The sequence below is a fragment of the Mycoplasma sp. 527 genome, from assembly GCF_053851595.1.
Map to the genome: position 1 here is coordinate 115,343 of NZ_JBSQAY010000001.1, position 115,343 is coordinate 230,685.

A 115,343-nucleotide genomic window follows, 5' to 3' on the forward strand; every position below is an offset into this window, starting at 1 on the left:
TAATGTTCGATATAAAGTTTTAGTATCTTTGTTTCTTATATGAATAAATTCAGGGACTAGTTCAAAGATAGCGGTAAATATGATAATTGCGCCTCCAAAAATCAATAATGAGGATTGTATTCATTTTAAATCATCGTTTATGAATCGCCCAGTAAATGCTCCTAAAAAAATGAAGGGGATTATAAGTAAAAAAGTTATGAAATTATATAAAACTGCCTTTCCTTTTTTTTCTCCATATTGAATTTGACGGAAGTATATGATTGTGACTTCAATAAGTATGTGGATGGTAAATGTTATTAGTAGAGTAAGTGAACTTGAAAAAGTATTTTGAGTAAATATTATTTTAAATATTGAATATCCAATAAAAAAACCATCAATTATTCTGTGACTTAATAACATAACAATTGCTAATCAAGCTGCTTTGGGATTATCAATATCTTTAAATGAAATTAGGTGATCTGAGTGGTTATGTTCTTCATGACTTTTATGAGGATCTATTTTAGATTTTCTAATAAATAAATACCTTCCTGCAATAACAACACTAAAGCCTATTAATGCACTTATCCCGAGAATACTGACAGTTACTAGTGTCCTGTTTATTTCTGAACCAAACTTATTTGGGCCATCATGTGTAAAATCGATAGCAATTTTATATCCTTCTCGCAAAAAACCGAATGCTCCAATCATTAAAAACATTCCAGTTGAAAAAGCGTACATATAAATAATTGCATTACCTTTTTTTGCTTTTTCAGATGGCTTTATAAACGAAAGGAGACCTAATAATATGAGTGGTAAAATCATTAATATTGGGATATAAACTAGTATATTTATGAATATGGTTAATTCTATATTATTTTCAAATGCAGTCCCCACGTTATTTATTATCATATATTTACCTCCTTTCACAATGTTTATTAATTCGTAATTTTGTAATAATTATACAATATTTTTATAACTATAATATAAAAAAAAGTGATAAAATTTGTATTATGAAAATAAGAAAAAAGCTATTAAATTTGTTATTAATTTCTCCTATTGTGGCAATTCCTTTTGCGGTTTTAAGTTGTAGTCAAAATATTAAAAAAGAAGTATATTTAGATATTGATAAGGTATCGAGAGTATTTTTGAATAGATTAACTCTTAGTCAAATAGCTTCAATAGAAAAAGATGAACATATATTTTATTGATTCGATAAGAATGGCCGCCATAATTTTGATGCAGTAAAGATAGAAAACAAAAAAATGTACCTACTTAATAAAAATGAATGGGTTGAATATAAACCGGATTTTCCATATAGAAATAATTGAAAGCAGTTTACTACTGGTAATAATAATATTCGTATATTCGATTCAGATGAAAAGAGTGATATTAATAGCTTTTTGAATGAATATTCGTTTGATGATGTTGACTCAGCAGGTTCTTTTAATGACGAATGATTTACAACTTTATCATTGATATTTGGGAAAGATTTTAATAGAAATAGGGACCCCTATTTTGAGGACATACAGACAGTAATTTTTAGATTAAACCAAGATATTGATTTGAATTATTCTATAATGAATCGTAAATATCTTATTAATGCTAAAAAGCATAGGGTATTGTTTTCAAATTGAATTCAACCTCAATATATACAAGCAAAATCTTTTTTGTCAAATGAACATAATGAGATGAGATCAACATTTGTAAAACTATTAAAACTTTATTTAAATAAGTTTAACGTTGATGTGGCATCAATCGATATTGATTGAAGCAATAGCGAAATAAAACATTCATACTCTGGAGCTACAGATTATATTTCCTTTGAGATAAGTAGTATTAAGGATTGGAACGGTCAAGAATTAATAAAATCTAAAAATAAGAATAAAAAGTATTATTTAAATGGCTTCAGAAATTATGCCACAAATGGAAAATTTGGGGTCGGAACTAAAGGAATAAAAGAAGAATATCCATTATTTACTGATTACGTCGAAAATCCCCTTTTATTCATGGATGGAAAGAGATATCTAACAATTATTGATAATATTAATCACTTCATAAAGTCATCAGGTTCAAAAGATTATTGAAATGCCAAAGGTTTGATGAATTTATTTTGAAATCTAAAAGATGAGATCTTTGTAATAAAGATTCCAGAATATAGAAAAAAAGAAGATCTTGAATATAAAATAGTTGATTTTGAATTTACTGATTATTTTGACACTAATCAGGTTTTCAGAGCAATTGTTCAGGTTACTAAGAAAGATGGCACAAAAAAGAAATATTCCTGGTTAAGTTCTAACTTTGATGATCATGGACACAGGTTAAAGGGGTTGATTACTAAAAATAAAAATAACGCAAATATTTTACCTGAGGATATTTATTCATTTAAACCAAGTAATAATGGGATAAAAGCTGGCATAAAACTTTCGGATTTTGTTAACAGTAACAAGGATTCAGCGTTTATTGAAGGGCTTAATGAAGCATCAAATAAGATGGATAAATTGTTTAATTATTGAAATAACGATAGTAGACAAAATTTTGATGTTTCGCTTTTAGATAATAATTCATATCAAGTCAAGGTGCTTGAAGCATATATTAATAACTATTTATTAGCTTATGCTCTAGAAAATAAACAAGGCAAAACATTAGATGGTATAAAGAGAATTGAACTTAATTTAATACCAGAAAAAAATAAATTAGGTCAATTATATATTGAATTAAATTTTATTTCATTTAATAATCCGTCTGATTTTAAGTATAAATCAAAAAATGATAAAGTTATAGCAAAGGCTTCTGTTTATTGAAATTATTTTAAGGGCTATGATGTTCAAAAATCTAATGATATATTTACACTTATTAATTTTGAAAGGTTGGTATAACTAATGAGGATCAAAAAAATTTTGACTAGTTTTTTGGGATTATCTTTATTTGGATTGCCTGCTATTTCAATCTCATGTATAAGATATCCAAATGATTCAGAAAATGTATCATTAAATGAATCGATAGAAAATAAGAGTAACATTGTTGAGATAAAACTTGAAAATAAACCAACACTTGAAATAAAAAAAATATACGATAATGAACTCTTGAAATTATTTTTAGAAGTTAAACAGACGTATCGAAATTATCGTAAGCGATATATTAGAATTATAAGAAGAATAGATGCTTTTAGAAACAAGGTTGCTGCATTAATTATCGACCAAGGAAAACCTGAGAATTCAAAAAAAATTAATGATTTTTTTGTTAAATGATTAGAAGAAGCAGGTAAACAAAAAACAAGTTTAGCTAAACTTTTAGATAAATATCAACTAATTTTTCAAGATGTTGATGCCGTTTTGAACGATGTTAATTTAGTTTTTGATAATCAACAGTTTATTAAATTTATCGAAATTATTGATAAGAGATTGAGTGGAAAGGATATTAATCTTGGTGAGCTGCAAAAGTCCATTATCGATGCCTGAGATTTTTTAAGAAAGAATGTATTTAATGAAAAAAAGGTTTCGAAAATAGAAGATCTTGACAAGATAAATATCGAGAGTGACAAGAATTCTCATACTCATTCACATGCCATTGTTAATCTTACCTTTGAAATGGGGTTATGGCATTTATTGTTAAAAAAGAGTGTAAAGGATCAAAAAATAATAGGTGAATTAAAAAAAGATTTTAAAGTTTTAAAAGAAAATGTTATTGACAACATTGGCCAAAAAAACTATGAATCAGATTATAATTTTTTAATTAAACTATTTAGTGAAAATATGGATTTTAACAAATCTAATAATCTAATTAATGATGAATATCAAGCCAAAGCTAAACAAATTATGGAAAGTATTAAGAAAATATTGATTGATGTTGCCAAAAAGGAAGGTATATCTGATAAATTAAATCTTAATTAATTGAATTATTTAAAAAATAGGCCTAAGTTGAATTTCTTTGCGAAGTATGCTTGGCCTATTTTATTTTGTTTTTGGGTTAAATGTATTAGCTAAACCTGATGATAGTAGCTTTAAATTTATTGAAAAAGCAATTATAAATATTGATGTGGTTAAGAGATATCCAGGATTATTGGATACCAAACTAATTGCTTCTTTTAAAATGAAACCTATATTTATGCTATTTGAATCATTAATAAAATCTAGGAATGCTAATGAAGAAGCAATTAAGATATTAATAGAAAATCTTTCAACTAATATTATTAGAAAGTTTGCAAAAATTCTTTTGAAAATATGATTATAGGCAATTCTTCAATTTGATGCCCCAACAGCCCTAGAAGCAACGATAAATTCTTGTGTTAGCAAGGAATTAATTTCTTCTTTTGCAAATTTGAAATATGAAATTCAGCAAATTATTGATAATGATATAAACAACCCATATAAACTTGTTCCGATAAAAATAGATAATAGAAAAACTCAAATAATTTCTGGGATAACACTAATAGAGTTAATTATTCTATCAATAAATCGTACAATTATATTTTGTTTATAAATATTTATAATAACCGCAAAATTAAAACCGATAAAAATATTAATAATAATTGCAGCAAGAATTATTAAAATAGTTGACCAAATAGATGTTATCGTTCTAGCATATATATCAATTCCTTGGTTGTTTGTTCCTAGAAATAAACCATTAGGAATTTCTATGGGCATATCTTTAGATAATTGTAAGAGATTTACTGCTTTGATTAGATTGTAAGGATTGTATGTTAAAGTAACAATATCTGTATAAATAGTTTGCTCTCCACCAATATCTCTAGCTGAGTCAAATTCAATTCAAAATATTAAGTTTCTATGTTCACTAGCCGCTGATTTTGCTTCCAGTTTTGCGATGTTTCTTATAAAATCTAATTCAACACCACGATTAAAGTTTTTTGTTATTTTTTGAGAAAAATTTGATGGCAGGTCATTAACTAGTGTTGTATTTTCATTGATTGAGTGAGTAGGAGAGTTTTTAATTAAAAATGTGGCAATTAATAAAGCTAATATTAAAATAGCAAAGCATATAAAACAAATAAGATTAAATTTATTGGCAAAAAATCTTTTTCAGTATTGTTTTGCGGAATTTGTATGGATAACATAAGGATTCGAATTCGATTTTTTTTCTCTTGCAAAGTTAAATAGATTATTGTGCATTTTTACCTCGTTTATATTTTTTAAAAAGAAGTAAAGAAGTGAATTCGTTTTTCGGGCTCAACTTTATTATAGCGATTTTATTGATTAATAAAAGAAAACTTAGTAAAATAAAATTAAAGATAAAGTAAAACATAATAATATCTACTTCACCTTTTCTGAAAGCAAATGAAATTAATAAACTTTGGCCTGGGATTGAAAAAATTCTTTCAACTAAAATTGTTATTGTGAATAATAAAACATAGAGAACAAAAAATAAGTTGAGTTCGCCAATTAACAATTCTTTTAAAACAACTTTTTTTAGTAAATCACGCTTTTTCATTCCATATGTTTTTGCAAATAGATAATAATCTGATTTAATAATTTCAAACGTTTTTTTTCTTGATTTAGAAAAGAAGATAGCTACTGTTGGAAGTGAAGAAATTAGTATAGGAACTATTAGCGAAGCAAAGCTAAGTTTACTATTTAAAAACTGCGAGGGATAGCCAAATATGTCTGCACTTGATAAAGCAAGAATGCAAATAATTAAGATTGGTAAGGAACCTAAAAAAGAAATAATAATAGAGGTTATAACATCATATGATTTATTAAATTTATAAGCAGAAAACACTCCTAATATGTTGCCGACAATAAAGCTAATAATAAATACTGATAGACTTATTAAAAAGGTCCAACGAAATTGCCGTAGGTAGAGAAATAAAATATTATTTTCAACACTTGCTAATTCATGAGAGTATATTTTTCCGGGATTAAATGTAAATAAATTTGTTAAAAAGGTCTTAAATCTAGCTCCATAGTTATGTGAAATTTGTGAATAAATAGCTATATTTTTTTTAATTTGAGGTTCAATTAAAACATTTATTGCAAAGAATATAATAACAATGGAAATAAAGAAAATAAAAAAATAGAAAGCAATATTTTTGAACAAGTTTATTTTAATTTTAGTTGTCATAATTTACCCCCTATTTTTAACTCTATCTATCATTGGCGTATTTTGAATGCGTTATTCTTCGTGATGGTCATCGATGTTTTCTATTTGAATTGATTCTGTTTGAACTATTTTTTTGTCTGCGGTGTTATAGAAATTTATATTTAATATTAAGAAGTTATCTACAAATTTAGTTTTTGAATCATCAAAATTGATACTAAATTCAATATCATTTTTATTCTTATCAACTTTTTCGATTGGTAGTGTTTTTTGTAATTCTTCTAATAAATTTTTAAAGCCTTTTTCCTGCTCTGCTTTTAGTTTATTCAAGAAATTAGTTTGTGCTTCTTTTTCTTCAATTTTATTTTTTAATTTTGTTGTAAATTTTCAATTTGAAATCGTTTTTACAGGTTCGATTTTTTTGAAACCAATTAATGTAAATCTAATTGTAGTATTTAAAACCTTGAATTTAATATCTAGGTGGATTTCACCCTCATCATCATGCGAATGAGTTGAAGCGGAGATACTTAATTCTTCTTTTTCTCTTAATTCATTTTCGATAAAAATAATTGAATATTTTGAAAAAACTTTTTTAACATCTTCTCATTTTTTTGCTGATTTTAATTCCTTAACTACATCAGAAGCAATAACTTCTTCTTGATTTTCGGCTATTTTTTGAACAATTAATCCTGATTTTTCTTGTGTGTTTCTTTTATTGAAACTTGATATTGCTAATTTTATTTTTTCTAATAATGATTTAACCTTTTTTTCGTCTTTTTCATCTTTTTTAAGTTTATTTATTTCTTCTAGTATTTTTTGAGCATTCTCTTTTTCATTTAAATCTTCCTCATATTTAATAATTTTTTGAATTTGGTCTTTTTTTGAAATAATTTGGTTGATTTCCGCAGTTGAATCGCCATTTTTATTACTACATGATGCAACTACTAATGGAGTGCTTAAAACTGCTATTAAAGGTGATAGTGATAAAAATAACTTTATGTTTTTTTTCATATATTTACCTCATTTAAAATTAAATTACTTTAATAAATTATAACAAAAATAGTTTAACTATATTTTTATTTTTTTTGCATTTTTGTCTTATTTATGCGATTTTTATTAAAATAATGTGAAAAATTAAATAAAATTTAAATTAACAAAGTAATTAACTAAAATTAATTATAAAATTGTTTCCAATTGGTATTATAAACTTGTTGCTGAAAGGTTAAGATGTTATATGAGTAAAAAAGATTTATTGATGCTAGAGAATCGAATAAATTCATGTACAACCTTTGGAGAATTTTTAAGAAATATTTTCACAATTGCCAATATTAAGACAAATGATGTTTGCAAAAAGATTAAAGCCGATCGAAGAAAAATATTTAATTTGTTAAACGATTTAAGAGATGATGTTAGTCTTAATTTAATTCAAGATTTAGAAAAAATGCTAGACCTAAAAATTGGCTATTTAACAAATAAATGATATTTTTTTAGAAATAATCTTAATGTCGGCCCATTAGATAAAGCAGAAATAATTAAAAGACTAGGCTGGGAGATACTTGAAAAAAATCGTTATCTTACTAATATCTTAGGTGATAATAGGCTTAGCCAGTCGCCAAGTGAAGAAGAAATAATTGAATTTCTTGAAAAATATTATGGAACATTGAACATCGAGGAATATTCAAAGTATATTTCAAAACATTTGTATATTAATCATTGCAAAATTACAAAACATAATAGAATCCCTTTTATTCGTTTTTGTGAATTGTTCATTAGAGAAAATTTTAAAGGAAAAGACATTGCTTCAAGATCAAGATTTAAGGAATATTTACCAAAATTTGTTATTGTTAGATTAATTGATACACTGTTTAATGAAATTGATTCTTTTGATGAAAAAATTAGTAAAGTTTCTTTGCTTCTTAAAGATAGAAATATTGAGTTAATAAAACTGCCCTATATTGAAAAAACGATGACAAGATCGATAACCTTTTCATTTGGTCCTAAAAAATATATTATTATAACTGATATGTATAATTCCGAAATATTGATTTTATTTTCACTATTTAGAGAAATTATGATTTGCTTTAATCCTTGATTATCAAGAGAAGAGTATTATGAAGAATTTAGAAAAAAATATGATATTTGAAGAGGATACAATAAGGCTAGAAATTTAAGAATGATTGATGATATTTTAGAAGGAATTAAGCAAATTTCTTTGCTTGATAAGAATAATGCTAATTTTTATGAAAATATTCTTGAAATTTATAAGAGCATTGCTAAAAAATATAAAAAAATAAAATTTTAGATGTTAAATATTTTAAAAACTACTAAAAATAAGTTGATTTATAACAAAATAAAAAAACATAAAATAAAGGCTGATATCTTTTTTTATTTTTAATGTTATTATATTAAAATAAACTAATAATAATTTAAATTATGAATACCTAATAGAAATTAAGATATATTTAGCTTGGTTTTTAAGTATTATATTAACTTAAAATTAAATTAAATAAGGAGGAAAATTATGAAAAAAACTATCTATCTAGCTGGCGGATGCTTTTGGGGTGTGCAAGCCTATTTTTCGCGCTTAAAAGGTGTTATAGAAACTAAGACTGGTTATGCAAACGGTAATACTGATGTAACCTCATATTATCAAATTAAATCAACCTTACATGCTGAGACAGTGAGAGTCATTTATGATAATGAGAAAATTTCTTTAGAGGAACTTGTTTTACACTTATTTAGAATTATTAATCCAGGATCCTTAAATAAGCAGGGAGGTGATATTGGTATCCAATATCGAACCGGTGTATACTATGATAATGAAAGTGATTTTACTAAATTAGAAAAGTTATTTAATATTTTAAAGGGAAATTATAGTGAATTTTATGTAGAACTTTTACCTCTCACAAATTTTGTAATCGCAGAAGAATATCATCAAGATTATTTGCAAAGAAATCCATCTGGTTATTGTCACGTAAGACTTGATATTGAACCTGAATTAAATGAGAGTGAGAAAAAAATTATTAATTCATTAAAATAATATCCTTATATTAATGTAGGTAACGAGAAAAAAACATAGCAAGAAAAGCTATGTTTTTAGTTAAATCTATATTATTTCGTTTATTTTTTTAAAAAAATTCAAATATAGTTAACATAATACTTAGTAAAATTAATAAATAATAACTTAAATGTATTTATTTTTATTTTTTTTAAGTATAAGTGAGGTAAATAAATGAATGAAGAAAAGAAAATAATTATTCCCAACCGCTTGCATTATAACGGCAATCAATATGTAGTTGATCATGAAACAAAAACAGTTAAATTAACTGCTGAATACCATAAAAACTTATTATCAAAAAAACCTGGTGAATTTGGCGGTTTTAGAAAAATAACTGGTTCAGCTCTTGGAGATATTTTAAAACTAACTCAGTTTAATAGCCCTTTTGCTGCATTTGCGAGAATAGCTAATTTTAGATTTCCAGTATTGGACCCGAAATATGTAAATGCCGGAGTTATTCTAGAACCTAAAATTCTTGAAAAAATTGAAAAATCATTCAATTTACCTATTCAACGGTTCCCTGCCGAAAAGTTTAACTATGATTATTTCAAAAATAATCTTTTCTTTGGCGGATTACCAGATGGCTATATTGCTGAAAAGAAGATGATTATTGAAATAAAAACCGTCGGAAGCAAAAAACTTGAATCTTGGAAACAAGGTATGATTAATGTTGCTTATTTAAAACAAGCACAATTATATTCGTATTTGATGGGGGCCAAACATTTTGCAATTATTGCTTGTTTTTTAGAAGAAGAAGATTACAAAGACCCTAATTTAGTAGACATAAATAATCGAGTTGTTAAGGGCTGACCTTTTGAGGTAAATGAAGAACAAGTCTTGGATGATATGGTAGCATGCAAAAAATGATATGATAAATACACAAAATTAGGTATTAGTCCTACTTGAAATAATAGTATAGATGTTGATATTGTAAAATATTTAGAATGTAAGAATTATGATGAATGAAAAAAATTATATCTAGAGTGAGTTAATGAAGGCAAGGCTGTGGCAGAGTATGAAAAATAAGGTAAGATATTCATTTAGCGATTTTTTAGTTGCTAATACTACACACCCATGGTTAGTATTTAATAGCATTGATGGCAATTTAGATTCAAGCCATGAAATTTTTGCAGGTAATTTTAATTTTGATTTAGAGGACGATAATGATTCTAGTGTCAACCATGAACTTATTAACTTTTATTTCGATAAAATAGACAATATTTCAAACGAGTTTGCGTCTAAATATTTAGATAAGGAAAAGCAAGACTATATCCAAGAACTCGACACCCTGGAAAAAATAGATTTTTTAAAGGAAACAGTTCGTAATAATCATGAATTAATTAATAACACAGTTGATGAAGATGTATATAAAAATTTAAATTTTCTTTTTTCCATTTTTACAACAGTTAATATTCTTTCCTCGGGCTTAGATACCGTTTATGATCAGGCAATTGATTTTTTAGTTGATTTTTATAAAGAAAGATATCATATAAAGGACGAAGAAATCAAATATATATCATTGAAGCAAAAGCAGGATGATGTATTGGCTGATACAATTAAATCAATAAATGAAAATTATCGTTTGATTATAAACCCAGCCTTTGAATATCAATCTTGTTATGCAAAAGTTGCTTTCTATGATACAAAATTAAAACATTTTGGTGATTTAATTTATTCGCAAAAAACGAATAGAAAAAATCTATTAAAGGCATATTGAAATTATAATATCATCACCAAATCACTAAATAGTGATATTAATGAGATATTTTTGTTAAAACCTAGATATCAAAAGAAAAAGAATGTAAGAAAAAATATCCTAAAGTTCAATCTGTCAAAATATTGTTCTCCAAATAAAGGCGGCGTAGATATTAAACCTAATGATAAAGTCTTATTATCCGAGGATGAAGTTGAAGCTAAATATATTTGTGATCCTAATTTTGCATATACAAAACCAGTAAGATCAAAAAAAACAAATAATTTATCAATCATTGACCATGTTAAAGGTGAATTGATTTCCGCTGGATACGATTTTAATGAGAAAAGATTGGCAAATATTGAAGAGCACACAAAAAATATAAGTGATTATACGTGTTCATTTAAAGAGTTTATTTATTTGATTAATAATAGAGATTCGCTACAAATGGATTGAACTTTAACTAAGGATGATTTCATTGACAATTTTAATTCGAATATTTTCTTTTATAAATTAGTTGAAAAACAGTTCCCTAAATATAAATTTGGAAGCAAAAAAATATTAAAGCTAATTTCCGGTTTAAATAATGATGTTGATTTACTAACAAAGAGAACTGTTAGTGAATTTTATGATAATAATCTTATTTCTATAAATCCAGAAATACAAAGCATTTATGAGTATAATGTAATAACGGATAAGAATGCCAAGATTGCTTGGTTTGATTTTGAAGGTGTAACATTACCTACTCCAATGCTCGATTATTTGCCAGCATGAAATCAAGTAATATCTCAAACATCAATTGTAAAGACGCAGAATGATGAAATTTATGAAAGTAATGATTATGTTTATGATCCTTTAACTTTTGATATCAATACATATAAAAAAATTATCGATGATTTATATGACCAAGAAATTTCATATTATATTATTTACAATATAAATTATGAGAAGAGCAGATTACTTGAAATAAAAGAGTCGCTTCATATTTATTGTTTACAAAATAAATTAGACGAGATTCAATTTAATGAATATGCAAAAAAAATCGATTTTATTGTAAACCGTCTTGTTGACATATGCAATTTTTTTTCTGGACGAAAACAGAAAATTTTTGTTGTAGATAGAATGATAAATCTAGGATATATTAATGGATCATATTCAATAAAAAAGATTGAATATTTTGTAACAAATAATAATTTAAATAAACATTTAAAATATAATATCACTCCATATTCAAAACTTAATGTTAAAAATGGTTCGGAGGCGCTAACAATTGCTACGACAAGAGCCCTAAATCTTATTAAGGATAATGAATGAAACCGAAAAATTAAAGATCTAAAAATTTATTGTCATAATGATGTTATGGCGATGTTAATGGCTGCAGAACTGGTTAAGTATTTGTTAAAAAATAAGGACGAATATTTTGAAAATTTTTATAAATACAATAAATAATTAGAGAAAAAACAAGGAAAAATTTTATTGTTTTTTTGTTGTAATTCTAACATGAAAGCTAATTTCAAAAATCGCGGTATGTTATTAGAAACAATCATCAATCAAACGAGAGAGTTTTATTTTAAGAATAGCATTTGTATTATCCATAAGAAGAATCTTGATATTACTTTTAAATCTGTTCAATTGCATGATAAAAAGTTGAAACTAGATAATGCAATAATCAGCAGCAAAAGCTCTGTTGATTATTATGGAATATATAAAGGAAGGTTTTTGGCATTTGAGGCCAAAAGTACTGAATCGGATGTTTTACCTTTTAATAATATTAAACAGCATCAAATTGAATACCTTGATCTTATTAAAAAGCATAATGGTATTGCTTTTTGAATAATTTATTTTAAGCCTAAAAATTTATTTTTGTTAATTGAACATCATATTTTGCAGGAAAAATTTAAAACAAAAAAAGCCCTTCACTATGAAGAAGCCTTGTGTTGAGGAAAAAAATTATCATTATCTTTTCCTGGAATATTGAACATAGTTGAGAATATTACTTTTTAATTTTTTGATATATTTCATCAACTTTTGATTTTAAAACATCTGAAAACTTAAATCTTGGGTCCATTTTTGAAGGAACTTCAATTTCCTCTTTTGTAATGTTATGCTGTTGGGTTTTTGCAGCTACATATTTGGAGGAAAAAACGCCGAAACCTGAAATAGTTATTTGTCTTGAATTAGCTAACTCTTCAATAATGATATCGACAACTTGATCAAAAATTGATTCAACCATTGCTTGTTGAAAGCCCGTTTCTTCCGATGTTTTTTTAATTAATTCTCTCTTTGTCATTATTCAGACTCCTTAATTTAATAAATAGTTTAAACCCTTTTAATTAAGCTATTAATAATAATTTGGGGATTTTCTTTATTATATACTATTTTGTAAATTCCTTCTATTAATGGTAAATTTAGTTTATTTTTAGATATATTTTGATGATAAATATATTTTAGAGCATATAACCCTTCGACGGTTGTTTGGCTATCATCTATTTTATTTTTTAGGAAGTTTAAACCATATTGGTAGTTTCTTGATTTTTCTGATAATCCTGTAAGAATTAAGTCGCCTAAGCCACATAAATCATATATTGTTTCGGTTTTAGCGCCTAAAAATTTTCCATATTTTACCATTTCTTTTAATCCCATAGTTAATAGCGCTGCCTGTGTATTGGTCGAATATCCTAATGATGCGATTATGCCTGATGCTATTGCTAGTATATTTTTATATATTGAGCCTATTTCAGCGCCAATAACATCATCAATAGCCGAAACTGCAAATCAGTCATTTGTGAATATTTTTTTAACTTCATTAGCTTTATTTATATCCTTTGAAACGACATTGACAATTGTTATGTGTTTATTTATTATATCAATAGCAAAGGAAGGACCGATTAATGAAGTTATGCCTTTGATGTTTATGTTATCTTTTGCCATTTCAGCCATTTTGTTATGTACAAAACTGTTTGTATTAGGCCAAAAACCTTTTATTACATTAATAATTGTTACGTCGTTTTTGATTAATTTTATTAATTCTTCAAAAACAGGTGGAATAAATCTTGAAGGTATTGCTATGATGATAAATTCAACATTTTCTATTGCCTTTTCAAGGATTTTTGTTGTTTTGAAATTGGTAATTAATTTATTATCAAAATATTTTTTATTAAAGCCCTTTTCAAGGTCCTGCAATTCATTATCATTGATGCCATAAAATATAACGTCATGTCCGTTTTCAGCTAAAACATTTCCACATGCAGTACCCATTGCCCCGCTACCAAGAATAGCTATTCTTTTTTTCATAATTATTTGTCCTCTTTTTTATTTTTATTTTTTAGTATAAGGGTAATAGGTGTTCCACTAAAATCAAAATTTTGCCTTATTTGGTTTTCTATATATCTTAAATACGTAAAGTGCGCACATTTTTCATCATTTACAAATAATAAAAAAGTTGGAATTTTTCCATCAATTTGTCTTGCAAAGGTTATTGATAATCTTTTACCCTTAATGGGTGAAGCAGGTTTTATCATTTGTGCAGTCATCATTACTGAATTCAATTGATTGGTAACTATTTTTCTAGAAATATTGTTTTTAATTTTAATTATTTCATCTTTTAGTTTGTTTATTCTAACTCTGTTCTTAGCAGATATAAAAACAATAGGTGCTCAATCTACAAATTTTAATTTCTTAGAAAGATTTTTTTTGTAAATATCCATTGTATTGGTATCTTTTTCAATTAAATCTCATTTATTTACAATAATAATTAATGGTTTTTTTAAATCATAGGCAATCCCAATAATATTTTGGCTAAAATGACTAACTTCTTCTGTGGCATCTAACATTAATAAACATAAATCAGCCTCCTGTATTGAATCTGTGGCTCGCATTAATGCATAGTGCTCGATGCTATTGGATAATTTACTTTTTCTTTTAATACCTGCTGTATCAATAATTTCAAATTCCTCATTTTCAATTTTTATTATCGAAGAGACAGAATCTCTAGTTGTTCCAGCAATATTCGATACAATAGAACGTTCCTCATTGGTAAGGGTGTTAAGTAGCGTGGATTTTCCGACATTAGGCGAGCCTAATATGGTAAGTTTAAAATGATTTGTTTGTTTGTCATCATTAAAATTTAGATTTTTAACTATTTCATCTAGCAAATCGCCAACTCCATCGCCATGAATAGCGCTTATTGGAAAAATGCTTTGAAACCCCAATTTATATATTTGATTATCAAAAAATGTTTTTATATTTGATTCTAGTTTATTCAAAACAAGCAAAACTTTTTTGTTTGATTTTCTTAATAAACTAGCGACAAAAAAATCTTCTGATGTGATCGGTTCTCTACCATCAACTATGAAAACGATAATTTCAGATTCATTGATTGCTACTTCTGCTTGTTTTTTAATTTGCTCTTTAAAGTCTTCGTTTTCTTGTGTTATTCCTCCGGTATCAATAATATTAAAATCATATCCAGACCATTTTGCGCTATGATAAATTCTATCTCTAGTAACTCCAGGAGTATCATAAACAATTGATTTTCTTTTATCAATTATTTTGTTAAAAAGAGTTGATTTTCCGACATTAGGCTTTCCTATTAACGCTATTGTATTTTTCATTAGTTTAACCTCTTCTTGACCTCTTTTAGCATTACTAAAAAGTTTTCATCCACACTCATATTTGTCGAGTCAATCCTTATACTGCCTTCACTTTCTATTAATGGATCTATATCACGGTTTGTATCATTTTCATCTCTTATTTTAATTGATTCTAAAATTTCATCATATTTGGACTCTATACCAAGTAAATTATTTTGCTTTAAACGGCGATGAGCTCTAACTTCTGGTGTGGCTCATAAGAAGAATTTTGCTTCTGCATCTGGAAGAATACGGTAAGTAGCATCTCTTCCATCGACAATTATTCCCTTTTCTTGTGCGCCTTTTTTTTGAATGAATGTATTAACTTTTAAACGTACAGATTGATATTTTGCAATTGCTGATGCATACAAAGAAACTCTATCCTCACGAATTTTTAGGGTAATATCTTCTCCTCTTAGAAAAATTTTTTCATCTTTTGTTATGAATAAGTCCTCAAAATTTCATGCTTTATTAATTTCTGATTCGTTATTAGAATCAATGCCATTTAATATAGCATTATATGCAATAGCACGATATAAATTTCCGCTACTTATAAAAATATAATTTAACTCACTAGCCAGCATTCTGGCCATTACAGTTTTGCCTACGCCGCTAGGTCCATCTATTGCGATATTAATTTTATTTTTCATTACTTATTTTCCTTCCTAAAGTCTTTTATGAGTTTTTCTAGTTGTTTATCAGTTTTTAGTTTGATAGGTTTAAATTTTTCTTGGATTGGTTGTTTTTTTAGCAAATAGATTAAATTTTTGATTAATAGTGTGATATCATCAGATTGATTATTATTTAATTTATTAAGCAAATCGTTTTGGTCGATGTCAAGGTTGTATTTTTGTGCTACTTTAATTAGTTTTATTGCGACTTGATGATCGCTTTTGATGATTGCCTTTAAATTGTTATAATTTCCCTTATCCTTACTCATATTTTAAACATCCAAGGTGAAAATTTTTATTTCATTATTGCTTTTAATTTTTTTGTTATTAATATTAACAAACTGATATTTGATGGTCAATTCATTAACACCTTTTTTCGGATTTCATAAAACATATTGGTCATTATCTTTTTCTTTAAACGGAACAATTTCAAAAGTTTTCTTTGGATATATGTCTTGTGCAGCATTAGTTTCATTTATCGCCTTAACAAATCATGAAAAAATTTCTTCTTGAAAATTATTGGCCTTGAAGATTTTATCTACTTCCTGTTTTAAGTTATTAATTTTAATTTTTAAATCTTCTAATTCCTGCATTTCCAAAGGAGTTTTTGATTCTTTTTCATTAATGTCTTTTCGTTTTTCTTCATATTTCAGAATTTTTTCTTTAATTTTTTTGTTTATCTCATCATATTTGCTTACAATCTTTTCGGCTTCTTTTTTAATTTTTGGTCATTCTTTTGAAAACTCTGTGCCTTGATGTGTTTTTAAGGTATTTGATAAAAAAGTTACAACTTGGCTTGATTTATAATAGTATTTTGATTCAGGGGTGGATTTTATTTTATTTGTTTCAAAAACTCCACTTGCATATTCATAATTTAAAAAAACTTCATAATGAATTCTAAGGTCAAAAGGGTTATTCTGAATTCTTTCAACATCTGTAAAATGAAAATCTAAAAACTTTGATTTTTCAAAATCGAGGATAATATTAATTTTGTTTTTTAAAAATTTATCCGCGTCAAATGGTTTTGGCCGATTATTGAGGATTTTTCTTTGTTCAAAAGTAAGTTTGCTCTTGTTCATTTTAATAATATCTTTATAAGTATTATCAAAATCTTTGGTTCGGATTTCTGCAAGTTTTTGTTGATTTTTAAAATCTTCATACAAATTCTTAGCTTGCAACGATCCTATGATATTTTTTTCTAAGAGAATTTCCTTGGCTTTATTATTGAATTTATCAATTGACCAAAATTCTTTTTGAATTGTTTGATTATTTTTAACAATATAATATATAGCACCTGCTACTGCAGATAGAGTGACAGTTGGTATTACAAAAAGTGTTCAAAAGTCTGATTTTCCCCTAGCTTTCTTTTGCCTATTTTTCATGATTAATATTTTACATATTAATATTTTTTTTAAATAAAATAAAAATAAAATACATAGTATTTTACGAACTTATGTATTTTATTATTTTTTTGCTTTTTTTCTTCTGTAGAATTTTTTTACAGGATTATCAATGTTCTTAATAAAATTGCATTTAGGGAAAGCAGAGCAACCAATAAATTTTTGCTTAGTTAGTTTTGTATAGCGATAAACGAGTTCTGCATTGCATAAAGGGCAGCTTTCATTAGGTTTGGCTGGCTCCAAAATGGTAACATTTAATTGATCCTTTATATCTTCATAGCGTTCATTGAAACTATCTCAGAATTTTTTCATTAAAGTTTTGTATTCTTCTTTTCCTTCTGAAATTAAGTCTAATTTTTCCTCAACCTTAGCTGTATATTCTTCATTAATAGTTCTTGGGAAACTTGTTAAAAGTTTTTCAAGAACAACCTTTCCGAATTCTGTGGGTACTAGATGTCCGTCAATTGGTTCAACAAATATTCTTTGTTTTAATACTTTTATTGTTGATGCAAATGTTGAAGGCCTTCCAACTTTAATATCATCAAGTTTTTTAATTAACGAACCTTCGCTATAACGTGCAGGCGGTAATGTTTTTTTGTCCTCTTTAATAAAATCTTTTGCCTTGATGATATCGCCAATTTTAATATTTGGAATATTAATTAATGACTCTTTGCCTGAATAAATATAATAACCGTCAAAAAGTATTCTACTATACGACATTCTAAAATTATTGTTCCCGTTATGTAAATTAAATCTTACAATTTCTTTTTCAGGACAGCTCATTAGTGACATTATTGTTTTATCATAAATCATCTTATATATTTCAAAATCGATATTGTTAAGATTATACTTTTGTAATGCTAATTCTGGTGTTAATTCAATGTATGTGGGTCTAATTGCTTCGTGAGCATCTTGAGCGCCAGAAAAACCTTTTATTTCTTTAGCTACATATTGGCTACCATATTGTTCAGTTATGTATTTACGAGCTTTTTTAACAAATGTTTCACTTAATCTAGTTGAATCAGTTCTGGGGTATGAAATTAACCCGTTTTCAAAAAGTTTTTGGGCTGATGATTGCACTGCCTGGGAATTGTGTTTTGCTTCCTTGTATAAAACTGATTGTTTAAAAGGTGTATAAGCCGATTCCTTGCGTTTAGAAACATTGATGTCATCAACAATTAGTTCATAGTTGCTATTTAATAATTCAAAAAGTATTTTTTCACCTTGTTCATTGGTTAACCAAGTATTATCTTCATATTTTTTGTCTTTTTTTAAGTACAAAGGAATGTTGACATCATTATCTATAATTGCTTCAATTTTTGAATAAATTATTGGATCAAATGTTTCAATTTCGCGCTCACGATCACAAACTAGTTTTAAAGCAATGGATTGCACTCTTCCTGCCGAAGGGTTAGTAGGAGCATTTTTTACTTTTTGCATCATTAATTGTGATAGTCTAAAGCCTATAATTCTATCTAGCATCCTTCTTGACTTTTGTGCTCTTACAAGGTTTTCGTCTATTTCAGAAGGATTTTCAACTGCTAATTTTATTGCTTCATCTGTAATTTCATTATATCTTATTCTTTTGTATTTATCTTTTAATTTTAAGGTTGAAATTAGATTACTTGCTATTGCTTCGCCTTCGCGATCGGGGTCAGTTGCAATTAGAACTTCGCTAGCATTTTTAGTTGCTTTTTTTAAATCTGAAATGGTTGACTTTTTCATTGGATCAGGAATCATCTCTGGTTCTCAATTTTCGAAATCTATTCCAAGATTATTTGTGCCTGATGTTGCCATTTTTAAAATATGCCCTGAACTAGCAATAACTTTAATTTGATCACCAACAATTTTTTGAATTGTTTTAATTTTATTTGGTGATTCGACAATCATTATTTTTTCTGACATAAGCTAAGCCTCTCTTCTGAGTAAAATATTTTAAAATGTTATCAAAAATAATAGCACAATTTTATTTTAAAAAACGAATTAAAAAAACGATTAGAATTTTTTTAATCATTCTTCTCGTTTTGTATCACTTGTATTTTTAAATATTTCCTTAATTTGAGAATTATCGCTCTTGCTTAATTTAGGAACATATAAATCAAATTTAATGAATAAATCGCCTTTGGAACTAGAATTTTTATATGGGTATCCGCAATTTTTGATTTTAAATGGTTCATTTATTTTAATGCTATGGTCTAACTTAATTTTTTTTGTTCCGTATGGTGTTGGAACATTAATTTCCTCTTCGAGTAATAAGCTCTTAATTGATAAAGGCATTTCAATGTAAAGATCATTATTTATTTTTTTGTATTTTTTGCTAGGTTTAATAGCGAATACTATATATAAATCTCCAATATTATTTCCGTTTGATGAAGGTTTCCCAAAGCCAACAATTCTAATTGTATCCCCATCCTCAATCCCTACCGGAATATTTATCTTTTGAATAGTCTTTGAATTTACTGTTTTTTTGCCGTGGCATTGATGGCATATCTTATTTATTTTCTTGCCCAATCCTAAACATACTGGACATGGCTTTATGGTAGTAAATATTGCAACTCTTTGTTGTATTTTTCCAGAACCATGGCAATTATTACATAAAATTACATCAGAAGGGGTGTCTGCACCGCTGCCCTTACAATGACCGCAAACATCATATTTATCTAGGTTAAGATCAATTGTTTTTCCATATAGTGCATCTTCAAAATCAATGTTTAATATTAGTTGTAGATCTTGACCTCTTTGATGGTTTGATTCATCAAAATTTGAAAATGATCCAAAAATATCCCCAAAGATATCAGCACCAGAAAAACCTCCGCCAAAACCCTCAAAAAAACTACGGAAAATATCCTCCGAATCCCCGAATTGATATCCATTAGCATCAAAGGCGTTATGACCAAATTTATCATATTTTGCTCTTTTATTTGTGTCTGATAAAATTTCATATGCTTCTGATATTTCTTTAAATTTTTCTTCAGCATCAGCATTTTTGTTTTTGTCTGGATGATATTGCATTGCCAATTTACGGTAGGCAGCTTTGATTTCCTTTTCGGTCGCACTTTTATTTATGCCTAAAACTTCATAATAGTCTCTTTTATTCATCATAATAATAAAATTTTAGCACATTTTTAATTAGAGTGCTATTTTTTAAGGTCATCATATTTTAGAATTGCAATTCTAAAATTTTTATTAATATCTTTTTTAAATGTAACATTAGAATATTCCTTTTCAATTCATTCTTTGGCATAATCATCAATTTCAAGAATTAAGTAACCATTATTTTTTAAGAAATTTGGTGCTTCTTTTGTAATTTTTTTGTAAAAAAATAATCCATTATCCTTGGCAAATAACGCTTGCTTTGGTTCTCATTTTAAAGAAGAAGAAAATAAATGTTTCTTGTTTAAATAGGGTGGGTTGGAGATAATTAAATCAAATTTTTTGTTTATTTTTTTAAATAAATTACTTCTTATAATATTGTATTTTGATAGATTATTAATTTTTGCATTTAATTTAGTTTGTTTGATTGCTTGTCTTGAAATATCTGATAATGTTACATTACATCCTATATTTTTGCAAATAGCAAGACCAATAAAACCTGAACCGCAGCATAAATCTAGGACATCAGAATATTTGCTAATGTAATTATATGATTCGATGATAACCTCTTCTGTTTCGTATCGTGGAATTAATACATTATATCTAATATCGATATGGATATTTTGCATTGTTTGATATCCGATAATTTTTTGTACCGGATAGTCCTTTTTTAATAATTTTTCTTCCTTTTTTGAAACAAAAAGAGGTAGCTCATATCTTCTTTTTTCTTGTAGCAATACCTCTTTTTTAATCATTATAAACCTGCTTCTTTTATTTTGTGAGCTTTTTCATCAGCAATTAGCGCCTCAATAATTTTTTTCAAATCACCTTCCATAACTATTTTTAAGGAAGTTGAAAACCCGATTCTATGATCTGTAACCCGATCTTGTGGATAGTTGTAAGTTCTAATTTTTTCACTTCTTTCTCCGGTACCCGCAAGTTTTCGAAGTCCACTTTCTTCTTCTTCGCGCTTTTGAACTTCTAGTTCATAAAGTCTACTTTTTAATACTTTTAAAGCAGTTTCTTTATTTTGGATTTGACTTCTTTCATCCTGTGATGTAACTACTATTCCAGATGGTTTGTGTGTAATTCTAACTGCAGAGTCTGTTGTGTTAACTGACTGGCCTCCCGCTCCTGAAGATCTAAACACATCAATCTCGATTTCATCAGGCTTAATTTCTATATGAACGTCATCATCTACTTCAGGTAAAACCGTAACTGTCGCTGTTGAAGTATGAACTCTTCCCTGTGTTTCAGTTAATGGTACTCTTTGGACTCGATGAACTCCTCTTTCGAATTTCATTTTTGAAAACACTTTTTCACCCTTTATACTAAAAACTATCTGACTATATCCACCTGCTGAACCGTATGTGTAATCAATAATTTTTATTTTAAATCCCATTTCTTCACAAAATTTTTGGTACATTCTAAACAAATCGCCTGAAAAAATATTGGCCTCATCGCCGCCAGCAGCCCCGCGAATTTCCACAATAACATCTCTTTCATCGTTTTCATCGACTGGCAATAGTAATTCTTTTATTGTTTCTTCAAGTTCGTGCATCTGTTCTATTTGTCTATTAATATCATTTCTTGCTAATTCAATCAATTCAGCATCTTTTTCATTGTTAATAATATCTTTTGATAATAAGTATAGTTCTTCAATATCTTGGTATTTTTTGAATGATACATAGATATCTTCAATGCTTGCTTTTTCTTTAGATATTTTTGTGTATTGTTTGATGTTGTTATAGATTTCAGGATCGTTTAGTTTTTGCTCTAATTCCAGGAATTGCTTCTTTATTGAGCATAGAGATTCATACATTGTTTTTTCCATAGTAATAAAAGTATATTTTAAATTACTATAATTTGCGTCAAATTTATTAAAAATAATATGCATTTTTTTATATAATTATTAGCGTATTAAATATTGCCGTCATAGCTCAGGGGCAGAGCACTTCCATGGTAAGGAAGGGGTCGCTGGTTCAATTCCAGTTGACGGCACCATATGTTTAATTGCCAAAAGCCAATTCAATTGGCTTTTATTTTTCTTTTTGTAGAAAAATAGAACAACCTTAGTTGTTCTATTAAAACATTTATTAATGATATGGCACGGGTAGCAAGACTCGAACTCACAACACACGGGGTTGAAGCCCGTTGTTCTACCATTGAACTATACCCGTATAAGAAACGCTCATAGAATATTATACATTTTTTTTCTATTTTGTATATTTTTGCTCTATTATGTAAATAATATCACCAATGGTTTTTAATTTTATTAGTTCTTCGTCTTTTATTTCTATTTTTAGTTTTAGTTCAATATCTGAAACTAATAGAACCAGATCTAAACTATCGATATCAAGATCCTTAATTAATGTTTCGTTATTAAAAATTTTTTTTGTATGTTTTTTAAGTTCGTTAAATACTAATTCTTTAAAATTCATAAATATTATTATAACTTATTTGTATTTATCTTGTATGTTACAACACTTTTTTCTTTTTCACTGCTCCATTTAAAAGTTATTAACAAATTTTGGTCATCAATTTGTTTGTAAGCATATTCAACTTCGCCTTCAGTTACAAGCATTCTATTTATGATGTCTTTTATGATATAAACTATCATGTCTTCATCAATTCAAGCCTGCCCGTTTCTATAGTTTAATTTGTCATAATAGTCACTGCTCTTTATATTAGGGAAAACATCATTTCAATTAATATTTTTCTTTTCCTGTGGTTCTATGTATGAATCTTCTTTATGGTCATTTTGTTCCAATTCATTCTCTTTATTTTTTAAATCTTTTTGTTGCTGGCTTTTTTTAATTGATAGTTTATTAGTTTTGTCGTTTAATTTTTCTTTTTGAATAGTATCGACTTGGCTACTTTCTTTTTCTTTGTTTTTTTGTTGTAATACTACAAATGCTGTCGCCAACCCAGCGCAACCACCAATCGCTATGGTTAATGATGTTCATAATAATAATTTTTTACTTTTTTCACTCATTATTTACCCCCTATTTGTTCTATTGATTGCAAAGAGTTTGCCATTTTGATTACGTCTGCAAAATTATCGTATTTAATTTTGTGCCATTTTTCATCTGTAAGTCAACCTTTAATTGATCTTGTATTCATTCTTATTAATCCATTGTTGATATCAAAAAAAGGTTTTTCAATTTCCTGTGAATAACTCATTTTGAAGGACTTTAAATTTTTGCCTATATCAAGGTTAATTTCATAACCATATGTTCCCTTGTATTTTAATGGTATTAGAATCCCTAATTTTGCATTAAGGTTTTGATTATTTACCATAACAGTATCTGAAAATTTATCATAATAAGAATATGTATCTATAACTAAGTCTGCATTATTAAAATTATGATAGCTAAGCTTAGTATCATACTTATTTTTTGCGTAGTCATAAATGTTTGCAGATGAAAATGTTAAATCATAAATATCGCTATTATCTAGAATGTATTCTTCATTAGTCTCTTGATCGCTTTTGGCAATTTTTAGTGATAATAGTTTGATGTTATGAATTCCTTGTTTTAAATTGTTGGTATTAAAGAATAAATTCAAATATTTTGTTTTGAATTTATGGTTAATTATGTTCTTATTAATGCGGTCCGGTAGTGATTTTATTTCAATCTCACTTAATACATTTATGGCCTTCGTATTATTTAGATTTATATTTTTAGATCTTGGATTGTTTTTAATTCAATAGGTAAATGCTTTTGCTTGATATCATAAATTTTTCACCTTATATTCAATTTCAAAATTGATATTTGCTATGTCATTAAATTCCAATTTATTTTTAGAATCATTATCACTATTATAAGTTAGTATAAAGTGACCACTATTATATTCATATTTTGGCTTGAATTCTATTATTTTATTATTAATTAGTCCATTAACTCTTATGGCCTCTATTTCTTTTAATGGATTTTTATGCTCAAATGTAATAATAAATTTATCACTTCTTATAATGCGTCTGATTTTAATTGTGGTTAATTCATTGAAACTATTTCAGTTTTCTAAATATTTTCTTTGTTTTGCATTTATGATATATTCTTCCATTCACTGTTCTTGCTTATTTTCTAATGAATGAAGTTTGGGGGTTTCATTAAAAGCAATAAACATAATCTATAAATAGGTCTACTAAATAATTTAATTTCTTATAATAAGCATTTTTAGATCAGTTTTCAAGATATCACGACGAATCACTATCTACTGTAATGAAATCATTAATGAAGATTTTTTTATAGTCCTCACTTAGCGAACTTATGAAAAAATCTAACAATCCTACATTCTTAGTATCTTTCATGTTATTTTGTATTCTTTTAAGTTTTTGATTTAGGCAAAAATCAATTATAAAAGCTCGTTTTCTTTGCAAACTCATACTTTTAAGATTTTTAATTTTGTTTTCCAACATTTTTCCTCCTGCTTTAATTAAATTAGATAAATCAAAAAGATAAATAAAAAAGAAACTATGAACACAAAATATTTATAATATAAATATATTTTTTTTAACGTGTTATTTGAAGGGTTTGTTAATTATGGAAAACAAGGTTAAATTGCAAAAAATGATTTCGGATTTTGGTTTTTGTTCGCGACGCGAGGCTGAAAAAATGATTATGCAAAAAAGAGTATTAGTTGATGGTCAAGTTGCAAAAATCGGTCAGAGAGTTGATGCTGAGGCTGTTATTAAAATAGATGGCGAGATCATCGAAAGAAGTGATAAAAAATTTTATATATTACTTAATAAACCTCGAAACACCATTTGCACTTTAAGAGATCCGCAGGGCAGAAAAACTATTTATGAGTGAATGGGAATGGATAAATATTGCTATTCAATTGGAAGGCTTGATTTTAATACAACAGGAGTAATAATTATTTCTAACGATGGCAATTTTGCTAATATTTTGGCCCATCCTTCATCTAATATAGAAAGAGAATACATTGCAACATTGGAAAAGCCAATGAGTGAAAAAGATTTAAATTTTTTAAACTCTAATTTTGTAAAACTTAATGGTGTTTTTTCTAAACAAACAATAAAACATATTAAAGATTTAACCTACTCTATAGTTCTTAAAGAAGGTAGAAATCATCATGTGAAAAATCTTTTTTTATTAGTTAATAATTTTGTTAAAAAATTACACAGAAAAAGATATGGAGTTATTACAGATGATGGTTTAAGAGTTGGAGAACATAGGCATATTACGGCCTCTGAGTTGGAATGGTTTAAAAAAATTAAAAAAAGCTAGGTAGATATATAAGAACCTAGCTTTTGTTATTAATGATTAATTTTATATTTTTTTCAATATAATTAAAATCTGATTTAATTTTGTTGTTTGAGTTATTTATGTTGAGGTTATATTTAGCATATTTCATTCAACCTTCAGAAATATCTTTTGTGAATGTTATAGCCGTTTTTTTATCATAATTTAATTTTGCAATATTTTCATCATTTGATATTGAAATTAAATTCAAGTTATGCTTATTAGCAATTTTGAATGCAATCTGGAGATCGTTGCCTTTGGCTAAAAGGCTATATTTTGAATCATTTTTTAGTACATGATAAGACCCTGATAGAAATTTGTATTTTGAAGTTTTTTCACAATTTCAATTGCTATGAAAATTGGCTATAATGATTACGGGACCATTAAATTTATTAAGGTAATATTCAATAGAGCCCATCAATTCATTAAGATCGCCAGGATATAAAATTTTTATATTAGGAATTTGCAATAAAATACCTATTTGTTCCTCATTTTGGTAATAAATATTAGAGTTTTCAACAGAATTTAAGTCATTTTTTAGAATATATAATACCTTTAGGTTATCACTAACAGATTTTTTGATTCCTTGAATTAACTTGTCTGTATTTGATAAGGAATCAATTATTATTGGTTTAAAATTTGAGTGTCCAAATATACCATTTGCAATTAAACTCATTGCCTCGTTTTTTAATCCTAATAGTAAAGAACGGCCATCTTTGTTGTTAAAATCAAAAACTCCGTTAGTTGATTTAATTCTTGTTATTGGATCTAGCGAAGAAGAAAGTAGGAAAGCGTTTTTGTATTTATCAAATATATTATTTAAGATAACAACCATATTAGAGTAGATATCGCCTGAATTTGATATAAAGTTATCATTTACATTTTCTTTTAGATCTTCTCCCAAGAATTCAATTAATTTATCTGAAGCAGTTCATTTATTAAATAAATCGTTATTATAATTAATAACTTTCTTATACTCATCTACCACTTCTTGATATTTCTCAAAAAAGTCACCACGCTTGAAGTTAGTTGTTTCTTTGAATTCCTCAATTTCATCTACTGTTAAATAATATTTATTATTGTAGTAGTTGTTAAAATTATTAACTGCTAATTCAACAATTGAACTTTTGATTTCGATAAGTGTTGGTTTTTTTGCCTTCTTAGCTTTCGATATTGCGTTTGCAATAGATTTATAATTAGCATCCTTTAAAATAATATAATTAAATCCATATGATTCATATGTTTTTCTAATGTCATTACTATTCTTTTTAGAATTAAAGTTATTTAATAATGTGTTTGAATCATATAGCACAATTAGTTTATTTAGTTTGATTGATCCTGCATATTGTAGAGCTTCAGTCGCAATGCTTGTTTCTAGATCTTTGCTTGAAGCAAAAACATATGTAAAGTGATTTATTTCAGAAAAATTACTTGATAAAAAGGCCTCAGCAACCGCAACACCAACAGCCTCTGCAATACCACAACCATGTTTGCCTGATGAAAAGTCAATACCAAGTTTGTTATTGCGTTTTAAATAGTTATGATATTTGCAACTTGGTTTATTAATGCTTTCAATTTCTTCCTTCGTAATAAGATTCATTAAATATAAAATTGTGTAATAGGTGGTATTTACATCCGGGCACGAAACAATGAATCTATCTCTAGATATTCACTGGGGATTATTTATATCAAATTTATAATGAAAAGCAAAGAGCGCATGAAAAATCTTTGCAGCGCTAATATTAATTGCTACATTTGGATTTTTAGTATTTGCTATCTGGGCTAATGAATTAATTTTTATATTATCAATAGCTAAATTATTAATTCTTCTATTTTTAAACATTTTCAATTCCTTCAAAAACAATGTTAATATTGTTTGGTCTAACATTGATTAATGAATAAATTCTTTGTTCAAGCATGAATATTGCGTTCTTAGTTTCGAATGATAATATAGCTTCTTTTTTTAACTTGTAAGAAATAAAAATCTCAATATTATTTGTGCTATTTTTTATATTAATAATAGGTTTTTTTGTAAGAATTATTGAGTCTTGAGACTCAAAAAATTGATTTATTGCTTGATAAATAACATGTTCTTCAACCTTGAAGTCAAAATTCATTCTTGTGTTGACTGAGATAAAATTGCTCATTATGCTCTTCCTACATATTTACCAGTTTCAGTTGAAACCAAAATTGTTTCTCCTTCTTTGATGAATAGAGGAGTTTCGACTACATAACCGGTTTCCAAAGTAACTTTCTTTTGGGCGGCTTGAGCTGTGTTTCCTTTAACTGCATCTGGCGCTTCTGTTACTACTAATCCAACATTAGCTGGTAATTCAATATCCAAAACTTCTGATTCATATTTTCTAACAATAACTTTCATACCTTCTTTTAAAAAATTGACTTCTCATTTTATTGTTGATACAGGTATTTCTATTTGTTCGAATGTTTCTTGGTCCATTAGCACAATGTTATCTCCTGCATTGTATAGATAGTCCATTGAGACCTTATCGATCATTGCTTTTTCTACTTTTTCACCACCAGTAAAAGATTTTACAGTTATTGATCCGGTTCTTAGATCTTTTGCCTTTGCTTTAACATTGGCTTGGCCCCTTCCTTGTTTTGAGTGTTGTGCTTCTAAAACAACATAAATATTACCGTCTAATTTAAAGGTTACACCCGGTTTTAGGTCATTAACATTTATCATAATTTAACTCCTTAAAATATTGTTTATTAATTATATTTGCTTTATATTGTTATAATAAAAATATCTAAATTATAAATTAATAAATTAATATTAATTTAAAAACATTTATAAAATCTAAATTAATAATAGAATAATTACTATGAAAAAAAATGAATTAAATAATTATAAAGATAAAAAAAACTTCAACAATAAATACTTGATAATGATTAAAAAAATTCAAAATTGGATAAGAAATAAGGTGAAAAAAGCTAATGCTAGTGGGGTTGTCCTTGGGATTTCTGGCGGCATTGATAGTTCAACCTTGGCAATTATTAGTTATCAAGCTTTTAAAAAAGATGCTCATTTTTATTATTTAAAAACAAAGGCAGATGATATTAATGAAATGCACATCAAGAAGTTAAATTTAGTTGTTGAAAATAAGATTGAAACGATTGATTTAACAAAAGAATTTAACGATTTTTCTGATAAGTTTAATTTAAAGGAGGATTGAATAAAAGCCAACACTAAATCACGATATTTTATGAATGTTTTGTATACCAAAGCACAACAAAATAACTCATTGGTATTGGGCACAGACAATTTTGATGAATATTATTTAGGATATTTTACCAAATGAGGTGATGGTGGTTGCGATTTATTACCATTTGCAAATATATTTAAATCTGATATTTATGAAATGGCTAAACTATTAAATACACCAACAGAAATTTTGGATAAGAGACCTTCTGCTAATTTGCTTAATGATCAATATGATGAAGATGAACTTGGTTTTTCGTATGATGATTTCGAAAAATATATTATGGATAATACTTTAATAAGTAGTGATATTTCAACTAAAATTGAGTATTTTCATAAAAAAACAAGCCATAAAAGAAAGTTAATTCCAAGAGGCCCAAAGTTTAAATAAAATTTATTTTTTTATAACTACATTGAAATTATTAATTTTTAATTAATGAATGTTATATATAAATTTTTTTTAGATTTAGTTAATATATAGGCATAATGTTAAATTAAAATTTAGGCCTTTATTAATTCGAACCTAAATTTTAAAAAATTTATGAAGTTTTTATGTGTTTTTTTCAATTTGAATAATATAAATTTTGATATTCATCAGTTGTCTTTACAACTTGACAAAAAAGTTTGATTAATCCCTCGTTGGAATCAAAAAGTTTTTTGTCAAAATGGTCATAATATTTAATTTTGCTAATATTATTTATGATGTTTTGATTTAGTTGAAATTCTAATTTAACATTACCTTTAAATGTAGGCGAAATATGATAGCCTATAAGTCCGTCTGTTTTGGAACTAATAAATTCTTTCTTTTTACTATTTCAACTATTTTTATTATTTATATAGTAATCTATTGTGTACTTGAACTTGTTTATTTCGGTTTTTCTTGGTATTAATTCAGCAGTAATAAATCTATTGCCTTCTTCAATAGAGATACTATTTAAAAATTCTAACTGATATTGCCTTTTAGGAATGTAATATTGATCTGGACTCTTTAATTCAATCGTTTGTTGCATTGCTTTTTCTAAAAAATTATTTTGTTTTAGGTTAAAAAACTTCATATTGTAAATTAGGCTATTAGCATAAGCAACATTATTTTCGAAAATGTTTGTATATTCCCCAGTCTCGCCATCGAAGGTAATTTTTATAGATTCAATTAGCTCAAACTTCAAATCTTTTTCTTTAACATTAATATTATTAAAATCAACAACATTATTTTCTATTTTGAAATTAATAACAAAAGAAAGCTTGTTATAAAAATTAGCTCTTCACCTGTTATAAAAACTAACCTTTAGTTCCTTTAAATCTTCGAATTTTATTTCGCTTTTGTCTGCATATTTTGAAATGCGAAATTTTATCCGTTCATTTTCTAATTTCTCTAGATCTTGCACTTCAAGATCCTTATTATTTAATTGCAAAATTTTAATTCTTGAATTCTCATATGCTGATTTAGGAATCGTGAATTCAATAATTCATGTATTCTCTTTTAGGTTTCTTAAAATTAATATTTCACATTTTTGATCTTTTGTAAGTCCGATGTCTAAATTTCATCTATCTTCGACATTGTATGTTCCGACAGTTGCACTAATTTTCTCTTTATATTCAACAACTTCTTTTTGGTGTTCAATGTTTGAATAATTATAAATTGGTAGCATTAAATCCTCTCTATGCCTCTCTTATGGGCATAATAAGTACACCATTATTTTTTACTTTATGCTAATAAATGAAACTTTTGAAACCTTTTATTACATAAAAAAATATTTTTTTCTCATTTTTTGGCAAAATAAATAAAAGCCATATTTGCTATCTTTGCAAATAAGCTTTATTTGACTATTTTATTAATCGAATAAACATCAATATAATAAACTTTCGATAAATTTTAATCTTCGATAGAATGTGGATTTTGATATATTGAAGGTTTTTCAAGTTATGTTGCTTAGATCGTCTTTGAATAAAATTGTTAGTAATATTGAACGGTCCAATTGACTTAGACTTTTAATTAGTTTTATAACTAATTGTTTTGATCCGCTCGTAATTTCTAATCTTTGCAATCTAAGTTCTTCAAAATTTGCAATTTTTTTGGATAATTCCAGTTCAAGTCTAGTAATGTCTAATTCTAATCTAAAACTGCCATTTTCATTTTTTAAACCCACAAAATCCTTTAATAGTTTTAATAATATTGGTCTTATAATAAGGATATTTTTAAATCTTTGTCTCATTTTTTACCTTTCACCATTATTTTAATATTTTTTTTAGGAATTATAGGAATCTATGAAACTGAAAAAACATTTTATATTTATAAATATAAAAAAATTTTAAAGTTTCAAAAAAAATGTAGCATTTTTAGCAATGCTACATTTTATAGATATTTATCTGGGTGTAATTCTTTCATTTTTTTAATGAATTCCTCTTTAGTAAGAGAGCCGTATTTTTGCATTAATTCGACACATTCATTATATTCATTTTGCGCTCATTTTGCATCTTCAAATCCAGTTATGCTGGTAATATTTGGGCCTTTGAAGAATTTATAGTTTTTAAAGAATATTTCTACTGAATGTAGTCACATTTTATCCAAGTCATCTAATGATTTAATGTGATCAAGACGATAATCATCAGCATGAACGGCGATTAATTTAGTATCAGTTTCACCTGAATCAATCATTTTCATTGCTCCAATAATTCTGGCTTCAACTGAGACACCAGGCATAAAAATTTCAGGTGAATAAACCAAGACATCTAGTTCATCACCATCTCAATCAAGTGCTTCTGAAAGGTAACCATAGTTTGCTGGATATCTAAAACCCTCACGCAAAATTCTATCAACTTTTATTTTTTTGGTTTTTCGATCATACTCATATTTAATATTTGAATTTTTAGGAATTTCTATATTTACTATTACATTTTTCATAAATAAAATTTTATCAATTTTTATTTTTTCTAAAAAATTTCCCTATTTTTTCTTAAAATCGATGATTTTTAAAATTTCGCACTTATATTTGAATTCAGGAGGAAGAAAAAAATGACAATTTATTTATACGGAAAAATTGTACACACAAATACAAATTATTTTATTTTAGACCACAATGGCAGAGGTGAACTTATTTATGCGCCACAAATGAGTAGATTTAAAGCAGGGGAGGTGAGAAAAATATTTATATCTGAAATAAACAATGAATATTCTAGGGTGACATATGGATTTGACAATTTTAAAGAAATGGTAGTTTTTGAGGATTTAATTTCATTGCAAGGATTAGGCCCCAAAACTGCTATTTCAATATTAAATTCAGGTTGAGAAAATATTATTAATTATATTGCAAACTCTAATAAAGAAGAGTTAATAAAGGTACCTTATGTATCGCCAAAGATTGCTAATGCAATTTTATTGACCTTAAAGGATAAATATATTAAATTTATTTCAAAGATGAGTGATGAAGAAATGCAAAAATTCAATAAAGTTTCAAAAAACAACACAGTTTTAAAAGAATTTGAAGAAACAATGAAAATGTTAGGATTCAAAAATAATCAGATCAGACTTGCTCTTGATAATATGGAATTAACGAGCAATATTGAAGAATCTGTTGAAAATGCAATTAAAATAATTAGTCAAAAACAAAATGAAGCAAGAATTTAGAATAAAAAGTTTTGATAATTTTATTGGGCAAAATAAGATTACATCTACTTTAAAAGTGATGATAAACTCAGCACTAAAACAAAAAAGGCCTATTGACCATTTATTATTTTACGGGCCACCAGGATTAGGGAAAACTACCTTAGCTCAAATAATTGCTAATGAGACTCAAAGTAACATCATTTATGTGCAAGGGCCCCTGATTCAAAAGAAAAGTGATATATTAACTTTGTTTTCTTCGTTGCGTGAAAATGATATTCTGTTTATTGATGAAATTCATGGTATAAATAAGAATATTGAGGAATTATTATACTCTGCCATTGAAGATTATGTTATTGATTTGCCTGTTGGTGTTGAAGGTGATATGAAAATAATGAGATTAAATTTAAATAAGTTCTCATTAATAGGAGCTACTACAAAATTTAATTTAGTATCAAATCCACTAAAAGATAGATTTGGATATATCGGAAAATTATTGCCTTATAGTAACGAAGAAATTAAAGAGATAATCAGTAATTCAGCCAATAGAAATAACATTATAATCGCACCAGATGCAATTGAGGAAATAGCAAGAAACTGTCGATCTACTCCAAGGATTGCTAACAACTTATTAAAAAGAGTTTATGACTTTGCATTATTTCGAAACTTAAATCAAATAGAAGCAAGTTTGGTAAAGGAATCATTTGAGTATCTAGATATATATCCCGGGGGATTAAATATTTTTCAGGTTGAATATTTGAGTATTTTAAAAAATGTATTTAAAAATAAAAGTGCTTCTTTAGATACTATAAGTTCAATTTTAAAAGATGATAAGGTAACAATAATTAATGATTTAGAGCCTATTCTTTTAGTAAAAAAGTTCGTTGAAAAAACTGTTAGGGGACGAAGAATAACCAGCGACGGAATTGAATATCTAAAATCAATTAATAAATAACTAATAAGTTTTTATGTTTTTTATATTTAAAACTTTATAACTATTAAAATATATTCAAAATATAACAATTATTATATAATTGTACCTATGAATAAAAAAAATAAAATTAGCCCTGCAATAAAATGAGTTTTTAGTATTTTTATATTTATTGGGATGTTGTTAGCATTTATTTTTGGTTCTATTTTTTATTTAACACCAACATTGAATAAATTTAATCGTACTAATAATGAAATTATCGGAACTAAAACAGTTTTAAAAATTCAAAAAAATAGCAACCAAACAAGTTCTAAAAACGAATTACAACCAAATAAAATTGCAGATATTGTAAAGCAGTACCTTCAAGAAAAAGGTGATAAATTAACTTCTAACTATGATGTTAATTTATTGTCTAATAATCTTATTGAAGTAAAAGATTTGTCAGCAACTGATGATAAATCCCAAAAACAGCTTTTAGACTCATTAATTAAAAAACCTAATTTAACAATTACCGATCATAATGGTAATCCATTATTTTATAAAGGTAGATATCAAGGTAATGAAAGCTCATTCCATGGGTTGAAAGAGCTCATTGATGAAGGGTCTCAAAATTTTAACATGGATTTAGATCCAAATCCCGCAAGTGATAAAATACCTGAGGGTTATGCAGATAGAATTCAAATTAAATTGAATAGTTATGCATGAGATCAATTTACACACCTTGCATATGATTATTTTATAAGAGGTTTTCAACAACAAGGACAAGGTCAAGATGACCCTAGCTCAAAAGTATACTTTTGGTTAAATTTGGATGAATTCATTCAAAATGCCATTCAAAATGATAGAGAAAATTGAGATAGAGCAAAAAATAATCCTGTTAATTATGCATATGCCAATAATAAAGCAGGTGATGATGTTACACGCGATAAGGACGGAAAAGTATTAAAGACGTTAAAACCAAGCTTAAAATATTCAATTAATGCCCAAAGATATTTAATTTCTGCAATATCTCCTATCTCGTTGATTTCATCAAAAAAACGTGATTCAATATTTTACTTAATTAATAATATTTCTAATGGTTATTCAAATAAACAATTAACTTCTTTAATTAATTTCTCATATACACCATTTAAATTAGAAAAACAAACTTCTTATTTTATTACTAAATCATATAGACAATTTGATTCATATATCATTGCTATAGTTGTTATGTGAGCCGTTATGTCACTATTTTTATTAATAAAGTACAGACTACTTGGTGTAACTGCTAGTGTTACGTTGGCATTCTTGATATTTGTATTTTTATCAATCATAACTGCTTTTGGTGTAGTTATAAATTCAATAATTGGACTAACAGCAATTATGTTACTATTTATTGCATTTAGTTTATTAATTAGAAAATTGCACATCTTTGCAAAGGAAATTAAGGAAGGTTCGAATACTAACAAAGCTATAAATAAGGCGACAAAAAGGTCATTGATATCTGGACTTGATGTAGTAGCTGTTATAGGCATTGGGGCCATTTTGGCTTTCTATTTAAATATTAATCATTCTTCAACTATTGGTGCGTTAATGGGTATTGGCGCTTTGTTAATTTCTTTTATTGTTATTGGTTTAAATACCATATTGTTTAGACTTATAATTCAAACCGAATCGTTTGATAATAAGAAGTATTTGCTTTTAAGTGCAAATAAAAAAATACATAAATTTACTTTAAAGATTAATAATTTCTTTAAAGTAAGACTACTTATTATTCCTATTATCGCTATTCTTATGGTGTCAATATTAATATTTGGTTCCTTTTCTGGAATACAAAAGTCAGCATTATTAGGTTTTAATGTCGATTCTAATTTAAAATTTAAGTTTATTTATAGTGTTGGTTTAAATTTCAAAAATGGCGTTGATATTAGTGGACAAACTACTATATTAAATGAATTGCAAAATTTTATTATTTCTCATAATGAAGGTGTTTTAATCGAGAAAGTAAAAGCAAGTGAAAACGGATTAAATTCGCTATTAATTTATTCTAATATGGATATGAGCAATTTAATAAACAACGAATTGCTAAAGTTATTTAATTCAAAGAATTATGCAGATGTTACTTTAGTAACTAGCTCTAATGCTTTAGGAAATAACAGCATCGGGTATTCAACTGCCTGAATCTCTCTATTAATGCTATTAACCAATATTTGCATATTCATATATATCACAGTTAGATATTCAATGCAATCAGCAGTTATTTTTATAGTAAAACAAATTCTTTTGATTGGTTTAGTGTTAGGGATATTCATTATCTTTAGAACTAAAATTGATAATTTTGTGTTTGACGGTTTATTATTTGTTTCGTTTATCAATATTGTTGATTCGGTAATCAATTCATCAATCATAAAAGATGAAATTTTAAAAGATACTAATACCAAGAACTTTATTTATAATCCAACCCAGGTTCATAATATTATCAAAATATTAATAAGTGATACCTTTACTATTCAAACATTTAATGTTATTTTGGGATTTGTATTATTATCATCAGCTCCATTCTTGCTTGTGAGTGTATCGTTTAATGCAATATTTTCACTTCAATTAGCATTGTTATTTACTTGATATTTAAACATGTTTATTATTCCAAGACTATTAGAACATTTAATTAATTTAAGATATAAAAATAAACACAAAAGAATTGAAAATGATTTTTGAAAAACAGAAAAAATCCAAGAGCAAACCTTTATTGGTATTAATGATTTTTCGATGTAATTTAGTGAGGAATATATGTTCAAAAGATTAAAAGGCACACAGGATATTTATAATAAAGAGGCTAAAATACTAAATTTTATTCGTAAGACTTTTGAGGGAATAAGCAAAAAATATAATTTCCAATTTATTGAAACACCAATCATTGAAGACTATAATCTTTTTATAAGAGCAGCTGGTGAAACTAGTGACATTGTAACAAAAGAAATGTATGTTTTTCGCGATAACGGCAATAGAACTATTAGCTTAAGGCCTGAAGGCACAGCATCAGTTATTAGAGCATATATCGAAAATAAGATAAATAATTTTACAAAGGCAAAATTATTTTACTTTGGTCCTATGTTTAGATATGAGCGACCACAGAAGGGTAGATATAGACAATTTATTCAAGGTGGAATTGAATTAATCGAAAAAAAATCAGTTCTCTCTAATTTTGAGGCAATTAAATTTGCTAATGATTTCTTAAATGATTTAAAAATAAATGATTCTATTTTAGAAATTAATAATCTTGGTAGCATTGAAAGCAGAAATAAATATATTGCATACTTAAAGGATTACTTTTTAAAATATAGAGATCAACTAAGCGAAATTTCAAAAATTAGATTAGAAAAAAATCCCCTTAGAATTCTTGATGATAAAGAGGAAAATAAAAAAGAATTTGTAATGAATGCTCCTAAATTACTTGATTTCTTAAGTTATAATGAAAAGCAGGAATTTAATGAGTTGTTAATTTTGCTAGATAAATTTAATATTAGATATAAGGTTAATCCATATTTAGTGCGAGGATTGGACTATTATACAGATATTGTCTTTGAATTTGTTTCAGATTCGAAGGCTCTTGGTTCGAAATCAACAATTCTTGCTGGTGGCAGATATGATGGAATGGTTGAATCTTTCGGCGGCCCTATGATCGGATCGATCGGGTTTGCTTTCGGCGTTGATAGAATATCTAACATAATTGCTTATAACATTGACAAATACGAAGAGATAAAAGAAGATTTAGATATTCTTATAGGTTATATAAATGATCACGAAAAAGATGAAATATTAAAAATCGCTTATGATTTAAGAAAAGAGTACAACATTGAATTTATTAATGAAAAATGCTCAGTTAAACAACTTTTTAAATTAAATTATCAATTAAAACCTAGAATGCTCATATTTAAGGAATTAAATTCAAAACATCAAGAAATAAAAATAAAAATTAAAGATATTGAAATTATTCATAAATACCATGACATCAAACAATTTCAAGAGATAATAAAGGATGTAATATAAAATGAAAAAAATATATTGTGCAGATTTAGATATAAATAATATAGGTAATAGTGTGGAACTGTTTGGTTGAGTGGCAACTAAGAGAAAATTTAAGAATCAAATGTTTGTTGATCTGAGAGATTCTAGCGGTATCATTCAATTGGTGTTTGTTAATATTTCTGACCCACTTTTAACCAAAGAAAGTTGCATTAAGGTTAATGGTATCGTTAAGAAGCGCCTTGATGCTAATGCAAACTTAAAAACAGGTGAAATTGAAGTTTTAGTTAATGAATATCAAATTCTTAATTCATCTAAACAAATCCCTTTTGATATTGAAGATGATAAGAATAATTCTGCAAATGAGGATTTACGTCTAGAATATAGATTTTTGGATATTCGAAATAAAAAAGTATTGAACAATCTTAAAATTAGACATAAATTATCGCTTTATATTAGAAATTTTTTCGATAAGAAAGGTTTTATTGAGGTTGAAACACCTATTTTAGCTAAATCAACTCCAGAAGGCGCAAGAGATTATCTGGTGCCAACAAGAAAAAAAGGAAGGTTTTTTGCACTACCTCAATCACCTCAATTATTTAAACAATTATTGATGGCTGGAGGTGTTGAAAAATATTTTCAACTAGCAAGAGTTTTTAGAGACGAGGATTTAAGAAAGGATCGACAACCAGAATTTACTCAATTAGATATTGAAATGTCTTTTGGCTCGGAGGAAGAAATCTTTGCATTATGTGAGGAAATGTGAGCAGAAGTTCTGGGAAAATTAGGCTATAATATTGAAACAAAATTTCCACGAATGGATTTCGAATACTCAATGAAACATTATGGAAACGATAAACCCGACACAAGATATCCATATTTAATTCAAGATTATTCAGAGGAATTGAGTGATAAATTCGGAATGAAATATGTAAAGGGTATAATATTTGACCGGGATGTTAATGAGCATATTGATATAATTAATGAAATTTTTTATAAGAATGGTGGCGAGTTTTTTGAAACATTAGATTTAACTTGTCCATCATGTGAAGTTAGCAAACACCTTGCAACAAAAAAAGAGTCAACTCATTTATCAAACCCGATCGCTTTAATATCGGCTGGTAACGATGAAGAAAATGTTTTAAAAGCCTTGGGTGCAATAAGAACGCTATTGAATGAGCTATATAAGTTAGCAGATCCAAATAAATTAAACTTTTTGTGAATAGTTAATTGGCCAATGTTTGAATTTGATAAGGAAACTAATTCTTATGCTCCTGCACATCATCCGTTTACTCAATTTGATGAATCTACTGTTCATTATTTGAAAAATGATGAGTTTAATAAGGTTAGAGCTAAATCATATGATTTAGTTTTAAACGGTTTTGAGCTAGGTTCTGGATCGATTAGAATTCATGATCTCAATATTCAAAAAATGATTTTTGATATTTTAAAAATATCAAGAAAAGAACAACAATCAAGATTTGGCTTCTTCTTAAAATCATTTGAATACGGCCTACCACCGCATTGTGGCATTGCATTTGGTATTGAAAGAGTTTTAATGATTTTAACTAAATCATTATCCATAAGGGATGTTATTGCTTTTCCAAAAAACGCAAAAGGTGTAGATTTACTTACCTCAGCGCCATCAGAATTAGCAAAAGATCAACTTGCTGAGTATGGGATAGAAATTAAAAGTTAGGAGAAAAATAATATTATGGTATGAGCATTAGTTGTAATTCTTTTAATAATATCCTTAGGTATTATAGGAATATCGTTTATGATGGCCCCAGATTCTAATAGTTTTAGCGGTGCACTTGTTGGTAGCAATGATCTTGACTTATTTAAAATTTCAAAAGAACGCGGAATTAAAAAAGTTCTTAAATGGTCGATGATTTCCTTAGGTATTTTAATGTTTATATTTGCAATTATTTTGCGCGTTGTTTGACAGCAAGGTTAAAACTTACATATAATGAACAATAAATTTTTTAAAAATGTTAAAAAATTAGACTCAGTTGAGATATTAAAATTCATTCAATCTCATCCACAAGGTTTAAGTTTTTTGGAAATTGTAAAGAAATTAAACATACATCCATCATTAAATACTGATTTATCATTAATACTTAAAAAATTGGAAGAAAACGAAAAAATCGAATACAAGAGGGATGGTTCCTATATTCCTATTTTTTATCTTACAATGGTCGAAGATATTGTTGCAATAACTAATAAAAGATTAGGTTTTATTGATTTTATTGACGCTAATGATGAATCGAAGAAAAAATCTGCAATTTTATTTCCATTTGAAACAAGAAATCTACTTGATGGTGATTTAATAGAGGCCAAAATTTTCTATTATTATAACGATCAAAATGAATTGTTATATAAGGCAAAAATTACAAAACTATTAAAACATAAAAAAAATATTTTGATAGGAAATTTCTTAAGGTCGCATAATGGGAAGATTTATTTCGAAGCATCAAATGATCGAGATAAAGGAAAGTTTGAGATTTTTAATTTAATGAATATACCTAAAAATATAAATAGAGATGATGTTGTTGAGGTTTTTGTTTTAGAACCAAATGAAAAAAATATTGCTATTAAGTTTAATAGAATTATTACAAATATTAATTCTTTTGAATTTCCATTTGCTAAAATTCTCGCAGAAAATGAAGTTAGCCAGAAATTCGATGATAGTGTTCTTCTAGAAGCTTCTAATATGCCTACATCTGTTAGTGATCATGAAATTAAACAACGCAAAGATTTACGCAGTTTATTAACTGTTACTATTGATGGTCTAGATACAAAGGATTTTGATGATGCGATATCATGTTTTGTGTTACCTAATGGTAATACAAAACTTTATATTCATATTGCGGATGTTTCTTATTATGTAAAAGAAGGAAGCAAAATTGATAGTGAGGCATTGCTTCGGGGTACATCAATTTATTTGCCAGGTGAGGTTATACCTATGTTACCTTATGAATTATCTAATGGAATTTGTTCATTAAACCCTAATGTCGATAGATGTACTATTACACTTGAGTTAGAAATAGATAAAGAAGGTAATAATGTTAAAAAAGATATTTATGAAAGTGTAATTAATTCTAATTATCGCCTAACTTATAATGAAGTGAATGATTATTTTAATAAAAAGATAAATGTATCATTAGAATTAAAAAAATTAATGGATGATTCGCAAAGAATATCAAAAATTATTCGACAATATAAGATCAAAGAAGGTTATGTTAATTTTGAAATTAAGGAACCAAAGTTAATTATAGAAAATAATAAGGTAGTAGACATCAAAATAAGAGAGGACGGCGAAAGTGAAAATATGATTGAAGATTTTATGGTTAGAGCAAATGAAACAATAGCGGAAATGATGTTTGAAAACCATATTCCTTCAATATATCGTGTTCATGATAAACCATCTGATGATAAGCTTTTTGAGCTTCAAGAACTTATTAAATTTGCACATTTAAATAATATATTGGTACCTTTTGATGGAAACCCATTAAGTTTTTCAAAAATGGTAAATAAACTAAAAGAAAAAGGATTGGATGATTATATAAAAAATGCTTTTCTTAGAACAATGCAAAAAGCAGTATATTCATCTAAAAATATCGGTCATTTTGGTCTTGCTTCTAAATATTATTCACATTTTACCTCACCAATAAGAAGATATCCTGATCTATTATTGCATCGTTTAATTAAGAAATATTTGTTTGCTCGTAAAAAAATTAGCGATGAACAGTTTTCGGAGGAATCTAGTAAAATTGAACAAATTGCGCTTATGAATTCTGAAAGTGAAAGAACGGCAATGACTGTTGAAAGAGACATTGTTGATATTAGAAAAGCTGAATATTTTGAATCACTAATCAATAAGACATTTGTTTCTACGGCCGTTTCTATTGAAAAATTTGGAGTATTTTTTAATATTAACGAATATCAAACAAGTGTTTTAATAAGATTTGAAGATTTGGATGATAATGTTATAAAAATTTCCAATTATGAAGCTAAAGGCGACCGCCTTTTATTCAAGGTTGGCCATAATTATAAAATAAAAATTATTGGGATTGAAAGAGAAAAGGGAAATATTAATGCGTCTTTGTGTTAATATTTCTTTTTTTGATCTTATAATATTATTTATGCCAAAGTTAATTATAAAAAATAAATTTGCTAAATTTGATTATGAGATTCATAGTACTTATGAGGCAGGAATTTCATTACTTGGTTGAGAGGTAAAAAGTTTGAGGGCACAAAATGCAAAAATAGATAATGCTTTTTGCTCTATTAGCAACAAAAATGAGGTTTGGATTAATAATTTGTATATTTCTCAATATATGCTAGTTAAGGGCGAATTGGATAGATCAAGAAAATTATTGATGCATAAAAAAGAAATTTTGAGAATAAGTAATTTAATTGATAGATTAGGCTTAATAATGGTTCCCCTTTCGATTTATTGAGTGAACAATTATATAAAAGTTGAAATTGCTTTGGCTAAAAGATTAAAAAAATACGATAAACGTGAAAAAATTAAACAAGAAGAGCTAAAAAGAAACCTTAGAAAAATATATTAACGGGGATGTAATGGCTTCGACAAATATTTACGTATTTCAATTGCAGTGGTCTTGTAAACCATAATACTTCTAGGCTTTTTAAATGCAAACTTAGAAAACAAAAAAGAAAAAGACTACTTCATGACAAACGTTATGAATCGTCAATTAAATCCAGTATTTGCTTAATTAAAATCTGGTCAAAATCTTATAATGTGGCCCGCATTTAAGAATTTTGTTGTGTTGGGCTTGATTCAGTACTGTTTCAGTTAAGGGCTGAATGACTCAAACAAACTGACACCCTTTTAATTTTTTTCTATTTTAATTAAAACTGGTTAGCATAAAAATAGAATAAACTGTAGATATTGAAATATTACAATGTATGGACCGGGGTTCAATTCCCCGCATCTCCACCAAATGTAAATACACTAGCATGATGCCTTGGCATCATGTTTTTTTGTTTATGTTAAGAATCAATTATAAAAATAATTAGATAAAAATTATAGTAAAAATTTTTATTAAACAAATAGCAATATTAATAACTAAATAAGAGGAATCACCGATATACCAACGTCAATTAAAATGATAGATGCAGAAAGTTAAAGAGTCGCCATTATTAAAAAAACTCCTTAAAATTTATTTTTTCAATTTACAAAAAAACTCAAAAGATATCGAAAGAAATGGCCTTTTAAAATTTTGGGAGATAGCAAATTTTAAAATATTTAAGATATTTAGCAAATAAATAAATTTATGAAATTATTAATTTGTGGTGGCTTTATTTCAAAATAACAATTGTAATCTCGTCGAATTGTTAAGTTAAATTTTACAATTATCATAAAAACCTATTTTATTGCTTTTTTTGATGGAAAGTTTAGAAAATAATTTAATCCGGTTTTTTGATAAAAAAATATATTAATAACAAAAAAGTTTTTTTATTTTTTTTAAATAAAATAGCTTATTTTTAATTAAAAAATAATGTATGATTTTATAATATATAAAGTATTTTTATTGTAAATCTTAAAATAAAAGGGGAAAAATAATGGCAGTGAGATTAGTCGTAAATCATCCTGATGGATGGGCAGTAAAAAACCCAAAAGGACAAAGAGCTTTGAGAGTTTTTAAAACGCAAAAAGAAGCTATGGATTATGCAAAGTCATTGAAGGATACAACGTCAATTAATGTGCAAAGTAAGACTGGTGCATTTAGAAAAGTATAAAAATGTACAATATTTTAGATGGTAAAAAAACTAAGGAAGAAATACAAACTAAAATAAAAAAGCAATTTGAAAACATGGCAGAAGATAAAATGCCAATTTTAGGTATATTACAGGTTGGTGATCTTGAGGAATCTAATATATATATAAAGCATAAATTAAATATTGCTCATTTCCTTGGGTTTAAAACAAAATTAATAAAATTAAATAGAAACGTATCAGAAGAAGAAATAAAGCATAATATTGATATTCTGAACAAAGAAACAACCGGTTTTTTAGTTCAGCTTCCTTTGCAAACGGATAAAGTCAAAAATCTACAAGAGTTACTTAATTGCATTAATATAACTAAGGACATTGATGGTTTGACACAATGGAATCAAGAAGCAAATTTTCTAACTAATTTTAATTCATTTCTCCCTGCTACAGCTCTTGGTGTTGTTATATTATTAAAAAAATATCAAATTAATTTTAATAATATGAATATTGCCGTTGTCGGTCAAAGCAAGATAGTTGGAAAGCCGCTTGCTGATTATTTTGAGCAAAATGGGTCTCATGTAAGAAGATATGATATTAATACTCCGAAGGACGATTTATTATTGAATGATTTAGTTGTTGTAGCAACTGGCTGCCGTGGCTGCCTGGACGGAATAAAATTAAAGGATAATGTTGTCCTTATTGATGTAGGAATACATCGAATAAATGGTTTAATTGTCGGTGATATTGATATTTCTAAGATAAATAACAAAATATCATATTTAACTCCAGTACCTGGCGGTGTTGGACCCATGACTATCATTGCCTTAATGCTTAATTTGGTTAAGGCATATGATATGCAAAACGATTCAAATTTTTTATCAAAAATATTGATAGATTTATAATTAACTTTATATATTTTTTAATATAATTATTAACTATTTTTTTATAAAAAAATAGCATATTACACAAATTGCTATTTTTTATTTTTTTACTATTTTTTGATTACAACATTTAGTAAAATAATTTAAATATTTTTACTTTTCTTATTTAGGGGGTCTTTATGATAATAGGAATAAGTGGAATGATTGCTGCGGGAAAAAGTTCGCTTTCTTCCAAATTAGCTAATCATTATAAAAATTCTTTACTACTGAATGAATTTGAAGAAAATGATGAGGTATTCAATACTTTTTTAAAGTGATTATATGAGAAAAAACAAAATTTAACTATTAGTTTTCAAAGTTTTATTATTGAAAACCATTCAGCAAAATTTATGGAAATTTATAATAAATTGCAAGATAAACCCGATATAGATCGGCATTTGTTTTTGGATAGATTTTCTATTGAACATTATATTTTTGCTAAGTTAATTCTTAGCAAAAAGGAACCTAAATATTTTGATGGCTTCAAAGCCTTATTTTCTAAGTTAATTACAAAAAGCGAATTACCGGACTTAGTAATATTTCTTGATATAAGTTTTGATACTTTTAAGAAAAGAATTTTTGAGCGAGGGAGAGCTATTGAAATAGATAATTGAGATCTTAATTACGATTATTTCAAGAACTTGCATGAAAATTATTATAAAATTTTTAGAGAACTTGCTGATGATTTTCAACTTAATTACAAAATTATCGATACAAACAATTTATCTGAGGATGAGGTATATAAGCAAGTAGTAAAAATTATTGATGAAGAGGAAAAACAATGGCAGTTAAGACAATTGATCCACGAATAGAAAAAGTTCTTTTCAACCAAGAACAATTGGAATCAAAAATAATTGAACTAAGCAATTGAGTTAATGAAACATATAAAAATTCAAATAACTTAATTCTTGTCGGTTTATTAAAAGGATGCTTACCGTTTTATGCTCAATTGATAAAAACAATTAACATAGATTTTATTACGGATTTTATGATAACTAGTTCATATGATGGGAAAGACAAACCATCAGGAAATGTTAAGATAATTCTTGATCTTGTTAATAATATCGAGGGTCGTGATGTGTTAATAGTTGAAGATATTGTCGATACAGCAAAAACTATGACTAAGGTTGTGTCAATTTTGAAATCTAGAAATCCTAAGAGTCTTAAGGTCCTTACTTTATTAAATAAACCTAGTGGTAGAATTGTGGAATTTGAGCCTGATAATTATGGTTTTATTATTCAAAAAGAAGACTTTGTTGTTGGTTTTGGTTTTGATTGAGAAGAAAAAATGAGACAGCTGCCTTATATAGGTACAATTAAAAAAAGCATTATTTAATTGTGATTAAATAAAGGAAAAAACAAACAAAAATGAGCCTTCTTCAATATATGAGGTTTCAGCATTAAAACATTGATTTTTTACAGTTTTTTATTCCGTTGAGGAATTATTTTATCACTTGTTTTTACATTAGGAATTGCTATACCATGAGTTTATTGTGCAAGACAAAAATTTATTGCAAACCACACCATTTAAGCGCTAGAAGATTGAAATTTGATGGAACAAGTGGACAAATTATTTGGTTCATTTATTAAATAATGACTATTAGGTATTGTAACATTTGGTTTTTATACTTTCTTTATCTTGCCACAAAGGGTTGTTGCTTGATACACAAAGCATACACTCATTGCTGAATAATTAAAAGAAATTATAAAATGCAAGACTTTAATCTTGCATTTTTATTTTTGCGTTTATCTATTTTTCAGCCTTATCAGCCTTAGTTGTTGATTCTTTATCATTGTCCTTAGGTTTTGATTGTACCATTTTAACAATAGCTTGTTCAACATTCTTTTCATATTGTTTTATATTTTCTTCTAATTTTCTATATTTTTCATAATTTTCAGAATCGCTAAATTTAACTAGTAGAGTAAAAATTTTATGTGGTAGTTCATTTTGTTCTAATGATTTCTTTGATACGAAGGTTTTTATTTGTTCTGGTTTTAAATTATATGATTTAGCTATTTCATTAACCTTATTTTCATATTCTTCATCAGTGATTTGTAGATTTTCCTCATCTACAATTTTTCCTAAAACAAATGATTTAAAAAGATTTTTAAAGGCTTCATCTTGATATGTTTTTAGAACATCCTCTTTATTGGTTTTTGTGAATTCAAAATAATCTCTTTCGCTAATCCCCTTTTGTTTTAGCTGTTGAATAAAACTTTTATAATATTTTTCAGCTTCTTCATTAATAATTATGTTAGAAATTGTTATTGAAGAGTTTTTGATGATTTCGTTGATTGCTTCATCTGTGTAGGTTTGCGAAGCTACTTGTAAAACTGCTTTTGTTGCTTCAAATTCAACATATTCATTAAATTGTTCGATAGTGTTTACTAATGGATTTATTTTTGCTTCTTTTAAGAATTGATCATTTACCTCTGGGTAATTATTTGTTTTAACTGAATTAATTTTTACTTTAAAGACTACATCTTTTCCAGCTAATTCTTTTGCATGATATGTTTCAGGGAATTTAAGATTTATATCTTTTGATTCACCACGATTTAGATTGACCATTTGTTCTTCGAAGCCAGGAATGAATTGATTTGATCCTATTACTATGTCAAATTTTTCAGCTTCTCCGCCTTCAAATTTTTCACCATTAATGTAACCAGTAAAATCAAAATTTACACTATCACCCATTTTTATTGGTTCATTAGATTCAATGGAAACAGCGTAATTTTTTAGAATTGTTTCTTTGGTACCTTCAATCATCTTTTTATCAATGTTTGCAATGTTTAACTTAGTATTAAGTTTCTTATATTCACCTAAATTTACATTAGGAAATAGAGGGAATCTAAATACATATGTGGCACCTTGGTCAGAATAATCACTAACATCAAAACTAGGGTGATAATCATTAATAATTTTATCTTCGTCTTTAATTTGAGTAATTATATGATTTTTATAAACATCATCAAATTTATCATGAATTACTTTATTAAAAATTTTAAATGGATCAACTCTTTTTAGAGCTTCTTTTAAAGGGGCTTTACCTTTTCGAAATCCAGGAATTGTAACATCATTAGCTAATGATTTTTGAGCTTTTTCATAGGCCTTGGTTCACTCCTCGCCATTAATGGTATAATCGATAATTAATTCGGTATTTTCCTCATTGAATTTTCTTGACATTTTTTTGTTCTCCTTGAATAAAAAATATTGTTATTATTATAACATTATTTATTTAAATAATGAATATAATGATTTTTCATTATCTGATAGTGAATTTTCATCCCTTTCGCCAAATAAAACCTTAGTAACGTTGATTATTTCTTCATATTCGCTAATAGTTTTATTTTTTAAAATATTAATTCAATTTTTGAATAAATATGCACTGAATACTTGTCTGGCGATTTTGCTTTTTGCTACATCATTGCTGTAAATTGTTAATATTTCTTTTTCCAGTTTAGCAATTGCCTCATTTTTTAAAAATGAACCATCTATTTTAGGATTAATTATTATATTATTAACTTTGTAATTGTAATCAACATTCTTTGTTTGCAATAAATCATATATTAGCGTTTGAAATCCTCTGTTGTCAAAACCATCTCCATTAAAAAAGAATTGAAATTCAGATAGATATTCATTTATATCTCGGTTTTTTAATTCATTATAGTTAAGCATAAAAATATAATCCATTTTTTTGTTTTTTAATGAATTAATTAGTGATAAAGTATCTAAATTGGTTTTTGTTTTTAAATTGTTTTTTTTAATCTGAAATAATATAGTATTTCTGAAAGCGTCAATTTCTTTTTGCATTGCATCAATAACAAATTTATTTCTCGAGTTATCTAAGAGATAAATTGCTTTGAGCGGGTCGTCATATCTTATTTCTGTTATTTTATCAATGAAATCATTAAATTCTTTTTCTATTAAATCCATAATATAAAATTTTACACTATTAACATTATTAAAATAAATAATGTTGCTTCTAAATTAATAAATAATTCTATAATTTATATATAAAAAAATTAACGTTATTAGATGACGAAAATTAATTTTATTTTTAAAGAATTTTTAAGGAGAATAGGAATGTCTAAAATTAAGAAAATATATGCATATGAAGTTTTAGATAGTAGAGGGAATCCAACAGTTAAGGTTGAGATAACCACTAAAAAAGCTTTCGCTGAAGCTCTAGTGCCATCGGGCGCATCAACTGGATCAAAGGAAGCTTTAGAACTACGTGATAAAGGAACAAAATATGAAGATAATTGATTTGGTGGAAAGGGTGTTCAAAGTGCTTGCGATCATATAAATAATGAAATAGCTAGTTTATTAATTGGGCATGATGTAAAAAATCAAGAGTTGATTGATAATATTATGATTGATGCTGATGGTACTCCAACAAAATCAAAATTTGGTGCCAATGCAATTTTAGCTGTATCTCTAGCATGCGCAAAAGCAGCTGCAATCGAAGCTAAAAAGCCATTATATGAATATCTGGCTTCTTTAAAACAAATTAGTGCAAGTTCATTTACTTTGCCGGTGCCGATGTTAAATGTTATTAACGGTGGTGAACACGCTTCAAATACCATTGATTTTCAAGAATTCATGATTATGCCGGTAGGGGCTAAATCATTTAAACACTCTTTGCAAATGGCAAATAAAGTATTTCATACATTAGCTAAATTACTTAAGAAGGCAGGACACGGAACACAAGTAGGTGATGAAGGTGGTTTTGCACCTAATTTACATACCCATGAGGAAGCACTTGATTTTCTTGTTAAAGCAATTAAGGATGCTGGTTTTAATCCTGCAACAGAAGGCGTAAATTCGATTGCAATTTGCTTGGATGCTGCATGTTCGGAACTATATGATTCAGAGACAAAGAAGTATGTATTTAAGAAATTTAAGAAGGCATTATTAGATAAAAGAGCTGGTTTTGAAAAATATGCTAAAAATAAATACGAATTTACAACTAAAGAACTTGTGAATTACTTTGGTAAATTGATTAATAAATACCCTATCATTTCAATTGAAGATTCACACCATGAAGATGATTGGGATGGATTTATTGCAATGAATGAGAAGTATGGTGAAAAGGTTCAGTTAGTAGGGGACGACTTAATTGTAACAAATCCTCAATATATAAAGGAAGCTATTACTAAAAAAGCAATTAATGCTTCATTAATTAAGATTAACCAAATTGGTTCATTAACAGAGACAATTAAAGCAATCAAGATGTCTCAAGAAGCTAATTTAGTTCCTGTGATCTCACACCGTTCTGGTGAAACAGAAGATACATTTATCGCTGATTTATCAGTAGCATTTAGCACCGGAGAAATAAAAACTGGTTCAATGTCAAGAACTGATAGAATCGCTAAGTATAACAGATTAATAAAAATCGAAGATGAGCTAGGTAATAGAGCTAAGTTTAAAGGAAGGGAGACATTTTATAATTTAAAATAATATATCAAAATAAAATTAGACCTAATCCCCAATTGTTATGGGTTTGGTCTAATTTTATTATTTTTGTTTTAAAAAAACTTAGCCAAAAAGCCAAGTTTTTTTAAAACAAATTAATCGATTTTCACTTTAACAGCAGCACCCATTGAAGTAGAAACTACAATGTTTAAAACATATGTTCCCTTAACAGTTTGTGGTTTTAATCTCTTAACTGTTTGAATTATGGTTTCAGCATTTTGAGCCAACAATTCAGTAGGCATTGATTTTTTACCAACCGAGGCATGGATAATTCCACCCTTATCAGCGCGGTAATTTGCTTTACCTTTTTTCAATTCTTCAACAGCTTTAACTGGATTTGTTGTAACTGTTCCTGTCTTTGGGTTTGGCATTAAACCTTTTGGACCAAGCTTTTTACCATATTTTCCTAAAACAAGCATCATTTTTGGATCGGCAACAATCACATCAAATTCATATTTATCTTGATTTAAAATTTCTGGTAGTTCTGAAGATGAATAAACGAAGTCTGCCCCAGCCTCTAATGCTGCTTTTTGCGCTGAAACTTCATCAGTAGCCACTAAAACTTTAATGCTTTTACCAGTACCATTTGGTAGCACTACAGCTCCACGTAGTTGTTGGTCTGATTTTCTTGTGTCTAAATTTAATTTAATAGCAATATCTAATGATTCGTCAAATTTTGCAAATGAAGCTTTCTTAGCTAATTCAATCGCATCTGCTAAAGGGTAAATATCTTTTTTGTTAACTAATGTTTTTAAAACTTTAGCGTTCTTTGTAACTCTCTTAGCCATTAGTTAGCACTTCCTTTTAGTCATTCTTCATAACCTTCAACTGTAATACCCATATTTTTAGCAGTTCCAGCAACCTGATGCATAGCGCCTTCTAGAGTTATTGCATTCATATCTGGCATTTTATATTCCGCTATTTCTTTTAATTGTTCCAAAGTAATTGAACCAACTTTTTCTTTGTTTGGAACTCCACTACCTTCTTTAATTTTTGAAGCTTGAATCAATTTATATGATGTTGGTGAAGTAAATAATTTAAAAATAAATGATTTATCCTTATAAACTGTAATTAATACAGGAACCGGTTCCGAACCTCTGTCTCTTGTTTGGTCGTTAAAAGCCTTAGTAAATTCAGGCATGTTAATACCAACACCTGCTAGTGCAGGGCCTGGTTTGGCTTGTCCAGCTAAAAATTGTAATTTAGCTTTTTTTACTATTTCCTTTGCCATTTTTAAAAATCCTTTCGATAATTGTGGTTCAAACGAATTAATAAATTCTTCCACATTTTAGGCAATTTTACATTGCACCTAGAAATTATAGCAAATAACTTATTTTATAAAAATAAACTCATTATATTTATCTTAAAATTTAATCAAAATAAATAATATCGACATAATAGAGGCATAATAAGAATTCTATATTAGTAATTTTTTAGAAATTTTTATGCTTTTCTAACTAAATTTATAAAAAAAGTATCCACATTTGGATACCTTATATAATAACCTTTACAAAATTATTAGGGCTTTAGTTTTGTAAAAAGTCAGCACTACTTGGCATTAATAATCTAACTAAATGATCAAGCAATTGAATTTTTAGATTTGGATCTTTTTTATTATTACCATCTTTTGGGTTATTCATTTTTGAAAGTTTAATTAGCTCATCAATTGTTTTTATTGCTTCGGTAATTGATTTTTCATTATATGAGTTTCCCCCAAGACCATATTTAGAAAGTTTATCATTATCTTTCTTGTAATTTTCTTTGTATTCTGTAAGCATTTTCTTAAGGTTTGAAAAACTAGATTCATTTGCTTCTATTTTTAGATTTTTAACCATAAAAACAATAGTTTTAACTTCTTCGATTTGTTTTTCTTGTTGTGTTTTTTCTTCGAATTCTAAATTTTCACCCTTAGGGAAAAGTAAATCACTTGCTGTCTTTGTTAATAGCTTACTAATTTCTCCTAATAATTGAATTTTAACTACTTCTGGGACACTTAGGCCTAGAAGAATTTTAACCTTATCAATTGAATTATTAAGTGCTTCTTCCTCGTAATCAAATTCTGTAATACCAATTCTTTTTAGAAGTTCATTTAATTTTTTTTCATCTTCAAGTAATTTTTGAAATTCTTCTATTGATTTTTTATCTGAATTAACATTAAGTTTATTCAATTCAACACCTAAATTAACATTTTTGTTAAATTCTTTTTTAAGTTGAGGATCAATTTGTCCCTTGAATAAGCTTTTTGTAAAAATGTTATCAATTTCGCCTAATAATTGAATAATTACATTTGGATTTTTATCTTTATTTTTAATGATATGCTCAAGATTAATTAATAATGAAAATGCTTTTGTTAAAACATTTTTGAAATAATAATCACTTTTACCAAGTTTTTTAAATGCCGCAGCGCCTTCTTTTTTAAGTTCATCAACAAAGTTATTTTTTGAAATATCAACCTTAGAAATTTTTTCAGCGAAAAGCATTACTGCTTGTTTGTCTTTGTTAAATTGAATTGATTCAGGTGTTTCAATTTCTGGCTTAATTGGCTTATCATTCTCTGAATCGCCTTGCATTGGTTGATCAGTATCACCTTGTTTATCTGGACTAGGTTTTTTATCAGTATCGCTTTCTTTATCAGGTGTTTTTTGTTGAGGGTTTTTTGTTTCTGGGTTTTCTGGTTTCTTTGGTTCAGCTGGTTTTTCTGGTTTTTCCGGTTTAGCAGGATTTGCACATGATAGAGCTATAACTGGTGTTGCCAAAACAGGTAAAAATCCTAGAAAAAGTAATTTGCTTTTTTTCATTTTTCTCCTTATATTTAATTAAGTTTAATAAAGCAAATTTTATAGTATTTTTTTTTTTTTTTTTGTTTTGGCAAAATTTCATGATTGATGCTCTGATTATGACCAAAATTTTAGACAAAGCCAAGGCATTTATAAAGGCACTTTTTACTACTTGGTATTATTCTAATTTACGACCTTGATCTAATAAAAATATATTTATTGCAAAAATGTCTCTAATATAAATCAAAATTATATTATTTAATTCATTTTTATTTTCCCAATTTTAAGATTTAAAAATCATAAATCCACCTTAAATTAAAATAGATTTATGATTTTTTATTTAATTTTTTAATTGCATTTTTTTTAAATCATCATATGAATTTCAAATACTATGTTTTTAAGCAAATTATCAATTGATTCATCACCATACACTTGCTTGTATACAAATCGTTTTTATTTTCTATCGAGTCTGTTAAAGTTTTTTCTACTTTTTGGTTATTATTTTTTGTAAAAATTTTTAGCTTTTCCTTTGTTGTTTCTATTACATTTAATTTAGATTTTTTAATTAGTTCTTCAACATTGCTAAAACTAAATTGATTAGTTGGGCTTTTATTAGAGGTGTTTGACTATCTTTTGTATATTTGTAAATCATTCCTTTTGGGCTCTTTATGAAAATTAAAAATAACTAGATTCTTTTTTACAATATCCTTATATTAAAAACCTAGGAAAAATATCGGTTCTTAAATAACTTGACTTGGCATTTAAAATATATATAAATAAACTCAATATTCATATAATTTTTTATTGTTCATTTACAATTTCTAGGTGTTTTAAGCAAGCTTTAATTACATCACTATTGAGTGATTCATATACTTCCTTATCGCCAATTATATAAAACTCCTCTTTTGCACGTGTTACTGCTACGTTCATAATATTTGGATTATTGCTGCCAACAGCTCATTGAGCAGAATTTATACTATCTTTATCGCAACCTAGCACTAAAAAAACAATTTTAGCTTCTTTTCCTTGGAAAGTATGCACTGTTCCTATATTCCTTTTATTAATTATATCGTTGAGATTTCTCTCGAGTTCTTTTACTATTGCTTTAAAAGGAGAAATAATAAAGACATCTTTTAAATTTGCATCACGGTTTTTTATTTTAAATAAATATTTTTTTAAAACTTGACATTGTTCTTTTACATAATGTTTGTTTATGGCTTTTCCTTTAACATGGAGCCAAAATCCGTTGTAGCTTTTTTGTTTACTGTTTTCTTTTCCTTGGACCATATTTCCTTCATAGGAAATTTCGTTTGAAATATCAAACATTGGACTTAGACATCTTCTATGTACTCAAAGAGGTATGCCAATCCAATCTCCGTTTCTCTTATAAAATCCATATTTGCTATGATTATCAACAATTTCTTGCACCGAGCTATTAAGACCATAAGGCAATTTATATTTTTCTTTTATTCATTTTAAGGTATTTTGGTCTAATACTGAAACTGGTTCAATTTGCGATGGATCACCAACAGCAATAATATTCTTCGTTCTAAAAATTGCACCTACCGCTGCTTGTGGAACGGCTTGGCCCGCCTCATCTATAAACAAAAATCCCATTGATTCTTTTGGAAAATTCTTATACATTGTCCTTATGCTTGCAAAGGTTGAACTAATTGCGGGTACAGCCATATTAATTCAATTTCATGCTTCCACTAAACACTCGCATTTATCAATAGTTTTTCCTTTGATTTTATTATTTCATATTTTAACGGCGCTTTTTAAAGTCTCCCTATTTTCATATAAAAATTGTCTTCTGACTTTTAGCGCCAAAATAAACAATTTTGATTGTTTGATTCTAAAATTCTTGTTAAATCATGGGTTACTTTTTTGAAATACATTGTTGTCATTAATTGCATTAAATTTATTAATTTTCTTATTGATAAAAAAATCTTCGATTTTATTTTTTTGATCTAGCATTTTATTGATACTATCGATTTTTTTGCCTATGTTATTCTTTTTAGATTCGAGAGATAATAGTGAGTCGCATATTTTAACGCGTTGGTTTAAATAGGAGTTTAATTTTTCATTAAATTCTTTGTATTTCTTTGTTTTAAATAATTTACTTATTCAGCTTGGTTTTTGCAGTTTTAAATTTTCGATAGATTTGTTTATATTTTTTAATTCATTTTGGTTATTATTTATTAAGTTTATTATCTCTTTTTGGCTTTCATTAATTGCGTTTTTAATTGATTCAATATTAAGATTTCTATTTTCAAATTTATCGTCAGGTTTATCCTTCGTGAAATCGTCAATTAAAGCTTGTATTTCTAATTCTATTTTAGCTAAAAGGTTTATGTGCATTTGTATATCATTTTGTGCTTTTTTAATGTCATTATATAAATTTAAAAAATCTTGATATACATTTGAATTGTTATTTTCTTGCTGGTATATTTCTTTTATGATATTTTCGACAGCTTTTATTATTTCTATAATATTCTTCTTTTTGCCGCCTTCTAATGAAAAAAGACCTCATTTTTCTTTTGTGATTTTATGCTTATTGGAAATACTTTCATTATTATCTCTTTCTTCAGTTATTGCATTAGCAGTTTTGTAAAAATAATCAGCATTCTTTATCTCATTTGCTAGATCTTTGTCAACATTTTCCAATAGAGGCAATTCGTTTACTATATTTTGCACAGCCCCATTATTTGAACTTGCTATTAAAATGCTCTTATTTGCAATTTGTGTAGGCAAAATTTTAATTTCTTTATAAAAAACATCCTTAATTATCTTTGAATCTAGCTTGCATATTTCGAGAGATTGTTGAGTAATTAGCTCAGCAAATATATCCTTTAGTAGGGTTGTTTTTCCTGTTCCTGGAGGTCCATTTACACTTTTCATTTTAATATTTTCATAGTTTTTACTTGTCGATAGATTTACTGCAATTTGTTGCATTAATGAAAGCGCATATTCTACATTGCTTGGAAATCTTGAACATGGATAATTCTTAGGATCTAAAATTTCTTTGATTTGTTTAATACCATCAACTTGTTTATTATCTAAATTTATTTTTATTAATTCATTGCTATTTTCTTCTTTTGATGATGATAAATATTTGTCTAGATTTTGTGTTGATATTCCTTTAGCTTCTACTAGGTCATCAATAAAAAATGAATGCAATAAGGCATCATCTTCATCATCATTTACTATTTTATATCTGGAAAGATTAACATCAATATTGTAATTTTGTATTAATTTTTGAAATGCTTTATTAAAAAATGCTTTTAAATCTTCGGTTTCTTTCTTTTTAAATATATTTTCAATATCATCTGAAAGTTCATGTTCTTTTTCTTTAAATTTAGACATAGAATTAAATTCTAAATCACTCTTGGTCTCTCTAATATATGCACTTCAAGTATAGAAAGTGCATTGTTTTTCTATTTCAAGATTATTATTAAAACGTATAGCAAAACTGAATTTATTATTTCCTATTGATTCTAATTCATCATCATTAATTTTAGTATTATGTTTTTTGTTTAGAAGATCAATTAGTTCTTTTGAATTAAATGTGTTAAAAATAAAAACTAAATATTTTTCCTTTTTTTGCTTAGTTTCTTGTTTTAAAATCGTATTAAAATAGTCATAATAATTATCGTTTTGTTTATCTAGTTTAATCTCGCAATAATCTTTTTTATTTCAATTACCTTCGCTAAGTTTTTCAATCATTATTCAATGCTCAAGAATATTGCTTTTAATGCTTTTAGGGTTCATTATATCTCCACAATGTAATCATATACAGGTTTAATTTTAATATTGTAAATATGACTCATCTAATCATAATATTTCTCATTATTTAAATAATTTAATATTATTAAATACATTATAGTTGATAAAATGTTTTATTTAAAGAAGTAGTTATGAAGCAGTATTTATTAGATGTCAATTTATTTTGATTTTTTGATGTATTGATATTTATAGCTCTTATAATTTATTAAATAAGATACCTGTAGAATAATGTCTTAATTTAAATTAAATCATGATATAAGAAAAAGTGCGTTTTTGCATAAAAACATTTCATATTGAAATTTTAAAATCTTTATATATATTTTGCAAATATAAATATAAATAAAAAATATATATAAGAAAACATTATTTAACTTCCGTTCCATGTATTTTTATAATAAATTAGATCTAATAAGAGAAATATTATTAATTTATAAAAACAAGATTGTATAAAAAAGAACTATTGATTAAATTGTTCAATAAAAACTGTCTTTTAATCTATTTTGATTTCTCTTATTTAGTAAAATTAATTAAATATCATAAGCTATAAGGAGATATTAATGAGTTTATTAAAAAATTACATTCAGAAAATTGATGATATTTCTTCAAAAGAATTGAACACAGACCAAAAAAGACTGGCAATAAAAATTTTAGAAAAATTTCAAGAAGACGAAAAACAACTACAATATGTTTTCTTATTTGTTGCACAAAGAATTAAAACGGGGTTTAGATTTGATGTGGCGCCTGAAAGTGATTGGCAAACAGTTGCGCTATTAGAAAAAGATGAAAAACTTAGCTTTGTTTTAGATGAAAACAAAAGCAAAGATAACACATTAATCATCGGCGAAAACTATGATGCTTTAAAGAATTTGATAGTGATTGAGAGAGAGAGAGAGAGAGAGAGAGAGAGAGCTGCCTTCGCTTGATAAATATGATGTAATTTATATTGATCCTCCTTATAATACTGAATCAACTAAAAAAGATGGTAATAGTATTGCAGATAATAATGAAGATGTTAAGGCAAAAAAATTCATTTATCGTGATAAATATTCTAGAAATGGTTGACTTAATTTAATGAATGAAAGATTACGATTAGCAAAAGAACTTCTCAAAGATGATGGAGTTATTTTTGTTTCTATCGATGATGCTGAGCAAGGCTATTTAAAAGTTTTGATGGACGAAATTTTTGGTGAAGAGAATTTTGTTTGTAATTTTATTTGGGAAAAAAATTATTCTCCAAAAAGTAATAATCATTACGTTTCTGTTAATCACGATTATATTCTGTGTTATTTAAAAAATAAGCAAATAGTAACTAAATTTAATCGTTTAGAACGCAATGAAAAAAATAATAAAATGTATAAATTTAGTGATGAAAAAGGAAGATATAAAATAGCTGATTTAACAAGAAATTCTAATAATAAATTTGACATTGTCTGAAATAAAAAAGTTTATAAGTGCCCGGAAAATTCTGGGTGATTATTTTCAGAAAAAAAGATTTATGAATTGATAAGAGAAAATAAGATATACCTGCCAGATGATGCCACGAAAAGACCAGGTTTAAAAAGATATTTATCTGATGTTAGAGATATTATATCTAAGACAATTTTGGGGTATGAAATTGTAGGACATACGCAGGATTCAAAAAATGAAATAAGAGATATCCTATATAAAAATGCTTTTGAAACACCTAAACCTATAAAATTAATAAAATATTTGATTAGACTTCATAGTGATAAAAAAAATATTCGTGTCCTTGACTTCTTTGCCGGATCAGGAACCACAGCTCATGCGGTTTTAGAATTAAATCGCGAAGATGGTGGCAATAGAACCTTCACTCTTGTTACAAATAACGAAAATAACATTGGTATAGATGTAAACTATGAAAGACTTTATAGAATAAACCACGGGGTTGGTACTAAAAATGAAGCCTTTGAATGAACAAAGAAAAATGAACCATATAAAGCAAATTTAAATGTCTTTAACATCAAATACTATGATGTTAGCCCGTCAAATAACGATATTAATATTGAAGACTTAACCAATAAATTAATTAATGTCTTAAAAGAGTTTGGAATAACTTCAATAGATAAAAACAATCAACAGCAATATATTAATTTATTAAATGATTTATCATCTTTAAAACCAGAGAAAAGAGAAGATAATGAATCTAACTAATTCTCAAGAAAAGGTTATTAATGCTTTAATTAATAAAACCATAAATAGTTTAGAAGAAAACAAGCAAAATTCTGTTTATTTTAAAGCCCCAACCGGGTCTGGTAAAACATTTATGATGATTAACTATATTGATAAATTAATCGAATGAAATAAGTTTAATTTTAATCAAAATTTAGTTTTTGTTATTGCAACTTTATCTAGTGCAGAGTTGCCAAAACAAATGGAAGAAAACTTCAATGAGTATAAACAATATTTAATAAATAACGATTTAAAAATTACAAGAATTGAAAGCCCTTCAAATATTAATAAAAATTCTAAAGTAGAAAAAAATTATCAGTTTTTTGCTAAACCAAATAATGTTTATATCATGGGTGGAGCATCATTTAAAGCTAATGCAATTTTAAGAGAGCAACATGCTATTGAGGCTTTTTTAGATGAAATAAAACTAAATGACTATAAATTAATTTATATTCGTGATGAAGCTCACATTGGCGCAGATACTTCAAAAAATAAAAAAGATGAAATTTCATTTGAACAAAATATGCAATCAAAGGCTGATTTTGTTATAAAAATGACAGCTACTCCAACTGATTTAAGTTTAGATCTTATTGAGCTAAGCGAAAAAGATTTATTTAACGATAAAATCAGATTATTAAAAAGCGAAAAAATTTTTAATGAAGGTATCGAAGATAATGAAGATATTTCCTATATTGATAATGATGTTATTTTAGAGCAAGCCTGCTTAAAATTCAAGGACATAAAAAAACAATATAATGATGATAAAAATGAACCGGGCTTAGTGGGCATTAATGCCGCCATGTTAATTCAAGTTGATAACGCTAGTAAAGATCCTGAAAAAGAAAAAATATTCAATGAAACCATTGATTTAATAATAAAGAAATTAGAGAAACATTCTTTATCCTGAGTAAAGTATTTTGATAAAAATGATAAAGAATCAAGTCTAAGACAAAAAGATAATTTCTCACTTAGAGATATATCTAAATACAATTCAGACACTGATGTGATAATTTTTAAAGTAGGACCAGCAACAGGCTGAAATATACCGAGAGCATGTATGCTAGTTCAGCTTAGAAATGTTTCGTCAAAAACATTAAGCGCACAAACTATCGGAAGAATAAAAAGAAATCCCAATCCCTCTTATGATTTTAGAATTAATTCAATTGCTAATAAATACTACATTTATAGCAATGTTGATAGAGATATAAATGCTCAAAGAATGCTGATTTTAAAATCTCAGTTTAAAAAAGAAAAATTTATGTATGGTTCTCTTGTTAATATCAATAAATCTAATTCTGTTTTTAATTTAGATGATTATGAAAAACAAGTTGCTAATTATTTAAATAATTATTCTATTGAAAACTTTGAAACAAAATACCGAGTATGCAAAAAAGAGTTTTGTGATAATAACTTTATAATTGCTAATCAAAAGAGTTATGGTAATAAAATAGAAATAACATTAAAGCTAAAAAATAAAATTGATATGGAATTATTTAATATAAAAACAATTAAAAATAATAAAAAAATATTTACAGAAAATATTAAAAAAGAAATAAATAGCATCTATGAAACAAAATTAAAATCAATAATGGATAAAACATTCTTTTGATTTTTAATAATTAAATATGAAATCGAAAACTTTAATGACTTTTATAAAAAGCATTTGCAAAAACAATTGGATAATCAAGAAATAAGATATGTAATAAATAATTCTAAGTTTTTACCAGATTATTTAATAGAGAGTAAAGATGATGGCGATCCAAAAACAGACAATAAATTTGCTTATCAAGAAATAAATAAAGAATTTGCAAATATTTATTTAAAATCAGAGGCTGAAAAAACATTTGTAAATGAGTTTAAGAAATGTGTATCACTGCGGCCTGAAATTAGAATTTGAGCAAAGAATCCAGTACATAGTGGAATTAATTTTGAATATATCAATAATAATTTTGACATAAGTAATAGTTATCCGGATTTTATTATCGTACACGAAAATCATTACATTTATTTGGAAATTAAAACATACAAACATGATATTGATAAAGACAAAACAAAAAAATTAATTGAAGAGTATAGAAAATATATTAATAATATTAATAATAACTTAGAATTTAAACTTACGCTCGCTATCATATTTGTAGATATTAAAGGAAATAATCTCTATGCAAATGGCGCAAGTACAATAAAAAGTCTAAATGACATGTTTTTGTCACAAAACGATAACTGAGATAAAAATGGGGAATTCTTTATAAATAATGTAAGCGTACAATTTTCGCAATTATTAACAGAAGACAAGGAATAATAAAAGTTTCATAAAAAATATTTGCTTTAGCTAATAAGATATGGCAAGAAAAAAAATAAAATAATTTAACACAAAAACAAGGTTTAACCCTTGTTTTTTAATATTTATGGGAATTTTATCTATTTTTTGCTTCATTTAAAATATAAAGTAAAATAAAATATATAAAAATTATAAGGAGACCAAAAAATGACTTTATTAGAAAGTTATATTAAAAAAATTGATGATATTTCTTCAAAAGAGTTGAACACAGATCAAAAAAATCTAGCAATAAAAATTTTGGAAAAATTCCAAGAAGACGAAAAACAACTACAATATGTTTTTCAATTCATTGTGCAAAGAATTAAAATAGGTTTTAGATTTGATGCTGCACCCGAAAGTGATTGACAAACAGTTGCCCTATTAGAAAAGGATGAAAACCTTAGCTTTGTTTTAGATGAAAACAAAAGCAAAGATAACACATTAATCATCGGCGAAAACTACGATGCATTAAAGAATTTAATAATGATTGAGAGAGAGAGAGAGAGAGAGAGAGAGAGAGAGAGAGCTGTCTTCGCTTGATAAATATGATGTAATTTATATTGACCCTCCTTATAATACCGAATCAACCAAAGATGATGGAAACAGCATTGCGGACAATAATGAAGATGTTAAGGCAAAAAAATTCATTTACCGTGATAAATATTCTCGCAATGGTTGACTTAATTTAATGAATGAAAGATTACAATTAGCAAAAGAACTTCTGAAAGATGATGGAGTTATTTTTGTTTCTATTGATGATGCTGAACAAGCTTATTTAAAAGTTTTGATGGATGAAATTTTTGGCGAGGAGAATTTTATCGTCTCATTTATATGAGAAAGAACAAATCATACAAATCAAGGAAATAGTGGCAAGAAAGTTTTTAGAAATAGCGAGTATATACACGTATATTCTAAAAATGTTTTGTTATTAGATTATTTTAACGAAGGAATTAAATTTGATTTTGATTCAGCACCTCTAAAAAATAACTCTAATAAAGAGACAGAACTTGTATTTAAAGCAAATCAAATATTCATAAAAGAAGATAATATGTTTAATTTTGAAGAATTAAGAATAAGAATAAAAAGTCGTTGAAGTCAGGAAAGAGTAAATAAAGAATTTGACAAAGGAACAAAATTCTTCTTAACTAATAAAAAAGAGCAAACCGTTAGAGTTATGTATGGGGAAGATAAACAAGGTTTTATCGTTCCTAAGTCATTATTAAATACTTCTAAATTATTTTTAGAAAAATATAACAAAGCAACTACTGAACACGGTACAAAAGAATTGAACAGCTTAATTGATTCAAATTTATTCCTATACCCAAAACCAAAAGAATTGATAATGTATTTGATTTCCTTAATTAAAAGTAAAAACATCAGAGTGTTGGATTTCTTCGCCGGATCTGGTACCACAGCTCACGCCGTTTTAGAATTAAATCGCGAAGATGGTGGCAATAGAAGCTTCACTCTTGTTACAAATAACGAAAATAACATTGGTATAGATGTAAACTATGAAAGACTTTATAGAATAAACCACGGGGTTGGTACTAAAAATGAAACTTTTGATTGAATAAAGAAAAACGAACCATATAAAGCAAATTTAAATGTTTTTAACATCAAATACTATGACATAAGTCCAACAAACAAAGATATTAATATTGAAGACTTAACCAATAAATTAATTAATGTCTTAAAAGAGTTTGGAATAACTTCAATAGATAAAAACAATCAACAACAATATATTAATCTATTAAATGATTTATCATCTTTAAGACCGGAGAAAAGAGAAGATAATGAATCTAACTAATTCTCAAGAAAAGGTTATTAATGATTTAATTAATAAAACCATAAATAGTTTAGAAGAAAACAAGCAAAATTCTGTTTATTTTAAAGCCCCAACTGGCTCTGGTAAAACATTTATGATGATTAACTATATTGATAAATTAATTGAATGAAACAAATTTAATTTTAATCAAAATTTAGTTTTTGTTATTGCAACTTTATCTAGTGCAGAGCTGCCAAAACAAATGGAAGAAAACTTCAATGAGTATAAACAATATTTAATAAATAACGATTTAAAAATTACAAGAATTGAAAGCCCTTCAAATATTAATAAAAATTCTAAAGTAGAAAAAAATTATCAGTTTTTTGCTAAACCAAATAATGTTTATATCATGGGCGGAGCATCATTTAAGGCCAACTCAATTTTAAGAGAGCAACATGCTATTGAGGCTTTTTTAGATGAAATAAAGCTAAATGACTATAAATTAATTTATATTCGTGATGAAGCTCACATTGGCGCCGATACTTCTAAAAATAAAAAAGATGAAATCTCATTTGAACACAATATGCAATCAAAGGCTGATTTTGTTATAAAAATGACAGCTACTCCAACCGATTTAAATTTAGATCTTATTGAGCTTAGCGAAAAAGATCTATTTAGCGACAAAATCAGATTATTAAAAAGTGAAAAAATCTTTAATGAAGGTATTGAAAATAATGACGACATTGCTTATATCGATAACGATATTATTCTCGAACAAGCCTGTTTAAAATTCAAGGACATAAAAAAACAATATAATGATGATAAAAATGAACCGGGCTTAGTGGGCATTAATGCCGCCATGTTAATTCAAGTTGATAACGCTAGTAAAGATCCTGAAAAAGAAAAAATATTCAATGAAACCATTGATTTAATAATAAAGAAATTAGAGAAACATTCTTTATCCTGAGTAAAGTATTTTGATCAAAATGATAAAGAATCAAGTCTAAGACAAAAAGATAATTTCTCACTTAGAGATATATCTAAATACAATTCAGACACTGATGTGATAATTTTTAAAGTAGGACCAGCAACAGGCTGAAATATACCGAGAGCATGTATGCTAGTTCAACTTAGAAATGTTTCTTCAAAAACATTAAGCGCCCAAACTATCGGAAGAATAAAAAGAAATCCCAATCCTTCGCATGATTTTAGTAATAGTTCAATTGCTAATAAATACTACATTTATAGCAATGTTGATAGAGATATAAATGACCAAAGAATGCTGATTTTAAAATCTCAGTTTAAAAAAGAAAAATTTGTGTATGGTTCTCTTGTTAATATCAATAAATCTAATTCTGTTTTTAATTTAGATGATTATGAAAAACAAGTTGCTAATTATTTAAATAATTATTCTATTGGAAACTTTGAAACAAAATACCAAGTATGCAAAGAAGAGTTTTGTGATAATAACTTTATAATTGCTAATCAAAAAAGTTATGGTAATAAAATAGAAATAACATTAAAGCTAAAAAATAAAATTGATATGGAATTATTTAATATAAAAACAATTAAGAATAATAAAAAAATATTTACAGAAAATATTAAAAAAGAAATAAATAGCATCTATGAAACAAAATTAAAATCAATAATGGATAAAACATTCTTTTGATTTTTAATAATTAAATATGAAATCGAAAACTTTAATGACTTTTATAAAAAGCATTTGCAAAAACAATTGGATAATCAAGAAATAAGATATGTAATAAATAATTCTAAATTTTTACCAGATTATTTAATAGAGAGCAAAGATGATGACGATCCAAAAACAGACAATAAATTTGCTTATCAAGAAATAAATAAAGAATTTGCAAATATTTATTTAAAATCAGAGGCTGAAAAAACATTTGTAAATGAGTTTAAGAAATGTGTATCACTGCGGCCTGAAATTAGAATTTGAGCAAAGAATCCAGTACATAGTGGAATTAATTTTGAATATATCAATAATAATTTTGACATAAGTAATAGTTATCCGGATTTTATTGTTATACAACGAAATCATTACATTTATTTGGAAATTAAAACATACAAACATGATATTGATAAAGACAAAACAAAAAAATTAATTGAAGAGTATAGAAAATATATTAATAATATTAATAATAACTTAGAATTTAAACTTACGCTCGCTATCATATTTGTAGATATTAAAGGAAATAATCTCTATGCAAATGGCGCAAGTACAATAAAAAGTCTCAACGACCTATTTTTAAAACAAAATAATAATTGAGATGAAAATGGGCAATTTTTCATAAAGGATGTAAGCGTACAATTTTTGCAATTATTAACAGAAGACAAGGAATAATAAAAGTTTCATAAAAAATATTTGCTTTAGCTAATTTATTATTATTTTGCAATAAATTATTAATATTTTTTGTTTTTGATAATTTAGATAAAATATAAATATAAGCTGTGTTAGAGAATGATTGTTCAAAATAGCTTAATTTTGCAAAAAATGATGATCTAATTTTTTACCAAAAATTTAGGCTTAAAATAAAAATAAAAAACCAAGCTTTCTCATTATTTAGAGCTTGGTTTTTAAAATTTTAAATTATTAAAAGTTCATAACCCTTTCTTTAATTTTGTTAATTTTATTTTTAATAATTTCCTCAATTGAATAAGAATTAAATGGTTCTACTTTTGTTGCGTCAATTAAAAGGGTTTCACTAACCCCTGCACCCAAGAAATTTCAGATGCCCTCTAGGTAAGAAATGTGACTTGCTCAAGGATATCAATCGCATGGAGCTCCCTGAGAAGCAATTATTTGTACCTTTAAATTAGACAGCAAACCTATTGAGCTACCTTTTTTAGCGTATTTATAAGAAAATGTCTTATTAGCAACACAAATTCGGTCGATAAAATTTTTTAACACTGCCGGAACATTAAAATTTATCATTGGGGCTGAAATAATTAATTTGTTGGTTTTTTTTAAAATATCAATATATTTACTTGATAATTCATCATTAAAAAAATCAGAAAAATTATTTGAGTTCATTGGATGTGTTGCCATTTCAAGTTCGTTTAAATCTAACTCCACAATTTCATCATTTTTGTTAATTTTTTTATATTCCTCAACGAAGCTCTTAGTAATAGCACTTGAAACAGACTTCTCTTTTGATATGGGCGAAGAATATAAAACTAATACATTAGCCATAAAACTCCTTTATTATTTATTTTTTAATATTATATAAGTTTTAATTGCCTTATTTTGAATAAATTTAGTTAAATCAAAAAAACTTGGTTTCCCAAGTTTTTTTGAAATGGTGCGGATGAAGGGAATCGGACCCTCGTATTCAGATTGGCAACCTGATGTTCTACCATTGAACTACATCCGCAACTGGTGCAAGTGATGGGAATCGAACCCACGTAGTTAGCTTGGAAGGCTAAAGTTCTACCATTAAACTACACTCGCAATTAGCGTTATATATTATAAACCATAATTTTTGTTTTATCTAAAAATATTTTTTAATTTGTTTGTTTTCAGCCAAACTATATTTTAAAAAAGCAGAATATTTATAAAAAACTATTAGTTATAAGAAATTACGACACTTGGGTTTTTGCATTAAAAGAAGATAAATAATATGTTTATAGTTGTTGATTTATATAGTTTTTTTATATATTTTATTGTATACAATAAAATGTCAATTTAAGCATTTTTGAAAAATAAAATTAATATTATATTTATAATTATCACTATGATTGAAATTAAAAAACTTTGTTATAAATATCCTGGTGCTAAAAAATATGCCTTAGATAATATTAATTTTACAATTGAAGATGGGCAATATGTTGCCATTTTGGGACATAATGGTTCAGGAAAGAGCACTTTTTCAAAACTACTTGCTGCAATTTACAAAGCTTCATCTGGGAAAATTATTATTGATGGTCTAGAAATAAATTCTGAAAATTTGGCGGAAATTAGAAAAAAAATTGGTATTGTTTATCAAAATCCAGATAATCAATTTATAGGTGCTACTGTTGAAGACGATATTGCTTTTGGCTTAGAAAATAAAAAAATGTCATATGATGAAATGAACGTAATTGTAAAAAAATATGCCAATGAAGTAGGAATGGGCAATTTTTTAGATAGGGAACCTCAAAATTTATCGGGAGGTCAAAAGCAAAGAGTGGCCATTGCTTCTACTCTTGCATTAGATCCTAAAATTATTATTTTTGATGAAATAACTTCAATGTTAGACCCTAGAGGCCGCAATGACATTTACAAAATAATTCATGATCTGCATTCCAACACCAATAAAACTTTAATTTCGATCACTCATGATATGGATGAAGCTTTGTTAGCTGATAAGTTAATTGTCTTTTCAGGTGGCCATGTGATAGCTCAAGGAAAACCTATTGAAATTTTAAATAACAAACAAATAATTGAAATTGCAAAAATAGATTCACCTTTTATATACAAACTTAGTGAAATGATTCACGGAATTGAGCCAACATATGACGATAAAAAATTATTGGAGACATTATGCAAATTAAAGTAGACAATATTTCAAAGGAATATAACAAAAAGCTTCCTACATATATTAAGGTGTTAGATGGTGTATCAGTGGAAATTAATGAATCAGAAGCAATTTCAATTATTGGACCAACTGGCTCTGGTAAAACTACATTAATAGAACATCTTAATGCATTAATATTACCCGATGAAGGTTTACTGCATTTTAGTGATGTCCCTTTGTTTAAGAAAGCCAAAAAGCCATCTAAACCAAAAAAACAAAGTGATGATAATGATGAAACATACCAAGCTAAATTAAATGAATATATAAAGAATTTAGAGAAGTTTCAAAAAACTAAAAAAAGTGATCGTGTTGAAATAGTATATACTGATATTGATATTATCAAAAGTAAAAGAAAAATCAAAAATGTTAAAGCATTAAGAAAGCAAGTTGGAGTTGTATTTCAATTTGCTGAATATCAATTATTTGAATCTACTATTGAAAAAGATATTATTTTTGGTCCCGTTTCAATGGGTATTAAAAAAGACAAAGCTAAGGAATTAGCGGCTAAATATATTGAGATGGTTGGTCTACCAATTGATTATCTTAAAAGAAGCCCCTTTGACTTATCAGGAGGGCAAAAAAGAAGAGTTGCTTTAGCAGGTATTCTTGCTATGGAACCAAGATTTCTTGTTTTGGATGAACCTACTGCTGGTTTGGACCCGCAGGGTGTTGAAGAAATGCTCCAGCTGTTTTATAATTTATATAAGCAAGGCACAACTATTATTATTGTTACACACGATTTAGATAATGCTCTTAAATGAACAAATAGAACCTTATTTGTTAAGGATGGGAAGATTATTAAAGACGGTAATACTTATGATATTTTAAGTGATAATAAACTATTATTAGATAATAATTTAATTCCCACAAAATTATTGTCATATGTAGAAAGGCTAAATAATGCTGGTTTTAATATTGGAAAAGTAACAAATATTGAAGAATTGGCAGATAAAATAAATAACATAATTAAGTGAAAAAAATAAAAAGGAGCTATAAATATGGATAAAACAATTATTGGCAAATATCTCAATATACAGACGCCAATTCATAGACTTGACCCCCGACTGAAATTTTTAGCTAACATACTATTTATAATTTTGTTTTTTATTTCTGAACATTATATTACATTATCAATTTTAGTAATTATTAGTATGGTTTTATATGGTATTTCTACTAAATCAGTAATTTCTATTTTTAAAAAAATTAAGTTTCCTATCTATATTGCTATTTTTCTCCTGGTCATTAATATGCTAACTGTTAAGGGCGCGGTGATGTATTACGAAATTGATAAATACGTTCCTCTTTCAACAGAAACAAATGCTGACGCTTTTGTGATATATCGCGGTAAATTAATAGTTAATGTAGTATATTTTGCTCCTAACAACGATGTTAATTCGATATTTCAATTATCATTATTCTCAATTCATCGAACTTTTACAATACTTTTGAGAATTTATGGCGTTGTATTAATAACAACAATTTTGACAGTAACAACAAAACCTGTTTTATTAACGAGAGCAATCAATGATCTGCTATATCCGTTAAAAATATTTAGAGTACCGACTGAAATAATTACGATGATTATATCCATTGCCTTAAGATTTATTCCTACCTTGTTAGAAGAATCAGGAAGAATTATGAAGGCGCAGTCAAGCCGAGGCGTAGATTTTAAAAATGGTAATTTTAAGGATAAAATAAAATCTTTCATTGTCCTAATGGTCCCACTTTTTGTTTCATCCTTTAATAAGGCTAATGATTTAGCTGATGCTATGACTTCAAGAGGATATGAACCATATGCAAAAAGAACCTATTATCGTCAATTAGTTCCTAATTGAAGAGATTTGATTGCTACGCTAATATTAATGACTCTAACTGCATTGGTTGTAATATGTGCTATAGACCATATTGCTTTACCATCATGGTGAATTGCTTCATTTCAAAAGGTTTAATATGAATGAGAAAGATTTTGAAACAAGAAAAAAAATACTAGAATTACAACAAAAAATAAGCCAATGAGATAAATATTATTATGATTTTGATAAACCGTTAGTTTCTGATGAAATTTATGATATTGAATTTAATCAATTAAAAAGATTGGAATTGCAATATAAACATCTTTTTTTAAAAGAAGAATTAGAGCAGTCGCCAACCAATAAAATTAATGCTAATGTATCTAAAAATTTTGCTAAGGTTAAGCATGATAAATCAATGCTTTCTTTAAATAAGGCATATACCATTGCAGAAATCCAAAAATTTATTGATAATATTAAAAAGGTAACCTCGCATTTTTCTTTTTTTATTGAACCAAAAATTGACGGGCTCTCAATTTCTATTAAATATAATCAAGGCAAGTTAATGCAAGCAGTGACAAGGGGCAATGGGTTAATTGGCGAAGATGTTACCAATAATGTTTTGCAAATAGATAATATTCCAAAAATAATTAATTATAAAAAGCCCCTTGAGGTTAGAGGTGAAATTTTTCTTCCTATTGATGAGTTTAAGAAAATAAACGAAAAATTGCTTAGTGAAAATAAAACGGCTATGGCTAATCCACGCAATGTTGCTGCTGGTACTTTACGCCAATTGGACCCACAAATTGTAAAAGAAAGAAATCTTTCATCCTTCTTATATTATGTTGTTGCACCGGAAAAACATAATATTCAAACTATGTATGAATCATTTGAATTTTTAAAAAAGTTGGGTTTTTGTGTTACAGAGCAATCAATCCTTGTTTCTTCTATTAAAGAAATAGAACAATTTATTGAGGAATTCAAGACTAAAAAGTTATTATTTAACTATGAAACTGATGGCATAGTTATAAAACTTAATGAGCTCAAATTTTATGATAAATTAGGTGAAACAGCAAAATTCCCTCATTCAGCAATTGCTTTTAAATATGAGCCCGATGTTGTTTCTACCATATTAAAAGATATTTTTATTACTGTTGGTCGGACTGGCTTAGTTACATATAACGCTTTATTGCAAGAAGTTGAATTGTCAGGAACAAAAGTATGTTTTGCAACGCTTAATAATTATGAATTTATTAAAAATCTAGATATAAATATTGGTGATGAAATATACATAAAAAAATCTGGTGAGATTATTCCATGCGTTATAGGTTTGGCTAATAAACATAATTTAGAGAAGCTAGAGCCATTTAAGGTATGCCCATATTGTAATAACGTTTTGTTATTTAATGAAACAGGATTGGAACAATATTGTTTAAATCAAGATTGCCAAGAAATAAAAGTTAGAAAACTTATTCATTTTGCTTCAAAAGAGGCGCTTGATATTAATTCACTTGGTGAAAAAAATATCATATATTTTTACAAAAATGGTTTTATAAATAATATATTGGATATCTTTAATCTTCATAAACATCGTGATGAATTAATTAAATTGGAAAGATTTGGATATTTGTCAATAAACAAAATTTTAAAATCAATTGAGGATATTAAAACTAAACCACTTGAAAATTTGATATTTGGTTTATCAATCCCATTAGTCGGAAAAAGAACTGCGAATATTATTGCTTCAAAAATTCTAAAACTAGAAAATGCCTTAAATTTTAATTTTGAAGTGTTTAAAGATTTTTATGATTTTGGTGATAAGATTACTAAACAATTAATAGAATGATTCTCCAATGAAGAAAACATAAGTTTAATTAAAAAATTAATTGAACATGGTATAAATCCATCATATGAACAAAAAGCAATAACCAATATCCTAAATAATAAATCTTTTGTTATAACAGGCAAGCTTACAAAACCTAGAAGTTATTTTGAAAAACTTATTGTGGAAAACGGCGGCGAGGTACTTTCGTCTATTTCTGCTAATATAGCCTACCTATTAATTGGCGAAAAGGCAGGAAGCAAACTATCTAAGGCACAAAAACTTGGTATAACAATAATTAATGAAGATGATTTAAAATTAATGCTAAATTTATCAAACTCCTAACCTTAGTTGGCTATGGAGTTTTATTTTATAAGTCTTTAATAAGGCTATACTAAATATAAAGCACATTAATCATGATGTATCAAATTTTATGATTATGTTTGATTCACTAATTATGTCAATGAATGCATCAAATCAAAGGATGGTATTTTCAATAATGATATTTATCCTAAAAAATAGAAGTGTAATAATGTAGTTTAAGGAAATAATTGGAATAAACAGAAGTTGAATAAAAAAAGAAAAAATATTATAGTTTTTATTAAAAGTGTGAATTATTAAAGTGGAATAAATATGGGCAATTAAAAATACCGCAATTGTTTTGACAAAATATCCTTGTTTTGTTAAAACAAAAATTGTAATAAATATGGATAGTGTAATCAAAAATGATAAAATGAAAGAGTATGAAAACATTATAAATGGATTGTAAAAAACCATTATTAAACCCGTTATTGCCAATAGCGCAATATTGTTTATTTTTTTGTTAAAAATAATTTTATTTAGATATGCTAATATTAAAAAGATTAAAGACCTTGTTGCACTTACATGAAATTCGATTGATATTAAATAAATAATCAATAGAGGAATAGCGATAAAATCTTCAATAAAATAGCCATTTTTAATTCTTCTAATTATTTTGGATATAAATAGATAAATTAAATTAAAATGAAATCCGCTAATAGTGAAAAAGTGAATAATATTAAGATCACTAAGCTTTTTATATATGTTATTAGCTTGATTATAATTGTTGAAAATGATGATATTAAGATAATCTATAACTATGTGGTTTTTTGTGTTAAAAATTGATAATTTTTCATTTTTTTTAATAAATTCAATATTTGAATTAGTGAGATTAAAAAATAGCCTATTTGCAACTTCAAACGAGCTTAAATTCTTATTTAAAATAAGTGTTCCTTTGATATGAAATGTATACTCATAGTTGTTCATAAAAGTAATATCTATAATGCTTTTGGTCTTAAAAACTTTAAAATAAGCATCTTTATATTTGAATATTAGATAGGCTTTATATTCTCTAATCATATTTAAATCATTATCTAATTTTATCCCGTCAATTTTTGCAAAAATTGACTGGTAAACTACATAGCTTAAAAAAATAATTGAGCTAAAAATGAAAAATGTAATTCAAAATTTAATATTAAAAAAATTAAAAATGCAAATCATTATTAAAGCTAGTGAAATTAAAATAATTTCAATTCTCAATATTAGTATAAATATTAAAAAAGAACTGATGGACGATATTAATAGAATATCTATATATCTATATTTTCTGTTAATATTTGATAAGTTTTTTCACCAATGCCTGGTAGTTGTAATAAATCATCTCAATTCTTAACATTCCTTTCTTTAATATATTCAAAAACTTTTTTTGCAATGTTTGTTTTAATTCCTAAATTTATTAAAATTTGCAAATCATTGATATCTGTTATCTTTAATTTTTTATTTTTAGTAAAGGGAATAAAAACTCTTTCGTTGTTTTTTAACAACTGTGATTTATTTATCTTTTGTAAATCTGCACCACTTTTTAAAATACTTTCTCTTATTAAATCAAAATAATTTGCTCCATCCTTTAAAGTATATTCACCCGGATATTCAACTGCACCTTCAATAAAAACAGTTATATAATTACTTTTAAAAGAAGATTTGTTATGATGTCATTTATCTATAATTTCTGTTTTAACTACAACGCCACTAATAAGTACAACTGATGAAATAATAAAAAATGAGGCAGTTAGAATAAATTTCTTTTTGTTTATTTTTAATTTCATAAATCAAATTTTTAATAATACACAAATGTTTTTATCTAATATGGGAAAAAATAAAGAAAGTATTAAGAAAATAAATCAAATCTCATAATAAACAAGCAATATTTAAAGAGAATAAATTTTGACATCTCGAATATTTTTTCCTCTTTAAATCATGTCTTTAAATTTCTTTTTTATTTTTCTAAAAATAAAGTTTTGGAAATAAACAGAAACATAATTAATAGCTTAGATAATAGAGAGATAGGATATTTTTTCAATATTGAAATCCGAAATTTTTTTAAGTTTCAACAAAAGATGTCTGAAAAATGATTTTTTAACGATTTATCAAGAAAATTAAGGAGTCTGTAAATTAATATAATAACGAAAAAATTGCATTATAAAAAATGCTCATATTAAGATTTTGTCAAGTCAAATTCTTAATATGAGCTAAACTGTCTAAAAAAATTTTACAAGTTTATTTTGTGTATTTTTAAAACCTTTCTCTTGGTCTGAAAAAGGTTTTAAATATTAATAATTATTAAGTAGAACTAATTTTTATTCAATAGTTGTTGCATTATGTCAAACTTCCTGAACATCTTCATCATCTTCAAGTAAGTCGACGAATTTTTCAAGTTGCCCCATTTTTTCTTCATCGATTTCAACCTCGCTATTTGGAATATATGTAACTTCAGCAGTTGAATAGTTATCAATTTTCAGAATCTCATCAAGAGATTGTTTGACTTTTTGAAAATCTGATGGATGGGTAATAATAACATATAAGTCATCTTCAACCTTAAAATCTTCAGCGCCGGCTTCCAAAACGGTAGTCATTACTTCTTCTTCAGAAGCTAATGAAATTGGAAATTCAATTAATCCTTTTTGGTCAAAAACATACGGAACAGTACCTTGTTTTCCAAGCTGTCCATTATATTTATTAAAATAGTGTTTAATGTTAGATGATAAACGGTTAAAGTTGTCGCTCAAACAACTTACTACAAAATTTATACCACCAAAGGCTGTTCCTGAATATAGATATCCTTGAAAGTTAGCGCCTTCCTTTGAACCACCTGAAACTTTCGAGATTGCTTTTTCAATATTTGCTTTGGGCATCGATTTTGCCTTTGCCTTAGCAATTGCTAATTTTAGTGCTGGATTTGAATCTGGATCTGGGCCACCAATTGTTGCTGCTACAATAATTTCTTTAGAAAATTTTTGAAACATTTGTGCTCTCTTTGAATCCATTGCAGCTTTATGATGTTTTGTAGTTGCTCATTTTGAATGTCCTGACATTTCTTTAATGCTCCAATCTTAAATAAATAAATTGTAAATAATATTAGTTTATTATACCAAAAAATGTCCTTATTATAATATAATAAATTAGTATGTACCTAATTAAAGGCAATGAAAATTTTTTGATAAATAAAAAAATTAATGAAATAATAAGCAAAGAAAAAACTATTGAAGCAGGTGATATCGAGATAGTTAAATTTTATGATTTTTTTACATTAGAAGAATTATCAGATGCATTAAATAACAATTCCCTTTTTTTAAATAAAAAAATCATTTTATTTAAAAATCCCTTTATATTTAATATAAAAAATAAATATGTTAATGGTTCGTGTATTGATGAGTTTATAAAAATAATTAATGCATCACTAAGTGATGCTAATCTAATTCTTATTTTTACACAGGAAATAAATAAGTATGATAAATCTTTTTTAGCATCAAGAGCTTTTGCATTTATAAATGATAATAGCACTACTATTAATATCGAAAAAATTAGCGATAAGGAATTATTTTCTTTTGTTTATAAAATGATTAAAACAAAAGGCGGAACAATCAAGGATAAGGTCCTTATTGATTTGCTATCAATGTTACCGCATAATCTAGAAATAATAGAATCAGAAATTGATAAATTGCTATTAATAAATAAAGATATAAGCGAAAAAATGATTAATGATAATAATTATGCAGTATCTAATAATATCGATTTTGCTCTAAGTGAGGCAATGTTAAAATGTCAAGACACAAAAACTATTATAAAAAAGATAAACGAACAGATTAGCTACGGGATTGAGCACAATTATGTGATATCGCAAATATCAGCGATATTGCTTAATGCAAAAACAATTGGAATATTAAAATCAATAAAATTAACTAATGATGAAATAGCAAAAATGCTTAATATTCATATATATCGTGTCAAACTTCACTATGACTTTTTTAATAGAATTGACATTAACACATTAAATCAGTTGATCATTGATTTAGCAAATATTGATCTAGATTTTAAAAAAGGCAACATTTTACCAGATACACTTATTGATTTATTGAGTATAAAATTATTGAGATTAAGGATTTATTAATGGTTAATTTAGGTAAAAAAATCATCTTATATGAGCTAAAAGTTGAAAATTTTGTTGATACCAATGGAAGCAATTTTGGTGATTTTAAAGGGGTTATGAGTAAATTGGAGTATTTCAAAAATTTAAGTGTTAATGTTATATGCTTTGAAGATATTCTAAAACTATATGAAAATAGATTTGATCTTGGACTAATAAAAAAAAGGTATGGTTCAATTAAAGATTTTGCAAAGCTTGTTGAAACATTTAAAAATAATCAAATTGAAGTAGCTCCAATTATAAATTTAAAAGAAGTAAGACAGGCTTTTGTTAACTGAAATAATATGATGAGTTTATATAATTTGAATTATTATGAGTCAAATAGATACTTAACGAAATTAGATACATATTTAATTAATAAAGAATTTGAAAAAACATCATTATATGAGTTATCTGATTTTATTAAATATTTTGAATCAGTTTTAGGTTTCTACTTGCAACTTAATGTATCAACTGTTATACTTGATAATTTTGAATTTCTTGCTTTTGAAGGCTTAAAGGAGGAAGAAAAATTAAAATTTATTAATGATTTATATAAGATTATCAAGCGTAAAAATAGCAATATTAATGTAATTTTTAAAACCAGTAATAATAACTTCAATCTATATAAAAAGATGCTAATGGTCGACAATAAATGCCTAGATTATTTGTATTTAACTTGAATGTCTGTTATTGGCAATAATGATGCATTAAAAAAACATTTCAAGAATAAAATGAGTTTTAAATCCTTATATAGATTTGTAGCTAATTTTAAAAATCATTCAAATGTGATATTATCATTCGGCTCTGATTTATCAGGTCGTTTCTTTTCTAAATGAGCTAATGAAAAGGCTTACCTAAATGAATCAACAAAAAGTTTCTTTGTATTTTTATATAGTGGCAATCATTCAATAGGTTTTTATTATGGCGATGAAATAGGTACCTTGCGTGCTAAATTCAACCAACGTTTCACATTTAACAATGAAGATTATAATGAGGAAAAAAGATTTCTCCAATATAAAAATATAAGTTTAAATGAATATCATAAATATAATTGTTATTTCAATAAATGATCGTCTTATATTCAAATGCCTTGAAATGGACAAAAAATAAAAAGTAATGAAAATACTAATATTTTTTACCCAATTAATTTAGAAAGTAACAATGTCGAGGAACAAATCATTAATAAAGATAGCACAATAAACTTTGTTTATTTCTTGAATAAACTCTCTTTAAATTCCAAATTTTCTTCTTATTTCATAAAGGGTGTATGAAATATTAAACAAAGTCATGGTATATTTAAATTTAGCAAAAAACTTAACGAACAGAGGATGGTATTAATTACAAATTTGACATCAAAGCATCAGAAGATAACTCCACTTTATGGTTATAAAATTTTAGCAAGTTCATATGCTAATAAATTCTACTCAGAAATTCCAAAAGAACTCAACCCTTTTGAAGCTTTGATTTTATATAAGACAAAAAACAATTAACATTGTTTTGTAGTTTGAATGATATTAATATATAATTTTTAAAATATAATTAAGGAGAAAAATATGGGTAATGGACAAACTATTGTGTATGTCTTGCTCGCAATTGTTTTAGTACTTATAATTGCTTATATCGCTTGAAAAGTTACGAAAAATAAAAGAGCAAAAAGAAAAGCAGCAAAATTAGAATATAAAAAGAATGCTGAAACTTTGGCGTTATATTATGAATATATTATGACTTATAAATATGTCATTGATTTTAGTATGAAACAGTTAGAGAAATTTGGCACAAATGAATCCCAATTTAAAATGGGGCAAATTAAAAACGGTGTAAAAAAATTGCTAACCAAATTAATTAATAGAGAGGATTTTGCATATTCTTTCCAAAACGATGAGAAGTATACTCTATTTGTAGAACACGCTGAAAAATTAACAATAACTCAACCAAATTTGTGAACTAAAAAAATTAATGATACATTAGATTTTTTTGAAACTCAGTATATTGGCATTCCAGAAGATAAAAAAAATATAGCATTAGAAGAAAAGACAATTCATGCTATTGAGAGTCAATTTTATGAAGAAGATTAAAGATATTAAAAAAAGCAAAAATAATAGCCCACACATAAAAAAATTTGGTATTGCAAATTGGCTAACAGTGTTGAGGATAATATTAATGATTCCTTTTATATTTTTAATGTCGTCCGCTTTCTTTTTAATTATTAAACACAATGGAACATTTTGATATGATGGAATTAAAATTGTTGGTAATCAAAAATACTCGATAACTTTATCAATCATATATTGATTAAATGTCTCGATATTTATTATAGCAATGGTGACTGACTTTATTGACGGACATATAGCCCGAAAAACAAAAACTATTTCGCAATTTGGCAAGATTTTTGATCCAATTGCAGATAAGATTGCGACAATAATGATGTTGTTATTTATATCAATAATGAACTACTCGTTCTTACCAATTGTTGTTTTGTTTATCATCCGTGATATTTTGGTTGATGGTGCGAGAGTTTATGCCGTAAAGAAGGACATTAAAGTAGCAGCAAATTGGTGAGGTAAGATTAAAACCATTATTGTCTCACTTGCAATTATTACAATAGCATTTAGTGCACCATGATTTACTAATTTTGATAATGATTTAGGTAAATATGTTTCAAATGATAAATATATTCTTTATGTTAATATCCCTTTAATTGTTGGTCTTATTTTGTCATGGATTAGTGGCATTATATATTTAGTTAAGTATTTGAAGGGAATAACCAAGCAATATCTTGAAGACATTTCGAAAAAAAATAATGACGATATCAAGAATCCTGATATAACAAAAGATAATATTATTATTGAGCCAATCCAAGCTGATAGTATAGAAAATAAAGATATAGAGCAAAAAAAATAATTCAGAACAAATATCACATAATTAATCGCTTGTTAATAGTTAGCAATAGCAATAAAAAGTTATGTTATTAAATAATTTTTTAAAAAATAATTAATCATTTTTTTATGTTATCCTTAACATATTAAAAAAAGCAAATTAATAGCAAATTATAATATAATTTATAATTATTTTAAAATACATAATGTTATTTAAAGTATTCAAAAATTAAATATTTTAAAAAAGAAGGAGAAAGTATGCCAAGAGAAGGTTTAACATTAAGATGTGAGTCATGCAAAATGGAAAACTACATCACAAAGAAGAATAAAAAGTTGCATCCAGAAAAAATGGAAGTAACAAAATATTGTCCAAAATGTAATGAACATACAAACCATAAAGAAAAAAAATAAATAGAGTTTAGGAGTTAAAATGCTAAAACAACAAATAACCAAAATTTTCGAAGAATTGAAGCTAGATGCAATTATCTCAGAGGCGCCTCAAACAAGATTATGATATGCTGGTATTCAGACAAGTGATGGTTTTATTGTGATCGAGAAAGAAAAAGCCTTTTTATTTGTAGATGGTAGATATATTGAATATGCAACTAAATTTGCAAAGAATGTTGAAGTTATTTTATTGGAGTCAGGAGAAGAAACACTATCGAATTTTCTAAACAAGAAAAAATATTCTAATGTTGGTATTGAATCAGATTATTTACATGTTCAAACATTTGAATATTTTAAAAAAATGATGCCAAAAGCAAAATTTCATAATGTAAAAGGAAAACAATTTAGAATAATAAAAGACCAAGAAGAATCCGATTACATCCAAGAAGCTTGTTTAATTTCATTGCAAGCATTAGAGGAATTAAAGAAAATTTTAGTTGAAGGCATGACTGAATTAGAAGTATCAAATAAACTTGGATATTTAATGCGCCTTTTTGGTGCTGAAAAAGAAAGCTTTGAAACAATCGTTGCATTTGGTACAAATGCTGCCGAACCTCATCATCATCCAACAAATCGTAAATTGGTTGATGGCGATATTGTTAAAATCGATTTCGGAGCGCAATACAATGGTTGAGCTAGCGATATAACAAGAACATTTTTCTTTGGAAAACCCAAGTCAGCTGAATTAGTTTCGATTCTTGACGTTGTTAGCGAAGCTCAAAAACTTGGCCGCGAAGCTGTAAAACCAGGAATTGAAACATCTGAGATTGATAAAATTTGTCGAGAATATATACAATCAAAAGGATATGGTAAATTCTTTACTCATTCAACTGGCCATGGTGTAGGAATCGATGTACACGAACTACCAGGAGTTGGCAGAAGAACGGGCAATGTGGTATTAGAAGAAGGAATGGTTATCACGGTTGAACCCGGGATTTATGTAAAAGATTTGGGCGGGGCTCGTATTGAAGATACAATCCTTGTTACCAAAAATGGTTCTAAGATCTTAAGCCGCCCTGAAAATTACGAAGAATAATTGAAGTAATTTTAAAAGCAAAGGTAACAAACCTTTGCTTTTAAAATTTTTTTATTGAGATTTCTTAAAAGTTATTAAAGTTCAACCTTTTGACCATCAATAATTAATTCTACAAGACGAATTGACTGAATCTTATGGGTAGCTGATTTAATTTCACTATTTAAAGAAAAATCAAAAGTGAATTTATTATTAAACGAATTTATTCTTTTGTTAGTTAGGGTTAATTTCTGTGATGTAAATTTTTGTGACGATGTTTCGAAGGCGTTAACAACAATTGTTATTGTAGCTATTTTATTAAAATATGAATCATTATTTGTTTCAAATTCAATAGTTAATTTATTATTTTCAAATTTTCCACCAAAACTCTTGAAATCTGTATCTTTTATCTTTAAACCGTTTGTTTGTCTGCTAAATTCTTCCTCACCAATAGTTGCGCTTCCAAAACCCAATAATTCAAATGTTGGCGGTGTTTGGTATTCTTTTGGTACATCAGCCTGTCCGAAAATCTGGCGATTAAAGTCCTCTAATTTAATGTTTTCTTTATCATATCCTAGCAATTCGAAAGAAGATGGAACATCTGAAGATTCATTTTTTTTATGTTCTTCATTCTTTTCTTGTTTTTCTTGTGATTTATTATTTGAATCATCTTTAGTTCCTCCGGTATCGGGAGTTGTTTTATCGGATTTACTCTTATCAGGCATTTCTTGTTGAGGGGTTTTTGTTTCTGGGTTTTCTGGTTTCTTTGGTTCAGCTGGTTTTTCTGGTTTTTCTGGTTTAGCAGGATTTGCACATGATAGAGCTATAACTGGTGTTGCCAAAGCAGGTAAAAATCCTATAAAAAGTAATTTGCTTTTTTTCATTTTTCTCCTTTAAATACTATTTTGATGTAACTATTTTACATTTTTTTTTTTTTTTTTTTTGATAATTCTCATCAAATCAATTAATGATCAATTGTGTTTGTAAATAACGCATAGGGTATGAATGAGTAAATATGGAAGCTAGCAGAATTAAATAAAAATTGGTATTACAGAACAATAAAATAAATTAAAAACATAAATAGTTTCTTTTTTAAATACAAAAAGTAAAAAAATCCATTCAGCGCGTAAATGATGATTTTGTTAGCAAGAAATTGATACATGCTAAGAAATAAGAATAGACAGAAATTCTATCTACTAATTAGAATGTAAATGGTTTTAGCTCTGATGTTACTAATTTAATTAATATTTATCTCAATGAAATTCTTTTAAGATAAAAATTAGAAGAAATAGGCGAGGCGCATTGCTATAATGGTGAAGTATAAATTAAATTCTAAAGGTGTTTTCATTGGACTAAGCAATACAAAAGAGAGTTGTTGGTTTTGGATGATATTCAAAAAATTATAAGGGCACATAGATCAAATGATTTTAAATCTATTATGATTGAAGAAGAACATTCGGCTTTTAAGTGTTTAGAAATATCTTTAGATAAAAAAGAGGGTAAATTTGATAAATATATTTTAATCCTTATTAGTCAAAACCACGAAATATAATAATGCAACTTTGTTGTTAAACAACTAAAAACTAGCTATAAATAAATTTGTCGCATTTCAAAGAACAGACGTTACTTTATTTATTGATAATAAAGAATTTAGAGGTTCAATACTAATGTTATTAGATGAGATACTTCATTTTTCTAGTTTTCCTAATAAAAAAATATCTCCTCCTCTGTAAGATTTGATTGAGACAAATTTTTAGATATATTAAAAAGGTAAAATAAACAATTGTTAATTGCTATTGTCATAGAGATTAATATTGTACATTAAGCGAAGATATGAAAACTAAATTTTATAACAATAGATCTTAAATTTTCTCTTTCAAATAGTTTGTCCGAAGGTTTACATTAGAAAATATTAAAATATGTATGCTCACAAAAAAGAAATGAGATAATTATCAGTACTTTAAATAAAATTGAGTTTAACAAAAACTATGCGCCAAGTTTTAGGCGCATAGTTATAAAATGTGTTGTTTTTAAGAAGCGACTCAAATACTATATTTCTAACAATGGTGCAATTATTACCTTTTTTAGCAAAAAACTATGAAGAAAAAATTTGAAACTAGATGTTTAAAATAGGATAGAAAAAATTTTAGATTTAGTCAAAGATAATAGACAAATTACAAAAAGCGATCTTAATGATATTTAAAATAAACTAGGCTCTGTGTTATCTAATAATAAAGCAATTTCTTCTTTATAAGGCGCTAAGTCGCCAATATATGGTGTTTCTAAAATAATGGGTATATTATCAAAATCGGGATCATAAACAAATTTTTTTAAAGTTTCTAAACCAATATACCCCTTTCCAATATTATCATGGCGGTCCTTCTTAGAACCCAGCGGATTTTTTGAATCATTTAAGTGAATAATTTTTATATACTTTAGAAAATCGTTGTCTTTTAAATATTTTTTAAAATTATCATAATCCCTAATATCATATCCAGAATCCCATATATGACATGTGTCAAGGCATATGGCAACTCTATCAGATTTAATTTTCTCAATTATTTCTTTTAATATTTCAAAATTATTACAATAATTACTTCCATTACCAGCCATAGTTTCTAAGGCGATTGTTACATCATTAGTTTTTGCTAAAACTGTTTTTAATGAATAAACTAAGCTACTTTTAGCTTCTTCTTTGCTAAAAGTAGTATGTGCGCCAGGATGCAAAACAATTATTTTAGCCCCTATAAAATTCATTCTTTTAATTTCAGAGATTAAAAAATCAATCGCAAACTTATTTTTTAGCGGGTTTGAAGGATTAATGATATAGGGTGCATGAACAATAATATCATCGGATTTAATTTTATCTGCATAAAATTTATTGTACTCATCATACTTGTAGTATTTTTCTTCAACGCGATAAGGGGATTGATTTGGCCCGAGATAAATCATCATGCAGTTAGCATTATTATGATGTGATTCACGTGCAGCGCCTAATAGATAGTCCGGTTTTGAAAACGAGACATGACTGCCCAACTTAATCATTTTTCACCTCGATTTAATCTAAATTATAACTTTCATTAGCATAGAACTCTTTTAATTGCTTACGTTTTTGCGGATGTCTTAATTTACGCAAAACCTTCGTTTCAATTTGACGAACTTTTTCTTTACTTACCCCTAGTTCTTTAGCAAGTTCATCTAAGGAATGAGGACGATATGATTCTCCGTTTGGGTCAGAAATTCCATATCTTTTTCTTATTAATAATCGATCAGATTCATCTGTTAACGAATTAATCATTTCATTCAAAATGACACTCAATTCTTCTTGACTTGTAAAATTAGTTGGACTAATTACACTTTCATCCTTAACAAAGTCTGAAAAGCTTGAATTTTCTTCCTTTCCAATATTTTTATCAAGTGAAATAGGGTCAATGTTTATTTTTCTTATATATCTTACCTTATCAGCAGTGAATTCGGGTTCACCAAACTTCTTGGCAATTTCTTCATCTGTAGGAGGATAACCTTGTTCTTGTTGTAATTCTCTCTCAATCTTCAAGACTTTATTGATTGTTTCAACCATATGCACAGGGACCCTTACAGTTCTCGCTTGGTCAGCAACGGCTCTAGTAATTGCTTGTCTAATTCATCAAGTAGCATATGTAGAAAATTTATATCCCTTAGTATGTAAATATTTATCAGCTGCTTTCATGATTCCAGAATTACCCTCTGAAATTAAATCAATAAAGCTTAAACCTCTATTCTTATATTTTTTAGCATTATTGATAACTAGTCTTAAATTTCTTTTAATTAACAAATCGCGTGCTTTTTTATATGCTCATTTGTCACCATTCTCTCTAGCCTTAGCCATTTTTTCAGCTGTTTCTAATTCTTCCTTTGGTGTTAAAAGCTTACCATACTTGCCTATTCATCTCATATATCACTTAACAATATCATTTGTTTCAGTTAATCTGTTTGACAAATTACTATTCTCAGAATTTTTTCTAGCTGAACCAATTTTTATTTCTTCACTATCATAGTTTTTTAATAGTTTTGATGCATCAAATTCATCATTAGATCTTCTGCTTTTTCAATTAACTTCACTATAATCATCATATTCATTAAGATCATAGTCATATTCTTCATCTTCTTCATCATACGTTTCACTAATTTTGCTTGAAATATATTCATCATCTTCACTAAAGGTTTGATCTTCTTCTACAGCAGAATTGATGCTATCATTTGGTACCAAGGTGCTATCATCATATTCAAAGTCATAGTCAATATCTTCGTTTTCAGCATCCTCATCATCAATATCTTTTAACATGCTTTCGTTAAATTCTGCGTCTTGAACAAAATTTTCAACATCATCGTTATCGCCTTCATCAACACTATTAGAAATAAGATTTTTTTCAAACAATTTAAGCAATAATAAATCTGCTTCTTCATCATCAACATAAAGTTTTTTCTTATAAAGAATATCAAAAACTTCCTCTTGAGATAGGATTTTAAATTTTTTATCTTTATTTTTCCTTTTAACTACCTCATTTTCAATTACTGAAATAACATAATCTATTGATTTTTCTAAATTATTACTTGTCATCCTGTGCTCCTTTGGTATACATTAAAATCTGCTTTTTTGGTTTCTTTCGATTCTCAACAAATTCATCTACACGATCATATAGATTTTTGATATCTTTTTTCAAATCATCACTTGTGAGAGTTAAATTTTTTATCTGAATTGCCTGTTCTAGATATGATTTATATTCATTTATTAAATCAATGTTATTTGATATTTTTGCTTTATTAAGGTCGGATTCAATTACCGAAACAAGATTGGATTGACTTAGTTCTAAACCTTCCTTGTTCTTTCTGATAATATAACTAATTAATTTTCTTAATATCTTTTGTGAATCATCATCTAAATTAAGATCGTGAAATCCATCATTTTTTCATTGTTTGGCAATAAAAGGTTGATTTAATACTAGCAACAAAATTTCCTTTAATAGCATATAATGCCTACTTATTTCTTGTTTTAATATTGTTCTAGCATTAATGAATTTTTTATTTTTTTTATTAATGCTTGGCGAATTTGCTTGCTTCGAAACTTCTGGTTGTAGGCTTGCAATATCATTTTTGATAAAAAAGTTATTATCATAATTTTCATTTGTATAAATACTTAGGTGATTTGTGCTATGTTTTTTTTCATTAATTTTATTTTTAAATAATGGATCTGATAAGAAAAGAGGATTAGAATTTTTATAGTAGTTTTCAAATAAATCGGCAGTTAAAATTTTTTCACTAATAAATCTTTCTTTGAGCATTAAAACTAATGAATTATCAATATAATAAACATATTCAAATATCTGTTTAAATATTTCATTTCTCTCAAATGATTGTTTATTGTTTAAAATATTTTGCTTGGCCAGTATTAATAAATATTCGACAATATCAACCTTGTTTTCACACATTTTTTTTAAAGTTAATCCATTATCTAGATTATAAAGTTCATCTGCATCTTTATTTAATGTATTTATAACAAATTTAGCATTTAAATTGTATTTTTTTGAATAGTACAATATCATCCTTAAATTCTTTAGTGTTGCATTTTGCCCTGCACTGTCATTATCAAAAAATAATGTAATAGTTTTATTATTTAATAGTTTTAGATGGGCTGGTGATAATGAAGTACCCATAATTGCTACGGCATTTTTGAATCCAGCTTTAAACATGGCTATGCAATCAAATTGCCCCTCTACTAAGTAAACTTCTCTTTTATTATTTATTTCATCTTTTGCATGAAAATAATTAAAAATTACTTCATTTTTTCGAAAAACAATGGTCTCAGAACTATTTAAATATTTAGGGTTTTGTAATTCAGTAATGTCTCTACCTGAAAAAGCAATAATATTGCCTAATTCATCGCATATTGGAAACATTAGACGATCATTAAAAAAATTCTTATTTTCAATAGAAGATAATAATGATGAATTGGATATTTCAAACGAATCAAATTTATGTTCGATAAGAGTTTCATAAATTGACTTGTTTTTTGATGAAAAACCAATTTGAAATTCTTTAATTAAATTATCATTTAGGTTTCTTTTGTGCAGATACTTTATTAATTCGGCGCTTTTTTCAAAAGTAATTTGATATCTAAAAAAATTAAGTGCTACCTTATTGACTTCAAGAATTTTAGAATGTTCAGTTGTGATAGCGGAATTATTCATAAAATTGCCGAATTTGGAAATATCTAGGTTTTGTTTATTGACTAAAAATTTTAGTGCCTCAAAGGATGTTAAATTTTCCTTATATTGAATAAATTTAATTACATCTCCGCCTTTTCCGCATCCAAAACATTTAAATATTCCTTGCTCTGGGCTAACAACAAAAGATGGCGTTTTTTCGCCATGAAAAGGACAACAAGCCTTATAATTCTTCCCTTGCTTCATTAAAGTCAGATATTGCCCAATAATATTAACAATATCACTTTTAGAAATTACATATTCTCAAACACTTTCCTGCAAAATTAATTCCTTTTATTATCTGTTTTCTAATAAATAACTTGCAATTTCACTAATTGGTATTACATCTTGCTTCATTGTGTCTCTATTTCTAATAGTTACAGTATTATTTTTGGTTGTATCAAAATCAACAGTTATACAAAATGGTGTTCCAATTGCGTCTTGTCGACGGTATCTTCTACCAATAGAGCCAGCTTCATCATATGCTATTCTAATATTAGTATTTTCCAATAAATTGTTATAAATTTCCATGGCTTCCAATGACTGCTTTTTCATTAAAGGTAATATAGCAACTTGATAGGGTGAAATTTTTTTACTTAATTTTAAAATCACTCTTTCTTCTTTATCATCATTTTTTTCGACTGTATAAGCATCAATAATCAATGCAAAAAGCAATCTATCTAATCCAATTGAAGGTTCAATAACATACGGAATTATTTTGGTCCCATCGTCTTTTAAGTATTCAAGAGATTCACCAGAAAATTTCATATGTTGACTTAAATCATAATTGCCGCGATTAGCAATTCCTAATAACTCGCCTCATCCAAAAGGAAATAAGTATTCAATATCGCTTGTTCCTTTTGAATAGTGACTTAATTCTTCTGCTTCATGTGGTCTTATACGTATATTTTCTTCCTTAAGGCCTAATAATAAAACGAGCTTTTTACATTTTTCAATTCAATACTGATAAAAATTATTGCTATCTTTTTCTTCGCAAAAAAATTCTAATTCCATTTGCTCAAATTCTCTTGTTCTAAAAATAAAGTCACGGGGGGTTATTTCATTGCGAAAACTTTTACCTATTTGGCCAATTCCAAAAGGCAATTTAGCTCTTGATGTTCTAGTCAAGTTCTTAAAATTCACAAATATACCTTGTGCGGTTTCAGGTCTTAAAAAGGTTTCAGAAGAACTGTTATCAATTGCTCCCATTTGCGTCTTAAACATCAAATTAAATGGTCTAATTTCTCCTCATTCTGCACTTACGCCATCATATTTTTTAACATTTTTTTTAATGATTTTCTCTAATTCATCAAATGTACATTTTTCGACATTAATTTCAGGAAATAGATCTTTAATAATATGGTCAGCACGGTATCTTTTATTATTAACTTTATTTTCAATTAGAAAATCAGAAAAATTATCAATATGACCACTAGCTTTCCAAACATTCTTATTCATAATAATTTTAGAATCAATTTGATAATTTTTTTCTTTTCTTATAAATTCATTAATTCATATATTTTTTATTTGAGTCATCATAGCAGTTGCTAATGGACCATAATCTCATGTATTCACAACACCACCGTATATTTCTGAATTTTGATAAACAAAACCCATATTTTTTAAATGAGCGATAACATCATGAATATTTTTTTTAGTATTATTTGGCATTGTAACCTCATTACATTTTTTATATATTTATATAAAATTAATATAAAAATTGTATCATAAAACATAATAAATTAAGTTAAGTTGGCATTTAAATTTTGGACACAGCTATTTTTTGGATTTGCTTATTTCTTCTTTTATTCATTCCAATATTTTGCTATTGATATAACTTATATTTTTATAAATGACAATATTATTAACTTCTCTTTTATTGTAGACTGATTTTTTTAAAAAAATATTTCCTAAAATGCTTATAAAACTTGTTATACCAAATTTATAAAATGCTTTGATTCCTAAATAAAATTTGTATAAAAGCAAAAACATATAGACAATGTTTTTTATAAAAAAATATGTAAATATTACAAAATTATTATTAATTTAATTTCCAGCATCGTAACATAATAATCAAAAAATCAAAAAAAGACCCCGCAAGCAATAAAAAGCAATAAAAGATATAAAGGGATTTTTTGCTTAGCCACCGTGTGCAAATGGGCATATTTTTTATCCATAAATGTAAAACATTTGACTTTTTATTTTAAGTTTTTTATCAAAAGTAACAATAATAAAATGAGCACAACATAATGGCGCAAGTAAGAACAAAAAAATATTTCTATTTTTTAAGTAATCCTAATCCATAATGTTGATTGCTCTTTATAATTTTTTTCTTAATTTATTAGTTTGGTAGAAATGATGGAAAAATGTCGTTGTTATTATCAATATGTGTTTGATTGAAAACAATTCTTTCAGTTCCATCTTTTTTTCAAAAAACAAATGTGTAATACTTTCCTGTACCTAACTTGTTTTCTGGCTTATCAAATTTAAATCTTAAAGGATATTCAACACCAGCTCCTTCATCGGCTTGCGTCGATGCAATTTTTATATTTAAAGGATCTACTAGTGTATTATCATTTCTTCCTTTAACTTCTGTGGCAAAGGCTAATCATTCGCCTTTAACACCTTCCACTGGCCGGTGGTGTAATCTGAATGAAAATACACCATCCTTATCTAGAAAATTTTCACTTGTTGCTGCCGCAAATAATAATGTTCTGGTTTTTACTTGACCATTAAATTTTTTAACACCAAAATTAGTAAAATCTAATGTTTGATTTGTTTTTTTATTTTCATTAATTTTGGGCCCAGCGTCTGGAACTGTATGTTCGCTGTTATTTGTTGGTGCACATGCAACTAATGTTGCAGTGGGCAATATCGGCAACAAAAATAGTGATGCTTTTAGGAATTTATTTTTAATCATATATTCTCCTTTATTGTTTTTTATTTGCTATTAGTTTAATATAAAAAAGTTAGATTTTTTCATTTTTTTTACAAAAATAACAATAAAAATATAAATACAGTTATTTAATTTATGTTAAATATTCCGAATTTCCGTTATATTTTTTTATTTTTAATGTTGCATTTATAATTTGGATCATATAAAAGGCCGCAATTGGATTAATTATTTAATTACATGTTTTTTTAGAAAAAAAAGTGCTTATATTATTATTGTTTATTAAGTGTTTATTAAAAAAATAAAACTTATTATCTTTCTATCTCTAAAACTTTTATTTATGATTTAAGGATTAAGCATTAGATATTTATAAAAAATTTTATAATTTAATAATTATGTATAAATTTTTTAGCAGTTCTAAAAGTGAAAATTATTTCTCTTTAGATGAAGATACACAAAAACATTTAAAAGTAATCCGGATTAAAAATCAAGATTTTTTAATAAACTTTAATAATGAGTTTTACTTATGTTATTTTGAGTTTCCTAATAAGGCCATAATTAAGAAAAAGTTAAATATAGATAATGAATTAGAAGATGATCTAATAGTAGCAATCCCACTTATAAAACAAAATAATTTTGAGATTGCTTTACAAAAAAGCGTTGAATTAGGAGTAACAAAAATTATTCCTTTTATTTCAGAATACACAGATAAAACTAATATGCAAATAGAAAGCAAAATAAAGAGATTTAAAAAAATAATCCTTGAAGCATCACAACAATCTTTTCGAAATACAATGCCAATATTTGAAAGAGTTATGACCTATAATGAGATTATTAAACTAGATGTTAAAAACAAAATTTTAGCTTATGAAAATGAAAAAGATAAAAAGATAACCAAACGAAAAGGAGATACTCTTCTAATTGTCGGGCCAGAAGGTGGATTTTCGTTAAATGAAATAGAATTGGCAAAAAAAGAAAATGTCGAAATCGTTTCATTAACCAAGACAATTTTACGAGCAGAAACAGCATTAATATATATGATTGCAAAAATGAACTAATGAAATTTTTTTTGCTATAATAGTTTAGTGAAATTTATTTATATTAAGTTATGTATATAAATAATGATCATTAATTTTTAAATATATTTAAAACATGAAAGAGAAAGTATGCGTCAAACAACAATTATTAGAAAAGAAATAGTTGATAAAAAATGATACATCATCGATGCAGCCAACGTACCTTTAGGTAGACTTTCAACTCTTGTTGCTTCAATCCTTCGTGGAAAAAATAAACCAACATTTACTCCAAATGTTGACATGGGCGACAATGTAGTTGTTATTAATGCAAAAGATGTTCTTTTAACAGCTAAAAAAGATGAAAAGAAAATTTACTATCACCACACTGGATATCCTGGTGGTTTAAAACAAATTACTGCTGCAGATTTAAGAGCTAAAAAACCAATTGCTCTAGTTGAAAAAGCAGTTAGAGGTATGTTGCCTCATACAAAATTAGGCCGCAAACAATTTAAAAATCTTTATGTTTATGCAAATGCAGAACATAAGCAAGTATCACAACAACCAACACAAATAGAGGTTAAATAATGGCAGATAAAATTAGATACTATGGCCTAGGACGTCGTAAATCTTCCATTGCTAGAGTTTACTTAATTCCTGGAAAAGGCAATTTTGTAATTAATGGAAAAGAAGCGAAACAATATTTAAATTCAGAAATTTTATTAATGGATGCCTTAAGTCCATTTGGTGTTACCGAAACAACAAATCAATTTGATGTTTTTGCAAATGTAAATGGTGGTGGTTTAACCGGTCAAGCAGGAGCCATTAGATTAGGTATTGCAAGAGCATTATTAGAAGCATCAAATAATGAATATCGTAACAAATTAAAAGATGCTGGATTCTTAACAAGAGACGCTCGTGTTAAGGAACGTAAGAAATTTGGATTGAGAAAAGCAAGAAGAGCAAGACAATTTTCAAAACGTTAATTTTTTTGTGATATACTTATATGGGTTTATCCCATGTTTTTATGCGAGCATAGCTCAGTTGGTTAGAGCACACGACTGATAATCGTGAGGTCGATGGTTCAAGTCCATTTGTTCGCACCATTTCAAGAAATTGACCATAACACGCTAGTCGTGTTTTTATTTTTTTATGATATAATAAAAGCGAATGCCCTATATTGAGGTATTCGTTATTTATTCCTTGGTAGTAATTAAGATTATTGCTAGGTTATGAAAGGAAAAAGATGGTTTCTAAAATTAGAAAAAGCGAATTGGTAAAGCAATTTGGAAGAAATGAAAAAGACACAGGTTACTTGCCTGTACAAATAGCAATATTAACTGAAGATATTGAATCATTAAAAAAACACTTTGCTATTAATAAAAAAGATTTGCACTCAATGCGTGGATTTATGAGAAAAGTTAATCACCGTAAAGCATTGCTAAATCACTTAAAAAACGAAGATTATACATTATACCAATCAACCATTAAATCACTAAATATTAGAAAATAAATTTTTTCTATGTTACTTTTTAAGTAAAAAATAGTGTTAAAACACCACAGATCTATGTATTTGTGGTGTTTTTTTAAAATATTAATATGAGCATATTTAATATTAGGTTCATCAAACTCTTATTAAGTTAGAAAATTCCTAATTCACAAATTCTAAAATAATTTAAATTATGCATAAAATCATATAAAATCTTTATATACTTACTCAATATAAAATTATAAAATATAAGGAGGGTTTATGAATCCCCAAGAAAAAGAAAAACGTTTAGCACAACTAAGTGAACTTGAGTATAATGTAACGCAAAAAGCATTTACTGAGAGACCTTATATGAATAAATATAATAACCATTATGAAAAAGGCATCTATGTTGATATTGTTGATGGTACAGCATTATTTATATCAGATGATAAATTTAATTCTGGTTGCGGTTGACCAGCATTTTCTAAGCCGATAGATAATAGTCTATTGGTCGAATTGACAGATACTTCGCATGGAATGATTAGAACAGAAGTAAAATCTAAAAACGCCGATTCACATCTAGGTCATGTCTTCAGTGATGGCCCAAGAGATAAAGGCGGATTAAGATATTGCATTAATTCCGCATCTCTTAGTTTTATCCCTTATGAAGAACTTGATGAAAAAGGATATGGTCAATATAAAAAATTATTTAAATAGTTTTTTAATATCGTAGTTTATATTTATAGATTTATAAAAAGTTTGTTTATTTCTAAACCAAACTTTTTTTATTTACCAACATATCATAAAGATTGGATTAAATATTTGTTTAGTGAGTTTTATATTTGCTAATTTTTGCTATATATAGTAAAATTTTTACTATGATTAATATTATTCTATATCAACCTGAAATAAACGCTAATACAGCAAACATAATCCGTACATGTTTCGCTGCTAAAGCCAAGCTTCATATTATAAAACCAATAGCTTTTGACTTACACCCTCATTGATTAAAAAGAAAAGCAGCCGGGCACTTTCTTAGCGAAATTCAACATGAGGTTCATCAATCATATGATGATTTTATTAAAAAATATCCTAGCAAAAATATTTTTTACATAACACGTTATGGTTTAAAAAATTATATCGATATTAAATATGATGAACTGGCACAGAAAGAAGGTGAAATATGAGTTATGTTTGGCACAGAGAGTACAGGGATACCAAAGACAATTATGCAAACTAACATCGATAATTGTTTAAGAATTCCTATGAATCCTAATTGTCGCAGTTTAAATTTAGCTAATTCAGTAGCTATTGTTTTATATGAAATTTTACGACAAACAAACTTTAATGATCTATCAATTTATGAAGTCCAAAAAGGCAAGGATTTTATATTAAAAAAAGAATAGAAAGGAAATAATATGATCCATTGATTTCCTGGCCATATGGCCAAACAATTTAGACTATTGCAAGAAAAACAAAAATTATTTGATTTATTTATTATTGTAATGGATGCTAGATTACCTCGAAGTTCTTTTAATGATGAAATTTTCAAAATAATTAATAACAAACCAGTTTTATTTGTTTTTAATAAGGCAGATAAAACTAATCTCGAAAAACTCAAACCTTTTCTTGAAGATTATAAAAAACGTGGTCAAGTAGTTGTTACCAACCTAAAAGCACAAAATACATATGCAAAAATTAATATTGCTCTAAATAAAGAGTTCCTAAAATTTAAGGCCAAAAATGATCAAAAGCAAAAACTTACTCCAAGCCTTAAATGTGTTGTTTTAGGTGTGCCAAATGTCGGTAAATCAACATTTATTAATATGATGTCAAAATCGAGAGCAACTAAGGTCGGGTCGATACCTGGTATTACGAGATCGGAACAATGAATTAATTGCAAAAATTATCTTTTGTTAGATACTCCTGGTTTATTGATGCCTAAAATCGAAAATAATGAAATTGGAGCAAAATTAGCCATTGTTGGATCAATTAGACAAGAGGCCATTGATCAAAACGAATTAATTGTTTCTCTTTATCAATTAATGTCTAAATATTATCCTGAGAAACTAAAAGAAATTAATTTAAATCCTACTTTTGATTTAGAGGATATTTTTGCAAATATTTCCAAATATGCAATGCAAAACAATTTATTGCTAAAAAACGGTGTTTATGACATTAAAAAAGGCATCAATATGTTAATTAATCATTTCAAAAATTTAAATAATGTTATTTTTGATGCATATGAAGGCGGAAAATAGAATGGATGAGAATACAAAAAAACCCATTATCATAAAATATGTTGCCCTAGGCGACGCATTTTCAGCAGGTTATAATTCAAAGATTGGTTTTCCGACTAATGGTTATATGGATAAAAATGGTGAAATCAAAGGTTTATGCTTCCCATCGATGTTAGCAAATTTTCTAAATGATACGTCTAATTTACAAGTTGAAAGTTTTTACAATTTTGCTATATGCAATGCCTCATGTGAATTTTTGGAAGCATTTTATAGCAACAATAAAAAGGTCCTTAAAAAAATGGGGAGCAAATTAGACTTAATTCAGTCAATAGATTGATCCTCAAATAATCCATTTAATAACTTTTTTTCACCATTTTTGAAGGATTGAAATATTAGAAATAATGATTTCCAATATATCAATGAAAAAATTGCGGAAGCCAATTTAATTACTTTAACTATTGGCTTTAATGATTTTTTTTCCAATTTACCATTTCAAAAAATATTTCTTTTGACTAAATTAAATGGTGAAGCTAGAGATAGACAAATTTCCGCAATCAAAAAAGATATTGAAAATTTAAGCATTGTTATCGAAAATAAAATAATAAGTCTAATTTCCACCATCAGAAAAATTAATAACAAAGCAAAAATAATAATCACTAGCTACTCACCATTATTATTGAATTTAAGAAATACTATTTCATCTTTTTTAAACACTCAATTAAGCGACCAATTTGAAATTTTTGATTACCTACAAATTAATCTAAATAAAACAATTGCGGAATCTGCTAAAAAATGCCGAATTGATTTTATTAATATAAACGACACAAAATATTGGGAAGAAAATAAAAAATATTTATTTGAAAATATTTTTTCAATTTATCCAACTGAACGTGGCTATAAAAAAATAGCAATGGATATTTATGTTAAGCTTTTTCTAAATTTCAAAATGCTTAAAAATGATCTTAATAATCATAGTTTTACTAATGAATATATTTCCGACACCAAATATTGAGAAGACAACATCTATTCATATAATCCAATATCACAATGTAGTGAAAATTTAAGTTTATTTAAAATGATTTATGGAAAAAATAAAAATGAAATTCTCTTCAGACAAAATAAATCACAAAGATATTTTAACAATCTTTTACATAATAGAAATCGTATAACTGATTTTTGTTCAATATTCATAAGATATAGCAAGTTGCCAATAAGCGAAATGATCAAAAAAATTATTAGTCAGAAATTTATTTATGCTCCAGAACAATATGAAAGCATTGCTAAAATTCTTAATTTTTTAACAAATGAACGAAGATCAAAAGAAGCTATTCTAATACTCTTAAAGGATCATAAGGTTGATGACATAGTTTATATTATTGAATGTATTTTGCAAAAAAAGGCATTATCAAAAAAAATTATTAACTACAAACTAATAAAACAAGAATTAAACAACTTTTTCAAAAATGAACAAAATATGGTTTATGATGTTTTAAAATATCTTTTTAATTCCGGTTTAATAAATGATTCAAAAAAGGAATTCAAAGATATAATCCATTCCTTAATAAAAGATTCCTTAAATACTAGCTTTTTAACATATTTATTTAACATCAAAAATAATCAAAAATTTAATAAGGTAAAAGAATATTTATCTAGCCTAAATTCGTTTTCAGAATTTACTGATTTTTTCGTTGAATCTCTTATTAATTATTCTGATGTTTATGTTAAATTAAGAAATTTTGATGAATTATGAAAACATTTTATTATAAAAAATAAATATAATTTATTGTTTATATTCGACAAAATGTTAGTAGAAATTACAAATGAAGAGAATATAGACCATACTGCTAACTTTTTTATTGATGCAATTAAAAGCTCACTTCGCGTAGAGCTTGATGCAAAAGATTACAAAGTGTTAAAAAATGCAATTAACAATATTTTAAATATATGTAAAAATAGTCCTAAATATTTAAACAATGTGTTCTTGAAATTTCTTGATAATATTAGAAATCTTTCCTTATATAAACTTATTCTACACTCAAAAACTAATAGCAAAAAAACTTTTAAACTGTCTAATTTATTTTCTTTAAACATCTTCTTAGTAAGCTCAATTAAACTATTAAGAAATCTATTTATAATAAAGAAAATTGTTAATAAAAATAAAATATAAGATAAGGGGTATGAGGAAACATAGATAATTTTAAGTAAATCTTTAAAGTCTTCCTCGGGGTCATGACCAATTGTCGAAGCTTTTATTTCATCAAAAACTGTAGTTAATATTTCATTAAGATTTTCATTATCTTTGCTGCTTCTTAAGATATTTATAAAAAGATGAAAAAGGTTTGATAAAGAAACCTTTTTCATCAATTAATTGTTCTTTAATTTCATCATCAATTTGATCATCAGAAATATCAGCATAATTAAATAAATAATCCGGATTAGCAGCATTTTCTGCATCATTAAAATATTTGGTAATGTTCTCAGATGTGTATCTATAAAACAATGTAACTAAAATGTATTGCTTGAAGTCTTAAGCATCAACGCTTCCTCTTAAATCTTCAGCAACTCTTCAAATTGCACTATAAAGTTTTTTTCTTTCTTCTTCTCTTTTGTTATTTTTTTATTTAATTGCTCCATTCATCAATTAATTTAGTAACATATCAACTGTTTCTTTTAAAAAAAATCTTAACTAAATAAGAACTAACAGTAGCCAAATTAACATCTGTTGTAAAGCACTTCTTAATATTAAAATCTTTTAAACAAGATAATATTTTGCCATCGTTTTTGGCAGGATTAAAAGCCTAACCGGCTTTTACATTTTATTTTTAGTTTTTTAAATTTTGCCAATGCAGTAGGTTAAGCATTCGTAACTAAATTGTTTACTAATAATTTATGCATTTATAAACATATACAAAAAAATCTGAGCACATTTTATCTGGATTTTTTGTCCATGTTTTAATATGCCCATCTTTTTTATCCTAAAATACCATTTTTGATCTGTGGATTATTACCCAATTCCTTCATTTGTTTAGACATTCTCTCAAAATCATTTAATAACATGTTATACTCACGAGCACTTCTACCCGAGCCTTTAAGAATTCTTTCTTTTCGAGACGAATTCTTTAATAATTTAGGCATCTTTTTTTCTTGTTCAGTCATTGAATTAATTAGATATGTATAAATTTTAAACTTGTTTTCAGCTTCTTCTATTTTTTCATCGCTTACTCTATCAGCCATTCCGGGAATTAATTTAAGAATTGCCTTCATCTTACCAAGTTTTTTAATTTGCGCAAGAGAATTCATTAGATCATTAAGATCAAACTTTCCGCTGATCATTTTATAACCTATTTTTTTCATCATTTTTTCATCAACTTCTTCTGATGCTTTCTCAATAAGCGAAAGAACATCACCCATTCCCAAAATTCTATCTGCCATTCTATCTGGATAAAATAATTCTAGGCCAGCTATCTTTTCGCTAATCCCAATAAAGGCAATAGGAATTTGAAGAAGATGCGTTATTGATAGTGCTGCACCACCTCTTGCATCTGAATCTAATTTAGTTATTATGGTTCCATTTAAATTTAATTTTTCATGAAAAGCCTTCGCTGTATTAATAACATCTTGACCGCTCATTGAATCAATAACTAAAAATATGTAATCTGGTTTAATTTTTTTTTTAATTTGTTCTAATTCATTCATTAACTCTTCATCAATTGCTAAACGTCCTGCAGTATCAACAATAACTAGGTCATTTTTATATTGTTCAGCTGCTTCAATTGCTTGCTTTGCAATTAATAAGGCATCATTTTCTTTCTTTGTAAAAAAGTCGGTTTGAGTTTGCTTTGCAAGCTGTTCTAGTTGGTCTCTAGCAGCGGGGCGATATATATCATCACCAACTAATAGTGGTTTTTTGAATATCCCTTTTTTTCGAAGATAAAATGATAATTTAGCGGATGTTGTAGTTTTACCTGAACCTTGTAGTCCTACCATCATAATTTTTGTTGGTATTGCCTTTGGTTTAATTTCAATAGAATTGCTACCTAATATTTTGGTTAATTCATCCTTAAAAATCTTTAAGACAGTTTGCTGCTGATTTAATTTACCTATAATTTGGCTATTTAATGCCTTCTCTTTTACTTGTTTTATAAATGATTTAACAACTTCTAAATTAACATCAGCTTCTAATAAAGCTAACTTAACTTCTCTTAAAATTTCTAAAATATCTTCTTCATTAATTGACAATTTTTTATTAATTTTATCAATTGATTTTTGTATTCTTTTTTGTATAAAATCTAGCATGTATTTATTATATTATAATAAGTTGATATAGACAAAATAAAAATACTAATACGAGATTTTTACTTATACTATCGAGTTAAATTACAATAATATTTTATTTTTTTATCTATTACATCTAAATTTAATTTTGAAAATAACAAAAAACATTTCAGCTGTTATATATCCTTATAAAATCAAAAGTTTTTAAAAATTTAAACTGTGCCACAAAAAACTGAATGGGCAATTGAATGTAACTATTCAAATTTGTATTTTGCCACAATCTATCATTGCCCAATAACTTCATTGATAATTCACCTAGTTTGTACCAAATAATAATTAATCACGCGTTGCCCTCATACAAGCAAAAAGCGTACCAATTAATTATTTCGTATTTCATAAGTGTAGCAAATTCATAATAAGCGATTTTATTAAAATAATGCTTAGTAAAAATTAAGATATTAAAATTTTAAATTTTTATTGAATAACCATTTTATGGTTTTATTTTTTGCTTTTATTAAACCATTTTCTCATTATATCAAACGAAGTTATTGAAGTATCTATCTTTCATTTTCATAATAGCATCTTAAATATGCTTTTCTTTAGTAGTACGCTTTTTATTACTACTGAATTATGCTTTGCTAAAATGTCTTCTATGATTTGTCGATAATTAGAACGCTTGTTATTTTCTTTGCAATTTAAAAAGAAATTCCTAATGGTTTTATCTATTTTTCACATTTTTTATGGTCTGAAACGTAAATATTTAACTATTTCTCTCTTCCTAATTTCTTTATTTTATCTCCTTAAGAGCAAAAAATCTAGACACAAATGTATCTAGATTTTTATAAATTTTTTAACAAACACAAACTCGTTATTATAAAAATTTAAGAACCGCCGGAAAATTTAAATAAAACCGATATAAATTTGATTGTTTTAAAATACTCCTTGCAAAGTTAAAAGAATTAAATATTTCTAATTTCTCTTTAGAAGTTTCCTTAAAACAAGCCATATCCTTATTTTTAAAAAACCGATAGTTATCATCGTGATATTGGTAGCTTAAATAGAATGCAAACTTAAAGTTTTGGTACTTTTAAGTCATCTAGTTTTTTGTAAAAATAGTTATTATTCCTTATTAACTATTTTTTTCCTTAGATTCTTTACTTTCAGGAGTTAATTTTAATTCACCTAATTTAATTTTGTCATCAAATTTAGGAATGTTTTGTTTAATTTGTTCTGGAAGATCAGTAATTAATTTTTTTAAATCTTCTTCTAAAACTTGCTTTTGAAGGTCTTCAAAACTCTTTTTAAATAGACCTTGAAATACAAGGACTTCATTTTTTTCAATTTCTTTAACCTCTTCTTCATCAAGATTATTTATCAAATCATCTTCTTCTGGTGTTGGCTCTGGTTTAGGTAGGACTGGAGATGTAAGGGTATCCTCGCCATCCTCATCTTCTGTTTTGCCGTCAGGAAGGGTTTTTCCTAAATGTTCATTATTTTTATTATTTTCTTTTTTTGAATCATTATTCTTGCCATCATCTTTTGGATCCTTATTTTCAGGTTCAGTTTTGCCATTAATTTCTGGTTTCTTTTCTTGTTCTTTGCCTTCTTCATTCTTTTTAGGATCTTCTGGTTTCTTTTCTTGTTCTTTGCCTTCTTCATTCTTTTTAGAATCTTCTGGTTTCTTTTGATCATCTATTTTAGGATCACTAGGTTTTTTATCATTATTTGAACTGCAAGAAATAACAGTTGCAGCTGTTATAAAAGGTATTGAAATACTTGCTAATGTTAATAAAATTTTGTTAGATTTCTTCATGATATCTCCTTAGATAAAATTTTTATATACAAAACAAAATTATAGTTTTTTTTTTTTTTTTGCAAAATTTGGTAGCAAAATAGCAAGAATTTGTTTTTTTGTATGCCATAACATATTATTTTAGCTTTACTACGAATTTGCTATTATCAAAAACATATGCAAAAATAAAGGTATCATTATCATTAGCCTATTGGTCAAATAATTATATTTATGAGAATTTTACAATTAAAATTAACTTAAAAAATGCGATAATGTTGTTTCCAATTTATTAAGGCATCCCTTTAATCAGACTCAATTTCTCAGTAGACACAAATGATAAATAACAAAAAAATAACCAAACATCAGATACAAAAATTTTTTCAATTATTTTGTTGTTTGGTTATTTTTATATAATAAATTTAAATTTGCGTAATTACCATTCTCAAATCTCTTAATAAAAAGTAGGCTAGAAATTAATTTACACAAAAAATTCTTACACTTCCTTATTAAAAGGATTTAAATTATGTTCTTTATTTTTATACTTAAATGGAGGGCATAGGAAAGCAAGATTACTTATGCTACCTTTTTTATTTTTTTAAAAAATCAAGCTTTAAGTTAAAGTTTATTTATTTTTTTAAGCTAAACGATACTTCTTAACTTCTGAAAAATTTATTAATCTAAATAGCATTTAACATTCCCTTAGTGAATTCATGAAATGTTTATGCATTATTTTATTGCTTCTTTATTTTTTGAAGTTCTTTTTCTTTAACAGATACATTCTCTTCTTCTAATTTTAATTCTTTTTCATTTTTTAGAATTTGTTTTTTTATATTATCACTTTCGCTAAGAATATTTTTAATACTTAAATCAGCATCATTTATTGTTTTAATTATTTCTTGATTAAGACTATAAATATCATTAAAATTATTTTTTGCTTTCTCTAATTTTTGCTGTTTTAGATTAATTTCAATAGCTATTTTTTCTAATTCCTTTTGTGCTTCTTTGAGTTTATATTTTTCATTATTTAGTTTCAGTAAAGCAGCGTCATTTTTTTGCTTAGCATTTTCATATTCTTTTTGTTTTTTATTTGTTAAATTATTATTATTATTATTTGTTTTATTGATAGCTTTTTCAATATCTTGCAGTTTTTTTATTATTCGCTCTACTTCTTTAGTTTTTTGGCCTACATTTTCAAATAAACTTTGAACTTTATGATTAGCACTATTTAATTCATGTTGAACTTTTTGCAATTCTATATTATTATTGTTAGCTTTTTGAACAGATACATTTTTATTAGCAGCTAGCAGTTCACGTCTTTTATTTAAATCACTTAATTCGTTACTTTTTTGATTTAACACATCAGTTTTTAAAGAAATATCATTGTTAATACTTTCAAGCGCCTTCATTAATCTCTTATTATTCATAAAAGAATTTTGCTTTTGCACTTCAACATTACTTTTACTTTTCTCATTTTTAGCTACTTCTTTTTGCTTTTCATCCACAATTTTTTTTGCGTCCCTTAGGCTTTGTTCCAATGCAGCTAAAATATCATTAGAACTATTTAATGCATTATTAGCATCTTGAATCTCTTGATTTTTTGTTATTCATTTTTCCTTAGTTAATCTTAAATTGTTTTCTGCATCTTTTCTACGTTTTTTAGCTTCAGCGGCTTCTGCTCTTGCCAATTGTAATAATTCAAACTTATCATTCTTTTGCTTCTCTTTGATTGCTACATTAGCATCAGCTTCTTTTAGTTTTTTTCAGATTGGGCTTTTCTTTCAATATTTTCGTCTTTTTCTTTAGTTAACTCCAACAGTCTTTTCTCTGCTTGTAATATTTTTCCATCAAAATCTCAATATTCTTTTACTACTGGCACAATTTCCTTTTCGAGTTTTTTCTTTTTTTCTTCCCATTCTGCCAATTCTTTTTGTGCCCTTTCATAATCTTTCTCAATACCACTCTTTTCAGATTGAAGTCGATCAATTATCTCTCAAATTCTATCCTCCGCCGCAGCTCCTCCATCACCAATACCAGTATCAGATCCATTGGCCTCAGCAATTCTATCTAATGTTTCATGATAATCACTTATATTTTTATTATATGAATCAATTAGTTTCTTATTTTTTTCAACCAATTCAGATAATTCTCCGATCTTGATTCTCATAGATGTACGATTATTTCCTAGTTCAACTAGGTTATTTTCTAATAATTTTTTTTGATTAGTAAATTCAGCTATATCTAATTTTTTTTCTTTTATTTCTTCTAAATTTTGCTTAATTCTTTTTTCGATATTTATAGAACTTTCAGCAGCACCATCTTTAAGATCATTTGCGAGTTTTAAATTTTGTTTCAAAATTTCATATTCAATGTTTAACTGGTTAGCATAACGATCTTTATCGATTTCATCATTTTTAATATCAGCAATCAATTTTTCTATTTTCTTAATGGTTCCATCAACTAATTTTATTTCATTACCTAGTTTATTAATCTCTTCATTTTTTTGCTTTTTATTTTTTTTAATTTCATCTAATTGTGTTTGCAAGTTATTTTGTGTATCTTGAGCCTGTTTCAATAATCTTTTTGATTCTTCCAATTCATTATTTATTTGATTAAAATTTTGCTCTTTTTCTTGATATTCGCGTTTAGAATTTTCAATTTGTTTTAAGATGTTTTTTTGATTGTCCTTTGCTTTTACTAGATTATTATTTGCTTTCTCTAATTCTTTAAAAATACGACCTGCGTCAATGGAAATTTCTTCTTCAAGTCTACTTGCTTCTTGAACTTGATTGTTTAATTCAATATTTGTAGAAATAAGACTATTCAGTTTTTGAGTTGTCTCACTTACTTCCTGTTTTGCATCATTAAGTTGTTTATTTGCTTGATCTAGTTGTTTTTGAGCATTATTTAATTCATTATTTATTCTATTTTTATCACTATTAAGAGCAATTATAGTATTATTAGCTTTTTCTGATTCCTTTTTAGCTTCTTCTAATTCCTTAGTTTTCTTTGCTAAATCATTATCTATATCAATAGCGTTAGAAGTTGAAGATTCAACGCTTTCTTGAGCATTTTTAACCTTATTTTTAGCTTTTTCTAGTTTCCTATTTTCTTCATTTAATTCTTTGGTTAGTTTATCTAACTCATTATTCGCATAAATAACGCTATTTTCTAATTCTTGTTTATTTTGCTCCGCATCTTTTTTTGATTTTTCAAGCGCTTTTATTTTTTCTTTAATAAGTTGAAGTTGTTTTTCCAAAGCTTCCTTATTTTTCCTGGTTTTATTTAGTTTTTCATTAGCCTTGTTTAATTCTTCTGTCTTAGAAATTACATCCCTGTTTTTTAATAAATCATTTTGCTTTGCTTTCTCTAGTTCGCTGTTTGTTTTATCTAATTCATCTTGTGAATATTTTTGCTCAGCCTTTAAGGTTTTAAATTGATGAATAAAAACAATTTTATTATTATAAACCATCTGGAATTCATAATCAGTATTAGGAGATAACGGTTTCTCATTATTTATCCCAAAATGCATATTTTCGCTATTTTTTCCGACTGTGTGAGACTTTCTAAATATTTCATATGGTGTTTTTTTGGCATAAAATAAAACTAAAAATGTTCTATCCATATTATCATTTTCATCAATATTTTTCAAATTAAACACTGCTGAGTTTGAAGCAATTTTCTGGTCCTTTATTTTTAAACCTTTAATATCATTTGCACCATTAACTCCATTTTTATTGGCATTTAAGAAATAATAAGCAACCAAAGCGCCTGTTGCAACAATTGATAGTGAAAGGGATAAAGCTAAAATAATGTTGCCACGTCTTTTCTTTTTTTGTTTGTTTTCGCTGGTTTTTTCCATAAATTTATACTCTTTCTTTTTTTAAGCTATCATTTTCAAATATTTTTCAATTTTTATAGGTTATATGTTACATTTTTTTTTTTTTTTTTCGCAAAGTTGCTTATTTTGTAAGCCTATCATTATTTATAATAATGATGAAATTTGTATATGTTTTAGCTTATTTATCCAATATATTCATGCTTTCTAACCCTGGGTAATAAAAAAGAGGCAACTGCCTCTCTCTAAAATAATTTACTTTTAAAACATGAATTCTTACATCTTCTTATTTTAAAATTTATTGTAAATAATTTCATTGCTTTCATCATCATTTGAATATTTATTATTCAAATGGGATTTAGATTTAAATGAATCAAAACCTGAAATTGTCAAATATTCTTGTGTATCATCATCTGTATGATTTTCGATTTCACTATTTGTGAGTTTAAAATCATTTTCTTCTTTATTGTTGGTTCTATTTATTCCTGTAGCAATTACAGATACATAAATTTCACCAAGTTTTTCTGCTTCTTCATTAGCAGGAGAACCAACGCCAAATATAACATCAATATTTTCGCCAGCAACATTCTTTAAAACATCAATTGCGGCTTCAAAATCATTGATAGTGCTATTTCTTGATGACGAAAAATAAACTATTGCTTTAGTGATACCTTTTATATTACTTTCTAAAATAGGACTGCTTATCGCATTATGCATTGCTTTCTGCGCCGCATTTTCACCAGTTGATTGTCCGATTCCTACAATGGTTTCACCACTGTTTTTAATTAACGTTTCTAGGTCGGCTAAGTCCAAATTAATCAAACCAGGTACAGCTATAATATCGACAACAGTTCTAATAAATTGCTTAACAATATTATCTACAACCTTAAAAGCATCCTTAAAAGAAATTTCGCCAAAAGATTCTTTCAATTTATCATTTGAAATAATAATATAAGAATCTACATTTTTCTTTAATTCTTCAATCCCTTGGAGTGCAATCTGACTTCGCTTTTTTCCTTCAAATGAAAAGGGTGTAGTCACAATTGCTATTACCAAAGAATTTTGTTCTTTAGCTAATTTGGCAATCACAGGGGCTGCTCCAGTACCGGTGCCGCCACCCATCCCAGCAGTAATGACTACTAGGCTAGCATTTTTTATCTTTTCCTTTATTTCATGTGTTGAATGCTCGGCAGCTTGTCTTCCAATTTCTGGATTAGCACCAGCCCCGATACCTTTTTTATCACCTAATTGTAGTGTTAGTGATTTATCAAATTTATCTAGAATTTGTCTATCTGTGTTTGCAACAACAAATTCTAATCCATCAATTTTTGTATCAAGAAGACTTTGAATACTATTATTTCCACCACCACCAACACCGATAACCTTAATATTAGCAACGGAATTGAAATTTTCAAATTCTGGCATGGCAGTACTCCTTACTTTTTTCTACTTTATCTTTAATTTAACTAAATTATATAAATAAAATTGAGTTTATTTTTTGTAATTAAAAGAATATCCTTTTTCCTCTCGTTTATTTACGTCTAAAATAAATAATTCAGAGGTTATAGTCATTTCTTTAATAGTATTTTGTCTTTTGTTAACAAGATTAATAATTCCCATCATTTCATAACTAATAACATCAATTGCGCAATAAGCTTTGTCTGATAAATAACTTAAAATTTTAAAGTTTTTAAACGTTTTTATGGTTTCTAGGAATTTGCTATTACTTACATTAAAATTAACTTTTATATTAATATCTTTTATATTTTTTAAAAAAGATTCAACATAATCATTAATTTTTTTTAAATAATATCCCAGAACTTTTTTAAATAATAAATTATTGCCAGAATTTAAGTTACATTGCCATAAATTAAATTTAGTATAAGCTATTTTTTTGGTAGTTTTCAATTGTTTAGCAATGAATTCAATTAAATAATCTATTCCTAAATTAACATTTTTTTTAATTATAACTACATCATTTTTTAAAACATTTAATTTCAAGCTGTAATCATCTAAATAAATTTGGGTAGCTATTCCAGAATCTCTTTGTTGATTAAAATAAATATTTTTAAGAAATTCATAGTCATAAATTTTTAAAATATTTAGGTTATTTTTCTTAAATAGATTAAAAATGTTTTTAGCAGCATTTCATTCTAAAAGATTAAGACTTATTAATTGATTGTTATTATCATTATTTAGATATGAGTAATCAAATAAGTAATTACTATTTGATTTTTCTAAGTAGTATAGTTTCTTAGCTAATTCATAATTAGTTAGCTTTTGATTACTTTTATTAGAAATTATTTTCTTATTAATTTTCAAAAAAGGTGAATCTTGAATAATTACAACAACATTTTTTATTGTCAAAGATATGGTTGCTTCAATTTCTTTTTTAGTTTTGCAAATAAATGAATCTAACTCAAATAGGTTAAAAATTGTGCTACTAATGCTTCTTTTATAAATCAAAATATTTCCAAAAGAATTTTGCTCTATAACCTCAACAGAAAAACTGCTGACCTCAAATTTGTATGCTATAATAACACTTTTCTTCATAAATTAACCTATTTTTGTTATCACTCTCATTTTTGCGCTACGTGATCTCTTATTATTCTCAAATTCGCTTTGAGAAGGAAAAATAATTTTTTGTTTTCACTTTAATTCAGTCTGAACTGGCAATCTTTTTAATTTAGGATCTACATAATTTAAATTTTGAAAGAATCTTTTGACTTTTGCATCTTCCTTGCTATGAAAGGTTATAATAGCTAACTTGCCGTTAACATTTAATAAATCTATAACCTGATTTAGCAAATCATCTAATGCATTTAATTCATCATTAACCGCAATCCTTAAAGCTTGAAATACAGCTTTCGATGGATTCTTTTGTCTAACAATTTTGGCTGGTAATGCTTTTTTAATAATTTCATTTAATTCAAAAGAAGTACTAATTGGTCTATTTTTAACAATTGATTTCGCAACTATTCTTGCTAGCTTTACATCACCATAATCGTATAAAATTTGTGCTATTTTATCTTCTTCTCACTCATTGACTATTATATGTGCATTAAGTTCTGCATCCAAATCCATTCTCATATCCAGTTTTGTATCCTGTGAATATGAAAAACCTCTTCTAGCATCATCTAGTTGTGGACTAGATACACCTAGATCAACTAAGATTCCATCAACTTTTTCAATATTAAGTTTCGCTAATTCTTCTTTCAAGAATCTAAAATCACTCTTAACTAATATAAAAAGGTCACTCACTAATTTTAATTTTTGTTCGGAATCACGTATTGCTTCAATATCTTTATCAAAGCAAATAAGTCTCCCGTTACCTTGGTCTTTTATTTTTTTTAAAATTTCAACACTATGTCCAGCTCTTCCTAAAGTTAAATCAAGATAAATCCCATTTGGCTTAATGTCTAATGAGTTAACTACTTCATTTAGCAAAACAGGAATATGTTTTTCTATAATTTAACCCCTTGTTCAAATAATTTCTGAGCTAGATTATTAATGTCAATTTCATCTTCGAAATATCTTTCTTTTGCATCATAAACTTCTTTTGCAAAAAGTTCACAGGTGTTTCCTGATCCGATGAAGACAACATCCTTTTTGATAGTGGTTTTAAAAGCTAAATGTTTCGGAATAATAATACGATTTGACTTATCTGGCACAACTAATTCTGTATTTGCAAAAATAAATCTACTTAATTCTCTCAAATCTCTATTAAGCAAATTATTATCCTCAAGTTTAGATTTTAGTTTTTCAAACTCAACCTTATCTCTCAAAACTAATTGTTTGTCAAAACCAATTGTGATAAAAAATTCCTTTCCTAAATCATTAAGTATTTTAGGCGGAATGACAACTCTTAACTTGTCATCTAAGCTTCGCTCGTATTTACCATACATTTCCACTTCCTCCCACTATCAACCAAATTTTACTATTTTTATAAACTATTTTTTGAAAAAAGTATTTTTTTAATAAAAAGCGACAAGTTTATATTTTTTAAAATTGACAAATGAATAATTAATAATTTAGAAAATTACTTTTTTACTAAAATTTGCTAAAATAATTTACATGCTGGTTTAGCTCAGATGGTAGAGCAACTGATTCGTAATCAGTGGGTCGGGGGTTCGATACCTCTAACCAGCACCATAATTGCCGATAATACGAGATATGATGGTGCTTATATAAATAAATTAAAAATTTTTATTAAGAAATATTTTTTTAGGTTATAATAATTAAGCATTTACTTATATGAGTGCCGACTTAGCTCAGCGGTAGAGCAGCTGGCTGTTAACCAGTTGGTCGTTGGTTCAATCCCAATAGTCGGCGCCAGTATGGCCCTATGGTGAAGTGGTTAACACATATGGTTTTCATCCATACATGCGTGGGTTCGAGTCCCGCTAGGGTCACCATTTGGAGAATTAGCTCAGTTGGGAGAGCATCGCCCTTACAAGGCGAGGGTCGTGGGTTCGAGCCCCTCATTCTCCACCATTTGTAAATCACCAATAAAAAATGCCTTCACGGCATTTTTTTTATGCTTTTTTTGTTATCCACTAATTTAGGTGAATAACAAATAAACCAACATAATAAGATTTTTAACTATAAAAAAAAGTAATTCCGATTACCGCAATGAATTATCATATATGAAATAATTGCATCAATATAAAAATCACAAGCACCCAAACTAACTGCTTTAAAATTCAATTTATGCTCTAAATTCTTAAGAGCTTTATATTGGCTGCCAATGCCTGAAAACATTTCAAATAATTTTATTTTCCTCATAACATATTAAGTTTAGCGCGCAATTTGAATTATATTAATTATTTTTTCATTATAAAATTTAAAATAAAAAAAGAAAGGCATTTATAACCTTTCTAAACAACATATTTAATGATATGGTGCGCGAGGAGGGACTTGAACCCTCACGCCGGAAGCATTAGTGCCTAAAACTAACGTGTCTGCCAATTTCACCACTCGCGCATATATGGTGCCGTTTATAGGACTTGAACCTACGACCTACTGATTACAAGTCAGTTGCTCTGCCAACTGAGCTAAAACGGCTTACTTATTTAATGCTATATTATTATATATAATTTTTTTGTTATTTAATAAAAAAAGTAGCATATATTTTAATTTTTTGAAATATGATTCAAAACACCTATTTTTATTTTATACACTTTTATAAATTAGTAAATTAGTGTTTTTTATAAAATAAAGAGATATTTTTTAACTAGCAAATCAAGTAAAACTTGTCTCATGATAAATATGGTAATCTTCGTTAATACATAAATCCAACACTTAATTTAAAAACTAAGAAGATAAAGCTTTTGATATTCAGTTATCTCATCAATAACCCCTTCAATTGATTAAATAATTTAAAAATGATATAATAAATTACATTGAGGAAAAATGTTTTTTAAGATTAATAAAAAAAGAGGAGAATCAAGTTTTTTTGCAATTAAAAAATTTGCAAAAGAACATAATATTAAAAAGATTGGTCATAGCGGTACTCTTGATCCGTTAGCCCAAGGTCTTTTAATAGTTGCTAGTGATGATGATACAAAAGTTTTGCCATGACTTATTAATGATACAAAACAGTATTTTGTTGAAGCTTCACTTCATTGCTCTTCTAAAAGTTATGATGAAGGTGAAGAAGTTATTTTTTTAAAAAATAAAAAAATGATTACCAAGGAGCAATTAGAAAATGCGCTAAAACATTTTAAAAATCAAACCAAACAAATTCCTCCAGTTTTTTCAGCCAAAAAAATAAATGGACAAAGAAGTTATGATTTAGCTAGAAAAAACATAGATTTTTCATTAGCAGAATGTAATATTAAAATACACAACTTGGAGTTAATAGATTTTAACTATCAAAAACAATCATTCATCATTAGGACAAAAGTATCAAAAGGAACTTACATAAGGTCATTAATTCATGATATTGGAACATATCTTGAAACGGATGCTGTTGTAAATATTTTAAAGCGAGAGAAAATTGGAAATATCAAATTAAATGAAAGTCTCGATTTTGAGCAAATCAATAACATAAACTCTCTTTTTAGAGTAAAATTATATACACTTACACATTTTGAAGTGAAATTAATAAAGTCAAAATCGGTTTTTTTCGATAGATTTAAAAACTTTAACGGAAAAGGCCTTTTTACATTTAATAATCAAATAATTGGTTGAGGACAAATAAATAACGGTTTCATAACCTTCGACAAGGTTTTATTCAACCGTATATTTTCATTGCCTAGTTAAGAGGTTAAAATGAATAACAAGTACAAGATGGTTGTGTTTGATATAGACGGTACATTGCTACCATTTGGCATAGATGAACTTTCTCTAAGAATGAAAGAAATGTTTCGCAAATTAAAAGATGCAGGTTATATTAATGTGCTTTGTTCAGGACGTGATATTTTTACAGTCGGAAAACAAATACATAATCCATATGTTGATTATTTTATTGGTGCAAATGGAACATTTATTTTAGATTTAAAAACTAATGAATACATATTTGAACAAACTATTGATTATAATGATTTTGTAAAGTTCAGATTATTTGCTAATGAAAGAAAGATACCATTTTCATTTGTAGGATATAAATGGGGCTATTATAATGATTTATTTAATCTAAATCACTGATTCTATCTACCTTATAAAGATAAATTTATATCAGAAAAAGAATTCGAAACAAAAAATGATAAAAACTATCTAATCACTGTTAGCACAAATAATCCCGAATATTGATCTAAGCAACTTAATATTTTATTCGAACACCATAATATGAATATGTGAGTTTTAGCAACATGACCTGGGGGAATATTTCTTTCAGCTAAAGGCATTACCAAGGCCGTGGGTCTAGAAGTATTGGGCAAACTGCTGGATATTAAGCCAAGTGAAATGGTTGCATTTGGTGATTCTGAAAATGACATTGAGATGCTAAAACTAGTTGGTTTAGGAATAGCTATGGGAAATGGAGAAGATACCACTAAAAATGTTGCTAATGAAATATGTTTACCTGTTACCGAAGATGGACCATATTTCAAACTAAAAGAAAAAGGATTTTACGAGTAATCGTAAAATTTTTATTTATTTTTAAAATTATTAATTAAAGTAAAATTATTAATATGAAAATTTTTGAATGAAATTTTAAACAAATTTTTGAAATAAATAATGACTTAATTATGGTTTTAGGCAGTTTTGAAACTCTTCATCTAGGACACTATGAATTAATCAAAATTGCAAAGGACCTAAAAAATTCAGGGGCAAATTACAAATTAGCAATTATGCTATTTAACCAACCATATAAAAAGTCGAAAATACATGAAAACAAGGCCTTTCAAGTCCAAACAAGACTATATACATTATTTAATTTAGGATTCGATTTCGTATTTTTGGTTGATGTTAATGAAGATACAATGAATGTTTCACATTATGACTTTTGCAATAATTTAAAAAATAATAACGTTAAATATGTTGTATGCGGTAATGATTTTTATTTTGGCTTTCGTAGAAGTGGCGATGTTAATTACCTTAAAAAAAATTTTGAAGTCTATACAGCAAACGAACGAAAGATTAATAAAAGAAAAATTTCCTCAACATTAATAAACGAATTAATTGATGAAGGCAACATTTCGGCAATAAATAATCTACTTATTGAAAAATATGCCTTTATTACTAATTTTGAGAAATTTCATTTTAAATATCCTGAAAATATCAAGAAAATTAAATCAGGAATTTATATTACAAACGTTGTAATTAATGATATAGAATATCACGGTTTAGTTAAAATTGGTATAAAAAATGATGAAGGTTTTGATAACGTTGCCTATCTTTTAGATCTTGATATAATTCCAAGCAAGTATCAAGAAATATTTGTCGAGTTTGAAGCATTAATAAGATATATCAGTCTTAATCACGAAAATAAAATTCAAGACAGCGATATACAAATTGCCAAAAAATGATTTGCTAAATAAATTAAATTTGGATACTGTGGATAATTTTGTATAAATCAGTCTCAAACTTATTTTGAAGGTAATATAGAAAATTTTGTGTAAATTTATCTCTGGCTTGCTTTTTATAGTAAGAGATTTGAGATTAGCAATTACGAAAATCTAAATTTATTATGCAAAAAACAACCAAACAACATGACAAAATTGGAAAAATTTTCTTCCAAATATGTTGTTTGGTGGTACTGTAGATAATTTTGTGTAAAAATCTTCTGTTAAATATTTGCTATTTAGTGATCTCTACACAAAATTATCTACGGTAGCATTTAAAGCACGAGTGCTATAAACTTTCAATAAAATCATCAAATTTTTGACTAAATTCGGTGGTTTTTAATTTATTGAAAAAAGGCATACCAATAACTCTTCAATTACCATTATTTGGCATAAGATTGATGTCACTGTTTATCAAGCTCAATAAATTTGCTTTCCAATTATCATGTTCGATTAGATGTGTACCTTTAGGTTCAACAAATACTTGCGAACTTATTTTATTGGTTTTGAAATAAAGAAGAAAATCAGGTTCAAAACGATCACCACTATCAAAATCATAAAGTGCAAGATCACTAAAACGTTCATTTCTAACTAAATAGAATTCAATATTTTTGTTTTCGAGTCGCTTGGCATAGTTATCATTAAATCATTTGACAAATTCTTTTTCTTCACTTGTTCCATAATTTTCATTAAAAACATATCATTTTTTAGAACTAAGATCCATTCTAAGTTTTTCACTTGCTTTACTTTGAGGGTTACCATTTCCGTCTTCATCCTCAACATTAGCAACATATATTAATTTATCTTCAATAACATCTTTAAGATATTTAGGACGTAGAACTTTTTCACCTACACTTGCATCTTTGAGTGAATAAAGATAATTTTCAATTTGTTTAAATGCATCCATAACAGCACTAAAAATATCTCTTCCACTTATTTTTGCTTTAGAGCTATTAGACCAGAAGTTGATTTTAACATTTGGACCTAGATAATCAGATGAAGTTAAAAATTCTTGAAGTGATTTAAGATTAGAAAACTTAGATTTTAGAAAATCAAACTTCAGTGTTTCAAAATAAAGCGCACAGCCCTCAAGAATGTGATATTCAACATCTTGAAGATTAAGTTGTTGAACAATTTTAAGTTCTTCTATTTCATTATCTGATTGTGTGTCTAAATCAAAAAGTTTTTCCTCATTTGCTTTAATTTGCCTAATTTTAAAATCAATAGTTTTAGTAAAATTAACTTTATCTTGCTCGCTTGGCATACTATTTTGTTTTGGAACTCTTTTGTTAGTTCAAACTAAAGCATTTTGAAAAAATTCTGAATTTTTAAATTCTTCTTTAAGTTTAATTTCAACTACTTTACCATTATCATCATCAATAAGACCAGTTTGTTTAAGTGTATTTTGAAGGTCATTGATATAGCGTGAATCATTTTTACAGTGATAATAAAGAGTTTCGAGAACACGGTATTTATTGCCTAGGTCAGCATCGAATTTTCGTTTGTTTCGATTCTGTTCATCGTTGTTATACACAAAAGGACAATAACGGGCTCCACGTCCAATTAATTGAGCTTCTTTAATTGTATACTTGTTGGTTTTTACACGTGTATTTTCTTGACGTTCATCATGTAGTCTAACAATGTCAAAAAGGTTAAGTACATCTCAACCCTCATTTAGTTGATCAACTACAAAAATACCTCGCAAGACATTGTCTTTATCTTCTAACGTATTGAGCAACACTTGCATTTGTGCATCAATTGCACTTTCAGTGGATGAGTTAATAATGACTAGTGTTTGCTCACGAAAACTTTCTTTGAGTAGATTAACTAATAATTGATAGTCTTGATGTCCTAATTTTTTAAAGTAACTAAGACTTTGCTTCATAATTGGAATATCAATAGTTTCAAGAGCGATTATATCTTCAATACTTAGTTTTTGAATTTTTTGCTTAAACTCTTCAAAAAACTTTTTACTTTCTACAATTGTTTTTGACTTAAATAAAACCACAGGTTTTATTTCTAAGCCTAAATCATTAAAAAGCATATGACGATATTCACTAATAATTAATGCTATAAGCGATCTTTGTCAATATGTTGTCTCAGAACTTATGTTTTGAAAGTTTTTGGTTCATTTTTCGTCTCTAAAAGTTTTGAGTGGATAGTCAAAAATCAGTTTATCAGCGTATTTTTTATTAATATCTTCATTATTAAGACCTGCAGTTGCGCTAAATTCAAGTAGAAGTGATTCAGGATGTTTATTATATAAACTAATTACAGTGTTTTCTCAAGAGGGTTCTTCGAAAATCTCGAGTTTTTGTGCTTTACTTTTGGCTTTTGTGCTTGCATTTAGGTGATGAGATTCATCGCTGATGAATACTACTTTTTGATTGCTAAAATCATATTCACTCATAGAATTTTCACGTGGACTAATAATGTCGCTGTGTAATTTTTGAATGGTTGTAAAACATATATTAATTGAGTCTTTATCAATGTTTGAAGCTTGAAAATTATCAACAACATTGATTTTTATTGTTTTATTGAAGTGTTTTAAAGGCGAAGCAAATAAATATTTTGAACTTGCTGGATTTGCAAAGTTTTCTTTAGTTTTCTCAAGAATATTGGTTTGTGATACAAAGAAAATAAAGTTTCTATAACCTTGTTGATATAAAAACAGAATTAAAGCAGCCATTATTACAGTCTTTCCACTACCAGTTGCCATTTGAAATAGGTTGTGTATTTTGTCTTGAGTACGTAATTTTGTATTACCTTCATCAAGATAATACAAAATAAATGACTGAATTGCTCTAGTTTGGTAATCTCTCAATTTAATTTTAGGATTTAGTCCATTTACAATAAATGTATCAAGGTCTTTAGGTGGAAAATAATCTAATATATTTTTTAATTTATCAGCTAAATTATTATTCATTCTCTACCTCATAAAACGATTTGTTAAATTGTTTGTCAGCTTCACTAATTCCATATGACTCATCATCTATTTGAGAATAATTTATATACAATTTGTTTTTGTTAATTATTGAAATAAGACGAGCTTTTTTCTCATCAAGACTAAGTGAATCAAAAGTACTTAAGCTAGATTCAATTTCTGCTTTACTTAAATAAGGAATTATGTCATTAGAATTTAGTATTTGGTTTTTAACATCAACAATGTTGTATTCAGTTGCTTTTTTTACCAAATCCACTCATTTTTGTGTATTTTGGGCTAATTCGCAGTACACAAATGAACCACCACCAGTTCAATCTGCCAATATTGATTCACCAGTTTGTTCACCATTGATTACTTTATTTAATCTAGAAACAGTAATGTTTTCTATATAATCCATTTGTTCAATACCAATATATTGACGTCGCATTTTATGTGCTACAGCAGCTGTTGTTCCTGAACCAAGAAAGAAATCAAGAACAATATCATCAACTTCTGTTGAATGTAAAATAAGATAATAAATAAAGGACTCTGGTTTAGGGTATTTAAATTCATCGACAAAACCTAATTCTTTCGCATCTTTCGTAGCTACTTGGTTCATATATTCATTAGAGACAAACCAAAGTGAATTAAATGTATTACCTTTAGTTTTTAAATCAGATAACCATGTTTTATATATAAAACCTCTTTGATTTTTATTGTATTCTTTTTTAAAACAAATTTTTCCTGAAGCAATATGTTTTTCAATTGTATTCTTCGAAAATATTCAATATCTACCATCGGGTGGATAATCTTCTTTACCAGTATATGGATTTCTAATACCAAAGTAATTATTTTCTTTGTTACCTGATTTGGCACTTGGGTTATCACTTATTCAAGGACCTTTAGGATCATTGTCTGTATTCTTATATTTTGATAAATTTTTCTCACCACCAATAAGATTAATATTTTCTTTATTCTTTGCATAGGATAAACAATTGTCGTGTTGAATATTTATACCAGTTTTAGCATCGTTGGTAGTACTTTTAGTCTTGCGAATAAAATCGGCTATA

The 115,343-nt window shown here is 26.6% G+C and carries 100 protein-coding genes, 11 tRNA genes and 1 other RNA gene (2 of these 112 running past the window's edge); 56 read left to right on the forward strand and 56 right to left on the reverse strand.

The features are described 5' to 3' along the window. On the reverse strand, positions 1-888 hold the 5' portion of the coding sequence (locus tag ACWXVQ_RS00495; RefSeq protein WP_455966310.1) for a hypothetical protein. Its footprint begins 63 nt before the window's first position; 888 of the gene's 951 nt are visible here — the first part of the coding sequence; the start codon lies at positions 886-888; its stop codon lies beyond the left edge, outside the window. 101 nt (positions 889-989) lie between these two features. Between ACWXVQ_RS00495 and ACWXVQ_RS00500 the strand changes: the two genes are divergently transcribed. Both ACWXVQ_RS00500 and ACWXVQ_RS00505 read left to right on the forward strand, forming a co-directional pair. Then, a complete protein-coding gene (locus ACWXVQ_RS00500) occupies positions 990-2,855 on the forward strand; it encodes an MAG3240 family lipoprotein (protein ID WP_456013195.1) in 1,866 nt (621 codons plus the stop codon). Between the two features lie 3 nt (positions 2,856-2,858). Then, positions 2,859-3,869 carry an HxHSH motif-containing lipoprotein gene (locus ACWXVQ_RS00505; protein ID WP_438340773.1) on the forward strand — a complete coding sequence of 337 codons (1,011 nt, stop codon included), beginning with the start codon at positions 2,859-2,861 and terminating at the stop codon, positions 3,867-3,869. Positions 3,870-3,929: 60 nt separating this feature from the next. On the opposite strand, the gene ACWXVQ_RS00510 is transcribed toward ACWXVQ_RS00505, so the two are convergent. The 3 genes from ACWXVQ_RS00510 to ACWXVQ_RS00520 are packed head-to-tail and all read right to left on the reverse strand — an operon-like array spanning position 3,930 to position 7,041. Beyond that, entirely contained in the window at positions 3,930-5,105 is a 1,176-nt protein-coding gene (locus ACWXVQ_RS00510; protein WP_456013197.1) for an ABC transporter permease subunit, read from the reverse strand. Beyond that, positions 5,095-6,054: an ABC transporter permease subunit gene (locus ACWXVQ_RS00515; RefSeq protein ID WP_455966304.1), complete on the reverse strand. Its 960-nt coding sequence runs from the start codon at positions 6,052-6,054 to the stop codon at positions 5,095-5,097. The genes ACWXVQ_RS00510 and ACWXVQ_RS00515 overlap by 11 nt, the downstream gene beginning before the upstream one ends. 51 nt (positions 6,055-6,105) lie before the next feature. Then, positions 6,106-7,041 carry a Vmc-like lipoprotein signal peptide domain-containing protein gene (locus ACWXVQ_RS00520; RefSeq protein ID WP_456011896.1) on the reverse strand — a complete coding sequence of 312 codons (936 nt, stop codon included), beginning with the start codon at positions 7,039-7,041 and terminating at the stop codon, positions 6,106-6,108. A 223-nt stretch (positions 7,042-7,264) separates the two neighbouring features. Between ACWXVQ_RS00520 and ACWXVQ_RS00525 the strand changes: the two genes are divergently transcribed. From ACWXVQ_RS00525 to recU, 5 genes are all read left to right on the forward strand, one after another. Further along, entirely contained in the window at positions 7,265-8,332 is a 1,068-nt protein-coding gene (locus tag ACWXVQ_RS00525) for a hypothetical protein (protein WP_455966302.1), read from the forward strand. A 219-nt stretch (positions 8,333-8,551) separates the two neighbouring features. Then, positions 8,552-9,070 (forward strand): peptide-methionine (S)-S-oxide reductase MsrA, encoded by a 519-nt coding sequence (msrA, locus tag ACWXVQ_RS00530; protein WP_444705098.1) that lies wholly within the window; start codon positions 8,552-8,554, stop codon positions 9,068-9,070. 192 nt (positions 9,071-9,262) lie between these two features. Further along, complete coding sequence (locus tag ACWXVQ_RS00535) at positions 9,263-10,114, forward strand: MAGa7180 family putative nuclease (RefSeq protein ID WP_456013199.1); 852 nt, start codon at positions 9,263-9,265, stop codon at positions 10,112-10,114. Next, positions 10,104-12,230: a UU173 family protein gene (locus tag ACWXVQ_RS00540; protein ID WP_455966300.1), complete on the forward strand. Its 2,127-nt coding sequence runs from the start codon at positions 10,104-10,106 to the stop codon at positions 12,228-12,230. The genes ACWXVQ_RS00535 and ACWXVQ_RS00540 overlap by 11 nt, the downstream gene beginning before the upstream one ends. A 51-nt stretch (positions 12,231-12,281) precedes the next feature. Further along, positions 12,282-12,785: a Holliday junction resolvase RecU gene (gene recU, locus ACWXVQ_RS00545; protein ID WP_438340781.1), complete on the forward strand. Its 504-nt coding sequence runs from the start codon at positions 12,282-12,284 to the stop codon at positions 12,783-12,785. Here recU and ACWXVQ_RS00550 read toward each other — a convergent pair. The 10 genes from ACWXVQ_RS00550 to prfA all read right to left on the reverse strand — a co-directional run bounded on the left by ACWXVQ_RS00550 (position 12,775) and on the right by prfA (position 22,410). Continuing rightward, positions 12,775-13,071, reverse strand: coding sequence for an HU family DNA-binding protein (locus ACWXVQ_RS00550; protein ID WP_438340782.1), 297 nt, complete (start codon positions 13,069-13,071; stop codon positions 12,775-12,777). The genes recU and ACWXVQ_RS00550 overlap by 11 nt on opposite strands. A gap of 29 nt (positions 13,072-13,100) precedes the next feature. After that, positions 13,101-14,075 carry an NAD(P)H-dependent glycerol-3-phosphate dehydrogenase gene (locus tag ACWXVQ_RS00555; RefSeq protein WP_455966298.1) on the reverse strand — a complete coding sequence of 325 codons (975 nt, stop codon included), beginning with the start codon at positions 14,073-14,075 and terminating at the stop codon, positions 13,101-13,103. A gap of 2 nt (positions 14,076-14,077) precedes the next feature. Then, positions 14,078-15,394 (reverse strand): ribosome biogenesis GTPase Der, encoded by a 1,317-nt coding sequence (der, locus tag ACWXVQ_RS00560; RefSeq protein WP_444705100.1) that lies wholly within the window; start codon positions 15,392-15,394, stop codon positions 14,078-14,080. Then, a complete protein-coding gene (gene cmk, locus ACWXVQ_RS00565; RefSeq protein ID WP_455966296.1) occupies positions 15,394-16,062 on the reverse strand; it encodes a (d)CMP kinase in 669 nt (222 codons plus the stop codon). Before cmk ends, der begins: the two co-directional genes overlap by 1 nt. Next, the gene (locus tag ACWXVQ_RS00570) at positions 16,062-16,352 is read right to left on the reverse strand and encodes a hypothetical protein (RefSeq protein ID WP_455966294.1); all 291 of its coding nucleotides are present in this window, start codon (positions 16,350-16,352) and stop codon (positions 16,062-16,064) included. The genes cmk and ACWXVQ_RS00570 overlap by 1 nt, the downstream gene beginning before the upstream one ends. A 3-nt stretch (positions 16,353-16,355) precedes the next feature. After that, positions 16,356-17,465: a hypothetical protein gene (locus ACWXVQ_RS00575; protein ID WP_456013201.1), complete on the reverse strand. Its 1,110-nt coding sequence runs from the start codon at positions 17,463-17,465 to the stop codon at positions 16,356-16,358. An 81-nt stretch (positions 17,466-17,546) separates the two neighbouring features. Next, positions 17,547-19,388 carry a type I DNA topoisomerase gene (gene topA, locus ACWXVQ_RS00580; protein ID WP_438340788.1) on the reverse strand — a complete coding sequence of 614 codons (1,842 nt, stop codon included), beginning with the start codon at positions 19,386-19,388 and terminating at the stop codon, positions 17,547-17,549. Positions 19,389-19,478: 90 nt separating this feature from the next. Continuing rightward, positions 19,479-20,585 (reverse strand): molecular chaperone DnaJ, encoded by a 1,107-nt coding sequence (dnaJ, locus tag ACWXVQ_RS00585; protein ID WP_455993996.1) that lies wholly within the window; start codon positions 20,583-20,585, stop codon positions 19,479-19,481. A gap of 35 nt (positions 20,586-20,620) precedes the next feature. Further along, complete coding sequence (locus ACWXVQ_RS00590; RefSeq protein ID WP_438340790.1) at positions 20,621-21,331, reverse strand: peptide chain release factor N(5)-glutamine methyltransferase; 711 nt, start codon at positions 21,329-21,331, stop codon at positions 20,621-20,623. Continuing rightward, a complete protein-coding gene (gene prfA, locus ACWXVQ_RS00595; protein ID WP_444705103.1) occupies positions 21,331-22,410 on the reverse strand; it encodes a peptide chain release factor 1 in 1,080 nt (359 codons plus the stop codon). The genes ACWXVQ_RS00590 and prfA overlap by 1 nt, the downstream gene beginning before the upstream one ends. A 95-nt stretch (positions 22,411-22,505) precedes the next feature. Between prfA and ACWXVQ_RS00600 the strand changes: the two genes are divergently transcribed. Next, positions 22,506-22,580: transfer RNA gene (locus ACWXVQ_RS00600), tRNA-Thr, on the forward strand. Between the two features lie 101 nt (positions 22,581-22,681). Here the strand turns inward: ACWXVQ_RS00600 and ACWXVQ_RS00605 are convergent. The 5 genes from ACWXVQ_RS00605 to ACWXVQ_RS00625 all read right to left on the reverse strand — a co-directional run bounded on the left by ACWXVQ_RS00605 (position 22,682) and on the right by ACWXVQ_RS00625 (position 24,996). Continuing rightward, positions 22,682-22,756, reverse strand: a tRNA-Trp gene (locus ACWXVQ_RS00605). Positions 22,757-22,792: 36 nt separating this feature from the next. Beyond that, a complete protein-coding gene (locus ACWXVQ_RS00610; protein WP_444705104.1) occupies positions 22,793-23,017 on the reverse strand; it encodes a phosphopantetheine-binding protein in 225 nt (74 codons plus the stop codon). 8 nt (positions 23,018-23,025) lie between these two features. Beyond that, on the reverse strand, positions 23,026-23,571 hold the full coding sequence (locus tag ACWXVQ_RS00615) for an MHO_1590 family protein (RefSeq protein WP_438340793.1): 546 nt from the start codon (positions 23,569-23,571) through the stop codon (positions 23,026-23,028). Next, positions 23,571-24,704, reverse strand: coding sequence for an MHO_1580 family protein (locus tag ACWXVQ_RS00620; protein WP_444705105.1), 1,134 nt, complete (start codon positions 24,702-24,704; stop codon positions 23,571-23,573). Before ACWXVQ_RS00620 ends, ACWXVQ_RS00615 begins: the two co-directional genes overlap by 1 nt. Further along, a complete protein-coding gene (locus ACWXVQ_RS00625) occupies positions 24,688-24,996 on the reverse strand; it encodes an MG284/MPN403 family protein (protein ID WP_444705106.1) in 309 nt (102 codons plus the stop codon). The genes ACWXVQ_RS00620 and ACWXVQ_RS00625 overlap by 17 nt, the downstream gene beginning before the upstream one ends. Before the next feature lie 124 nt (positions 24,997-25,120). On the opposite strand from ACWXVQ_RS00625, the gene ACWXVQ_RS00630 reads away from it, so the two are divergent. Further along, positions 25,121-25,828 carry a pseudouridine synthase gene (locus tag ACWXVQ_RS00630; RefSeq protein ID WP_438340796.1) on the forward strand — a complete coding sequence of 236 codons (708 nt, stop codon included), beginning with the start codon at positions 25,121-25,123 and terminating at the stop codon, positions 25,826-25,828. A gap of 16 nt (positions 25,829-25,844) precedes the next feature. Here the strand turns inward: ACWXVQ_RS00630 and ACWXVQ_RS00635 are convergent, their stop codons facing one another. The 3 genes from ACWXVQ_RS00635 to efp are packed head-to-tail and all read right to left on the reverse strand — an operon-like array spanning position 25,845 to position 28,547. Then, on the reverse strand, positions 25,845-27,686 hold the full coding sequence (locus tag ACWXVQ_RS00635; protein ID WP_456013202.1) for a hypothetical protein: 1,842 nt from the start codon (positions 27,684-27,686) through the stop codon (positions 25,845-25,847). Beyond that, positions 27,679-27,990, reverse strand: coding sequence for an MMB_0454 family protein (locus ACWXVQ_RS00640; RefSeq protein WP_438340798.1), 312 nt, complete (start codon positions 27,988-27,990; stop codon positions 27,679-27,681). The genes ACWXVQ_RS00635 and ACWXVQ_RS00640 overlap by 8 nt, the downstream gene beginning before the upstream one ends. Continuing rightward, positions 27,990-28,547 (reverse strand): elongation factor P, encoded by a 558-nt coding sequence (efp, locus tag ACWXVQ_RS00645; protein WP_438340799.1) that lies wholly within the window; start codon positions 28,545-28,547, stop codon positions 27,990-27,992. The genes ACWXVQ_RS00640 and efp overlap by 1 nt, the downstream gene beginning before the upstream one ends. 139 nt (positions 28,548-28,686) lie before the next feature. On the opposite strand from efp, the gene nadE reads away from it, so the two are divergent. Beyond that, positions 28,687-29,454 (forward strand): NAD(+) synthase, encoded by a 768-nt coding sequence (gene nadE / locus ACWXVQ_RS00650; RefSeq protein WP_456013203.1) that lies wholly within the window; start codon positions 28,687-28,689, stop codon positions 29,452-29,454. A gap of 148 nt (positions 29,455-29,602) precedes the next feature. Here the strand turns inward: nadE and ACWXVQ_RS00655 are convergent, their stop codons facing one another. The 3 genes from ACWXVQ_RS00655 to ACWXVQ_RS00665 all read right to left on the reverse strand — a co-directional run bounded on the left by ACWXVQ_RS00655 (position 29,603) and on the right by ACWXVQ_RS00665 (position 31,965). After that, positions 29,603-30,712 carry an MHO_1580 family protein gene (locus ACWXVQ_RS00655; protein ID WP_456012665.1) on the reverse strand — a complete coding sequence of 370 codons (1,110 nt, stop codon included), beginning with the start codon at positions 30,710-30,712 and terminating at the stop codon, positions 29,603-29,605. A 183-nt stretch (positions 30,713-30,895) separates the two neighbouring features. After that, positions 30,896-31,276, reverse strand: a complete 381-nt coding sequence (locus ACWXVQ_RS00660; RefSeq protein WP_438340802.1) for a hypothetical protein — start codon at positions 31,274-31,276, stop codon at positions 30,896-30,898. A gap of 140 nt (positions 31,277-31,416) precedes the next feature. Further along, positions 31,417-31,965, reverse strand: coding sequence for an inorganic diphosphatase (locus tag ACWXVQ_RS00665; protein WP_438340803.1), 549 nt, complete (start codon positions 31,963-31,965; stop codon positions 31,417-31,419). A 111-nt stretch (positions 31,966-32,076) separates the two neighbouring features. Between ACWXVQ_RS00665 and ruvA the strand changes: the two genes are divergently transcribed. From ruvA to hpt, 13 genes are all read left to right on the forward strand, one after another. Beyond that, complete coding sequence (gene ruvA, locus ACWXVQ_RS00670) at positions 32,077-32,688, forward strand: Holliday junction branch migration protein RuvA (protein ID WP_438340804.1); 612 nt, start codon at positions 32,077-32,079, stop codon at positions 32,686-32,688. Beyond that, a complete protein-coding gene (ruvB, locus tag ACWXVQ_RS00675; protein WP_455994584.1) occupies positions 32,672-33,619 on the forward strand; it encodes a Holliday junction branch migration DNA helicase RuvB in 948 nt (315 codons plus the stop codon). The genes ruvA and ruvB overlap by 17 nt, the downstream gene beginning before the upstream one ends. A gap of 87 nt (positions 33,620-33,706) precedes the next feature. After that, positions 33,707-36,349, forward strand: coding sequence for a protein translocase subunit SecDF (gene secDF, locus ACWXVQ_RS00680; protein WP_455994008.1), 2,643 nt, complete (start codon positions 33,707-33,709; stop codon positions 36,347-36,349). Positions 36,350-36,364: 15 nt separating this feature from the next. Beyond that, positions 36,365-37,624 (forward strand): histidine--tRNA ligase, encoded by a 1,260-nt coding sequence (gene hisS, locus ACWXVQ_RS00685; RefSeq protein WP_438340807.1) that lies wholly within the window; start codon positions 36,365-36,367, stop codon positions 37,622-37,624. 1 nt (position 37,625) lies between these two features. Further along, positions 37,626-39,299, forward strand: a complete 1,674-nt coding sequence (aspS, locus tag ACWXVQ_RS00690) for an aspartate--tRNA ligase (protein WP_444705112.1) — start codon at positions 37,626-37,628, stop codon at positions 39,297-39,299. A gap of 15 nt (positions 39,300-39,314) precedes the next feature. After that, positions 39,315-39,557, forward strand: a complete 243-nt coding sequence (gene secG, locus ACWXVQ_RS00695; RefSeq protein WP_438340809.1) for a preprotein translocase subunit SecG — start codon at positions 39,315-39,317, stop codon at positions 39,555-39,557. 12 nt (positions 39,558-39,569) lie between these two features. After that, the gene (rnr, locus tag ACWXVQ_RS00700) at positions 39,570-41,714 is read left to right on the forward strand and encodes a ribonuclease R (protein WP_455966275.1); all 2,145 of its coding nucleotides are present in this window, start codon (positions 39,570-39,572) and stop codon (positions 41,712-41,714) included. A 31-nt stretch (positions 41,715-41,745) separates the two neighbouring features. Further along, positions 41,746-42,177: an SsrA-binding protein SmpB gene (gene smpB / locus ACWXVQ_RS00705; protein ID WP_455966273.1), complete on the forward strand. Its 432-nt coding sequence runs from the start codon at positions 41,746-41,748 to the stop codon at positions 42,175-42,177. Between the two features lies 1 nt (position 42,178). Beyond that, positions 42,179-42,569, forward strand: a transfer-messenger RNA (tmRNA) gene (ssrA, locus tag ACWXVQ_RS00710). 623 nt (positions 42,570-43,192) lie between these two features. After that, a complete protein-coding gene (locus tag ACWXVQ_RS00715; protein ID WP_438340812.1) occupies positions 43,193-43,369 on the forward strand; it encodes a DUF2188 domain-containing protein in 177 nt (58 codons plus the stop codon). A 2-nt stretch (positions 43,370-43,371) separates the two neighbouring features. Beyond that, positions 43,372-44,244, forward strand: coding sequence for a tetrahydrofolate dehydrogenase/cyclohydrolase catalytic domain-containing protein (locus ACWXVQ_RS00720; RefSeq protein ID WP_456012676.1), 873 nt, complete (start codon positions 43,372-43,374; stop codon positions 44,242-44,244). Between the two features lie 158 nt (positions 44,245-44,402). Continuing rightward, positions 44,403-45,074, forward strand: a complete 672-nt coding sequence (locus ACWXVQ_RS00725) for a deoxynucleoside kinase (RefSeq protein WP_438340814.1) — start codon at positions 44,403-44,405, stop codon at positions 45,072-45,074. After that, entirely contained in the window at positions 45,044-45,598 is a 555-nt protein-coding gene (gene hpt / locus ACWXVQ_RS00730; protein WP_438340815.1) for a hypoxanthine phosphoribosyltransferase, read from the forward strand. The genes ACWXVQ_RS00725 and hpt overlap by 31 nt, the downstream gene beginning before the upstream one ends. A 414-nt stretch (positions 45,599-46,012) precedes the next feature. Here hpt and tig read toward each other — a convergent pair whose 3' ends face one another. After that, the gene (gene tig, locus ACWXVQ_RS00735; protein WP_438340816.1) at positions 46,013-47,446 is read right to left on the reverse strand and encodes a trigger factor; all 1,434 of its coding nucleotides are present in this window, start codon (positions 47,444-47,446) and stop codon (positions 46,013-46,015) included. A 48-nt stretch (positions 47,447-47,494) separates the two neighbouring features. Continuing rightward, a complete protein-coding gene (locus tag ACWXVQ_RS00740; RefSeq protein ID WP_455966267.1) occupies positions 47,495-48,196 on the reverse strand; it encodes a hypothetical protein in 702 nt (233 codons plus the stop codon). A gap of 150 nt (positions 48,197-48,346) precedes the next feature. Between ACWXVQ_RS00740 and eno the strand changes: the two genes are divergently transcribed. Continuing rightward, positions 48,347-49,723 (forward strand): phosphopyruvate hydratase, encoded by a 1,377-nt coding sequence (gene eno / locus ACWXVQ_RS00745; RefSeq protein WP_438340818.1) that lies wholly within the window; start codon positions 48,347-48,349, stop codon positions 49,721-49,723. A gap of 110 nt (positions 49,724-49,833) precedes the next feature. Here the strand turns inward: eno and rplA are convergent, their stop codons facing one another. The 4 genes from rplA to ACWXVQ_RS00765 all read right to left on the reverse strand — a co-directional run bounded on the left by rplA (position 49,834) and on the right by ACWXVQ_RS00765 (position 56,286). Further along, positions 49,834-50,526, reverse strand: a complete 693-nt coding sequence (gene rplA / locus ACWXVQ_RS00750; RefSeq protein ID WP_438340819.1) for a 50S ribosomal protein L1 — start codon at positions 50,524-50,526, stop codon at positions 49,834-49,836. Beyond that, the gene (gene rplK / locus ACWXVQ_RS00755; RefSeq protein WP_456013204.1) at positions 50,526-50,969 is read right to left on the reverse strand and encodes a 50S ribosomal protein L11; all 444 of its coding nucleotides are present in this window, start codon (positions 50,967-50,969) and stop codon (positions 50,526-50,528) included. The genes rplA and rplK overlap by 1 nt, the downstream gene beginning before the upstream one ends. A gap of 295 nt (positions 50,970-51,264) precedes the next feature. Further along, positions 51,265-52,536: a hypothetical protein gene (locus tag ACWXVQ_RS00760; protein WP_456013205.1), complete on the reverse strand. Its 1,272-nt coding sequence runs from the start codon at positions 52,534-52,536 to the stop codon at positions 51,265-51,267. Between the two features lie 780 nt (positions 52,537-53,316). Further along, on the reverse strand, positions 53,317-56,286 hold the full coding sequence (locus ACWXVQ_RS00765) for an AAA domain-containing protein (RefSeq protein ID WP_456013207.1): 2,970 nt from the start codon (positions 56,284-56,286) through the stop codon (positions 53,317-53,319). Positions 56,287-56,858: 572 nt separating this feature from the next. On the opposite strand from ACWXVQ_RS00765, the gene ACWXVQ_RS00770 reads away from it, so the two are divergent. The 6 genes from ACWXVQ_RS00770 (at position 56,859) to ACWXVQ_RS00795 (ending at position 64,938) form a co-directional block, all read left to right on the forward strand. After that, positions 56,859-57,227: a hypothetical protein gene (locus ACWXVQ_RS00770; protein ID WP_456013208.1), complete on the forward strand. Its 369-nt coding sequence runs from the start codon at positions 56,859-56,861 to the stop codon at positions 57,225-57,227. After that, positions 57,178-58,473, forward strand: a complete 1,296-nt coding sequence (locus ACWXVQ_RS00775; protein WP_456013209.1) for a site-specific DNA-methyltransferase — start codon at positions 57,178-57,180, stop codon at positions 58,471-58,473. Before ACWXVQ_RS00770 ends, ACWXVQ_RS00775 begins: the two co-directional genes overlap by 50 nt. After that, a complete protein-coding gene (locus tag ACWXVQ_RS00780) occupies positions 58,460-60,793 on the forward strand; it encodes a DEAD/DEAH box helicase family protein (RefSeq protein WP_456013210.1) in 2,334 nt (777 codons plus the stop codon). The genes ACWXVQ_RS00775 and ACWXVQ_RS00780 overlap by 14 nt, the downstream gene beginning before the upstream one ends. A gap of 186 nt (positions 60,794-60,979) precedes the next feature. Continuing rightward, positions 60,980-61,354, forward strand: a complete 375-nt coding sequence (locus ACWXVQ_RS00785) for a hypothetical protein (RefSeq protein WP_456013211.1) — start codon at positions 60,980-60,982, stop codon at positions 61,352-61,354. Further along, a complete protein-coding gene (locus tag ACWXVQ_RS00790; protein ID WP_456013213.1) occupies positions 61,299-62,618 on the forward strand; it encodes a site-specific DNA-methyltransferase in 1,320 nt (439 codons plus the stop codon). Before ACWXVQ_RS00785 ends, ACWXVQ_RS00790 begins: the two co-directional genes overlap by 56 nt. Next, positions 62,605-64,938 (forward strand): DEAD/DEAH box helicase family protein, encoded by a 2,334-nt coding sequence (locus ACWXVQ_RS00795; RefSeq protein ID WP_456013215.1) that lies wholly within the window; start codon positions 62,605-62,607, stop codon positions 64,936-64,938. Before ACWXVQ_RS00790 ends, ACWXVQ_RS00795 begins: the two co-directional genes overlap by 14 nt. 249 nt (positions 64,939-65,187) lie before the next feature. Here ACWXVQ_RS00795 and ACWXVQ_RS00800 read toward each other — a convergent pair whose 3' ends face one another. The 3 genes from ACWXVQ_RS00800 to ACWXVQ_RS00810 all read right to left on the reverse strand — a co-directional run bounded on the left by ACWXVQ_RS00800 (position 65,188) and on the right by ACWXVQ_RS00810 (position 66,045). Further along, a complete protein-coding gene (locus ACWXVQ_RS00800) occupies positions 65,188-65,787 on the reverse strand; it encodes an FMN-dependent NADH-azoreductase (protein ID WP_456013217.1) in 600 nt (199 codons plus the stop codon). Between the two features lie 107 nt (positions 65,788-65,894). After that, a tRNA-Gly gene (locus tag ACWXVQ_RS00805) sits at positions 65,895-65,968 on the reverse strand. A gap of 3 nt (positions 65,969-65,971) precedes the next feature. After that, positions 65,972-66,045 (reverse strand) — tRNA-Gly (locus ACWXVQ_RS00810). Between the two features lie 283 nt (positions 66,046-66,328). Here ACWXVQ_RS00810 and ACWXVQ_RS00815 point away from each other — a divergent pair. From ACWXVQ_RS00815 to ligA, 4 genes are read left to right on the forward strand one after another with little or no spacing between them, the layout of a single operon-like run. Further along, positions 66,329-67,132 (forward strand): energy-coupling factor transporter ATPase, encoded by an 804-nt coding sequence (locus ACWXVQ_RS00815; protein WP_438340827.1) that lies wholly within the window; start codon positions 66,329-66,331, stop codon positions 67,130-67,132. Further along, the gene (locus ACWXVQ_RS00820; RefSeq protein ID WP_455966195.1) at positions 67,117-68,133 is read left to right on the forward strand and encodes an ATP-binding cassette domain-containing protein; all 1,017 of its coding nucleotides are present in this window, start codon (positions 67,117-67,119) and stop codon (positions 68,131-68,133) included. Before ACWXVQ_RS00815 ends, ACWXVQ_RS00820 begins: the two co-directional genes overlap by 16 nt. A 15-nt stretch (positions 68,134-68,148) precedes the next feature. Further along, positions 68,149-69,099, forward strand: coding sequence for a CbiQ family ECF transporter T component (locus ACWXVQ_RS00825; RefSeq protein WP_438340829.1), 951 nt, complete (start codon positions 68,149-68,151; stop codon positions 69,097-69,099). A gap of 1 nt (position 69,100) precedes the next feature. Next, positions 69,101-71,107: an NAD-dependent DNA ligase LigA gene (ligA, locus tag ACWXVQ_RS00830; RefSeq protein ID WP_456013219.1), complete on the forward strand. Its 2,007-nt coding sequence runs from the start codon at positions 69,101-69,103 to the stop codon at positions 71,105-71,107. On the opposite strand, the gene ACWXVQ_RS00835 is transcribed toward ligA, so the two are convergent. The 3 genes from ACWXVQ_RS00835 to ACWXVQ_RS00845 form a co-directional block, all read right to left on the reverse strand. Then, the gene (locus tag ACWXVQ_RS00835) at positions 71,093-72,448 is read right to left on the reverse strand and encodes an MAG0480 family ComEC-like protein (protein WP_456013220.1); all 1,356 of its coding nucleotides are present in this window, start codon (positions 72,446-72,448) and stop codon (positions 71,093-71,095) included. The two genes, ligA and ACWXVQ_RS00835, sit on opposite strands and share 15 nt — an antisense overlap. Beyond that, on the reverse strand, positions 72,373-72,888 hold the full coding sequence (locus ACWXVQ_RS00840) for an MAG0490 family ComEA-like DNA-binding protein (RefSeq protein ID WP_444705131.1): 516 nt from the start codon (positions 72,886-72,888) through the stop codon (positions 72,373-72,375). The genes ACWXVQ_RS00835 and ACWXVQ_RS00840 overlap by 76 nt, the downstream gene beginning before the upstream one ends. Before the next feature lie 531 nt (positions 72,889-73,419). Continuing rightward, the gene (locus tag ACWXVQ_RS00845) at positions 73,420-74,154 is read right to left on the reverse strand and encodes a YebC/PmpR family DNA-binding transcriptional regulator (protein WP_438340833.1); all 735 of its coding nucleotides are present in this window, start codon (positions 74,152-74,154) and stop codon (positions 73,420-73,422) included. 92 nt (positions 74,155-74,246) lie between these two features. Between ACWXVQ_RS00845 and holA the strand changes: the two genes are divergently transcribed. The 6 genes from holA (at position 74,247) to ACWXVQ_RS00875 (ending at position 79,607) form a co-directional block, all read left to right on the forward strand. After that, on the forward strand, positions 74,247-75,230 hold the full coding sequence (holA, locus tag ACWXVQ_RS00850; RefSeq protein ID WP_456013222.1) for a DNA polymerase III subunit delta: 984 nt from the start codon (positions 74,247-74,249) through the stop codon (positions 75,228-75,230). Continuing rightward, the gene (locus ACWXVQ_RS00855) at positions 75,230-76,738 is read left to right on the forward strand and encodes an alpha-amylase family glycosyl hydrolase (RefSeq protein ID WP_456013223.1); all 1,509 of its coding nucleotides are present in this window, start codon (positions 75,230-75,232) and stop codon (positions 76,736-76,738) included. The genes holA and ACWXVQ_RS00855 overlap by 1 nt, the downstream gene beginning before the upstream one ends. Positions 76,739-76,801: 63 nt before the next feature. Beyond that, positions 76,802-77,323: an MHJ_0274 family protein gene (locus ACWXVQ_RS00860; RefSeq protein ID WP_456013225.1), complete on the forward strand. Its 522-nt coding sequence runs from the start codon at positions 76,802-76,804 to the stop codon at positions 77,321-77,323. Then, entirely contained in the window at positions 77,310-78,149 is an 840-nt protein-coding gene (pgsA, locus tag ACWXVQ_RS00865) for a CDP-diacylglycerol--glycerol-3-phosphate 3-phosphatidyltransferase (protein ID WP_456013226.1), read from the forward strand. The genes ACWXVQ_RS00860 and pgsA overlap by 14 nt, the downstream gene beginning before the upstream one ends. 233 nt (positions 78,150-78,382) lie before the next feature. Beyond that, positions 78,383-78,535 (forward strand): 50S ribosomal protein L33, encoded by a 153-nt coding sequence (rpmG, locus tag ACWXVQ_RS00870; RefSeq protein WP_438340838.1) that lies wholly within the window; start codon positions 78,383-78,385, stop codon positions 78,533-78,535. A 19-nt stretch (positions 78,536-78,554) separates the two neighbouring features. Beyond that, complete coding sequence (locus ACWXVQ_RS00875; protein ID WP_438340839.1) at positions 78,555-79,607, forward strand: M24 family metallopeptidase; 1,053 nt, start codon at positions 78,555-78,557, stop codon at positions 79,605-79,607. A 74-nt stretch (positions 79,608-79,681) separates the two neighbouring features. Here ACWXVQ_RS00875 and ACWXVQ_RS00880 read toward each other — a convergent pair whose 3' ends face one another. The 6 genes from ACWXVQ_RS00880 to ACWXVQ_RS00905 all read right to left on the reverse strand — a co-directional run bounded on the left by ACWXVQ_RS00880 (position 79,682) and on the right by ACWXVQ_RS00905 (position 88,745). Continuing rightward, a complete protein-coding gene (locus tag ACWXVQ_RS00880; protein WP_456013228.1) occupies positions 79,682-80,467 on the reverse strand; it encodes a hypothetical protein in 786 nt (261 codons plus the stop codon). Between the two features lie 1,315 nt (positions 80,468-81,782). Further along, complete coding sequence (locus tag ACWXVQ_RS00885; protein WP_456013230.1) at positions 81,783-82,628, reverse strand: deoxyribonuclease IV; 846 nt, start codon at positions 82,626-82,628, stop codon at positions 81,783-81,785. 13 nt (positions 82,629-82,641) lie between these two features. Beyond that, positions 82,642-84,183: an RNA polymerase sigma factor gene (locus tag ACWXVQ_RS00890; protein WP_456013231.1), complete on the reverse strand. Its 1,542-nt coding sequence runs from the start codon at positions 84,181-84,183 to the stop codon at positions 82,642-82,644. Further along, on the reverse strand, positions 84,173-86,107 hold the full coding sequence (dnaG, locus tag ACWXVQ_RS00895; protein ID WP_456013233.1) for a DNA primase: 1,935 nt from the start codon (positions 86,105-86,107) through the stop codon (positions 84,173-84,175). Before dnaG ends, ACWXVQ_RS00890 begins: the two co-directional genes overlap by 11 nt. A 15-nt stretch (positions 86,108-86,122) precedes the next feature. Then, on the reverse strand, positions 86,123-87,496 hold the full coding sequence (locus ACWXVQ_RS00900) for a glycine--tRNA ligase (RefSeq protein ID WP_456013235.1): 1,374 nt from the start codon (positions 87,494-87,496) through the stop codon (positions 86,123-86,125). 670 nt (positions 87,497-88,166) lie between these two features. Then, positions 88,167-88,745 (reverse strand): hypothetical protein, encoded by a 579-nt coding sequence (locus ACWXVQ_RS00905; protein WP_438340845.1) that lies wholly within the window; start codon positions 88,743-88,745, stop codon positions 88,167-88,169. Between the two features lie 368 nt (positions 88,746-89,113). On the opposite strand from ACWXVQ_RS00905, the gene ACWXVQ_RS00910 reads away from it, so the two are divergent. The 9 genes from ACWXVQ_RS00910 to ACWXVQ_RS00950 all read left to right on the forward strand — a co-directional run bounded on the left by ACWXVQ_RS00910 (position 89,114) and on the right by ACWXVQ_RS00950 (position 95,609). Then, on the forward strand, positions 89,114-89,776 hold the full coding sequence (locus ACWXVQ_RS00910) for a 16S rRNA (uracil(1498)-N(3))-methyltransferase (protein WP_444705140.1): 663 nt from the start codon (positions 89,114-89,116) through the stop codon (positions 89,774-89,776). 108 nt (positions 89,777-89,884) lie between these two features. Continuing rightward, entirely contained in the window at positions 89,885-90,319 is a 435-nt protein-coding gene (rplM, locus tag ACWXVQ_RS00915) for a 50S ribosomal protein L13 (protein WP_438340847.1), read from the forward strand. Continuing rightward, entirely contained in the window at positions 90,319-90,717 is a 399-nt protein-coding gene (rpsI, locus tag ACWXVQ_RS00920; protein WP_438340848.1) for a 30S ribosomal protein S9, read from the forward strand. Before rplM ends, rpsI begins: the two co-directional genes overlap by 1 nt. A 43-nt stretch (positions 90,718-90,760) precedes the next feature. Next, positions 90,761-90,837 (forward strand) — tRNA-Ile (locus ACWXVQ_RS00925). A 140-nt stretch (positions 90,838-90,977) separates the two neighbouring features. Further along, complete coding sequence (gene rpsO / locus ACWXVQ_RS00930) at positions 90,978-91,244, forward strand: 30S ribosomal protein S15 (RefSeq protein WP_438340849.1); 267 nt, start codon at positions 90,978-90,980, stop codon at positions 91,242-91,244. A gap of 237 nt (positions 91,245-91,481) precedes the next feature. After that, positions 91,482-91,919, forward strand: coding sequence for a peptide-methionine (R)-S-oxide reductase MsrB (gene msrB / locus ACWXVQ_RS00935; RefSeq protein WP_438340850.1), 438 nt, complete (start codon positions 91,482-91,484; stop codon positions 91,917-91,919). 161 nt (positions 91,920-92,080) lie between these two features. Continuing rightward, positions 92,081-92,608, forward strand: coding sequence for a tRNA (cytidine(34)-2'-O)-methyltransferase (locus ACWXVQ_RS00940; RefSeq protein ID WP_455994072.1), 528 nt, complete (start codon positions 92,081-92,083; stop codon positions 92,606-92,608). Positions 92,609-92,620: 12 nt separating this feature from the next. Beyond that, positions 92,621-93,463, forward strand: a complete 843-nt coding sequence (gene ylqF / locus ACWXVQ_RS00945) for a ribosome biogenesis GTPase YlqF (protein WP_444705141.1) — start codon at positions 92,621-92,623, stop codon at positions 93,461-93,463. A 1-nt stretch (position 93,464) separates the two neighbouring features. Continuing rightward, positions 93,465-95,609, forward strand: coding sequence for an SGNH/GDSL hydrolase family protein (locus ACWXVQ_RS00950; RefSeq protein WP_456013237.1), 2,145 nt, complete (start codon positions 93,465-93,467; stop codon positions 95,607-95,609). A gap of 126 nt (positions 95,610-95,735) precedes the next feature. Here the strand turns inward: ACWXVQ_RS00950 and ACWXVQ_RS00955 are convergent, their stop codons facing one another. From ACWXVQ_RS00955 to ACWXVQ_RS00995, 9 genes are all read right to left on the reverse strand, one after another. Further along, on the reverse strand, positions 95,736-95,942 hold the full coding sequence (locus ACWXVQ_RS00955) for a hypothetical protein (protein ID WP_456013239.1): 207 nt from the start codon (positions 95,940-95,942) through the stop codon (positions 95,736-95,738). Between the two features lie 470 nt (positions 95,943-96,412). After that, the gene (gene ffh, locus ACWXVQ_RS00960; protein WP_456013240.1) at positions 96,413-97,738 is read right to left on the reverse strand and encodes a signal recognition particle protein; all 1,326 of its coding nucleotides are present in this window, start codon (positions 97,736-97,738) and stop codon (positions 96,413-96,415) included. Between the two features lie 1,108 nt (positions 97,739-98,846). Next, a complete protein-coding gene (locus tag ACWXVQ_RS00965; RefSeq protein ID WP_456013241.1) occupies positions 98,847-99,530 on the reverse strand; it encodes a hypothetical protein in 684 nt (227 codons plus the stop codon). 710 nt (positions 99,531-100,240) lie between these two features. Next, a complete protein-coding gene (locus ACWXVQ_RS00970; RefSeq protein WP_456013243.1) occupies positions 100,241-101,194 on the reverse strand; it encodes a hypothetical protein in 954 nt (317 codons plus the stop codon). 65 nt (positions 101,195-101,259) lie between these two features. Further along, on the reverse strand, positions 101,260-103,368 hold the full coding sequence (locus ACWXVQ_RS00975) for a hypothetical protein (protein ID WP_456013244.1): 2,109 nt from the start codon (positions 103,366-103,368) through the stop codon (positions 101,260-101,262). 267 nt (positions 103,369-103,635) lie between these two features. Then, on the reverse strand, positions 103,636-104,769 hold the full coding sequence (gene ftsZ / locus ACWXVQ_RS00980) for a cell division protein FtsZ (protein ID WP_456013246.1): 1,134 nt from the start codon (positions 104,767-104,769) through the stop codon (positions 103,636-103,638). A 66-nt stretch (positions 104,770-104,835) separates the two neighbouring features. Then, positions 104,836-105,897 carry a hypothetical protein gene (locus tag ACWXVQ_RS00985; RefSeq protein WP_456013248.1) on the reverse strand — a complete coding sequence of 354 codons (1,062 nt, stop codon included), beginning with the start codon at positions 105,895-105,897 and terminating at the stop codon, positions 104,836-104,838. 3 nt (positions 105,898-105,900) lie between these two features. Continuing rightward, positions 105,901-106,815, reverse strand: coding sequence for a 16S rRNA (cytosine(1402)-N(4))-methyltransferase RsmH (rsmH, locus tag ACWXVQ_RS00990; RefSeq protein ID WP_438340912.1), 915 nt, complete (start codon positions 106,813-106,815; stop codon positions 105,901-105,903). Further along, positions 106,809-107,249, reverse strand: coding sequence for a division/cell wall cluster transcriptional repressor MraZ (locus tag ACWXVQ_RS00995; RefSeq protein WP_438340860.1), 441 nt, complete (start codon positions 107,247-107,249; stop codon positions 106,809-106,811). The genes rsmH and ACWXVQ_RS00995 overlap by 7 nt, the downstream gene beginning before the upstream one ends. Before the next feature lie 171 nt (positions 107,250-107,420). On the opposite strand from ACWXVQ_RS00995, the gene ACWXVQ_RS01000 reads away from it, so the two are divergent. The 4 genes from ACWXVQ_RS01000 (at position 107,421) to ACWXVQ_RS01015 (ending at position 107,838) form a co-directional block, all read left to right on the forward strand. Continuing rightward, positions 107,421-107,496 (forward strand) — tRNA-Thr (locus tag ACWXVQ_RS01000). Between the two features lie 108 nt (positions 107,497-107,604). After that, a tRNA-Asn gene (locus ACWXVQ_RS01005) sits at positions 107,605-107,679 on the forward strand. Between the two features lie 4 nt (positions 107,680-107,683). Continuing rightward, positions 107,684-107,759, forward strand: a tRNA-Glu gene (locus ACWXVQ_RS01010). A gap of 3 nt (positions 107,760-107,762) precedes the next feature. Further along, a tRNA-Val gene (locus tag ACWXVQ_RS01015) sits at positions 107,763-107,838 on the forward strand. 405 nt (positions 107,839-108,243) lie between these two features. On the opposite strand, the gene ACWXVQ_RS01020 is transcribed toward ACWXVQ_RS01015, so the two are convergent. Then, positions 108,244-108,327, reverse strand: a tRNA-Leu gene (locus ACWXVQ_RS01020). A gap of 5 nt (positions 108,328-108,332) precedes the next feature. Next, a tRNA-Thr gene (locus ACWXVQ_RS01025) sits at positions 108,333-108,408 on the reverse strand. Positions 108,409-108,756: 348 nt separating this feature from the next. Between ACWXVQ_RS01025 and truB the strand changes: the two genes are divergently transcribed. Genes truB through ACWXVQ_RS01040 form a run of 3 tightly spaced genes read left to right on the forward strand, consistent with a single transcriptional unit; the run spans position 108,757 to position 111,326 of the window. Beyond that, a complete protein-coding gene (gene truB, locus ACWXVQ_RS01030; protein ID WP_444705150.1) occupies positions 108,757-109,608 on the forward strand; it encodes a tRNA pseudouridine(55) synthase TruB in 852 nt (283 codons plus the stop codon). Positions 109,609-109,617: 9 nt separating this feature from the next. Further along, the gene (locus tag ACWXVQ_RS01035) at positions 109,618-110,424 is read left to right on the forward strand and encodes a YcsE-related riboflavin metabolism phosphatase (protein WP_455994175.1); all 807 of its coding nucleotides are present in this window, start codon (positions 109,618-109,620) and stop codon (positions 110,422-110,424) included. Between the two features lie 53 nt (positions 110,425-110,477). Further along, complete coding sequence (locus ACWXVQ_RS01040; RefSeq protein WP_444705152.1) at positions 110,478-111,326, forward strand: FAD synthase; 849 nt, start codon at positions 110,478-110,480, stop codon at positions 111,324-111,326. Positions 111,327-111,639: 313 nt separating this feature from the next. On the opposite strand, the gene ACWXVQ_RS01045 is transcribed toward ACWXVQ_RS01040, so the two are convergent. Together ACWXVQ_RS01045 and ACWXVQ_RS01050 are read right to left on the reverse strand one after the other, a co-directional pair. Then, positions 111,640-114,276: a DEAD/DEAH box helicase family protein gene (locus ACWXVQ_RS01045; protein ID WP_456013249.1), complete on the reverse strand. Its 2,637-nt coding sequence runs from the start codon at positions 114,274-114,276 to the stop codon at positions 111,640-111,642. Then, positions 114,269-115,343, reverse strand: partial view of a DNA methyltransferase gene (locus tag ACWXVQ_RS01050; protein ID WP_456013250.1) — the 3' portion only. It continues 821 nt past the right edge of the window; the window shows 1,075 of its 1,896 coding nt (coding positions 822-1,896); its start codon lies beyond the right edge, outside the window; it ends in the stop codon at positions 114,269-114,271. The genes ACWXVQ_RS01045 and ACWXVQ_RS01050 overlap by 8 nt, the downstream gene beginning before the upstream one ends.